General features: G+C 31.1%; 96 protein-coding genes, 4 tRNA genes, 1 other RNA gene and 1 riboswitch (1 of these 102 running past the window's edge). Of the genes, 49 read left to right on the forward strand and 52 right to left on the reverse strand.

From position 1 onward, the window contains the following. Positions 1-87: 87 nt before the first annotated feature. Positions 88-172, reverse strand: a tRNA-Ser gene (locus BUB70_RS12275). Between the two features lie 208 nt (positions 173-380). Here BUB70_RS12275 and aroC point away from each other — a divergent pair. Then, positions 381-1,442, forward strand: coding sequence for a chorismate synthase (gene aroC / locus BUB70_RS12280; protein ID WP_073122024.1), 1,062 nt, complete (start codon positions 381-383; stop codon positions 1,440-1,442). Between the two features lie 133 nt (positions 1,443-1,575). Here aroC and murA read toward each other — a convergent pair whose 3' ends face one another. The 5 genes from murA to BUB70_RS12305 all read right to left on the reverse strand — a co-directional run bounded on the left by murA (position 1,576) and on the right by BUB70_RS12305 (position 6,983). Further along, the gene (gene murA / locus BUB70_RS12285) at positions 1,576-2,883 is read right to left on the reverse strand and encodes a UDP-N-acetylglucosamine 1-carboxyvinyltransferase (RefSeq protein WP_073122026.1); all 1,308 of its coding nucleotides are present in this window, start codon (positions 2,881-2,883) and stop codon (positions 1,576-1,578) included. A 9-nt stretch (positions 2,884-2,892) separates the two neighbouring features. After that, entirely contained in the window at positions 2,893-3,564 is a 672-nt protein-coding gene (locus tag BUB70_RS12290; protein ID WP_073122028.1) for a DUF4290 domain-containing protein, read from the reverse strand. A 135-nt stretch (positions 3,565-3,699) separates the two neighbouring features. Continuing rightward, the gene (locus BUB70_RS12295) at positions 3,700-6,045 is read right to left on the reverse strand and encodes an ATP-dependent helicase (protein WP_073122030.1); all 2,346 of its coding nucleotides are present in this window, start codon (positions 6,043-6,045) and stop codon (positions 3,700-3,702) included. 117 nt (positions 6,046-6,162) lie between these two features. After that, positions 6,163-6,369 (reverse strand): helix-turn-helix domain-containing protein, encoded by a 207-nt coding sequence (locus BUB70_RS12300; RefSeq protein WP_073122032.1) that lies wholly within the window; start codon positions 6,367-6,369, stop codon positions 6,163-6,165. A gap of 2 nt (positions 6,370-6,371) precedes the next feature. Beyond that, positions 6,372-6,983 carry a DUF2975 domain-containing protein gene (locus BUB70_RS12305; protein ID WP_073122034.1) on the reverse strand — a complete coding sequence of 204 codons (612 nt, stop codon included), beginning with the start codon at positions 6,981-6,983 and terminating at the stop codon, positions 6,372-6,374. A gap of 228 nt (positions 6,984-7,211) precedes the next feature. On the opposite strand from BUB70_RS12305, the gene BUB70_RS12310 reads away from it, so the two are divergent. Both BUB70_RS12310 and BUB70_RS12315 read left to right on the forward strand, forming a co-directional pair. Next, positions 7,212-8,255 carry a WD40/YVTN/BNR-like repeat-containing protein gene (locus BUB70_RS12310; RefSeq protein WP_073122036.1) on the forward strand — a complete coding sequence of 348 codons (1,044 nt, stop codon included), beginning with the start codon at positions 7,212-7,214 and terminating at the stop codon, positions 8,253-8,255. A gap of 38 nt (positions 8,256-8,293) precedes the next feature. Beyond that, a complete protein-coding gene (locus BUB70_RS12315; RefSeq protein ID WP_073122038.1) occupies positions 8,294-10,348 on the forward strand; it encodes a M13 family metallopeptidase in 2,055 nt (684 codons plus the stop codon). A 100-nt stretch (positions 10,349-10,448) separates the two neighbouring features. On the opposite strand, the gene folP is transcribed toward BUB70_RS12315, so the two are convergent. Then, positions 10,449-11,222 (reverse strand): dihydropteroate synthase, encoded by a 774-nt coding sequence (folP, locus tag BUB70_RS12320; protein WP_073122040.1) that lies wholly within the window; start codon positions 11,220-11,222, stop codon positions 10,449-10,451. 154 nt (positions 11,223-11,376) lie between these two features. Here folP and BUB70_RS12325 point away from each other — a divergent pair, with 154 nt between their 5' ends. Both BUB70_RS12325 and BUB70_RS12330 read left to right on the forward strand, forming a co-directional pair. Beyond that, complete coding sequence (locus BUB70_RS12325; RefSeq protein WP_073122042.1) at positions 11,377-11,913, forward strand: DUF1599 domain-containing protein; 537 nt, start codon at positions 11,377-11,379, stop codon at positions 11,911-11,913. A 4-nt stretch (positions 11,914-11,917) separates the two neighbouring features. Further along, a complete protein-coding gene (locus tag BUB70_RS12330; protein WP_073122044.1) occupies positions 11,918-12,880 on the forward strand; it encodes a BT_3928 family protein in 963 nt (320 codons plus the stop codon). Positions 12,881-12,961: 81 nt separating this feature from the next. Here BUB70_RS12330 and BUB70_RS12335 read toward each other — a convergent pair whose 3' ends face one another. From BUB70_RS12335 to BUB70_RS12375, 9 genes are all read right to left on the reverse strand, one after another. Beyond that, positions 12,962-13,276, reverse strand: coding sequence for a hypothetical protein (locus BUB70_RS12335; RefSeq protein ID WP_073122047.1), 315 nt, complete (start codon positions 13,274-13,276; stop codon positions 12,962-12,964). 78 nt (positions 13,277-13,354) lie between these two features. After that, the gene (locus BUB70_RS12340; RefSeq protein ID WP_084730279.1) at positions 13,355-14,128 is read right to left on the reverse strand and encodes a rhamnogalacturonan acetylesterase; all 774 of its coding nucleotides are present in this window, start codon (positions 14,126-14,128) and stop codon (positions 13,355-13,357) included. Then, positions 14,115-14,972, reverse strand: a complete 858-nt coding sequence (locus tag BUB70_RS14275) for a pectinesterase family protein (protein WP_308691632.1) — start codon at positions 14,970-14,972, stop codon at positions 14,115-14,117. Before BUB70_RS14275 ends, BUB70_RS12340 begins: the two co-directional genes overlap by 14 nt. 59 nt (positions 14,973-15,031) lie before the next feature. After that, positions 15,032-16,135 carry a pectate lyase gene (pelA, locus tag BUB70_RS14280; protein WP_073122049.1) on the reverse strand — a complete coding sequence of 368 codons (1,104 nt, stop codon included), beginning with the start codon at positions 16,133-16,135 and terminating at the stop codon, positions 15,032-15,034. A 34-nt stretch (positions 16,136-16,169) separates the two neighbouring features. After that, positions 16,170-17,627, reverse strand: a complete 1,458-nt coding sequence (locus BUB70_RS12355; RefSeq protein WP_073122051.1) for a right-handed parallel beta-helix repeat-containing protein — start codon at positions 17,625-17,627, stop codon at positions 16,170-16,172. Positions 17,628-17,669: 42 nt separating this feature from the next. Beyond that, positions 17,670-18,902 carry a glycoside hydrolase family 88/105 protein gene (locus tag BUB70_RS12360; RefSeq protein WP_073122053.1) on the reverse strand — a complete coding sequence of 411 codons (1,233 nt, stop codon included), beginning with the start codon at positions 18,900-18,902 and terminating at the stop codon, positions 17,670-17,672. A gap of 20 nt (positions 18,903-18,922) precedes the next feature. Further along, a complete protein-coding gene (locus tag BUB70_RS12365) occupies positions 18,923-19,915 on the reverse strand; it encodes a DUF4861 family protein (protein ID WP_073122055.1) in 993 nt (330 codons plus the stop codon). A gap of 8 nt (positions 19,916-19,923) precedes the next feature. Then, entirely contained in the window at positions 19,924-20,808 is an 885-nt protein-coding gene (locus BUB70_RS12370) for an alpha/beta hydrolase (RefSeq protein WP_073122057.1), read from the reverse strand. A 161-nt stretch (positions 20,809-20,969) separates the two neighbouring features. Next, positions 20,970-22,415 carry a glycoside hydrolase family 28 protein gene (locus BUB70_RS12375; protein ID WP_073122059.1) on the reverse strand — a complete coding sequence of 482 codons (1,446 nt, stop codon included), beginning with the start codon at positions 22,413-22,415 and terminating at the stop codon, positions 20,970-20,972. Positions 22,416-22,704: 289 nt separating this feature from the next. Here BUB70_RS12375 and BUB70_RS12380 point away from each other — a divergent pair, with 289 nt between their 5' ends. The 3 genes from BUB70_RS12380 to BUB70_RS12390 all read left to right on the forward strand — a co-directional run bounded on the left by BUB70_RS12380 (position 22,705) and on the right by BUB70_RS12390 (position 30,149). Then, positions 22,705-23,724: a LacI family DNA-binding transcriptional regulator gene (locus BUB70_RS12380; protein WP_073122061.1), complete on the forward strand. Its 1,020-nt coding sequence runs from the start codon at positions 22,705-22,707 to the stop codon at positions 23,722-23,724. A gap of 531 nt (positions 23,725-24,255) precedes the next feature. Further along, a complete protein-coding gene (locus BUB70_RS12385) occupies positions 24,256-27,471 on the forward strand; it encodes a glycosyl hydrolase (protein ID WP_159431432.1) in 3,216 nt (1,071 codons plus the stop codon). A 119-nt stretch (positions 27,472-27,590) separates the two neighbouring features. Next, entirely contained in the window at positions 27,591-30,149 is a 2,559-nt protein-coding gene (locus BUB70_RS12390; protein WP_073122065.1) for a M1 family metallopeptidase, read from the forward strand. A 44-nt stretch (positions 30,150-30,193) separates the two neighbouring features. Here the strand turns inward: BUB70_RS12390 and BUB70_RS12395 are convergent. Then, a tRNA-Met gene (locus BUB70_RS12395) sits at positions 30,194-30,266 on the reverse strand. Between the two features lie 478 nt (positions 30,267-30,744). Between BUB70_RS12395 and BUB70_RS12400 the strand changes: the two genes are divergently transcribed. The 4 genes from BUB70_RS12400 (at position 30,745) to BUB70_RS12415 (ending at position 33,337) form a co-directional block, all read left to right on the forward strand. Next, positions 30,745-31,452 carry a LytR/AlgR family response regulator transcription factor gene (locus BUB70_RS12400; RefSeq protein ID WP_073122067.1) on the forward strand — a complete coding sequence of 236 codons (708 nt, stop codon included), beginning with the start codon at positions 30,745-30,747 and terminating at the stop codon, positions 31,450-31,452. An 86-nt stretch (positions 31,453-31,538) separates the two neighbouring features. Continuing rightward, positions 31,539-32,135 (forward strand): hypothetical protein, encoded by a 597-nt coding sequence (locus BUB70_RS12405; protein WP_073122068.1) that lies wholly within the window; start codon positions 31,539-31,541, stop codon positions 32,133-32,135. 4 nt (positions 32,136-32,139) lie between these two features. Further along, positions 32,140-32,640 carry a hypothetical protein gene (locus BUB70_RS12410; RefSeq protein ID WP_143155303.1) on the forward strand — a complete coding sequence of 167 codons (501 nt, stop codon included), beginning with the start codon at positions 32,140-32,142 and terminating at the stop codon, positions 32,638-32,640. Positions 32,641-32,647: 7 nt separating this feature from the next. Further along, positions 32,648-33,337, forward strand: coding sequence for a sensor histidine kinase (locus BUB70_RS12415; RefSeq protein WP_073122072.1), 690 nt, complete (start codon positions 32,648-32,650; stop codon positions 33,335-33,337). 358 nt (positions 33,338-33,695) lie between these two features. Here BUB70_RS12415 and BUB70_RS12420 read toward each other — a convergent pair. After that, positions 33,696-33,768: transfer RNA gene (locus BUB70_RS12420), tRNA-Met, on the reverse strand. A gap of 253 nt (positions 33,769-34,021) precedes the next feature. Here BUB70_RS12420 and BUB70_RS12425 point away from each other — a divergent pair. From BUB70_RS12425 to BUB70_RS12440, 4 genes are all read left to right on the forward strand, one after another. Beyond that, positions 34,022-35,389 (forward strand): DUF1800 domain-containing protein, encoded by a 1,368-nt coding sequence (locus tag BUB70_RS12425; RefSeq protein ID WP_073122075.1) that lies wholly within the window; start codon positions 34,022-34,024, stop codon positions 35,387-35,389. Between the two features lie 12 nt (positions 35,390-35,401). Beyond that, the gene (locus tag BUB70_RS12430) at positions 35,402-36,595 is read left to right on the forward strand and encodes a DUF1501 domain-containing protein (RefSeq protein WP_073122076.1); all 1,194 of its coding nucleotides are present in this window, start codon (positions 35,402-35,404) and stop codon (positions 36,593-36,595) included. Between the two features lie 161 nt (positions 36,596-36,756). After that, positions 36,757-37,197 carry a YHS domain-containing (seleno)protein gene (locus BUB70_RS12435; RefSeq protein ID WP_073122078.1) on the forward strand — a complete coding sequence of 147 codons (441 nt, stop codon included), beginning with the start codon at positions 36,757-36,759 and terminating at the stop codon, positions 37,195-37,197. A gap of 90 nt (positions 37,198-37,287) precedes the next feature. After that, positions 37,288-38,292, forward strand: coding sequence for an LLM class flavin-dependent oxidoreductase (locus BUB70_RS12440; protein ID WP_073122080.1), 1,005 nt, complete (start codon positions 37,288-37,290; stop codon positions 38,290-38,292). Between the two features lie 95 nt (positions 38,293-38,387). On the opposite strand, the gene BUB70_RS12445 is transcribed toward BUB70_RS12440, so the two are convergent. Further along, the gene (locus BUB70_RS12445; protein WP_073122082.1) at positions 38,388-40,961 is read right to left on the reverse strand and encodes a carboxylesterase family protein; all 2,574 of its coding nucleotides are present in this window, start codon (positions 40,959-40,961) and stop codon (positions 38,388-38,390) included. Positions 40,962-41,198: 237 nt separating this feature from the next. Here BUB70_RS12445 and BUB70_RS12450 point away from each other — a divergent pair, with 237 nt between their 5' ends. Continuing rightward, entirely contained in the window at positions 41,199-44,303 is a 3,105-nt protein-coding gene (locus BUB70_RS12450; protein ID WP_073122084.1) for a beta-galactosidase, LacZ type, read from the forward strand. Between the two features lie 11 nt (positions 44,304-44,314). Further along, positions 44,315-46,735, forward strand: coding sequence for a glycoside hydrolase family 95 protein (locus BUB70_RS12455; RefSeq protein ID WP_084730280.1), 2,421 nt, complete (start codon positions 44,315-44,317; stop codon positions 46,733-46,735). 43 nt (positions 46,736-46,778) lie between these two features. Here BUB70_RS12455 and BUB70_RS12460 read toward each other — a convergent pair whose 3' ends face one another. Next, positions 46,779-47,126, reverse strand: a complete 348-nt coding sequence (locus tag BUB70_RS12460; RefSeq protein WP_073122086.1) for a winged helix-turn-helix transcriptional regulator — start codon at positions 47,124-47,126, stop codon at positions 46,779-46,781. A gap of 148 nt (positions 47,127-47,274) precedes the next feature. Here BUB70_RS12460 and BUB70_RS12465 point away from each other — a divergent pair, with 148 nt between their 5' ends. Together BUB70_RS12465 and era are read left to right on the forward strand one after the other, a co-directional pair. After that, positions 47,275-48,162 (forward strand): SDR family oxidoreductase, encoded by an 888-nt coding sequence (locus tag BUB70_RS12465; protein ID WP_073122088.1) that lies wholly within the window; start codon positions 47,275-47,277, stop codon positions 48,160-48,162. Positions 48,163-48,298: 136 nt separating this feature from the next. Continuing rightward, positions 48,299-49,180 (forward strand): GTPase Era, encoded by an 882-nt coding sequence (gene era / locus BUB70_RS12470; RefSeq protein ID WP_073122089.1) that lies wholly within the window; start codon positions 48,299-48,301, stop codon positions 49,178-49,180. Positions 49,181-49,209: 29 nt separating this feature from the next. On the opposite strand, the gene BUB70_RS12475 is transcribed toward era, so the two are convergent. From BUB70_RS12475 to BUB70_RS12525, 11 genes are all read right to left on the reverse strand, one after another. Next, complete coding sequence (locus BUB70_RS12475; protein WP_073122091.1) at positions 49,210-49,725, reverse strand: DinB family protein; 516 nt, start codon at positions 49,723-49,725, stop codon at positions 49,210-49,212. A 6-nt stretch (positions 49,726-49,731) separates the two neighbouring features. After that, positions 49,732-51,426 (reverse strand): hypothetical protein, encoded by a 1,695-nt coding sequence (locus BUB70_RS12480; protein ID WP_073122094.1) that lies wholly within the window; start codon positions 51,424-51,426, stop codon positions 49,732-49,734. Further along, positions 51,426-52,004, reverse strand: a complete 579-nt coding sequence (locus BUB70_RS12485) for an acyltransferase (protein ID WP_073122096.1) — start codon at positions 52,002-52,004, stop codon at positions 51,426-51,428. The genes BUB70_RS12480 and BUB70_RS12485 overlap by 1 nt, the downstream gene beginning before the upstream one ends. A 28-nt stretch (positions 52,005-52,032) precedes the next feature. Beyond that, positions 52,033-52,947, reverse strand: coding sequence for a CPBP family intramembrane glutamic endopeptidase (locus tag BUB70_RS12490; RefSeq protein WP_073122098.1), 915 nt, complete (start codon positions 52,945-52,947; stop codon positions 52,033-52,035). Continuing rightward, complete coding sequence (locus tag BUB70_RS12495; RefSeq protein WP_073122100.1) at positions 52,929-53,963, reverse strand: o-succinylbenzoate synthase; 1,035 nt, start codon at positions 53,961-53,963, stop codon at positions 52,929-52,931. The genes BUB70_RS12490 and BUB70_RS12495 overlap by 19 nt, the downstream gene beginning before the upstream one ends. A gap of 57 nt (positions 53,964-54,020) precedes the next feature. Next, positions 54,021-54,551 carry an SRPBCC family protein gene (locus BUB70_RS12500; protein ID WP_084730281.1) on the reverse strand — a complete coding sequence of 177 codons (531 nt, stop codon included), beginning with the start codon at positions 54,549-54,551 and terminating at the stop codon, positions 54,021-54,023. 31 nt (positions 54,552-54,582) lie between these two features. Next, positions 54,583-55,476 carry a 1,4-dihydroxy-2-naphthoate octaprenyltransferase gene (gene menA / locus BUB70_RS12505; RefSeq protein WP_073122105.1) on the reverse strand — a complete coding sequence of 298 codons (894 nt, stop codon included), beginning with the start codon at positions 55,474-55,476 and terminating at the stop codon, positions 54,583-54,585. A 79-nt stretch (positions 55,477-55,555) separates the two neighbouring features. Continuing rightward, positions 55,556-56,341 (reverse strand): (Fe-S)-binding protein, encoded by a 786-nt coding sequence (locus BUB70_RS12510; protein ID WP_229743000.1) that lies wholly within the window; start codon positions 56,339-56,341, stop codon positions 55,556-55,558. Between the two features lie 76 nt (positions 56,342-56,417). Next, on the reverse strand, positions 56,418-57,731 hold the full coding sequence (locus tag BUB70_RS12515; protein WP_073122108.1) for a 4Fe-4S dicluster domain-containing protein: 1,314 nt from the start codon (positions 57,729-57,731) through the stop codon (positions 56,418-56,420). A 5-nt stretch (positions 57,732-57,736) separates the two neighbouring features. Beyond that, the gene (locus tag BUB70_RS12520; protein ID WP_084730282.1) at positions 57,737-58,702 is read right to left on the reverse strand and encodes an MlaD family protein; all 966 of its coding nucleotides are present in this window, start codon (positions 58,700-58,702) and stop codon (positions 57,737-57,739) included. A gap of 20 nt (positions 58,703-58,722) precedes the next feature. Next, the gene (locus BUB70_RS12525) at positions 58,723-60,078 is read right to left on the reverse strand and encodes an N-acetylmuramoyl-L-alanine amidase family protein (RefSeq protein ID WP_073122110.1); all 1,356 of its coding nucleotides are present in this window, start codon (positions 60,076-60,078) and stop codon (positions 58,723-58,725) included. A 207-nt stretch (positions 60,079-60,285) separates the two neighbouring features. Here BUB70_RS12525 and BUB70_RS12530 point away from each other — a divergent pair, with 207 nt between their 5' ends. Then, the gene (locus tag BUB70_RS12530) at positions 60,286-62,970 is read left to right on the forward strand and encodes a putative LPS assembly protein LptD (protein ID WP_234950302.1); all 2,685 of its coding nucleotides are present in this window, start codon (positions 60,286-60,288) and stop codon (positions 62,968-62,970) included. Here the strand turns inward: BUB70_RS12530 and cdaA are convergent. Next, a complete protein-coding gene (cdaA, locus tag BUB70_RS12535) occupies positions 62,967-63,740 on the reverse strand; it encodes a diadenylate cyclase CdaA (protein ID WP_073122112.1) in 774 nt (257 codons plus the stop codon). The two genes, BUB70_RS12530 and cdaA, sit on opposite strands and share 4 nt — an antisense overlap. A 102-nt stretch (positions 63,741-63,842) precedes the next feature. Between cdaA and BUB70_RS12540 the strand changes: the two genes are divergently transcribed. Continuing rightward, positions 63,843-64,358, forward strand: coding sequence for a DUF7935 family protein (locus tag BUB70_RS12540; protein WP_073122114.1), 516 nt, complete (start codon positions 63,843-63,845; stop codon positions 64,356-64,358). Positions 64,359-64,427: 69 nt separating this feature from the next. Here BUB70_RS12540 and BUB70_RS12545 read toward each other — a convergent pair whose 3' ends face one another. From BUB70_RS12545 to BUB70_RS12555, 3 genes are all read right to left on the reverse strand, one after another. Beyond that, positions 64,428-65,489 carry a YncE family protein gene (locus tag BUB70_RS12545; protein WP_073122116.1) on the reverse strand — a complete coding sequence of 354 codons (1,062 nt, stop codon included), beginning with the start codon at positions 65,487-65,489 and terminating at the stop codon, positions 64,428-64,430. Positions 65,490-65,495: 6 nt separating this feature from the next. Continuing rightward, a complete protein-coding gene (locus BUB70_RS12550; protein WP_084730283.1) occupies positions 65,496-67,397 on the reverse strand; it encodes a TonB-dependent receptor plug domain-containing protein in 1,902 nt (633 codons plus the stop codon). Positions 67,398-67,421: 24 nt separating this feature from the next. After that, a riboswitch (cobalamin riboswitch) is annotated at positions 67,422-67,628 on the reverse strand. A 21-nt stretch (positions 67,629-67,649) separates the two neighbouring features. Then, entirely contained in the window at positions 67,650-68,576 is a 927-nt protein-coding gene (locus BUB70_RS12555) for an ABC transporter substrate-binding protein (protein ID WP_073122120.1), read from the reverse strand. A gap of 95 nt (positions 68,577-68,671) precedes the next feature. On the opposite strand from BUB70_RS12555, the gene BUB70_RS12560 reads away from it, so the two are divergent. Genes BUB70_RS12560 through BUB70_RS12580 form a run of 5 tightly spaced genes read left to right on the forward strand, consistent with a single transcriptional unit; the run spans position 68,672 to position 72,612 of the window. Beyond that, positions 68,672-69,175: a bifunctional adenosylcobinamide kinase/adenosylcobinamide-phosphate guanylyltransferase gene (locus BUB70_RS12560; RefSeq protein ID WP_073122123.1), complete on the forward strand. Its 504-nt coding sequence runs from the start codon at positions 68,672-68,674 to the stop codon at positions 69,173-69,175. A 6-nt stretch (positions 69,176-69,181) separates the two neighbouring features. Then, positions 69,182-70,195, forward strand: a complete 1,014-nt coding sequence (cobT, locus tag BUB70_RS12565) for a nicotinate-nucleotide--dimethylbenzimidazole phosphoribosyltransferase (RefSeq protein WP_073122125.1) — start codon at positions 69,182-69,184, stop codon at positions 70,193-70,195. 1 nt (position 70,196) lies between these two features. Further along, entirely contained in the window at positions 70,197-70,949 is a 753-nt protein-coding gene (locus tag BUB70_RS12570; protein ID WP_073122126.1) for an adenosylcobinamide-GDP ribazoletransferase, read from the forward strand. After that, positions 70,946-71,485: an alpha-ribazole phosphatase gene (gene cobC / locus BUB70_RS12575; protein ID WP_073122128.1), complete on the forward strand. Its 540-nt coding sequence runs from the start codon at positions 70,946-70,948 to the stop codon at positions 71,483-71,485. Before BUB70_RS12570 ends, cobC begins: the two co-directional genes overlap by 4 nt. A 2-nt stretch (positions 71,486-71,487) precedes the next feature. After that, positions 71,488-72,612: an ABC transporter substrate-binding protein gene (locus BUB70_RS12580; RefSeq protein ID WP_073122130.1), complete on the forward strand. Its 1,125-nt coding sequence runs from the start codon at positions 71,488-71,490 to the stop codon at positions 72,610-72,612. Between the two features lie 91 nt (positions 72,613-72,703). Here BUB70_RS12580 and BUB70_RS12585 read toward each other — a convergent pair whose 3' ends face one another. From BUB70_RS12585 to ychF, 5 genes are all read right to left on the reverse strand, one after another. Next, positions 72,704-73,201, reverse strand: a complete 498-nt coding sequence (locus BUB70_RS12585) for a hypothetical protein (protein ID WP_073122132.1) — start codon at positions 73,199-73,201, stop codon at positions 72,704-72,706. A 119-nt stretch (positions 73,202-73,320) separates the two neighbouring features. Further along, entirely contained in the window at positions 73,321-75,897 is a 2,577-nt protein-coding gene (locus BUB70_RS12590) for a DNA gyrase/topoisomerase IV subunit A (protein WP_073122134.1), read from the reverse strand. A 53-nt stretch (positions 75,898-75,950) separates the two neighbouring features. Next, positions 75,951-77,807 carry a DNA topoisomerase IV subunit B gene (locus BUB70_RS12595; RefSeq protein ID WP_073122136.1) on the reverse strand — a complete coding sequence of 619 codons (1,857 nt, stop codon included), beginning with the start codon at positions 77,805-77,807 and terminating at the stop codon, positions 75,951-75,953. Positions 77,808-77,904: 97 nt separating this feature from the next. Next, positions 77,905-78,801 (reverse strand): DMT family transporter, encoded by an 897-nt coding sequence (locus BUB70_RS12600; protein WP_073122138.1) that lies wholly within the window; start codon positions 78,799-78,801, stop codon positions 77,905-77,907. Between the two features lie 70 nt (positions 78,802-78,871). Continuing rightward, a complete protein-coding gene (gene ychF, locus BUB70_RS12605; RefSeq protein ID WP_073122140.1) occupies positions 78,872-79,963 on the reverse strand; it encodes a redox-regulated ATPase YchF in 1,092 nt (363 codons plus the stop codon). A gap of 155 nt (positions 79,964-80,118) precedes the next feature. Here ychF and BUB70_RS12610 point away from each other — a divergent pair, with 155 nt between their 5' ends. Further along, positions 80,119-80,517 carry a DUF2721 domain-containing protein gene (locus tag BUB70_RS12610; RefSeq protein ID WP_073122141.1) on the forward strand — a complete coding sequence of 133 codons (399 nt, stop codon included), beginning with the start codon at positions 80,119-80,121 and terminating at the stop codon, positions 80,515-80,517. A gap of 81 nt (positions 80,518-80,598) precedes the next feature. Here the strand turns inward: BUB70_RS12610 and uxuA are convergent, their stop codons facing one another. Beyond that, positions 80,599-81,762: a mannonate dehydratase gene (uxuA, locus tag BUB70_RS12615; protein ID WP_073122143.1), complete on the reverse strand. Its 1,164-nt coding sequence runs from the start codon at positions 81,760-81,762 to the stop codon at positions 80,599-80,601. A gap of 20 nt (positions 81,763-81,782) precedes the next feature. After that, positions 81,783-82,598 (reverse strand): SDR family oxidoreductase, encoded by an 816-nt coding sequence (locus BUB70_RS12620; RefSeq protein WP_073122145.1) that lies wholly within the window; start codon positions 82,596-82,598, stop codon positions 81,783-81,785. A gap of 126 nt (positions 82,599-82,724) precedes the next feature. Between BUB70_RS12620 and BUB70_RS12625 the strand changes: the two genes are divergently transcribed. The 7 genes from BUB70_RS12625 to BUB70_RS12655 all read left to right on the forward strand — a co-directional run bounded on the left by BUB70_RS12625 (position 82,725) and on the right by BUB70_RS12655 (position 89,685). Next, positions 82,725-83,765: a substrate-binding domain-containing protein gene (locus tag BUB70_RS12625; protein ID WP_073122147.1), complete on the forward strand. Its 1,041-nt coding sequence runs from the start codon at positions 82,725-82,727 to the stop codon at positions 83,763-83,765. 76 nt (positions 83,766-83,841) lie between these two features. Continuing rightward, positions 83,842-85,008 carry a tetrahydrodipicolinate N-succinyltransferase N-terminal domain-containing protein gene (locus tag BUB70_RS12630; RefSeq protein WP_084730284.1) on the forward strand — a complete coding sequence of 389 codons (1,167 nt, stop codon included), beginning with the start codon at positions 83,842-83,844 and terminating at the stop codon, positions 85,006-85,008. A 66-nt stretch (positions 85,009-85,074) separates the two neighbouring features. Beyond that, on the forward strand, positions 85,075-85,722 hold the full coding sequence (locus BUB70_RS12635; RefSeq protein WP_073122149.1) for a lipoprotein: 648 nt from the start codon (positions 85,075-85,077) through the stop codon (positions 85,720-85,722). Positions 85,723-85,791: 69 nt separating this feature from the next. Continuing rightward, positions 85,792-86,427, forward strand: coding sequence for a hypothetical protein (locus BUB70_RS12640; protein WP_073122151.1), 636 nt, complete (start codon positions 85,792-85,794; stop codon positions 86,425-86,427). Positions 86,428-86,497: 70 nt separating this feature from the next. Then, positions 86,498-87,445: a tRNA dihydrouridine synthase gene (locus BUB70_RS12645; protein WP_073122153.1), complete on the forward strand. Its 948-nt coding sequence runs from the start codon at positions 86,498-86,500 to the stop codon at positions 87,443-87,445. A 97-nt stretch (positions 87,446-87,542) separates the two neighbouring features. Beyond that, positions 87,543-87,989: a KTSC domain-containing protein gene (locus BUB70_RS12650; protein ID WP_073122156.1), complete on the forward strand. Its 447-nt coding sequence runs from the start codon at positions 87,543-87,545 to the stop codon at positions 87,987-87,989. Positions 87,990-88,122: 133 nt separating this feature from the next. Then, positions 88,123-89,685, forward strand: a complete 1,563-nt coding sequence (locus BUB70_RS12655) for an NAD(P)/FAD-dependent oxidoreductase (RefSeq protein WP_073122158.1) — start codon at positions 88,123-88,125, stop codon at positions 89,683-89,685. A gap of 192 nt (positions 89,686-89,877) precedes the next feature. On the opposite strand, the gene BUB70_RS12660 is transcribed toward BUB70_RS12655, so the two are convergent. Beyond that, positions 89,878-90,933, reverse strand: coding sequence for a hypothetical protein (locus BUB70_RS12660; RefSeq protein ID WP_229743001.1), 1,056 nt, complete (start codon positions 90,931-90,933; stop codon positions 89,878-89,880). Between the two features lie 247 nt (positions 90,934-91,180). On the opposite strand from BUB70_RS12660, the gene BUB70_RS12665 reads away from it, so the two are divergent. The 3 genes from BUB70_RS12665 to BUB70_RS12675 all read left to right on the forward strand — a co-directional run bounded on the left by BUB70_RS12665 (position 91,181) and on the right by BUB70_RS12675 (position 94,415). Next, positions 91,181-91,975, forward strand: a complete 795-nt coding sequence (locus tag BUB70_RS12665; RefSeq protein WP_143155304.1) for a hypothetical protein — start codon at positions 91,181-91,183, stop codon at positions 91,973-91,975. 143 nt (positions 91,976-92,118) lie between these two features. Further along, positions 92,119-93,429 (forward strand): DEAD/DEAH box helicase, encoded by a 1,311-nt coding sequence (locus BUB70_RS12670; protein ID WP_073122162.1) that lies wholly within the window; start codon positions 92,119-92,121, stop codon positions 93,427-93,429. 38 nt (positions 93,430-93,467) lie between these two features. Then, positions 93,468-94,415 carry a DMT family transporter gene (locus BUB70_RS12675; protein WP_084730285.1) on the forward strand — a complete coding sequence of 316 codons (948 nt, stop codon included), beginning with the start codon at positions 93,468-93,470 and terminating at the stop codon, positions 94,413-94,415. A 64-nt stretch (positions 94,416-94,479) separates the two neighbouring features. Here the strand turns inward: BUB70_RS12675 and BUB70_RS12680 are convergent, their stop codons facing one another. Beyond that, on the reverse strand, positions 94,480-95,790 hold the full coding sequence (locus BUB70_RS12680; RefSeq protein ID WP_073122164.1) for a DEAD/DEAH box helicase: 1,311 nt from the start codon (positions 95,788-95,790) through the stop codon (positions 94,480-94,482). Positions 95,791-95,974: 184 nt separating this feature from the next. On the opposite strand from BUB70_RS12680, the gene BUB70_RS12685 reads away from it, so the two are divergent. Next, on the forward strand, positions 95,975-96,829 hold the full coding sequence (locus BUB70_RS12685) for an RluA family pseudouridine synthase (protein ID WP_073122167.1): 855 nt from the start codon (positions 95,975-95,977) through the stop codon (positions 96,827-96,829). 95 nt (positions 96,830-96,924) lie between these two features. On the opposite strand, the gene ffs is transcribed toward BUB70_RS12685, so the two are convergent. Further along, positions 96,925-97,023, reverse strand: an RNA gene (gene ffs / locus BUB70_RS12690) — signal recognition particle sRNA small type. 143 nt (positions 97,024-97,166) lie between these two features. Between ffs and BUB70_RS12695 the strand changes: the two genes are divergently transcribed. The 4 genes from BUB70_RS12695 to BUB70_RS12710 are packed head-to-tail and all read left to right on the forward strand — an operon-like array spanning position 97,167 to position 102,254. Next, on the forward strand, positions 97,167-97,682 hold the full coding sequence (locus BUB70_RS12695; protein WP_073122169.1) for a DUF4199 domain-containing protein: 516 nt from the start codon (positions 97,167-97,169) through the stop codon (positions 97,680-97,682). A 7-nt stretch (positions 97,683-97,689) separates the two neighbouring features. After that, entirely contained in the window at positions 97,690-98,643 is a 954-nt protein-coding gene (locus BUB70_RS12700) for a glycosyltransferase family 2 protein (RefSeq protein WP_073122171.1), read from the forward strand. Between the two features lie 56 nt (positions 98,644-98,699). After that, complete coding sequence (locus BUB70_RS12705; RefSeq protein WP_073122173.1) at positions 98,700-100,418, forward strand: phospho-sugar mutase; 1,719 nt, start codon at positions 98,700-98,702, stop codon at positions 100,416-100,418. 3 nt (positions 100,419-100,421) lie between these two features. Then, a complete protein-coding gene (locus BUB70_RS12710; RefSeq protein WP_073122176.1) occupies positions 100,422-102,254 on the forward strand; it encodes an ABC transporter ATP-binding protein in 1,833 nt (610 codons plus the stop codon). A 59-nt stretch (positions 102,255-102,313) separates the two neighbouring features. Here BUB70_RS12710 and BUB70_RS12715 read toward each other — a convergent pair whose 3' ends face one another. Further along, positions 102,314-102,853 (reverse strand): Smr/MutS family protein, encoded by a 540-nt coding sequence (locus BUB70_RS12715; RefSeq protein WP_073122178.1) that lies wholly within the window; start codon positions 102,851-102,853, stop codon positions 102,314-102,316. Positions 102,854-102,930: 77 nt separating this feature from the next. Between BUB70_RS12715 and BUB70_RS12720 the strand changes: the two genes are divergently transcribed. Both BUB70_RS12720 and BUB70_RS12725 read left to right on the forward strand, forming a co-directional pair. Then, on the forward strand, positions 102,931-103,569 hold the full coding sequence (locus BUB70_RS12720; protein ID WP_073122180.1) for a low molecular weight phosphatase family protein: 639 nt from the start codon (positions 102,931-102,933) through the stop codon (positions 103,567-103,569). A gap of 115 nt (positions 103,570-103,684) precedes the next feature. Further along, positions 103,685-107,242: a TraB/GumN family protein gene (locus tag BUB70_RS12725; protein ID WP_073122183.1), complete on the forward strand. Its 3,558-nt coding sequence runs from the start codon at positions 103,685-103,687 to the stop codon at positions 107,240-107,242. A 156-nt stretch (positions 107,243-107,398) separates the two neighbouring features. On the opposite strand, the gene BUB70_RS12730 is transcribed toward BUB70_RS12725, so the two are convergent. After that, positions 107,399-107,480: transfer RNA gene (locus BUB70_RS12730), tRNA-Leu, on the reverse strand. A gap of 90 nt (positions 107,481-107,570) precedes the next feature. Between BUB70_RS12730 and BUB70_RS12735 the strand changes: the two genes are divergently transcribed. Together BUB70_RS12735 and BUB70_RS12740 are read left to right on the forward strand one after the other, a co-directional pair. Beyond that, the gene (locus BUB70_RS12735) at positions 107,571-108,968 is read left to right on the forward strand and encodes a dipeptidase (RefSeq protein ID WP_073122185.1); all 1,398 of its coding nucleotides are present in this window, start codon (positions 107,571-107,573) and stop codon (positions 108,966-108,968) included. Beyond that, positions 108,961-109,428 carry an OsmC family protein gene (locus tag BUB70_RS12740; protein ID WP_073122187.1) on the forward strand — a complete coding sequence of 156 codons (468 nt, stop codon included), beginning with the start codon at positions 108,961-108,963 and terminating at the stop codon, positions 109,426-109,428. The genes BUB70_RS12735 and BUB70_RS12740 overlap by 8 nt, the downstream gene beginning before the upstream one ends. Here BUB70_RS12740 and BUB70_RS12745 read toward each other — a convergent pair. From BUB70_RS12745 to BUB70_RS12755, 3 genes are all read right to left on the reverse strand, one after another. Continuing rightward, positions 109,425-110,153, reverse strand: a complete 729-nt coding sequence (locus BUB70_RS12745) for an esterase family protein (RefSeq protein WP_073122189.1) — start codon at positions 110,151-110,153, stop codon at positions 109,425-109,427. The genes BUB70_RS12740 and BUB70_RS12745 overlap by 4 nt on opposite strands. A gap of 15 nt (positions 110,154-110,168) precedes the next feature. Next, on the reverse strand, positions 110,169-110,777 hold the full coding sequence (locus BUB70_RS12750) for a GDSL-type esterase/lipase family protein (protein WP_073122191.1): 609 nt from the start codon (positions 110,775-110,777) through the stop codon (positions 110,169-110,171). A gap of 72 nt (positions 110,778-110,849) precedes the next feature. Further along, the gene (locus BUB70_RS12755; RefSeq protein WP_073122193.1) at positions 110,850-111,209 is read right to left on the reverse strand and encodes an MmcQ/YjbR family DNA-binding protein; all 360 of its coding nucleotides are present in this window, start codon (positions 111,207-111,209) and stop codon (positions 110,850-110,852) included. A gap of 85 nt (positions 111,210-111,294) precedes the next feature. Here BUB70_RS12755 and BUB70_RS12760 point away from each other — a divergent pair, with 85 nt between their 5' ends. Beyond that, positions 111,295-112,635 (forward strand): aldehyde dehydrogenase family protein, encoded by a 1,341-nt coding sequence (locus BUB70_RS12760; RefSeq protein WP_073122195.1) that lies wholly within the window; start codon positions 111,295-111,297, stop codon positions 112,633-112,635. On the opposite strand, the gene hemW is transcribed toward BUB70_RS12760, so the two are convergent. Both hemW and ruvC read right to left on the reverse strand, forming a co-directional pair. Continuing rightward, positions 112,632-113,756, reverse strand: coding sequence for a radical SAM family heme chaperone HemW (gene hemW / locus BUB70_RS12765; protein ID WP_073122197.1), 1,125 nt, complete (start codon positions 113,754-113,756; stop codon positions 112,632-112,634). The genes BUB70_RS12760 and hemW overlap by 4 nt on opposite strands. Before the next feature lie 141 nt (positions 113,757-113,897). After that, positions 113,898-114,452: a crossover junction endodeoxyribonuclease RuvC gene (gene ruvC, locus BUB70_RS12770; RefSeq protein WP_073122324.1), complete on the reverse strand. Its 555-nt coding sequence runs from the start codon at positions 114,450-114,452 to the stop codon at positions 113,898-113,900. A 56-nt stretch (positions 114,453-114,508) separates the two neighbouring features. Between ruvC and BUB70_RS12775 the strand changes: the two genes are divergently transcribed. After that, on the forward strand, positions 114,509-115,343 hold the 5' portion of the coding sequence (locus BUB70_RS12775) for a hypothetical protein (protein WP_143155305.1). It continues 62 nt past the right edge of the window; the window shows 835 of its 897 coding nt (coding positions 1-835); its start codon is at positions 114,509-114,511; its stop codon lies off the right edge, out of view.

Below are 115,343 nucleotides of genomic sequence, written 5' to 3' on the forward strand. Positions count from 1 at the left end.
TTTGGTTTTCATTCAAATCAACACAAATAAAAAAACCTTATAAACATAGCGTTTATAAGGTTTTGGGCACTTTTGTGATAAAAGTTGCGGAGAAAGAGGGATTCGAACCCCCGGACCTGTTACAGTCAACAGTTTTCAAGACTGCCGCATTCGACCACTCTGCCATTTCTCCTGAGCGTCTCACGATTTCTCGTTTGCGAGTGCAAATATAGGATTAATCTACATTATCACAAAAAAATAATAAAGTTTTTTTCATCAGCAAATCACTTCTTTTATTAAGATACTCATTTCCAGTAATTAATTTAATTAAATAACTTATTTCAATTTATTTAAAGAACAATCTTTCAAATTTCCGTAAATTCGCACAAACTTATTTTTGTATGGCAAATAAATTTGGAAAGCTATTTACCATCACCACTTTTGGTGAATCTCATGGACCTGCAATCGGAGGGGTTATTGACGGATGTCCTGCTGGGATTGAATTAGATCTTGAAGCAATTCAAAAAGAACTTGATCGAAGAAAACCTGGACAATCTAAAATTGTAACTCAACGTAAAGAACCAGATACTGTTGAATTTATGGCGGGGATTTTTGAAGGAAAAACCACAGGAGCTTCTATTGGCTTTAGAATTGTAAATACCAATCAAAAATCAAAAGATTATTCACATATTAAAGATCAATATCGTCCATCACACGCTGATTATACTTATAGTCAAAAATATGGACATAGAGATTATAAAGGTGGTGGAAGAACCTCTGCTAGAGAAACTGCCAATTGGGTAGTTGGTGGAGCAGTTGCCAAACAAGCTATCCCTGAAATTAAAATCAATGCTTTTACTTCTTCAGTAGGAAATATACATTTGGACACTCCTTACCAAGAGTTAGATTTTTCTTTAATAGAAAGTAACATCGCTCGTTGTCCAGATGCTAAAAAAGCAGAGGAAATGATTGATTATATAGGTGAAATTAAAAAACAAGGAGATACTGTTGGTGGTGTGGTTACTTGTGTCATTCAAAATGTACCAGTAGGATTAGGTGAACCTATTTTTGATAAATTACATGCACAATTAGGAAAAGCCATGTTATCAATCAATGCTGTAAAAGGTTTTGAGTTTGGTAGTGGTTTTGAAGGTGCAGCGATGACAGGTAGCCAACATAACGATATTTTTAATGCTGATGGTTCTACCAAAACAAACTACTCTGGAGGAATTCAAGGTGGAATTAGCAACGGAATGGACATTTACTTTAAAGTAGCTTTTAAACCAGTTGCCACTGTAATTCAAAAACAAGAAACTATTGATAAGGATGGGAATATTGTAAAAATGATGGGAAAAGGTCGTCATGATCCTTGTGTGGTTCCTAGAGCCATTCCTATTGTAGAAGCTTTAGCTGCCATGGTTATTGTTGATAATATCATGTTAGACAAAGCAAGAAGAATATAATTACTAGTTATTGGTTTTCAGGCAACATGCCATAATTCAATACTTCTCAATAAAAACAAAAAAATCGAAACATTTAAATGTTTCGATTTTTTTATTGGGTCAATACCAAAAACCATGAACAACGAACTAACAACTAATCAATTCTTTCAATTTTAGCTCCAACTGCTTGTAGTCTTTCAACAATATTTTGGTAACCTCTGTCTATTTGTTCTACATTATGGATGATACTTGTTCCTTTTGCAGATAATGCTGCAATCAATAAACTAATTCCCGCTCTAATATCAGGAGAAGTCATGGTAGTAGCTTTTAAACTATGCTTGTGATTCATTCCTACAACATTGGCTCTGTGTGGATCACAAAGAATTACCTTAGCTCCCATGTCAATCAATTTATCAACAAAGAACAAACGGCTTTCAAACATTTTTTGATGAATTAACACCGTTCCTTTTGCTTGTGTCGCAATGACCAATACAATACTCAGTAAATCTGGAGTGAATCCAGGCCAAGGAGCATCAGAAACGGTTAACATAGATCCGTCTATATAACTTTCTATTTCATAAGAATCTTGCTGAGGAATGTAGATATCATCTCCTTTTTGCTCTAATTTGATTCCTAACTTTCTAAAGACACGAGGAATTTGCCCTAAGTTTTCCCAAGAAACATTCTTAATGGTCAGTTCAGATTTGGTCATAGCTGCCATTCCAATCCAAGAACCAATCTCAATCATATCAGGTAATACTCTATGATCGGTTCCTCCTAATTTTTCAACTCCTTCAATAGTTAACAAGTTAGAACCAACTCCAGAAATTTTAGCTCCCATTCGGTTTAACATATTACACAACTGTTGCAAATAAGGCTCACAAGCAGCATTGTAAATAGTTGTAATTCCTTCGGCCAAAACAGCTGCCATTACAATGTTTGCTGTTCCAGTTACAGAAGCTTCATCTAACAACATATGAGCTCCTTGTAAACGAGAAGATTCTACTCCGTAAAAATGTTCTTCTTTATTATATCTAAACTTAGCTCCAAGGTTGATAAATCCTTCAAAGTGTGTATCTAATCTTCTACGTCCAATTTTGTCTCCTCCTGGTTTAGGAATGTATCCTTTTCCAAAACGAGCTAACATAGGTCCTACCAACATAATAGATCCACGAAGTTTTTTACCATCTTCTTTAAAAGCTGCAGAACTTAAATAATCAATATTTACCTCATCAGCTTGAAATTCATAAGTATGCTCATCTAATTGATTCACTTTTACTCCTAAATCTCTTAAAATATCAATTAGTTTATTAACATCAATAATATTGGGAATGTTCTCTATCTTAATTTTTTCTGGGGTAAGTAAAACAGCACACAAAATCTGTAATACTTCGTTTTTTGCACCTTGTGGGGTAATTTCACCTCTTAGCTGGTGCCCTCCTTCTACTTTAAATGTTGCCATGTAGTAAAATTATTTGCGGTTTTTATGATTGTTGTTATTGTGTTTTCTACCGTTATTTCGGTTATTATTCGATGTTTTTCCTTGCTGAATATTCATTCTCCCTGAATTACTCTTACGCAATAAAGTAGCGCTTTGAGCCAACTCCTCTTCAGAGCCTCTTAAATCTATTTTTCCTTTAGATAGTTCATTTAAATGGCTGTAGATTACAGCATCTTCAACTGTGTCTTTGTTCCAATTTAAATAACACTTTTTCATATGGTTGGCGATATTTAAAATTAGAGCTTCTCTTAATTCTCCTTCATCCCAACTTAAAGCCACATCAATCATAGTCTGAATATTGTTTCCATAAAAACGATACTTAGTTGCTGACTTAGGATAATTTAATCGTTCAGGCTTTGCATTAACCTCTTCAACAGTCAACTTTTCATATGGAGGATCTACCTCTAATTGAAATTGCGACATGATGAATAACTGATCCCATAATTTGTGCTTAAAATCTGGCACATCTCTTAAGTGGGGTTGTAAATTCCCCATGACATCTATAATGGCATAAGCCATTTTTTCTCTTTCTTCTTTATCTTCTAGTGCTACACAATGATCTACTAACTTTTGTACGTGTCTTCCATATTCTGGAATAATCAAAGTGCTTCTTTCAGAATTGTATTCTAAATCAAAACCCATAGTTTTATTTAAGTATTTACTTGTTGTTTTTTGTGAATTCAGATGAATAGACCATTACAACAATTGGTCTTACAATAAACAATTATTTCCTTTAAAAGGAAAATATATTCACAGTTAGTTTTATTTAATAAAGTTTTAAGAGTCTATAATGTTCAACTTGGCAAATTGAAGCAATATCTTTTTGGTTCCAACATTTTCAAACTTTACCTCAGCTTTAACATTTACGCCAGCACCTTCTACACTAATTACTTGTCCCACTCCGAATTTAGCATGACTTACTTTATTTCCTGCTGCTAACTTTTGAGCAGGTTTATTTGTGTTCATTTTTTGTGCCAATTGTGGTGTTACCTTTCTTAAATTTTGAGGTTGTTTAAACGGTGTTTTCTTTTCTGGTGTTTCTTTATTTCTAACCGAACGTGTTACTGGTTTTCTAAAACGAATTTTATCTCTAGGAATGTCATCATCATCAAACAAACCACTATCTACAAAACGATTGGCTACGACTTTATTGCGTTGCGGAGCCAAATGTTCTATATAACGTTCGTCTATTTCTTCTAAAAATCTACTTGGTTCACAATCTATTAATTTTCCCCATCGGTAACGCGTGTGGGCAAAACTTAAATAACATTGTGTTTCTGCTCTAGTTAAAGCCACATAAAACAAACGTCTTTCTTCTTCTAACTCACTACGAGTATTCACACTCATGGCCGATGGAAATAAAGTTTCTTCCATCCCCACAATATACACATAAGGAAATTCCAATCCTTTTGCCAAGTGAATGGTCATTAAAGAAACCATAGGTGTATCATCTTCATCTTTATTATCAAAAGTAGAAGCCAAAGCAACATCTTCTAAAAAGGCTGTTAAACTACTATCTAAATCTTGTTCTTTTCTTTCTTCAATAAAATCTTTCATTCCGTTCAGTAATTCCTGAACGTTTTCTACCCTACTTACTGCTTCTGGAGTTCCATCAACTTGTAAATCTTTAATTAAACCTACTCTTTTTACCACCTCATCAGCTACTTCAAAAGCATTATTTGCTTGGGCAGATATTTGTAAACTCTGAATTAAAGTTGAAAAATTATTCAACTTGGTTTTGGTAAGGCCTTGAATTTTAATATCGGTACTTTCTATGTCTGATATAATTTCAAATAACGATTTATTATAATGATTAGCCGCTACCGATAATTTATCCATAGTCGTTTCTCCAATTCCTCTTGCCGGATAATTGATGATTCTTTTTAACGCTTCCTCATCATTTGGATTGATTAACACACGCAAATAAGCCAGTAAATCTTTGATTTCTTTACGTTGATAAAAAGACAATCCTCCAAATATTTTATACTTGATTCCTTTTTTACGTAAGGCATCTTCCATAGCACGAGATTGTGCATTGGTTCTGTAAAGAATTGCAAAATCATCATAAGTTTTTTGAAGATTCATGGCATTTTCAAAAATAGAATTGGCCACCCAACGTCCTTCCTCACCATCAGAAAGGGTTCTCATTATTTTTATTTTACCACCTTCATCATTGGCTGTAAAAATAGTCTTATCTAAACGTGTTTTATTTTTCTCAATCAAACTATTGGCAGCTTCTACAATATTACTAGTAGAACGATAATTTTGCTCTAGCTTAAATGTTTTTACATCAGGATAATCTTTTTGAAAATTTAAAATATTATTGATATTGGCTCCACGGAAGGCGTAAATAGATTGCGAATCATCTCCTACCACACAAATATTCTGAAAACGATCGGCCAAAGCACGAACAATTAAATATTGTGAATGGTTGGTATCTTGGTACTCATCTACCATCACATATCTAAATCTATCTTGGTATTTTGATAAAACATCTGGAAAGCGAACCAACAACTCATTGGTACGCAACAATAAATCATCAAAATCCATGGCACCTGCCTTAAAACATCTATCTACATATTCTTTGTAAATAGCCCCCATTTGTGGTCTCATAGCCATGGTATCGGCTTCAATCAACTCGGGATTATTTCTATAGGCTTTTACGGTGATTAAATTATTTTTAAACTGAGAAATTCTACTTAAAATAGCTTTAGATTTATACTGATCTTTACTCAATCCCATTTCTTTAATAATGGAATTCATCAAACGAACGGTGTCCTGAGAATCGTAAATGGTAAAACTTGACGGGTACCCCAATTTATCTGCTTCAGAACGTAAAATTCTAGCAAATACGGAGTGAAAAGTTCCCATCCAAAGATTTTTAGCTTCGCTTTGACCAACCACAGCAGCAATACGCTCTTTCATTTCACGAGCAGCCTTATTGGTAAAGGTTAAAGATAGTATCTGAAAAGAATCTACTCCATTTTTTAACAAATGGGCAATTCTATAAGTTAATACTCTTGTTTTTCCAGATCCTGCACCGGCAATAATAATCATTGGCCCTTCCATTTGCTCAACGGCTGCACGCTGTGGAGGGTTTAATCCTTCTAAATAATCTGACACTTGGCTATTCTTTTTTAAGTAGGCTAAAAATAAGAATTATTTAGGGAATGATGAGTGCTATCTTTTTGTTTTCTAACGTTAAGATTAAACGATGTAGATAGACTGCATTAAAGAAAATCAATCTTTCCCATATTCCAAGATATCTGCGGGTTGGCAATCTAGAGCTTCACAAATAGCTTCCAAAGTAGAAAAACGAATGGCTTTGGCTTTGTTATTTTTTAAAATGGATAAGTTTGCCAAGGTAATTCCTACTTTTTCTGCAAGTTCAGACAAAGACATTTTCCTCTTTGCCATCATTACATCTAAGTTTACAATAATTGCCATCGTTATACAGTTAGTTTATTTTCTTCCTCTAAATTATTTCCTTCTTTAAAAATCTCAGCCATAATATATGCCAGTAAAGATAGAATTAAAAGATTTGGGGTAATGTTAATTCCATTAATTCCACCTCTTTGAAATACATGATAATAAAAGGATGTTAATACACAAATAATTAACAAATACTTACCTATTCTTCTAAATGACAATACATTATTTTCTTGAAATGTTTTTACTTCCTTAACAGATTCCATCACTTTTTGAAATTCACCGAAACATAAAAAACCAAGAAATAATACGACAGAGTATTTAATAAAACTAACATATAGAGAAGTTTTCTTTAACTGGTCTAATGTAAACACTTCAGAATCTTTTTGCTCACCTTCATATTTATAAGTTCTACGTGTATTTATATGTATCCCATTAGAAACCTTATATGAAGTTACAAAGGAATTATTCTTAAAATCCAACTTATTACTTAAATCTATTTTATTGTAATATGATGGGTTTATTTGCAAATGCACAAAGAAACCTGTAAAAATCAAAAAAGTCAAAACATATAACACACGAATAAATTTACAAATAACAATAGCAATACTAAGGAGGGTGTTCTTTTTCATAACAATTTATTTTTTTTATTAGTACAGCAAATATACTAACAAAAAACTATTAAACAACAAATATTTATTGTATTTCAATAAAAATAAAATCCTTATCAATAAATATAGAAAGATTCAGTTAACTATCACATAAAACATCAAAACAAACATATCGCAGCATAGCAACAAAGTTTTTACCCTATCTATAAAAAACACTATTAGTATATTTGGCCATAAATTAACCTTCCCATGAAACATGTTTTATTTGTAACCATTTCTGTTTTACTATTTTCCTGCAACCCTAAAAATCAAGAAAAAATTATAAATTTTAATAAAGTAGAAGTCGAAAACATTTTACAAGATTCTTTATTAAGCATTAGAGCTATTGAAATATTAAACAACAAAAATGTAGCTTTTGCTGCCAATAATAGTGCTTATGGATTTTACAACCCTAAAACAAAGATGTGGGATATAGCTATTCAAAAATACAATTCACTAAATCTACATTTTAGAGCCATCGCTCATACAAATAAAGATTTTTTTATGATTACCATTGAAAACCCTGCTTTGTTGTTTAAGTCTACAGACACCGAAAACATGGAATTAGTGTACAAAGAAGAAAGCAATGGTGTTTTTTATGATGCTATGACTTTTTGGAATGACAACGAAGGGATTGCGGTTGGAGATAGTATGAATGGGTGCTTATCTATTATTATTACTAGGGATGGTGGACAAACATGGAAAAAAATAGCTTGTGAAAATTTACCTAAATCAGAAACCAACGAAAATGCTTTTGCTGCCAGCAACACCAATATTAAAACCATCGGAAATAAAACATGGATTGCTACTTCAAGCGGTAATGTATATTATTCAAAGAACAAAGGGGTTTCTTGGCAAGTTGTAAAAACCCCCATCATTCAAAATAAAGAAACAGAAGGCATTTATAGCATTGATTTTTATGATGAAAATAACGGATTTGCTATTGGTGGAGATTACACTAAACCAAAAGAAAACAATTCTAACAAAATAAAAACAACAGATGGAGGAAAAACATGGAATTTAGTAGCTAAAAATGAAACTCCCAATTTTAGAAGTTGCGTACAATACATACCAAACAAAAAAGGAAAAGAATTGGTTGCTATTGGTTTTAACGGAATTGATTTTAGCAATAATGCTGGGGAATCTTGGAAACACATAAGTGATGAAAGTTTTTATACCATTCGTTTTTTAAATGATAGCACAGCCTATGCTTCAGGAGCAGGAAGAATTTCAAAACTTACTTTTAAAGAATAAAAAAACTATCAATATATTTATCATAAAACAACCTATCTATGAAATATAAAGTAAAACTACTAAGTCTTGTTACCGTTGCTCTAAGTATCTCCTGTAAACAAAAACAATCTTTAGAAAAACAATACGCTGATATTAATTTAATTTATGTTGATTCTACCATAAGTCCCAACCAAAATTTTTTCCGATTTGTAAATGGAAAATGGCTAGACAGTGTTACCATTCCCGATGATAAAACAGTTTGGGGAGGATTTAACGAATTAGGAGAACAGACTGACAAAAATGTACTATCAGTCATTAAAAAAGCTATTGATTTAGACACCTTAAATCCAACTTCTGATGAAGCAAAAGCCATTAATCTATATAAAACAATTATAGATATAGACGCTAGAAACAAGTTAGACATTAAACCTATTACAGATAACATTAAAAGAACTTATGACATTAAAGATTTAAAAAGTTTGCAAAACTATATTTCCGAATCACAAGTAAAAGGTTCTTCTAATTTTTTTTCTATTTATGTGGATGCTGATGCAAAAGACAGTAACAAAAACGTGCTATATGTTAGTCCTGGACAATTAGGATTGCCAGATAGAGACTATTATATTTCTGAAGAAAAAGATTCTAAATACAAAAAAGCTAAATACGAAACTCATATTGCTAAAATGCTTCAATTTTTAGATATTAAAGATCATGATGCCAAAATAATGGCTACAAATATCGTGGCATTAGAAACTGAAATGGCCGCTGCAAGATTAGACAAAGTAGCTCGCAGAGATCCTAAAAAGACTTATAATCCTATGAGTGTTGCCGATCTTCAAAAATTATCTCCATCAATTAATTGGAGTGAACATTTTAAAAAAGTTGGTATTCCAAAATTAGATTCAGTTGTTGTTTCAGACGTTCAGTACTTAAAAGATTTAACTACCATTTTAAATAAGAACCAAATTGATAGCTGGAAAGCTTATTCACAATGGCTTATCTTAAGAAATGCTGCCTCGAAATTGTCTGAAAAAATTGAGAAAGAAAACTGGAATTTTTATAGCAAAACACTTAACGGAGCTGTAAAACAAGAGCCTAAAGAAAAAACAGCTGTAAGAGTAATTAATAACGCTATAGGAGAAGCTCTAGGTAAACTTTATGTGAAAGAATATTTTCCGCCAGCAGCAAAAAAGATTACCGAAGAAATGATTCAAACATTAATTGAAGCATACAAGGTTAGAATTGATGCTTTAACTTGGATGGATGATACTACCAAAGAGAAAGCAAAAGAAAAGTTAGAAAAAGTAACAATTAAAGTAGGATATCCTAATAAATGGAAGGACTATGGCCAAGTGGAAGTTAAATCACCAGAACAAGAAGGAGATTTTTATACCAATATTCAAAATATTACAGAGTGGAATTTCAAAGAAGACTTATTAAAATTAAACAAGCCTGTTGATAAAAGTACCTGGTACATGGCTCCACAAGTAGTAAACGCTTATTATAACCCACCATATAACGAAATTGTGTTCCCAGCAGCAATTTTACAACCTCCTTTCTTTGATTTTAATGCAGATCCGGCTATTAATTATGGAGGAATTGGAGCTGTTATAGGCCATGAAATTTCTCACGGATTTGATGACAGCGGTGCTGATTTTGATGCCGATGGAAACTTGGTCAATTGGTGGACAGACAATGATTTAGAACAATTTAATGCTTTAGGTGATAAATTAGCGGAACAGTATAGTGCTATTGAAGTTTTACCTGGAACTTTTATCAACGGTAAATTTACTTTGGGAGAAAACATCGGTGACTTAGGCGGCATAAATGCAGCTTTTGATGCTCTGCAAATTCACTTACAAAAACACGGAGCACTAGGTAAAATTGATGGATACACTCAAAATCAGCGTTTTTTCATGAGTTGGTCAAATGTTTGGAGAACTAAAATGAGAGATGATGCTTTAAAAACGAGAGTAAAAACAGATCCACATTCACCTGGAATGTATAGAGCTACTCAACCTCTTTTAAATATTGATGCATTTTACACTGCTTTTAATATTACAGAAAAAGATAGTATGTATTTACCTATAGATAAGAGAGTAAAAATTTGGTAATAATTAATTATTTATTATAACAAAAAAGCGAGAATATCTATATAAACATCCTCGCTTTTTTTATAAATATTCTATAGTTTCCTATTTCTCTAATTCAAAACTAGTTATTCATCAACCCAAAAATCTTCACAGTTTCTACCGCTTCTTTTACATCGTGAACTCTTAAAATTTGTGTTCCTTTTTGCAAGGCAATAGTATTCACAATGGTCGTTGCATTCAAAGCTTCTTGTGGCGTAATATCCAAAGGTTTGTATAACATAGATTTTCTTGAAACTCCTGTTAACACAGGCAATTCCATTTGTTGAAAATAATCTAAGTTTTTTAGCAGTTCATAATTATGGACTACTGACTTTCCAAAGCCAAAACCTACATCTAAAATCACATCATGAACGTGTAAAGCATTTAATTTTTCTACTTTTTTAGACAATTCATAAAAAACTTCAGTTACAATATTATCATAAGCGGGAGCTTCTTGCATATTTTGAGGATTTCCTTGCATATGCATTACAATATAAGGCACTTGTAAACTAGCAACTACATCAAACATTTTATCATCTAAATCTCCTCCTGAAATATCATTAATCAATGCTGCTCCAGCTTCTATACATTTTTGGGCTACTTTACTACGAAATGTATCTATAGAAATTAAAATAGTTGGAAAATGGCTAACCAATAATTTTACCACAGGTACAATACGATTGATTTCTTCTTCTTCAGAAATATGTTTGGCTCCAGGTCTTGAAGAATAAGCACCCACATCAATAAAAGTAGCGCCATCTATCAACATTTTTTCTACTTGTAATAAGATGGCTTTTTCATCTTTATATTTCCCTCCATCAAAAAAAGAATCTGGGGTAATATTTAAAATCCCCATGACCTTAGGCGTAGATAAATCGATTAGATTTCCCTTACAATTGATGCTAGTTTTGATTTTCAAAATACTTTTATGTTTATATAATCGTTAAGATTCGTAATTGTTTATTAAATTCGTTTTCGATATCGAAAATACTGAAAAAAAAATACCCACAATGTCTAACACAGCCAAAGAATACGATAAAATAATAGTAACCTGCCAAAGTTTATTCACAAAAAAAATGAGTGATTACGGGAGTGCATGGCGAATTTTAAGATTACCGAGCTTAACAGATCAAATTTTTATCAAAGCGCAACGCATTAGACAACTACAAGAGAACGAAATCAGAAAGGTTGATGAAGGAGAAGTTTCTGAATTTATTGGAATTATTAACTACTGTGTAATGGCTTTAATTCAGATAGAAAAAGGCATTGCAGACCAACCAGATATTAACACCAAAGAAGCGGTTGAATTATACGAGAGACATATTAAAATCACCAAAGAATTAATGATGAATAAAAATCATGATTATGGGGAAGCATGGAGAGATATGCGTGTAAGTTCTTTAACTGATTTGATTTTACAAAAATTATTACGTGTTAAACAAATAGAAAACAACAAAGGAAAAACATTGGTTTCCGAAGGAATTGATGCCAATTACCAAGACATGATTAATTATGCTGTTTTTGCTTTAATTCACTTAACTTTATAATGCTATGAAATACATCACACACCTTTTTAGACTTTTTACAGGAGCCCTGTTTATTTTTTCAGGTTTTGTAAAATTGGTAGATCCTTTAGGTTCTGCTTATAAATTTGAAGAGTATTTTGGTGCAGATGTATTAAACTTAGAGTTTTTAATTCCCTTTGCCTTGCCTTTTGCCATTATACTTATTATTGTAGAATTGGTATTAGGAGTTGCCTTACTTATTGGTTACAAAACCAAAATAACACTATGGAGTTTGTTAGCAATTACCACTTTATTTTTATTCTTAACATGGTATTCCGCTTTTTATGATAAAGTTACCGATTGTGGTTGTTTTGGTGATGCTGTAAAACTAACTCCTTGGGAAACATTTTATAAAAATGTGGTGTTTATTGTTTTGATTCTTTGGATGTTATTTACTAAAAAACACATCAAACCTTTGTTTGGTAAGAACATCAATCAGTGGTTGGTTTTTCTATCTGTTTTTTCTTCTTTATATGTAGTTTATCACGTATTGACTTATTTACCGCTTATTGATTTTAGACCTTATGCGATTGGGAAAAACATCAAAGAAGGAATGCAATATAATAAAGACGGTGACATTCCTCCTGTACATGATTTTTATTTAGAATCGGATACTGAGGAGTTATCCGAAACCATTTTAAATGCTCCAAAAGCACTTTTAATAGTAACCAATAATTTAGAACAAACTGATAAAGAATCTTGGAAAAGCATTATTGAATTGGCTAATAAAGCCAAAGAAAAAGGATATTTGGTTTATGGAATTTCTAGTAGCAGTTCTGTTTTAATAAAAGAAACCGTTAACACCTACAAACTTCCTTTTGAAATTTTATTCTGTGATGGGACTACTTTAAAAACCATGGTAAGAGCTAATCCTGGAATTTTGGTTTTGAAAAACGCTACTGTTACCGCTAAGGAAAGCTGGAAAAATAGTGATAAAATAAAACTTTAAACATATTTTAAATTACATTCAATAAAAAAGCCTTTCATAATATACTCTGAAAGGCTTTTTTATTGAATGAATAGAATTCTATTATTGCACCACAACTTTTACAGCGGCTATATTTTTATCCTTAGATATTTTAACAATATAGATTCCAGCCTTTAAATCTCTGTTTTTTACATCTTGTCCTGTAAGATCATATACCGCTTCTAAATGTGCACCTTCAACCTTAATCACTCCATTCTCTACGGCTATTTTTACCCCTGGTATTTTATTTAGCAACTGATTTTCTATAGTGTTAACCTGTATTTCTTTTATATTATTCGGTTGTATGTAAGAAATTGATTTTGCATTTGCGAATGCTATTGAAAAAATAAAAGCAGCAATAAGTGTATTTTTTTTCATGTATCTAATTTTAAAAGTTATTACATTGTTAAAACTAATACAGTTTAGCTAGCAATTTCCCTACCATAAATTATATTTTTATTTTAAATAAGATATTAATGGATGATCTTTATACTTTAAATCTTCTATAAATAATTTAGAAACTTCTGTAGCACCTAATTTTGACAAATGTGTATCATCAGATTTCCCATTTGGATAATAATCTATCTCTCCTGGCTCAAAATGTAGGTGTAATTTTTCCGAACCTTCTACTCCGTAAGATTCTTCTAAAACCTCTGTTAAATACTGTAAATCTACCAAAGGAACATTGTACTCTTGAGCAACTAAACGCACTACTAAAGGATAATTTCCATGAGTATCAATCAACGTTCCATACTCATTAAAATTTCTTCTTACAATAGAAGTTAACAAAATAGGATTTGCTCCTTTTTTTCTAGTTTCTTCTACAAACTTAATCAAGTTGTGTCTATATCCTGTATAAGGATTTGTATAACGATCTGGAGATTTAAACTTTTGATCATTGTGCCCAAATTCAATCAATACATAATCTCCTTTCTTTAATTTTTCATAAACTTTACTCCACCTTTTTTCACCAATAAAACTACGTGAACTTCTTCCATTTACGGCATGGTTTTCAATCGTTACATTTTCATTAAAAAAATCGGGTAATACTTGCATCCAACCATGTTCGGGGTTGATTTCTGGGTTCTTTTTATCAGCCATAGTAGAGTCTCCAATTCCATAAATTGTAATATGTGAGGTTCCTTTACTTTCTAATTTATTTCCCTCTGATTCTTTACAAGATTGCAAAACAATAAAAAATACTATCAAACAAATTTTATAAACTTTCATACCATTTATGATTTATAGATTTTTTATGCTCTCCTAAAATATTTTCTCTGCTATATTTTTTAGCTGCTGATTTTTTTAATTGATGAGACCAGTTAACTCTTTTATCTGTATTAGACCCTTCTCCAAAATTTTTATATTCACCATAAAACGTAGTTTCTTCAGCCTCTTTTTTAGACCAATTATGCCACCCTTCAGGTAAAATATGCTTACCCAATTCACAATTGATAAAAATGGTTTTAGCATAAATTCTCCATGGTCTACCTAAATACATCTTTGTAACCTCTTTGGCTGCAGTTAATTTACAATTCTTAAACACAAAACCATAATTGGCATCTTGTGTAGTAGAAGCAGCTGTTATATAAGAATTTTTTTTGCTGTATATTTCACAATTTTCAAAAAGAGCAGTAGCTTCTCCAAAAATATAATCTGTAGTCCCCTCTATATAACAATCTTTATAATATTGTTTTCCTTCTCCAGAAGCATATAAAGTATCTTGATTCCCTAATAGTTTGCAATTAATAATAGCTACTCTATCAGACACCACAGACAACGCAATAGCTTGCCCTACATTTCCTGATGAATTTTCTACTGTAATATTTTTCATCACAAAATCATTGGCTTCAACCAACATTGTCCAAGTAAAAAAAGTGCTATTTCTACCTAGATCTATCTTTCCAAAAAAATCATTGTAAGTAATAATTGTTTTATCCTTACTCTCTCCTATTATAGTGATTTTTGTATTCCATTCATGGACTTTTATCTTTTCATGATACACTCCATTTTTAACAAAAATGTTTACTCTTTTATAAGGAAAAGATTTTGAATGATTAATGGCTTCTTGAATGCTTGTATAATTTCCGCTACCATTTTTAGCTACTACAACATTATACTCATCAGTTGGTTTTAGTCTTTTTTTTTTACGTTATACTTGGCACTCCATCTATCATACTTTTTTATCACCTCTTTTGGCTCATTTACATACCAAGCATATCCATTTCTACGCTCTTCTCCAATTTCTGAAATATCGTATTTTTTAATTCCATCTCTATCACAAAAGAAGGGTCTATTATTATCTAATTCCATGAAACGAGCCCAGATAGGCTTTGCATCAGGATCTTTTACCATTGTTTTTTTACTAACCTTACCTTTATCATTATACTCTCTATCTTCTCTTAATCCAGTAATCATCACTTTTTTAAACCAAGTATGAGCAGCATTTATCGCGCTTATAACTTCTTTTGATGGATTTTCTATAGACATTAACAACAATACAATTTTAGCAGATTCTGCTCCACTCAATGATGGTAATTCATAAGCTCTTGCTTTTGCTGGTTTAAAAGTATTTTCATCATGTTGTGCACACCATGCTGTTAATACTCCATTTTGCTTGTATTGAGTTTTTATAATACAATCCACTCCTTTATCAAACGCAACTTTAATTTTTTCTATAGTTTCTTGATCTGGTTTAATTGCATACACTCCAGAATTATCTCTAAGTTCTTTTAACAATTCCATAATATTAACCATTGAATTGTCATTATAAGTAATGTGCGTATAATATCCTTTTTTTACAGGATAAAACTGAGGCCACCCTCCATTATCATATTGTGCTTTTAACAAATAATCTACTCCTTTTAAAAAGGCTTTTTTATAAACTTCATTTTGAGTTTGACGATATATTTTAGACAAAAACACCATTTCTTGAATAGTAGCTCCATTGTCTGTTGTAGCTCCTTTACCAATATTTTTTAAAGATTGTAACTCTTGTTTTTTTTCTCTTGAAAGAGGCTTTTGCATCTGAATGTTTTTAGGCCATCCACCAACTTCTCTTTGATAAAGTAGTACATTTTCTGCAACCGCTATGGCTTCATCAGAACCAAACCACTCTCCATCCTCCATTCTTGTAATATTTTTCCAAGACTTTTTTAAAACTTGTGCAGAGGTTAACGTAGACACAAATAATGAAAGACAAAAAGTAATAATTGATAATTGTTTAAAATGTTTCATATTGTATGTTTTATTAAATAATAAACGTGGTATTCTACAACTCAAAAGCTCCTAAATCTGGTGCTGTTCCATTAAAAGGTAAACCTACATCAACTCCTGCATTTATTAAATCACTTCCAGTATTTAAATGAAAAAATGTAACATCGGGTAGGCTACCATCAGCCTTTCTTTCATTCAATAACTGACTATAGTCTATACTTACAAAATCATCTTGACTAGTTGTAATTCCATTCTGCCAACTGTTATTAGTTTCTTCAACACTGGTAGCTCTAATAGTTCCATAATCCCCTAAATAATTACAATTTTTAATGATTAATTTTTCTAGTGGATTGGTATTGCTAAACGAAAAATTTCTTCCATTATCATACGCCGAGCAGTTATATATTGTAACAATCCCTCTATTACTATTATGATCAAAACCATCGGCAGTATTTCCTACAGCAATACAATTTGTATATTTTGCATTATGTTTTAAGTCTTTACCATCACTTCCTCCAGTTTTAAAACCATTTCCATCACCTATACCTTTTTGTCCCAACTTATTGTAACCATTTTTTATAGCCCAACAATTTTCATAGGTTGTTAAAATATTATCCGAACCTCTTAAATAACCATCCCAACCATCATCTAAATTTTGCCAAGCTCTACAACCTATAAATTTATTCCCAGTTCCTGCTGTTAGTTTACAAGCAAAACCATCAGCATTTTCATTAGTAGAATCCGCATTATAATAAGAATCACAGTTTAAAATAGTATTATTTGCTGCTCCATTATCTATTTGTAAACCTGTATCAGAACACTCAGAAAAAGAACAAAACTCTATAAGATTATTATTTCCTCTTACCTGTAATCCATTATCACCTGCTTTAAAAACATCAATTCCTTTAAAATGCCAATAATCTGCATTTAATATAATTCCTTGATTTGATGAATTTTCTGACATCGAAGAAAAATCTAATTTTACTCTTCCTGTTCCTTCTTTTGCAATCAATTTTATCTTGTTATTCTCGGTTCCAGATACTGTTAATGTAATTCTAGAGTTCATTACATAAGTACCTCCTTTTACTAAAATTGTTTCTCCTGCTTTTACTGATGATAGTGCACTTTTTAATTGTGTAACATTTTCAATTAAATTTTCTTCTGGATTAAAACTAGATATTACAATCTCTTTGATTCCTTTTACAATTCCTTTATCTAAAGCGGTTGCTGTTACTGTAACGGTTCCATTTTTTTTTGCCGTGATTAAACCTTCTGAGGAAATATTAGCTATTGAAGCATCCGAGAGACTCCAAGAAATCGATTTATTTGTAGCATTTTCAGGAATTACAACTGCATTCATTTGACTAGTTGTACCTTCAGTAATATCAGCCCCTGTGATGTTAACAGTCGTTACAAATACCTCAACCTCTTTAGTATCCTCCCCAACACTATCTTTTGAACATGCAAATACAAAAAGAAGTAATAGTAAGTAATTTAATTTAATAATTTTCATGAGTATCTACCTATTTTTTAAAATTCTTCTAAGCTTATTTTTTTACTTGTTTAACTCTAAAGCAGCTAAAATAAAAGGACCTGTTGCTTTTGGATCATTGTCTTTTTTACGTTCGTTTACGTAATATTCAAAAGATCCATCTCTATAAGGATTTCCTCCTAAACCAGCCACCGCACAAGCTTGAGTAATTACCACTTCTCCTTCCTCGTTAACTTTTACCAAATCTCTTGTCATTCCGTCAAAAGCTTTTAACGCAACTTCTTTATATTTTTCTGGTAAATATCCTTTGTTCACTCCTTTTGCCAAAGAATATGCAAACATTGCAGTTCCAGAAGCTTCTAGATAATTTCCTTCTTTATCTCCCATATCAGTAACCTGATACCACAATCCAGACGTATCTTGTTGTTTTACCAACGCTTCTGCCAATTGATTTAAATATCCAACCAATTCTTTTTGCTTTGGATGATCTTTAGGGAAATAATCCAAAACATCTACCAAAGCCATTGCGTACCACCCTAAAGAACGAGACCAAAAATTAGGAGATGTTCCAGTTTTTTTATCTGCCCAATCCATTTTTTTACTAGCATCCCAACCATGATATAACAAACCTGTTTTTTTATCTCGAGCGTGTTGTTGAATTAATTCAAACTGCTTGGCTACATCATTTAATTTTTCTCCATTTTCAAATTTGGTAGTGTAATGCGCATAAAAAGGCTCTCCCATATATAAGCCATCTAACCACATTTGATTTGGATATATTTGTTTATGCCAAAATCCTCCCTGTGGGGTTCTTGGTTGTTCTGCCAGTTGTTTTCTAATTAATTGTAGTACTTTTAAATACTTTTCATCTTTAGTTCTGTCGTACAAATTAAACAGGATGTTTCCTGCCACAACCATGTCAATATTATACTTTTCAAATTTATATGTTGGCACTGTACCATCTTCTTCAATAGTAGCATCCGCATATCCTTTTATATAATTGTAATATTTTTCATCGTTGGTTTTTTCGTATAATTTTTCAATTGAAAAAAGTACCAATCCGTGAACATAATCCCATTTTGGTGTATCTCTATCATCTATTTGAAAAGATTCTGGATGACGCTTCATTAAAGTTAAAGCTAGTCTTTCTGACCATTTTAAACTAGCCGGAATAGCCATTTCTTTAACAACTTCTGTTTTTTCTTCTTTTTTCTTTTCTGATTTACAACTGCTAACTGTACCTAAAACGATTAATAATCCTGCAGATGCTTTTGCGATGGTTTTTAATTTATTCATGTTTGTCTATTGTTGTTATTTTAGTTTAATACGTTATTGGTATTTAAAAGTTCCAATTGATTGTCTAAATACTTTAAAAATTCTTCTTGAGTTTTAATTCCGTCTTTTTCTTGTTCCCAAGCTCCTAAAAAATAGAATGTAACGGGGTTTGTTGTTGGCTTAAATTTTAATAAATAATCAAATTCACCTTCTTTAACCTCTGCTGTAGCCTTTTCATAAAAAATAGCCATTCCTAAATTATCTGGCACTAAAGTTTGCACTCCATAAGTAGCAATATATCCCCATTTGTCGTTTTCACTATCTTTTTCAAAATAATTAACTCCATGATTGATAATTCCTGTACAAACTCCTTCTAAAGCTGTTGAAGTTTGAATGGTATGTTTGGTGTATCTTTTATCTGGATAAATTTCTAATTCAGATGTCAAATCTACTTTTTCACCGGCTGTTTTCCATCCGTAATAATTCACTAATACAGATGAACTTTTTTCAGTGTTTTTTACAGAAGCAAAAGTTGAATCTACTTCTCTAAAGTGAAACATTTTATGATCAACTTCTCTTCCTATAGATCCAATTCCTAACCCTTTTCCTACTTTTAAAATATCTGTTCCCCAAGATTGTTTTTCATGGTAAGAATCAAAACCATCTAATCCCACTTTTGACAATACCAAACTATCTGTTGTTTTCCCAAAAATATCAATGGCATTTCTCCAATCTAAATACAATCTATATCCAACTTTATTACTCTCCCAACCTGGACCTTCATATCTAATATACCATGAATGATCTGTATGTTCTTTTGGTACCTTTAACGAGGTTACATTTTTAAAATGCCCATCAATATATTCTTTATGTCCTCTTGGTCCATCTACCCATTCTCCTCCTTCTGCAATTGAAATTTCTGCATATGTTTTTATAGAAGTATCTTTTTTATCTTCTGTTGATTTTTTCTCTTTACAAGCAATAATTAACGTTGCTAAAAAAGCAAAACCAAGAGCTATTTTTATTCTTTTCATTTTTATTTTTATTTAAAAGTTCTATCTAAAAATTTAATAACATAGTCTATTGTTTTATCAAACCAAGGATGCAACAACCAAAATGGATGAGGAGAATTTGGAATATTTTTAACTTCACTATAAATTCTATGCTCGTCTAGTATTTTAATCATATCGTCTCTACCTGCATGAAATCTTGTGTACTGACTATTAATAAATAATATAGGTGGTGTGTTTTTATCTGTTTGATATAAAGCTGAAGCTTCATTCCATATTTTAGGTATTTCTTCATAAGTTCCTCCTAACCACCAGATAGCCATATCACCTTCCTTTGATTCTGGATGTTTAAAAGCCAAAATACCATCAATATCAATAATAGCTTGCACTGATGCTGAAGGCATTCCTTTTTTTATTGTTTCTAATTTCTGATGCCCATTTGTTGTTCCAACCAGTGCTGCCATTTGTCCCCCTGAAGAACATCCTAAAACCGCTACTTTAGTAGTATCTATATGGTATTTTTTTGCATTTGATTTTAGAAATTGAATGGCATTTTTAACATCAATAATTCCTGATGGATAAGTAGCTTCATCAGACAAGCGATATTCAACCGTAAAACAAGTATATCCTTTTGAGGCTATTTTAGCTGCCATAGGCTGCATATGCTCTTTACTTCCAGACTTCCATCCTCCTCCGTGCAGTAATATTACCGCTGGATTTAATTTTGACATATTATAAAAAGCATCTAAATGTAAATTTCTATTTTCTAAACCTTTATAAACAATGTTTTTTTTTACCAGCACATTCTTGTATTCCTTAAGCTTTACTAGAGTTATTTTAGGATATTTTTTTTTCTCTTTTATAAAAGTACTGTAGACTGTATAAGCAGTATCTTTTTTTATTTCTTGACCCAGCATAGATTCCGTAAAAAATATGTTTAGAAGACAAAAGAAAAAAAGAAAAGATTTTAAAAAAAACATCATCAATTATTGAGTTTATTTAAAAAGTAGGCCTGTAAATAACCAGACCTACTTTTATTACTAACTTGAACTATAGAAACTAGAAACAATTTTTAATATTATTCAAGGTTCTTCATTAAAGAACCATTTATGTACGTATTTATATATTTTAAATTTGCTACATTCTCTAAAGAACTTATTTTATCTACCTTTTTAATATTTACATTTTTAAGCGTAATATTTTTAACTGGAGATTGCTCATATCCTTTTGCTAAAACCCCATACTTCCCTCCGTCTTCTACTTCTATATCTTCTAACAAAACATTCCTAATAACTGGCATAAAATCACCTTTTTGATCACCATAAATAGCATAATGCATATTTAATTTTAACACTGCTTCTCTTACCTGACCTACTTGAATTTTTCTTACATAGACTCCATCTACAACACCACCTCTTCTTGTATTTGTTTTAATTCTAATGGCTCTATCTAAATTAGGACTGTTCATTTCACAGTTCTCCACATAAACATTGCGAACTCCTGCAGACATCTCACTACCAATTACAACTCCTCCATGTCCATCTATCATTTTACAATTTTGAACAACAATGTTTTCACTTTTAATTCCTACTCTTCGTCCATCAGCATCTCTACCTGCTTTTATAGCAATACAATCATCTCCTGTATTAAAAACACAATTTTTAATGATTACATTCTTAGAGTACTCAGGATCACAACCATCGTTGTTAGGACCATGGCTGTTTACTGTAACTCCATCAACAATAACATTTGTACATCTAGTTGGATGTATTACCCAAAAAGGTGCATTTATTATTTTTACTCCTTGAATCATAACTGTTTCACAATTAAAAGGCTCAAAAAAAGTTGGTCTTAAATAATGTCCATCTCCAAAAATTCTTTCCGTTACTGGAACTCCTCTATCAGACAAATCCATTAACATAGGAATTCCTAAACTATCTTTTTGTCTCGGTTTTCCTTCTTCCCATCCATACTTTTTACTACCACACCAAGACCACCAATATTCATTACTTCCTTGTCCGTTTAAAACACCTTTACCTGTAACAGCAATATTCTTCTTATCCTTTGCATAAATCAAAGGAGAGTAATTCATAATTTCAACTCCCTCGTAAGAAGTCATCACTATTGGATAATCTTTTACATCTGTACTAAAAAGAATTTCCGTTCCTTCTTCTAAATGTAAATTCACATTATTTTCTAAATGAATAGGCCCTGTTAAATATTTTCCTTTAGGAACTAAAACAACCCCTCCTCCGTTGTCTGAACAAGTATTAATTGCTTTTTTAAAAGCCTCAGTGTTTTTAGTAGTTCCATCAGGAACCGCTCCAAACTCAACAACATTATATGTTTTATCTAAAAAAACAGGCTCTTTAACATTTTTAATAACTTCTGCCATTTTATCCCAAGGAGTATGTCCTTTTTCTTTCTTCTTTGAAACATTTACACAAGACAACGCAGAAAGCAATAATACGACCAACAACAATCCTTTTTTTCTAAAAAAACCCAAAATTAGTACTCTTTTCATATCGATAGATAAAACATAATTATAATTAGATCACTACAACACTTTGTGCAATCGATTACAATAATATGAAATATAGTTAAGAAGAACAAGTACATCAATAATAATATTTAGCTTTCTGTTATTATCCCTCAATAAAACAATCTATATTTTATTAAAAACACATTACAACAAAAAAATATTCTATATTTTTAGCAACAAGCATTCCTTTATTGACAAACAATAATTTTTGTTTATTTCTTTAAGCAACAAGCGTATATTTGCAATAACTTAAAAAAATTAAACCTCTAGAATGACAAAAAAAACAACAATATATGATATTGCTAAAAAACTCAATATCACAGCTGCTACAGTCTCTAGAGCTTTGAATAACAATCCTAAAATAAGCAAATCTACCAAAGAAATTGTTTTAAGAACCGCTGCTGAAATGAATTATGAGCAAAACAAACTTGCTCAAGCTTTAAAAAATGGAAAAAGTTTTAATGTTGGTGTTATTATTTCTCGTATTGACTCTAACTTTTTTGCCTCTATTATCAGAGGGATAGAAGAAGAACTATTCAATCATGGATATCATGTTATTATTTGTCAAACGAATAATAATGAAAACATGGAAGCAGAAAATATTAACACTTTATTAAACGCTCAAGTAGATGGAATTTTGATGTCTATTTCTAATATTGATATTGATAAAAATGATGCCTTTAAAAGAATCCTAAATAAAAAAATCCCTCTTTTATTTTTTGATAGAAAAAAATCTATTCCAGGAATTAGCTCAATTACTATAGATGATTTTTCTGCTGGATATAAAGCCACACAACATTTAATTGATGAAGGTTGTAAAAGAATATCTCATTTAACTGTTGATAGAAATTTTGAAATTTTTAGGGATCGTTTTTTAGGTTATCAAAAAGCATTAAGCGATAACAACATCTTGTTTGATGAAAGCCTAGTTATTGAAACTAAAAGTAATATTGAAGCAGGTAAAGATGCTGCTAAAAAATTATTAAAATTAAAAAATCCGCCAGATGCTATTTTTTCTTCAAGTGATTTTAGTGCCTTAGGAGCCATACAGGAAATAAAAGCTCAAGGAATTAGAATTCCACAAGACATCTGTGTTGTTGGATTTAGTAATGAACCTTTTACAAAGTTTATGGAGCTTTCTATTAGTTCTATAGATCAATCTCCTATTGAAATGGGTAAAACAACAGCACGTGTATTTATTGAACAAGTAAAAAACAAGGAAAAATATATTGAACAAAAGGTGGTTCTAGATCCTACGCTTATTGTTAGAAAATCTTCCTCAAGAAAATAAGATATACCCTATTTTGGATATAGTATAAAGTAAATTATCTTCTTTTATCAACCCATAACTAATACATCTTATTTATTACAAAAATTAATAAGAAAAACTCATTTACTAAAACGTATGTTCTTAAATCAGCTATTATAAAACATTCACATAGACCTACTTTTAAACTTTAATTGCTCAATTACTCTTTGTAATATTTTTATACATCAAAAACGGTATACTTATTTATAAAAATCTTAAAAAAGCATCTTTGTCAATTCAACAATAATTTTAACAATATGATGATAGTTTTCATCATAAATCACGACAATATCAATAAATAACACACAATATTTAATAATTAATTGATTTAACCCTCATTGTTAACAGATTTACCCCCTATGTGATAAAAATATCATACATATATTTGAAATATATTTTTTAACTGATTACTATCTAAGATTTATGATTTACAAACTACTTAAAAAACAACTCATTTGTGGAACTTTTTTCACAAAAAATAAAATAAACTCAGGCTTGAAAAGCCTAAAAATCATGCTGTTTTTTATAGCATTTTACACAAATACTCATGCACAAGATATAGACGTAACTCAAACTTATTTAAATAATGCAGGCTTTGATATTAATTGCAACTATTTAACAGGTGGAAATGAAACTATTTCAATTTCAACACCACCTAATACTAATGTGGTTGACGGATGGTCATTAGCTGATGTTGAAGTTAAAGGTTGGGGAGCAGCATCAACTTTTGAGTTTGGTTGGAACGGAAGTTTTAATGGAGCTTCTCTGCCAGCTACTGACTCTAAAGGGCTGACTGGATCAGGTCAAGGAGCTCTTGGAATTAGTATTGGATTGAGTGGAGACCTTATATACAAACAAGAAACTACTTTGCCTGCTGGATTATATTCTATAGAGGTTAGTAGTGCTTTTGAAGGAAATAATACTATTGAAGCTAATTTAACAGGTTGGGTTGGAAACAATGGAAAATCAGTTTTTTCTGATTACACAAATAGCTCAACATTAGGAACCTGGCACACAACTACTATTCCTTTAAGACTTACCTCTGAAACTACTGGAAACATTCAGGTAGGTTCAAGAGCATCAAATTTAAACACCCGTCTTAATGCAAAAATTTTTACTGATTATGTTAAAATTATTAGTCACCCTGTAACAAAGGCTAATCTTCAAAAATTAGTAGACTCAACTCAAGTAATGATTGCAGATCCTAAGCCAGTACGTGAAGGATCAACAGTCTATGCTGATTTACAAGTAGCCATGACAAACGGACAAACTGTTATTGATAACGAAACAGCTACTGTAGAAGCTATTTTAACCAATGAAGATAATTTAAAAATGGCTATTGACGCAGTAAACACTGCTATTTACAAAGCTAATTTTACTCTATACAACAATCACGTAGCGACTTATTCATCACTAGACAACCTGAGTTTAGAATTAACTGGTAAAGGTCAAGTAACCCTTACCTCACCAACGAGTCCTATAATTAATGGTGCAATTGACCTAGCCTCTCCAGACATCTGGATTTATTTTCAAAATGTATTACCTTCTGAGGTAGCAAATAAGTATTTATCAAATATTACTGTTAATACTCAAGAAGCAATAATAGGTTCTAATATTAGAATAACCAATTATTTAAAAGGAGCTATGGTTATGGCACATTCAAACGACTACAAAGCTCTAACTGCATACGGTCAAAAAAATCAGAATGGAACATCCATGGATTTTACTATTAATAAGCATTATAAAAGTAGTGAGCTTAGTGATATGGAAGATAACATTGAGTCTTTTATATTAAAAAAAGGATACATGGCTACATTTGCTGTAAATCAAGATGGAACAGGAGGTAGTAGAGTTTACATTGCAGATGATACTGACGTTGTTATAGATGAAATGCCAGAAGGATTATCAAACAGTATCTCTATGGTAGTAGTAAGACAATGGAGATGGACAACAAAAAAAGGGTGGAGAGGTAGTCCATCTGGTGCCACTAGATTTAATGCTAGTTCTAGTTATGATTACAACAATGCAGATTACGGTACGCTTGATGTAGAATATGTACCAATGAGACACAATCCAAGATGGAATAGCTATGGGAATTTTATGGATAAATTCAGTAGTACACATGCTTTAGGTTACAATGAACCTGATAACTCAGTTGATGATGGTTTTAGTACCGTAGCAGATGCCTTAAGAGAATGGCCAAAAATGATGGAGTCTGGACTAAGATTGGGTGCTCCTGGAACTACTGATGGTGGACTGAATTGGACATACGATTTTATAGATAAATGTGATGCTTTAGGATACAGGGTTGACTTTGTGCCTTGGCATTTTTACAGAGCTAACAATACAGCCCAACAATTATATAATCAATTACTAGCAATACACAACAGAACTGGTCGTCCTATATGGATTACTGAGTTTAATAATGGTTGTAATTGGACATATAATGGAAATGAACCGACAACGCAAAGAAACGGAGAAGTTATTAAAGAATTTATAGCCATGCTAGAAGATGCTCCTTTTGTAGAAAGATACTATGTATGGGATGGTTGTAATGAAACCTTGAGAATGACAAACTCTGGTAATGGTGCTTTATATCCAGCAGGTATTGCTTATCGTGATCAAGAATCTACAATGGCTTACACAGAAGACTTCTATAATTCTGTAGCAACAAAAACAATTCAAGAAAACGAATCTGGTTTTTGTGGATTAGACGGTAGTATCGATACCAACTACCCTCATACAGGGACAGGGGTTTCAAATACTACAGACGAAATAGGAAGTGGTATCGACTATAAGCTTAACTTTATGTTTGACGGTACAGAAACTTTAACAATAAGATATGCCTCACCTGTTGATTGTACTGCTAATATTTTAATAAATGGCTCTATAGTGGCAGAGGCTCCTCTTCTTACTACAGGTGGGTTTGAAACTTACTCAGAAGTATCTATAAATATTCCTGTGACTAGTGGAATATCAGATCTTAGAATAGAAGCCAATACCAATGCTGGTATAGGAAATATAGATTACATAACTATAACTGATGGTTATCCTGCAAGCTGTGAGCCTAACCCATCCTATCCGCTTGTCTTATCTGCTTCAGATGAGGAAGCTGGGAATACAGCAACAAAAATGTTTGATGACAGCACTGCTGATAACTCAAGATGGTCTGCTTATGGTTTTCCACAAACAGCAGTAATTGATTATGGTGAAAATAAATCCATTATTGGAACTAGACTTTCAACCTTTCAAAATAGAGCCTATAAATACACTATTGAATTATCAGACAATTTATATTTTACCAATTCATATGTTGTAGATCGTAGTACAAACACAAGTACCTCACAACCAATCTCTGATGACTTTGATAAAGTAACAGCAAGATATGCTAGGATTACGATAACTGGTGCCTCAGGATATATAGGTGAATGGTCTAGTATTACTGAGTTTAAAATAGTTGAAGAGGGTGGATTATCAAGTAAAAAAATTACAGATGAAATTAGAATACATCCAAATCCTGTTAGTGATTACTTAAATATTGATTTTGAAAATGATCATATTGGTTACATCGTTAATATTTTTAATCTAACGGGAAAGTTAATAATGGAAACTAGCATACAAAACCAAAACAATAGATTAAATTTAAGTAATTTAAACTCTGGCGTATACTTGCTAAAAATTACAGACAAAAATCAATCAACAAAAGTTGTAAAAATTATAAAATTATAATTTTACCTATTTCTAATAATAACACTATAAAAGCCCTTAATATTTCACTTTAAGGGCTTTTTTTATTTTTAACATAACATCAATAAAAAAACTATCTTGTGTTTGACATAATATTCAAGATGAAAAAAATATATTCTATTTTAATTTTAACCGTTCTCTTTTCTTGTAATCTAAAACCTAAAGAAGATGTATTGTTAAAAAATGGTATTTCTATAGACCTAGCCTCTTATAGAAAAAAACAAATTTCAAATATTATTTATCACTTAAAGTTTAATATTCCTTTAAAAAGGGAAGAACCTATTGTGTCTGAACTAAAAATTAATTTAGAGATAAACGATTTTGAACATCCTTTATATTTGGATTTTAATGAAGATAAATCTCTTCTAAAAAAAGTTTTGGTAAATGGTAATAGTGTTTTAATCAACCATCAGAAAGAGCACTTAATTATAGATAAAGACTGCCTAAAAAAAGGAGTAAATTTTATCACAATTAAATTTAATGCTGGAGAATTATCTCTGAATAGAAGTGATGATTATTTATATACTTTATTGGTTCCTGATAGAGCAAGCACATTATTCCCTTGTTTTGATCAACCAAATCTTAAGGCCAAATACACATTAGACATTACAACTCCCAAAGACTGGAAAGTCTTATGTGGATCCCCATTACAATTAAAAGAAAATCAGGGCGATTACACCAGACACTTGTATAATAAAACATCTGACAAAATGAGTACCTATTTGTTCTCTTTTGTTACAGGTATATTTAACGAAAGTATTGATGAACTGGGAGCCATGAAAATGAAATTATTATACAGAGAAAATAATAAAAGTAAAATCAATGCAAGTTTGAATGAGATTTTTAAATTACATCAACAGTCTATTGATTTCTTAGAAGATTATACCCAGCAGAAATTTCCTTTTCAAAAAATAGATTTTGTTAGTATTCCGGGGTTTCAATATGGAGGTATGGAACATGTAGGGGCTATTCAATATAGAGAAGCCTCTCTTTTTTTAGATTCAACCGCTACACAAAGTCAAAAGTTAAACAGAGCAAAATTAATTGCTCATGAAACTTCACATATGTGGTTTGGTAACTTAGTTACGATGGAATGGTTTAATGACGTTTGGTTAAAAGAAGTATTTGCCAACTTTATGGCTGATAAAATTGCATCCCCATATTTCCCTAATATCAATCATGACTTACAGTTTATGGTTACCCATTACCCTAGTGCCTATAGTGAAGATCGAACAAAAGGAACGAATTCAATTCGTCAGAAATTAGACAATTTAAAAAACGCAGGCTCATTATATGGAGCAATTATTTATAACAAAGCCCCTATTATGATGCGTCAACTAGAAGCTATTATAGGAAAAGATAAATTTAAAAAGGGAATTAGAAATTACATAAAAACTTATGCTAACGATAATGCCAACTGGAATGATTTAGTAGCATTGTTAGATAAAGAAACTAATATTAATTTAAAACAATGGAGTTCTGTATGGGTTAATGAACCTAGCCGACCTATAATAACCGATGATATTGAATATTTTGATGATAAAATTACCTCTTTTCAAATTAGTCAGAAAGCTGAAAATGGTAGTAACAATATCTGGCCTCAATCTTTTGATATTGGCTTGGTTTATAAAGATTCTGTACACATTACTAACGTTCAATTAAAAGATCAAAATACAAATCTAAATACTCTTATTGGTCTCCCTAAACCAGAGTCAATTATTTATAATTATAATGGTATTGGCTACGGTATTTTCCCCTTAGAAAATTCAAAATTAAAGATCTCTCACATTAATAATGATATTGCTAGAGGATACTCATACATTAATCTATATGAGAACATGTTAAATAACAGCATTTCTCCACAAAAAGCATATAACGAACTTTTAAATGGACTTGAAAGTGAAAAAAATGAACTTATTATTAGATTGATCACAAATGAAATATCTAGCGTATTTTGGAAATATTTTACTAATGAACAACGAAAAAATATTTTGCCTTTTTTTGAAAAATCACTAAGAAATTTATTGCACAAAGATTTAGCCCCTGGAATAAAAAAAACAATATTTAATCTATATAAAAATGTAGCATATTCAGAAAAAGGGAAAAATTACTTATATGATATATGGAACAAATCTGAAACTTTGATCAATTTAAATTTAAACGAAGTTGATTATACAAGTATTGCTAGCAAACTAGCCATTTATAAACATGAAAAAATTGATGAAATTTTAGAAAAAACAAAATCTAACATTACAAATATAGATAGACAAAAAGAGTTTGATTTTATATTACCATCACTATCTAATGATGAATCTGTTAGAGATGCTTTTATGAATTCCTTAACCAATCCGGTAAATAGAGAAAAAGAATATTGGACACTAGTGGCCTTAGACAATATACATCACCCACTACGACAAAAAACAGCAATAAAACATTTACCCTTATGTTTAAATTTGTTAGAAGAAATATTTTTAACCGGTGATATATTTTTTCCTAAAAGCTGGCTAAACAGTTCTATAGCTAATTATTCATCGGAAGAAGCATTGCAAATTGTTGAAATATTTTTAAAGGAAAATCCTAATTTAAATCCTGTATTAAAAAACAAACTACTACAAGCTACGGATGGATTGTATAGATTTCAAAAAATAAATAATAATTAAAAAGAAAACACCAAAAATAAATATATTATTTTTGGTGTTTTTAGTAGCGGGAACTGGACTCGAACCAGTGACCTTCGGGTTATGAGCCCGACGAGCTACCTACTGCTCTATCCCGCGATTTGGATTGCAAAGATAAGGGATATTAATGATTCTCACAACTGAAAAACAAAAAAATATTTTGCCTAAAAAAAGTTACCATAGTTAAAATATTATTGCCAAACTCTCAACAAAGTAAAAAACGCTAATTTTTAGTTAAAATGGAACGCTACACATTTAAGTATTCATTAATCATCGTTACAAAGAAACCATTCAACTTCAAATAAAGTCAATTTACCGAACAATAGAACTTAACATATCATCTAAGCATAAATTTGCACTAGTACAAAAAAAACATCAACACTGTTTACAAACACCAAAATTTTTCCTTATACAACTATCAGCTGTAAGACAATAAATTATCTCTTTTTTTAATAAAGTAATCTACGAAATATGTCACTTCATCGATATTAAAATTCTGACAACACAAAAACCATATACATTTGTTAATAGTTACAAAAAAATTGATTACCTAAATGTATTTTGCAAAAATAAAAAAATGAAAATTCATAATACAATAATCATAGACGACGATAAATCTACCATTGAAATAATGAATAAACTCTGTTCCAAACATTATTTTTTAAAAATAGAGAAATCCTTTACCGAATCTGTAGAAGCATTTGAATATGTAAATAAAAACGATGTTGATTTAATTTTTTTAGACATTGAGATGCCGAGTTTAAATGGTCTTGATTTTATAAAAAATGTAAATAAAAACATTAACTACATAATTATTTCATCAAAAAAAGATTATGCTTTTAATCTTATAGGAAATCAAAATATAGTAGGCTATATACACAAACCTATAAATGAAGATTCATTTAACAAAAAGGTAGATAGTTATATAAATAGTTACAGAAACAAAAACACTGTTTTAATACCGCACCAAGACTCGGACTTTATATTTGTTAACTACAATAGAAAAATTGTAAAAATAAATGTTGATGGTATTCTTTTATTAGAATCTAGGGGAGATTATGTTATCATAAAAACAACGTGTAAAAAAAATTATTTGACAAAAAATACTTTAAAAAATTTCATCGTAAAACTCCCTGGTTGCTTTATTAGAGTTCATAAATCATACATAATTAACATCAGTAAAATAGATGAAATTGAAAACAATATTATAGTAATGGGCAAAGAACATATTCCAATAAGCAAAACATATAATAAAATACTTAAACAAAATATAAATACAATTTAAAAGTCTAACCTTTGAGAGTTGTAGAGTTGTTATAGGTTCTCTATCATATTTCATATTAGTGTTAGGCTTTTATTTTTTAAAAAAACATGAATAAAACAATTATTATTTTACCTCTTGATATTAATACAAATAAAAGAGAACTAAAAACTCTAAAACAAATTCTAATTAGCAGCACCGGTGAACTAGTTTTCTCAATTCCGGCACATATTAACCATCCTTTATATAATGATATACAAAAATTACAAATTAAATATATTGGTAGAATAATAATTCTTCCTCTTTATAAGGAGATCAATACTATTCAAATGAGTATTCATGCACACAAAAGTCTTTTAAAAGAAACAGATGTACATTATTTTGCTAATTATACTTTTAAAGATTTAAAAAACATTAACATCATGTACAATAACATAGACACAATAAACAACAACCCTCAACTAAAGGTTGTTTTTTGTGAAAAAGAAACTACAAGAAAAAAATCAAGCTATAAAAAAGTAATACATAAAATATTAAATATTAACATATTTGACTTTAATATATGTAAAAGAGTAATTTCAAAAGATATTGCAGAATACATATATGAAGACTGTAATTTAAAAAACAAGTATTACTTTAAAATCTATTTTATTAAAAAGCTATATATCTTATTAGGTAAAGAAAATTTACCTCTATCAATATATTAAAATAATGAAGCTGTTTGTATTTGTTCTTTTTTTTATGATGACGATAAATAACTATTCACAAAAAAAAACAAACTTATCTATTTATATAGATCCTAAAATGTTGATTTATGGCCCTTACATGAATGATAAAAAAGGTGCCCTTGATATACTATCTAGATTTTATATTTCAAAAAACAAAAATGAATATGGACTTGAACTAGAATATTTTAATCGTATTCATTATTTAGCATCAGGACTGTTTTACAGTCGACAAATTTTAAAAATTAAAAAAACATATATCTACACAGGTGGTAATATTGGATTCATTTTTAGAACATCAAAATACAACACAAAGACTCCTTCTTTTTCTATTAATTGTAGAATTAAATACAAATTAACCAACAAACTTAGTATTTCTTTATTAGCAAATTATAAACACCGAAGTGATTTAGTAAAATTATACAACAATAAAAAAATACTATATTTTAATGGTTATATAGGTCTAAACTACTTAATACATTCCTAGATAAATTATGATATATAATACTGAAAATATTAATAAAGATAATAATTATTTAAATTTAGATTCACAAGATTATAACTATATCTTTTCTCATATATTACGTACACCTTTATATAATTTACATGCTCTAATTAATTGGTTTGAAAAAGACAACGAAGACCTACTAGATAATGTTAATCGACATAAATTAAAACTTATTAATGCCTCAATCGAAAGATTAAATTTTATAGTGACAGACATTACAAACTTTTTAAACATTGAGCAAAATATTGAAAAAAACTACCCTATAAGTTTAGATTACATATTTCAAAAAATTCAAACTAAACTAGAAAAACCATTACGAATTGAAATAAAAATATTGCAAAAACTCCCTGTTATATATAGCAACAGTCCAGCAATGGAAATCTTGTTTAATCATTTACTCATTAATTCTTTTCAAAATATTAAGAACAACTCTGGAAGTATTACAATTGATTATGAAGAAGATGAGAATAATTACAAATTCATATATACGGAAAACTGGAATACTCTTGACAATACATTTCATGACATTTTAGCTTTTAAATCATATTACGTCCCCTCTAATAATTATCATTTATCAATAATTAAAAAAATTATAGAAAGTCTACACGGAGATATAAAATTTTACAAAATATTAAACAAGGGAATTAAAATAGATTTTACAATTCCAAGATACTAATTAACGGTACAAATCTTTAGTATCATTTTAGGTAAATCAAATTCGAAAATCTATTTTCCTTTAATAAACGATTAGAAAAAGCCATTCATCTTCTAAAAAAAACCTTTTACCGAAAAAAAAAAAATGTCATGTATGCTTAACTATATATTTGATGATATAATCGTTAAAAATCTAAAAACATGTCTTGGTTAAAAACAATCACCTGGATATCAATCACTTTAACAACAGTGTTGATTTGGTATAGTATTATTCTTTATTATTAAGATCGTTCATTATAATTTTTAAAAACTAAAACATTTTAATAATATTTTTTCAAATAAAAAAGGCTTCACATTTCTGTGAAGCCTTTTTTATTTAGTAGCGGGAACTGGACTCGAACCAGTGACCTTCGGGTTATGAGCCCGACGAGCTACCTACTGCTCTATCCCGCGATTTGGATTGCAAATATACGAGATATCAACAATTCCCAAAATAATTTCACATAAAATATTCATAAAAAAGTTAACTTACTATTGAACAATATTTTAAGATAACAACTCATGTTAATTCTAATAAATACACAAAAAAACATAAATCATCAACTTTTGTACATTTTTAAACAACAAACACTACAATCAATTAAACTTAATTTAAAAATTAAAGTCATATCATAAATAAAAACTAAAACTAACAAAAGATTACCCCATGAAAAACAAACACATTATACACTTATATAACAGGGTGGGTTTTGGAATTCTTCCTCAAAACTTAGACAAATTAAGTCGTTTTTCTATGAAAGAAAACGTTAATTATCTTTTTAAAAAATCTAAAACCATTACTCCTATTATTGTTGATACTTCTAAATTGGAAAACATCAAGTCTCTTGATAAAAATGACGAAAAAAAACGTATGCTCCAAAAAGAAAACAGACGTTTGTTGGCTAATTTAAATTCTGAATGGTATTATCAACTAAATCATTCAACCGAATTACTAAGAGATAAAATGACTTTATTTTGGGCAAATCATTTTGTTTGTGCTGAAAATGATGTTTTACAAACCCAGCAATATCTTTTGGTTTTAAAGAAAAACGCTTTGGGAAACTTTAGAGATTTTGTACTAGAAATCTCCAAAACCCCTATGATGATTAAATATCTTAACAATCAGCAAAACCGAAAAGAAAACCCTAACGAGAACTATGCCCGAGAATTAATGGAGCTATTTACTTTAGGAAATGGACATTATACAGAAACAGACATTAAGGAATCTGCAAGGGCTTTTACTGGTTGGTCATCAAATAAAACTACATTTATTTTTAGAGCAAAACATCATGATTTTGGTAGCAAAACATTCTTAGGTAAAACGGGTACGTTTAATGGTACAGATATCATTGATATCATTTTAGAACAGCCGCAATGTGCTTTGTTTATCTCAAAAAAAATATACAAAGAGTTTGTTAACCCTACACCAAATCAGGAACATATTACACAAATGGCTAACGTGTTTAGAAAAAATTATGATATTTCTGATTTGATGGAATTTGTGCTTACTTCTGATTGGTTTTATGAAGATAAAAACATAGGTGTTAAAATAAAATCTCCGGTAGAACTATTGGTCGGAATTCAAAAAGTAATTCCTTATACTTTTAATAAAACCAAATATTTTCAATACCTACAATTTAATTTAGGTCAAAAATTATTATATCCACCAAACGTTGCAGGTTGGCCTGGAAACAAGCAATGGATTGATGCCAACACCATTATGTTAAGATTAAAACTAACCTCTACCATTGCCCAGCAAAAAGAAATAGAACTAGAACCCGAAGTAGCTTTTGAAGATGATTTTGAAACCTTTAACAAACGTAAAAACAATAAGAATAAATTATTATTTACAACAGTTGATTGGCAAGAATTTAACCAACAAATAAAAAACACAAACGCTACAGATTGGCAAGAAGTACTTATTGGTTCTAGCTTAAATCAAAACACCGTAGATTTTATTAAAAAAATAAACACTAACAACATCAAAGAATTCTGTATTGCCCTTATGTCTTTACCAGAATACCAAATGTGCTAAACTCCACCTATTATGAAAAGAAGAGATTTTTTAATTAACAGTTCTTTGGCTAGCGGAATGTTTTTTGTTCCAAGTTTTGTTTCCGCTTTCGAAAAAATTCCGACAAATCTTATTGGTCATAAAAAATTAGTAGTCATTCAACTTTCTGGAGGAAATGATGGTTTAAACACTGTAGTGCCTTACAGAAATGATTTGTATTATAAAAACAGACCTAATATTTCTATTCCAAAATCAGAGATTTTAAATTTGAATGGGGAACTTGGTTTACCTCCCTCTATGTCATCTCTCAAAAATTTATATGATCAAGGATATGTAAGCATTATTAACAATGTTGGATATCCCAACCCCGTAAGATCACATTTTAGATCGGCAGACATTTGGCAAACAGCCAGTGACGCTAATGAATATAAATCTTCAGGATGGTTAGGGAATTACTTAGATATTTACAATCAAGAATCTCACATGGCAATTGATGTAGACAACAAACTTTCTTTGGCTTTAAAAGGAAATGACAAGAGTGGAATTGCCGCTTTTGATCCTAAATTATTATACAAAAATGCTAGTGATCCTTTTTTTAATAAAGTGATTAACAAACATCATATGGATGAACATTTGAGTGAAGAAAACTTAGGCTATTTATACAAACAAATGATTCAAGCAGAATCATCCGCTTCCTATATTTTTAACAAATCAAAGACGTATGAATCTAAAGCTAATTATCCTAAAAATGCTTTTGGTAAACAATTAAATACAACTGCTAGTTTTATTAACTCTCATTTAGAAACCAAAGTTTATTATGTTTCTATGGGTGGTTTTGACACACATTATGCCGAAACCAACAGACATAAAAGGTTGATGAATATTTTATCTGAAGGCTTAGAAGTTTTTGTGAATGATTTAAAACAAAATAACACTTTTAAAGATACTTTAATTATGGTTTTTTCTGAGTTTGGAAGACGTGTAGAAGAAAATGGAAGTAAAGGAACAGATCATGGAGCTGCTAACAATTTATTTTTAATTACAGAAAATCTAAAAAAACCTGGAATTTATAACAACCATCCAAACTTAGCAGATTTAGATGATAATGGAGATATTAAATATGAAATAGATTTTAGACAAGTATATGCTACAGTTTTAGAAAAATGGTTAAAGGCAGACCCTAAAAAAGTATTAGGAAAACCTTTTAATCATTTAAATTTTATATAGACAGAACTGTACAAAAAACTTAAAACTGCATTATGAATTATTTTATAATGCAGTTTTTTTATCCCCCTGAATGAATACCCTTTTATATGATAATTTTTGTATCATATCTGTAATTATTAAAGCATCATTTCGACAATAGTGATGAAATTAAAATAAAATTCATGAAACTTTTAGTTAAACTTTTACTTACCATTATTTTATCTACTAGCGCATTTGCACAAGACAAAACCAAAGCGGTATTCACAACCGAAAAGGGAGCTATTAACGGATTTGATCCAGTAGCTTATTTTACAGAATCTAAACCCGTAATAGGGAAAAAAGACATCACCTACAAATGGAACAATGCTACATGGCATTTTAGCTCAAAAGAAAACATGACCCTTTTTAAAGCAAAACCTAATAAATATGCTCCTCAATATGGAGGATGGTGTGCCTTTGGTTGGTCAAGAGGATACCCAGCAAAAATAGAGGCTGATGCATGGAGCATTGTAAATGGTAAACTTTATTTAAACTACAATAAAGAAGTCCAAGAAACTTGGTCTGAAAAGAAAGAAGAGTTTATTATAAAAGCCGATAAAAATTATAAAGAAAAAGGATTTTAACTCTCCAAATCTTTATCATTTTCACATATATTTTAACCATCAACGTAATTAAAATTTGATTACCGTTAATTACATTTTATAAAATTCAACATGACAAATAACAAACCTACCCACTATTCTATTTTAGATTTGGCCGTTGTAGCCAATGGAACCAGTATCCAGCAAACTTATAAAAACACGCTTCGCCTAGCCCAAAAAGCAGAATCTTACGGGTACAAACGTTTTTGGTTAGCAGAACATCATAACATGGCAACCATTGCCAGCAGCGCTCCTAGTATTTTAATAGGATATGTTGCTCAGGGAACCACAAGTATTAGAGTTGGTTCTGGTGGAATTATGCTCCCAAACCATGCTCCTTTAATTGTGGCTGAACAATTTGGAACTTTGGGATCCTTATACCCTAACAGAATTGATTTAGGTTTGGGAAGAGCCCCAGGAACCGATCAAGAAACTGCACATGCCATTCGTTCTGATTTTATGGATGCGGCCCATTCTTTTCCTAAAGAAATTGATAAAATTCAAACTTTTTTTTCTGAAGAAAATGCCAGTTCTAAAGTAAGAGCTACGGTTGCTGAAGGTGTTGATGTCCCTTTGTACATTTTAGGTTCTAGTACAGACAGTGCTCACTTGGCTGCTAAAAAAGGATTGCCTTATGCTTTTGCTAGTCATTTTGCCACAGCAATGCTTTTAGATGCCTTAGACATTTATAGAAACGAATTTAAAGCTTCAAAAGCGTTAAACACTCCTTATACAATTGCAGGTGTTAACGTAATTATTGCAGATACTGATGAAGAAGCTGAAAACATTTCTACTTCCTTCTTTAAATTGATTGTTGGAATTTTAACTGGAAAAAGACAACCTTTATCTGAACCTACAGAAATGACAAATGACTTAAAAGAAATTTTACAACATCCTTCTGTACAACAAATGATTAAATATTCTTTTATAGGAAGTAAAGAAACTGTGAAAAAACAAATTCAGGCTTTTTTAGAAAAAACAAAGGTTGACGAAATTATTGTCACAACCAATATTTATAGTATTGAAGACAAAATACACTCCTACAAACTGCTTTCTGAAATTATGAAAGAAATATAAGTATCAAAAAAAAGTGCCTTACATTTTATGTTAAGGCACTTTTTAAACAAACTATAATTAAACTACTAAAACTTTCTTTTTCTACTTGATTGGATTTATTTCCATTCAAAATCTCCCTTCTCTACAGACCAATCATTTCCAAAAAAACCTGAAGCTTTTACAGCAGACATTCCATTTTCTAAAACATCATCATCAAACAATAAAACATCTGGAAAAGTGGTTCCATTTACCAAATAATGATTCATATATGCTGCTTTCATTCCTTTGCTTCCTGTTGCAGTTACTACTCCAACACAAGCTATATCACTATCTGTTCTTGGTACAATAAAATACATTCCCCATTGGTTTCCTGTAATTGATTTTCCATCAAAATCAATCTTATTATTTTCTACCTGAATAGGTGATTTCTTCAACAACGTTTTCCATGCAGCGTTATTACTTTTATTTCCATAAATCACCACATTTCTATCTGCATATTTCTTAGGCGAAAAATCTACATCTTTCACCAATTCAATTTTTCCATTGGCACGGTACCAAAACGTTTCTGCATCAAACCTAGCTCGGTTTAAATACCATTCATTTTCTTCATCAGTTCCTTTGGTTGCATATACAAAAACTACATGGTGTCTAAAAGCATCTTTAAACCCTCCATTTCTATGAGGTCCTTTTTGCGCTAAACTAGGAACTGATGTATTTTTCCATACTCCATCAACTTTTTGAAAGTACATTTTAGCTCCTTTATTAATTGTGATGATACGCTCATCTATTTTAATTTCATTTTTATCAGTAACTAATTTTGAAAAATCAACCAATAACAAAGCCGCATTATTTGTTTTGATAGACAAATCTCCCTCTTCTTTAGAAAAGTTGAATGAACTGGTTTTAAAAGGAATTTCTTGCTGGTATATGGTAACAAAATGTGAACTTGCTGATACTCCTGGTGAACCTGTATAGAATTCTAAGTTTTTAATTTCATCATCTTTTTTAATAGTATGTCTTTTAAAGAAATTAAAAAGAGGTTCCCAGTCTATACTATGATCTCCATACCAATGCGTTCCATCAGGATATTCATAATACACAAAATCATTATGAAAAGTTCCCAATCGTTGTCTCATTCCTCTAGCGATAGAAGTTGGCACTACATTGTCTTTTTCTCCATGTAGCAAATACACACCAACATGTAAATAATTACGAATCAACTCCAACGTTCTACTAGGGGTTCCTGCTCTTTCAATCATTTTTTCGACAGGAGTCAATTCTTGAGACTGATTAAATTTTAAACGACTCACTATTTCTGGTGTCATTCCTAATTTTGTTAATTCTGTTTGCGGTAATTCTAAAGTACTTTTTAAAAATCCATCTCTGTATAACAACAAATCTGGGTAACCAGCACAAGGAGCAATGGCTGCAAATTTATCTGGATAAGTAGCTCCTAAATACCAAGTTCCATGTCCTCCCATGGAATGACCTGTTAAATATATTTTTTGAGGATCTGGTTGATAAATGTTTTTAGCATCTGCCATTACTTCTAAAGCATCTAATCTTCCCCAGTCTTCCCAAGCAAATCCAAAAGGACGTCTATTGGTTGGTGCCACCAAATCACCCCAATCTTTTTGTTTATAGGCATTGGCTTGATTTACGGCTTCTACCGAAGCTCCGTGAACAGATAAAAAGAAAGCTCCGTTTTTTAAATCTTTGTTGCTTGATGGAGCAACACTATAATATTGTACACTTCCATCAATATCACTAATAAAAGTACGTTTGATTTTTTGGTGTTTAGACTTTACTTGAATTTCAACTTCTTTGGTGTCTAAAACACTGTTCTTATTTTTTAAAATAATATTTAACTTTTCTGCTCCAACTTTGCTATTATTAGATACTGCAGCAATAGAAAAAGGCATTTTTAACACACTCATAGGAGCTATATCAGGAACGATAGTTTCTAGTTTCTTACCTTTTAATTCTGATTCTAAACTATATCCTTTTATCCAAGTATTGGTGCTATTCACCACTCTAATTCCACCAGTATAGTTTTTAGATTCATCAAACAAAACATCAGGAACCAAAACATCTCTTGTGGTTAATTGTACCTCCATTTTGGGCTCTATTAACCTTGCTCTAATTCTAGGAAAACGTCCTACTTTTAGTACAAAAACATTCATTCCTTTTTTTAACTCTAGAGGAATTAAATTCCATCCAAAATCGTAATGATCTCCTTCGTGTGGCAATCCATTAATCAAAACAAGTGAATGCCCCGATGCTTCAAACAAAACCGTTTTTACTTTGTTAGATTTGTATTTTAACAATACATAACTTGATGATAGATTTTCATCATTAAAACTATTGGTTTCATCTACTTTTATGGTTTTCCAAACCATTGGATTTCCAACAAAATCAATATCAAAAGTTTCTTTGTTATTAGGCAAGTAATTTTCCTCTTCTAAAAACCTAGCATAAACAGGATCTTTAGGAAAAGAAGAGGAATTAAAATGATGGGTAGGTACTTTTAATGTTAAAGCTTTTTTAAAAACATGAATTAATTTTCCTTCTTGAATCGTTTCTATTTTTTCTTTTCCAAAATACTCAACAATATTTCCTGTTTTTTGTTGTGCAAAAAGACAACTTTGTATAAAAACTAACAGTAAAATAAGAGGTTTTATTTTTCTCATGATGATGATTTCTTTACTTAAATATGATGGTTGAAAATAAAACTACATCAAAACTAGCCTGCTAAAAACATATTTCGACAAATAACAAATTACACAAGCTAAATAACTTATGTAATGAATACTTTATTACAATGATTCCTCACTAAAAATGAATGTCACCTTGATTTTGTACGATAATAACACCTCTTATTTTTTTAATAATCTGTATTTTCATCATCTCATTTAAACCCTTAAAAAATGACCAAAATTAAACTGCTATTTTTAGTATTTATTTTTTCTCAAAACATCTTTAGTCAAAATGATTGGGAAAACCCGGAACTATTTCAAATCAACAGAGAAAAAGCTCATGCAACTTTTTATTCTTATTCAACTTTAGAAAAAGCACAAAAAAACAATCCACAACAAGAAGACAACATTCAGTTCTTAAATGGAAAGTGGAAGTTTCAATATGCAAAAACAATCTCTGAAAGAAATTTAGACTTTTTCAAGTCTGGTTATGATGACAGTAATTGGGATGAAATAACGGTTCCTGGTAACTGGGAAATGTATGGTTATGGATACCCTAACTACACCAATGCAGATTATCCTTTTACTCCAAATCCCCCATTTATTAGTGAGTCTCCAGTAGGGTCTTATATCACTTATTTTAACCTTCCAAAAAACTGGAAAAATAAAGAAGTTTATCTTCAATTTGGATCCGTAAAATCAGGATATTATTTATGGGTAAATGGTAAAAAAGTAGGATATAGCCAAGATTCTAAATTACCTTCAGAATTTAATATTACCTCTTATTTAACATCTGGAAAAAATAAAATAGCTGTTCAGGTATTTCAATTTACCGATGGTAGTTACTTAGAAGATCAAGATTTTTGGAGATTATCTGGAATTCAAAGAGATGTTATTTTACAAGCCAAACCTAAAACACACATTAATGATTTTTATGCAGATGCCTCTTTAGACAACAACTATGAACATGGTGTTTTAAATTTAAATATTGATGTTAAAAACATCAAAAACAAGAACAAAAAATTTAGCATCAAATATCAATTAGTAGATGCTAATGGACAAGAAATTAGTAATAAAAAATCTAATTTCAAATCAACTAAAAATGAACAAACTATTTCTTTTGTTGATGAAATTCCTAACGTAAATAAATGGTCTGCAGAAAATCCATATCTGTATAAATTAATCATTAGTCTTTATGACCATAAAAATCAATTGATAGAAGCAACTTCTATTAAAACAGGATTTAGAACTTCTGAAATAAAAGATGGACAACTTTTAGTCAATGGTAAACCTATCCTTTTAAAAGGTGTAAATAGACACGAACACAATCCTTATTTTGGGCATGTGGTGAACAAAGAAGACATGATTGCTGATATAAAAACAATGAAGCAATTTAACATTAATGCCGTAAGAACTTCTCACTATCCTAACGATCCAATGTGGTACCAATTATGTGATGAATATGGTTTATATGTTTATGATGAAGCTAACATAGAGTCTCACGGAATAGGATATGATATTGACAAAACTTTAGGAAACAAGCCTATTTGGAAAGCTGCTCATGTAGAAAGGATTACCAACATGATTAAAAGAGATAAAAACCATCCTTCTATTATTGTTTGGAGTATGGGGAACGAAGCTGGAACTGGAGTTAACTTTCTGGCAGGTTACAAAGCTGCACATGCTTTAAACACAAAACGCCCAGTGCACTATGAACGTGCCGAAAGAATGACTGACCTTAAAGAAAGACATACCGACATTGCAGGACACATGTACGCTTCTATCGGATTTGTTAAAGATAGATGGTTAGGTTCTGACAAAGATCGTCCTTTTATTTGGTGTGAATATTCTCATGCTATGGGAAATAGCAATGGAAACTTCCAAGAATATTGGGATTTAGTAAAATCTCACCGTCAATTACAAGGTGGATTTATCTGGGATTGGATGGATCAAGGACTAGCCAAATTAGATGAAAATGGAAAACAATTTTGGGCTTATGGTGGTCATTTTGAACCAGAAGGTATTTACCATGACAATAACTTTTGTATGAATGGAATTGTAGATCCTGACTTAAAACCTCATCCTGCATTGTTTGAAATTAAAAAGGTATATCAAAATATTATCTTTAAAAAATTAGATATCAAAACAGGAAAAGTTCTTATTGAAAACGAAAATTTTTTTACCAACATAGATAACTACTCTATTGTTTGGGAATTTTTAGAAAATGGAAAAGTTACCAAATCTGGAAAATTTATTCCATTAGGAGTAGCTCCTCAAACCCATAAAGAATTCAAAATTGAACTTCCTGAAATTGATAAAAACTCAGATTCTTTTTTAAATATTTATGCAATTCAAAATACTGAAAACACTTTTATTCCTTATGGGCACAAAATAGCTTCTGAACAATTTGAATTGAATACTGTTATTGCTTCTAAAAACAATAACATCACCACTAAACCTATTGAAAAATCAGAGACTGACAATGAAATCATGATAACTGGATTAAATTTCATTACTCAGTTTTCTAAAAAAACAGGATTATTAAACACTTATATTTTAAATGAATATCCATTAATTAAAGCTCCATTAAAAATTGATTTTTGGAGAGCTCCAACAGATAACGATTTTGGAAATCAATTACAAAAAAGAGCTTTGGTTTGGAAAGAAGCTGGTGATAAATTTATATTACAAAGCATTAGTTCTAAAAAAGTATCTAAGTCTGAAATAATGATCTATACATCTTTTAAAAATGAAGAAATTGAAGGAGCTATTGATATTAATTATTTAATTAACGGAGAGGGAGAAATAACAGTAGATTATAGTTTTGAAGCCAAAAAAGAAAATTTACCTGAAATTCCAAGAATTGGACTAAAACTTGAAATGCCTAAAGAGTTTGATAACCTTAAATACTATGGTCGTGGTCCTTGGGAAAATTATGTAGACAGAAATACTGCTGCTTTTGTTGGTGTTTATGATTCTAAAGTTTCAGACCAATATTTTGCTTATAACAGACCACAAGAAAACGGACATAAAACAGATGTTCGCTGGTTAAGTTTAAAAAATCAAATTGGAATGGGATTTGCAGTAAAAGCTTTAGAGCATCCTATTGAGTTTAACGCTTTACACAACAACACTTCTGATTTTGATCCTGGAACAGAAAAGAAATTAAGAACTACTTTAGATATTGTTGAAAAAGATTTTGTTGAATTACACATCGATCACAAAATGATGGGTGTTGGTGGAGACAATAGCTGGGGTGCTAAACCACATGATAGTTATATGTATTTTGCCAATAAAAAATATGAATTTAGTTTTATCTTAGCTCCTGAAAAATAAAAACAGAAATAATGAATTTATTACAACCCCAAAAAACCATCATAAGAATCTGTGCTATTCTTATGATGGTTAATCCCTTAGCACTTTTAGCCCAATCTACAAATACCTTATGGTTTGACGAACCCGCCAACTATTTTGAAGAAACACTAGTTTTAGGAAATGGTAAAATGGGAGCTTCCGTTTTCGGTGGTGTAAGTACAGATCAAATATATTTGAACGATGCTACTTTATGGTCTGGAGAACCTGTAAACCCATACAACAATCCAGATGCACATCAATATGTTACTCCTGTTAGAGAGGCTTTACAAAACGAAAATTATAAAGCTGCAGATTCTATAAATCGTTTTTTACAAGGACCATATTCTCAATCATATGCTCCATTAGGAACTATGATGGTTCACTACAAAAATCAAAGTGACTTTAAAAACTATCATCGTGAACTAGATATTAGTAAAGCGATTTCAACAGTTACTTACCAAAGTAATGGAATCAATTTTAAAAGAGAATATTTTGTTTCTCATCCAGACAAAATTATGGTTATTCGCTTAACAAGCGATCAAAAAAACAGCATTAACTGTAGCATTGATTTTAATAGTCTTTTAAGATATAAAATCACCAATACTAAAGATGTCTTAAATATTAGCGGTTATGCTCCTTATCATGCAGAACCTAGCTATAGAGACAACATAGAAAACCCTATTCTTTTTGATGAAAATAGAGGAACAAGATTCTCAACACTATTCAAAGTAAAAAACACTGATGGAGAGATTATAGCAACAGATAAAACTTTAGAAATAAAAAACTGTAGTCAAGCTACCATTTACGTTTCTATAGCAACTAGTTTTAATGGTTTTGATAAAAATCCAGCTACAGATGGACTTAACCATCAAAAAATAGCTTTTAAAAATTTAAATAAAGCTTATAAAAAATCTTTTGAAGAGCTAAAAAACAATCACTTAAAAGATTATCAAAGCCTATACAATAGAGTAACATTAGACCTAGGACCAACTAAGGCGACTAAATTATCTACGGACAAGAGATTATTACGTTATAGTGACGAAGGAATTGAAGATAAAAACCTAGAGATTTTATACTTTAACTATGGTAGATACTTATTTATCTCGTCATCAAGAACCAAAGGAGTTCCAGCCAATTTACAAGGTATTTGGAATCCTTACATGAGACCACCTTGGAGTAGTAACTACACCTTAAATATAAATGTTGAAGAAAATTATTGGTTAGCAGAAACTGCCAATCTTTCTGAACTTCACACTCCACTTTTAGAGTTCATCAACAATATTTCTAAAACAGGAGCTATTACCGCTAAAACTTACTATGGAGTAAACGGTTGGGCTGCTTGTCAAAATTCAGATATTTGGGCACTTAGTAACCCTGTTGGTGATTATGGTGAAGGAGATCCTAATTGGGCTAACTGGAACATGGGAGGTACATGGTTAGCTACTCACTTATGGGAACATTACATTTATACACAAGACAAAAAATATCTAAAAAAAGATGCATATCCTGTGATGAAGGGAGCTGTAGAATTCTGTTTAGATTGGATGATAAAAGACAAAAACGGAAAATGGATTACTTCTCCTAGTACATCACCAGAGAACAAATATATTACTGCTGATGGATATCACGGTGCTACATTATACGGAGCTACTTCTGACTTAGCTATGATTAGAGAATTATTTAATGATTTCATAAATGCTTCAGCAGAGTTAAATATAGATAATGACTTCTTAGCTCGTGTAAAAGATGTAAAAGATAATTTATATCCTTATCAAATAGGTAAAAAAGGAAACTTACAAGAATGGTATTATGATTGGGAAGATGAAGAACCTAAACACAGACATCAATCTCACCTTTTTGGTCTATACCCAGGTCATCATATTAACGTGAATGATACACCAGATTTAGCCAATGCAGCTCGTAAAACTTTAGAAATAAAAGGAGATGAAACCACTGGTTGGTCTAAAGGATGGAGAATTAATCTTTGGGCTAGGTTGCAAGATGGAAATCATGCATACAAAATGTATAGAGAGTTATTAAAATATGTTGATCCTGATAAATCTGATGGAACTCATAAAGGACATGGAGGAACATATCCTAATCTTTTTGATGCCCACCCTCCTTTTCAAATTGATGGTAATTTTGGAGGAGCTGCTGCAGTTATTGAAATGTTAATGCAATCTTACGAGGGTAATATATATTTACTACCTGCACTACCAGATGTTTGGGACCAAGGAAGCATTAAAGGTATTAAAGCTAAAGGTGGTTTTGAACTTGAAATGGAATGGAAAAACAATACATTAATCAAAACCAAAATTAAAGCTACAAATACAGGAAAAACCACTTTGATTTATGGAAAAATTAAAAAAGAGGTTTCATTAAGGAAAGGTGAAACAAAAGAGATTTTGTGGTAACAACAAAATATATTTATAGCGCTAAAGCATTCATGTTTTAGCGCTATTTTTTCATCTCCATCATATGGTCATTTGCCCAAGAAACTAAGTTCTTTAAATTTGGCAATAAACTTTGTCCTCTTTCTGTTAAATTATATTCTACTTTAGGTGGAATTTGAGGATATACCTCTCTGTGAATTAAATCATCTGCCTCTAACTTTTTTAGAGTAACAGTAAGCATTTTTTGAGAAATGGTTCCAATGTACTTATGAATTTCATTAAAGCGTAAAGTATCTGCATCTCCTAATAATAAAATTACCAAAACAGACCATTTATCTCCAATTCTATCTAACACATTTCTAACCGGACAATTATCGGCATCCAAATATATTTCTAAATTATTTTTGTTCATAACCCACTCATTTCCAATATTAATTACCTTAAGGTAAGTGTCTTACTTTCTTTTCAGTTCTTGTATAAACAACAAATCCCTTTTATCTTTGACTTACCAAAAGTAAGTAAAAAACTTTTATTACCATATAATATAAAATATATTCAAAATGAAAAAAACATTGATTACAGGAGCTACAGGTGGTTTAGGAAGTACCGTTGTAGACTTTTTAAAAGCAAAAAATAAAATTGAAAACTTAGTTGTATTGGTTAGAAATACAGAAAGTGATTTAGCCAAACAATATAAAAAAGAAGGTATTGAATTTAGAATTGCAGATTATGACAATGTAGATGCTTTAGAAAATGCTTTTAAGAACATTGAAGTATTATACTTTGTTTCTGGAAGTGATATTAACAATCGTTTACCACAACATAAAAATGTAGTGGCAACAGCTAAAAAAATGGGAGTTAAGCATATTTTATACACCAGTACTGTTAGAAAAGATGAAAGCGCTTCGGCACCATTATTTCCTGTAGTAGATTCTCACAAACAAACAGAAGAACTCATCATTGCTTCAGGAATTAATTACACCATATCAAGACATAGTTTGTATGCAGAAGTAATTCCAATGTTCATAGGAGACAAAACTCAACTATTACAAACAAAATCTATTTATTTACCAACAGCCAATGGAGCAACAGCTTTTGTTCCTAGAAAAGATTTTGCCGAAGCAGAAGCAAATATTCTGAGTAATCCTGAAACCTATGAAAATAAAATTTTAGAGTTTAACGGAAGTGAAACCATTACATTCTCTAAAATTTCTGATTTATTATCTAAAATATTAAATGAACCAATCACATATATTTCACCTGAAGAAGCTGAGTTTAAAACTAAAATGACAGAAGTTGGTTTACCCGATTTTATTATTGATATGTTAATCATGTTTAGTTTAGGAATTGCCAACAATGAGTTTGATCAACAAACAAATGATTTAGAAACTGTTTTAGGAAGAAAAACTCAATCATTAGAAGAATTCTTATCCGAAGTTTATCAATAAATTTTACCCCAAAAAACAATCTATAAAAGGCTTACATATTTTGTAAGCCTTTTATTTTACTACCTTTATAATTCTTCCTCTCCACATTATCATTCTTAATGTTGGTTTGTGTAACTTTGCAGTTCAATTAATACCCATGACACACAAAGCAGGTTTTGTAAATATTATCGGAAATCCCAATGTTGGGAAATCTACTTTAATGAATGCCTTTGTTGGTGAAAAGTTATCTATCATCACCTCTAAAGCGCAAACAACCAGACATCGTATATTAGGAATTGTAAACGGAGATGATTATCAAATCATGTTTTCTGATACTCCAGGGATTATTAAACCGGCTTATGAAATGCAAACTTCTATGATGGATTTTGTGAAGTCTGCTTTTGAAGATGCTGATATATTGATTTATATGGTGGAGATTGGAGAGAAAGAATTAAAAGACGAAGCTTTTTTTAATAAAATTCAAAACTCTAAGGTTCCTGTGATGTTGTTAATCAACAAAATAGACACATCTAACCAAGAAGAAATTGAAGAAAAATTGGCTTATTGGGAAGCAAAAGTACCTAAGGCAAATGTGTATTTAATTTCTGCTTTGGAAAACTTTAACATTGAACCTGTTTTCGATAAAATTAAAGAACTACTTCCTGAATCTCCAGCTTTTTATCCTAAAGATCAATTAACAGATAAGCCAGAACGTTTCTTTGTAAACGAAGCCATTCGCGAAAAAATATTATTAAACTACAAAAAGGAAATTCCTTATGCAGTAGAAATTGAAACAGAGGAGTTTTTTGAGGATGATACAATCATTCGTATTCGTTCTATTATTATGGTAGAGCGTGAAACACAAAAAGGAATTATTATTGGTCACAAAGGAGCTGCTCTAAAAAAAGTAGGAATGGAAGCCAGAAAGGATTTAGAAATATTTTTTGATAAAAAAGTATTCCTAGAACTTTATGTAAAAGTGAATAAAAATTGGCGTTCTAACGATAGACAGTTAAAACGTTTTGGATATAAAGACTAACAAAAAAGCCACTCAATGAGTGGCTTTTTTTATTTATTAAAATATCTTTCATGCAATACATTTACATGATGTTGAACATGCCCCACACATATAAATCCAAAAATTAAAGGACTTACATGTATTCCAGAACATTCTCCTTCTCTTAAAAGCATTTCATCACTAAAGCTTTTAAACAATGCTATTGTAGAAGTTCTTACCAAAGAAAATTCTTGTAATAAATCTTTTACAGATCTATTACTCGCGTCGGTGTGTTTGGCATATTTTTGCTCTTCAAAACCAATCAGCTCTTGTTGTTCTCCTCTAGCAATTGCCAAAGCTCTGTAAGACATAATTCTTTCGGTATCTATTAAATGCTGTAAAATATCTTTGGGAGTCCATTTTCCTTGTTGATACTGATAATCCTGTTGTTTAACTAATAATTCTTTTAAATTTTCTAAAATGTTTTGTGAACTAGTTAAAGCTTCTAAAACTGTTTCTTTTTCTGATACTAAATCTATATACCTATCATAAAAGAAAGGCATCTCTTTTATATTAGTTTTTTTCATTTGGTATTAATAATCTCTATAGTTGTTAAATAAATCGGCTTTTACCCCTACCACAAACCACTGGGTATTTTCCACATTAAAAGTATAACCAGTAGATTCTGGTACAATTCCTATTCTGGTAATAGGACTGTCTGATTTAAAATTACGAATTAAAGCTCCAGCAAACAATTTAAAATTATTAGATGGGTTGATTAAATAACTTACTTCCATATCTACATTTAAAGTAGTGGCTACATTTCCCTGTAAAAACTTCTGATTGTAATCTCCATTTCTTTCTGTTGCCAACACAAATATATTTCCTCCATATGAGATGGAATCTCCATCTATATCAAACCCTTTTTTACCATATACTACTTTTGCATGTGCTCCCCAACGGTTTTTATGATACCTAGCAATAAACACTGTTTCCCAAAAGTTAGCTCCCCATAAATGAGCCAATGGCTGTCCAAAATGAGCGTAATTATGTTGCTGCTCGTGCGAATAAGTAAATCTTGTTACTTTGTTATATTCAGCTTGTAATTGTAAGCCTTTCACTTTAAAAGCATCAAAAAATTTAGCTCCAATTTGAATGGCATTTTTATTTGCCCAATATCGATTTTGAGGTTTAAAAAATTCAGCTGCTTTAAAATCATCTAATAAAAATTGTCCGTAAAAAATATTATTTTCTCCTAATCTATATTTCATATCCATTCCTACAATTCCGTTCCCAGAATCTTCACCATTGGCAAATTCTAAATTTTTATAAAAAATAATAGGATTTAAATATTCTGCAGGATAAGCTCCAGAACCTCCTGCATTGTCGGTAATAATTCCTTCAAAAATACCCAAATTAAATTTAGGAGTTACATTCCAACTTAAGTGATGTAATGTTCCATATTTTCTTTTATGACCATAATTCATTCCCGCCGAAGCATCATCAATAGAATAATTAAAATCTTTTAGCCACATATACATATTTGTGTATTGCACCTTTCCTACAGTGGTGGTAATTCTTGCATAGGTGCTTGGAGCAGAAACATCAGACAAAAACAAAGAACGATATCCATCTCCTATAAAATTTTGTCCATGACCAAATTGCACATTAAAAAATTTACTGGGCGTATAAGAAACATATCCTGTGGAAATTCCGTAATCCATTCCATAAGCTCCAAAACCTTTGGCTTTCCCTCTTCCAGGTACCAACCCACTTGCATCTTCTGGTTGATTGATTTTTATATAATCGTAAATAAATTGTGTGTATTCAGTTTGACTTTCAAAAGCCGAGGCACTATAAGAAAACTTACTTCCCAATTGTCCTTCAATTTTTAAAATTCTTGTGTTATTAATTGTGGTTCCAACATCTGTATTATCTACTCCTGCATCTACATCTAAAAGTATATCCAGATTAAACCAATAGTCGTTTCCTCTAACAGCTACCAAATGTTCATTCCATAACTTTCTTCCTCCCCAAGATTTTTTATCTCTAAGTAAATTAGTCTTATACTTATCTAAATCTGCAACCTTGCTCACTGCATGATAAACATATGGTTTTATAGCTGTATGACTATTTTCAGCCTGATAAATTCCTTGCTCAAAAACACTATAACTAGCATGATTAAATGGAATTCTTAACTGACTTTCATGTTCTGGAAAGAATGTTTCTTTTTCTTGAGCATTTAAAATATTTGCTCCTAATAATAATCCCCAAATAATTTTTTTCATCATGATATTCTAGTCACTGTATCGTTAGTCAACTTATATTCTTGCAAACTTTCTTTACAAACAGCCATGCCGTCTGCATCAAATTTTAACCTATGTCCGTATTCACTTACCCATCCTATTTGCTTTGATGGATTTCCAACCACTAAAGCATAAGATTTCACCTCTTTTGTTACTACAGCACCTGCTCCAATCATGGCAAACTCTCCAATGGTATTTCCACATAAAATTGTAGCATTAGCTCCAATACTAGCTCCTTTTTTTACCGAAGTAACTTTGTATTCATCTTTTCTAATAATAGCACTGCGGGGATTGATAACATTGGTAAATACCATAGAAGGCCCTAAAAAAACATCGTCTTCACATTCCACACCGGTATAAATAGAAACATTATTTTGCACTTTTACGTTTCTACCTAATTTTACAAAAGGTGACACCACTACATTCTGACCAATGTTACAAACCTCTCCTATTTCTGAATGAGGCATAATATGACTAAAATGCCATATTTTGGTTCCTTTTCCAATCTTAGCTCCCTCATCTATAACTGCTGTTTCGTGGACAAAAAATTCTTGAGACATATTATCTAATATTTTTATTTATCAACTTTTATATTAATTTTTCTTTCCAAGATTTCCATTTGTATTTTTTAGAAAACACAAACAATAAAACAGGATATAAAATTGCTATGGCAACTAATTCCATTATTAAACTTGGTGAAGATGTATCTTTGAAAATAGCGGCTGTTTGAAAAGCTGTCCAATCTGTAGTGACCAACAAAGCTGATATTAAATTGTTTGCTGCATGAAAACCTAAAGACAATTCCATTCCTTCATCCATTAAAGTCATGACTCCTAATAAAAATCCAGTTCCTATATAAAAAACCATGATTCCGTAACCCAATTCCTTTACTTCAGGATTTGCATAATGTAACAGTCCAAAAATGACTGATGTAACTACCAAAGGCATCCACTTGGTTCTAGTGCTTACTCCTAAAGCTTGCATTAAATAACCCCTAAACACATACTCTTCAAAACTTGTTTGAATAGGAATTAGTATGATAGATAATAGAAGTAATACTGCAAATTTCTTTGCATCAAAATTCCAAACAATACTTTCTGGACTCAGAAAATAACTGATTCCATTCAACAAAACAATCATACTTCCCCAGAAGAAAAAAGAAAAAAACACACGTTTAAAATCTATTTTAGTTCTACTAGTAGTTAAATTTATCCAACTTTGTTTGTGTATTTTTTTTATAACCAAATACAATGTAATCATCCCTCCAACAAAAGGTAACATCATATAAAACATAGACAGATTACTGTCCATTAAAGTATATAAGTAATTTAAATCTTCAACTCTTGAAGCATCGGCTGTTCCTTCAGCAATTTTATTAGCAACTACTATATTATAAGGTAAAGAAAATACTAAAGCACCAATCACCACTAAAATGATTCCCAACACGTAATTCCAAATACTGTGATTTGCTTTATATGCTTGTGCTAAAAATCTATTTTCCATGCTTTGTCTTTGTTGTATTTAATATTTCCATTTACAACTTCTAAAGGACTTTCAATATTATTGGTAAACAAACTACCTGTTCCCAAACCTTGAGGCATTGTTACCCCCAAAGTATAGGTATATTGACTAATGGCGTTTAACCCAATATTACTTTCCAAAGCAGAGGTAATCCAATAGGGAATATTTAAAGAATTGGCAATTTCAATCCACTCATTACAACCTCTAAAACCACCTACCAAACTAGGTTTTAAAATAATATATTGTGGATGAATATTTTTTAACAGGGCTACTTTCTCTTCATATTTAAAAACACCGATCAATTCTTCATCTAAAGCAACTGGTACTGGAGATTTAGAACACAAATCTCTCATTGCATTTAGTTCTCCTTGTTTAATAGGCTGTTCAATAGAATGAATTCCTAACATGGCTAAACGCTCTAATTTACGTAAGGCATTTTGTGGATCAAAGGCCCCATTAGCATCTACTCTTAATGTGATTTCTTTAGGGGTAAATCTTTCTCTAATACTACTTAGTAATTTAATTTCTGTATCAAAATCTATCGCTCCAATTTTCATTTTGATGGTAGAAAACCCAGCTTTAATTTTATCAGCAACTTGCTCTTTCATAAAAGCTTCACTCCCCATCCAAATCAATCCATTGATAGGGATAACATCTTCTCCATTTGTAAATTCTGAAGGAAACAAATCAAATCCATTAGAACTTTCTAAGGACAAAAAAGCTTGTTCTAATCCAAATTGAATAGATGGAAACTCAATTAACTCCTTCCATAAAACATCTATTCCTAAATGAATATTTTGACAAGCCCATTTTAAATTGGCCTCATAATCTGGTCTATCATCTGCACTTAAACCTCTAAACACACCTGTTTCTCCGTATCCTATTTTTCCATCCTTTTCTAAAATAATAAAATAGGTTTCTTTGGTTTTTAAAATCCCTCTTGAAGTCCCCGAAGCTTGCTTAAAATCAAGGATGTATTTTTTATAATTTGCTTTCATACACTAAAAAACCTTTTGGATTTAACCAAAAGGCTTTGATTTTATTAAACATGATAATTATTCTTCTAATATTGATTTGGCGTTTTGCAAACCTTTTTCTAAATCAGAGCCTTTTAACTTATTTACATCAACGAGCATCATAAAAACACTTTGTAAGGCTCCATAGTATAAATCTTGTCCCCATATAACTTTGGTATCAGTTCCATTGTCATCAAACTTAAAAAATGTGGTTGAGTTGAATTCAACAGGTTTTTCAATTCTTAACTCAGAAATAATTTCTTTATTAGGGATCATTTCTATAATTTCCTGTTCTCCAACTCCAACTCGCTTATGTTCTGATTTCCATGCGCGAACAGAACCTACAGTGTTCCCAACTCCTCTATATTCATGTACTGTATTTGGATCTAAAGTTTGTAAAACATCATATTCCTCTATATTTTGTAAAGAGGCAAAATAAGGGTAAACTACATCTATTGGTTTCTCTATAATAATTGATCTCTGAATCGTTTCAGATTTAGGAGCAATCATTATCAAAATTAAAAGTATTGCAATAATGACTACAGATCCATATAGGAAAAATTTTTTCATTTTTATTAGTTTTACAAGTTCCTTAAAAGTATTAAATAATTAATCCTAAACCAAAAAGGAGCGAAAACAAAAAAGTACTTAAAGCCACTTTTTTTAATTCAGGATCTAATAATACTGCTTCTTTATTGGTATAAACTGTTTTGATGTGTTTTAGTAAAGGAACAAAAGCTATTAAAAATAAATATGCTTTAAAAGAATACCCCATAGCAACTACATAATAAATAGTCGATAACATTCCAACAATCAATAATATATAATGATAAATCTTTGCTTTATTAGCCCCTAGTTTTACTGCCATTGTGTTTTTGTTGGATTGGATGTCAGATAATCTATCTCTCATATTATTCAAGTTTAATACTCCAACACTAAACAGTCCAATCGTAATAGCGGGTAAAAACGATAAAGTAGAAACTTCTTGAGTATATAAAAATTCACACCCAACTACTCCTAGCAATCCAAAAAACAAAAAGACAAAAAGATCTCCAAAACCTGAATATCCATACGCTCCTTTTCCCATGGTATATTTCATAGCTGCTCCAATAGAAGCCAAGCCAAGTAAAAAGAAAACAATAGATAACATAAAGTTTTCACTACCAAAAGAAACATAAATTAACAACAAAGCTATTATTAGAGTAATTGCAATGGTTACATAAATACCTTTTAACATTTGCTTTGGAGAAATAGCTCCACTTTGTAAGGCTCGTTGTGGGCCTACTCTATTTTCGTTGTCTGTTCCCTTTACTCCATCTCCGTAATCATTAGCAAAGTTAGACAGCACCTGAAATCCAACAGTTGTTAACAAAGCCAACACACAAATATCCCAACGAAAAACTCCTTTTGAAACTGCTAAAAAACTTCCGGTAATTACTCCTGACAACGACAATGGCAAAGTTCTAAGTCTTGCCGCTTGAATCCAATGTTTCATATTTTATTCATAAAAAAAATGACTATAAAACACTTATAAAGTGTGACATAGTCACTTTTAAAATTTTTGTTTTTTAATATTATAACCCCAAAGATTCTGCTAATAACTCAGCAATGTCTTTTACTTCCACTTGATTTTCTTTTTTATGGTGTTTTACTCCATCTGTCATCATGGTATTACAAAAAGGACATCCTGTAGCAATTACATCTGGCTTGGTTTGTAATGCATCTTCGGTTCGTAAATCATTAATATCTCTATCACCTTTTTCTGGCTCTTTAAACATCTGTGCTCCTCCCGCACCACAACATAAAGAATTATTTCTTGATCGTTTCATTTCAACCAAGCTAGTTCCTTTGATAGATTTTAATAAAGTTCTTGGTGCCTCATATTCATCATTCGCTCTTCCTAAATAACATGGATCGTGATAAGTGATGGTATTGATATCTAGTTTGGCATCAGAAAGATCTAATTTTCCTTCCTTTACCAATTGCTCTATAAATTGGGTATGATGAAAAACCTCATATTTTCCTCCTAACTCAGGATATTCATTTTTAAGGGTATTAAAAGAATGTGGACAGGCTGTTACAATTTTTTTAACATTGTATGCATTCATCACCTCAATATTAGTCATGGCTTGCATTTGAAACAAAAATTCGTTTCCAGCTCTTTTAGCAGCATCACCACTAGAGCTTTCTTCCGTTCCTAACACCGCAAAATTCACCTCAGCTTTGTTTAATATTTTAACAAAAGCTCTGGTTATTTTTTTAGCTCTATCATCAAAACTTCCTGCAGAACCTACCCAAAACAAAATATCTGGTTCTTTTCCTTCGGCAAACAAGTCTGCCATTACTGGTACTGTTATCATATCTAATTACGAATTTTGAAATTACGAATTACGAGTTTGGTGAATTTGTAATTCCTAATTGATAATTGTTAATTGACTATTCCTCGTTTACCCAATTCAACCTATCCATTTGACTATATTGCCATGGTGCACCATTGTTTTCTACATTGGTCATCATTGCATTTAATTCTTGAGGAGCTGCAGATTGTTCCATCACTAAATATTGTCTCATATCCATAATAATAGATAATGGATCAATATTTACAGGACATTCCTCTACACAAGCATTACAACTTGTACAAGCCCAAATTTCTTCTTGAGTAATATAATCATCTCCCAACAATTGCTTTCCATCATCTTGAAAAGTCCCTTTATTAGCATCTATATTTCTACCAACTTCTTCTAACCTATTACGAGTTTTCATCATAATAGCTCTAGGCGATAATTCTTTACCCGTTAAATTTGCTGGACAAACCGAAGTACAACGTCCACACTCTGTACAAGTGTAGGCATTCATTAACTGTACCCAATTTAAATCTGTAACATCACTCGCTCCAAATTTTTCTGGTTCTCCTTCATCTTCAGCAGGAGCAGCATATGGATCTGCATTAGGATCCATCATTAATTGTACCTCTTTTGTTACATTTTTATTATTTGGAAATTGACCTTTTGGTTTTAAATTGGCATAAAACGTATTTGGGAATGCTAATAAAATGTGTAAATGTTTTGAGTAATATAAGTAGTTTAAGAACACTAAAATTCCACAAATATGTAACCACCAAGCAGTACGCTCAATAAGATGTAAACCTTCAAAAGAAATATTTTGGAACAATGGTACAAAAAACTGACTAATGACATTTCCGGTTCCAGATTGTTGTAAGTGTACATCAGTCGTATTCATAATTAAGAATAAGGTCATCAATACCATTTCAAAATACAGGATGTAATTCCCATCATTTTTAGGCCAATCAGTCATTTCTTTGTTCCAAAAACGTTTAATTTTAAGCACGTTTCTTCTTAACCAAAAAATAGTTACCGACACAAATACTAATAAAGCTAAAACTTCAAAAGTTCCGATTAAAAATCCGTAAAAAGCTTTACCTAAAATGGGTAAGAACAAACGATGTGTTCCTAACAATCCATCTAAAACAATTTCTAAAACTTCAATGTTTATAATGATAAATCCTATATATACAATTACGTGTAAAAATCCTGAAACAGGTCTTCTTACCATTTTAGATTGCCCCAAAGCAATACGAATCATATTTGACCAACGTTGAGATTTTTGATCTGACCTATCTAAATCTTTCCCTAGTTTAATATTACGAATCAACTTTTTTACATTGCTAGCAAAAAAATAAACTCCTACACCTAATAGTATTGCAAAAATGATATTTGGGATCAACTGCATAATTTTTAGTTTTCTTTAGTTTCTTCTGCCTCTTCGTATTTTCTTTCTTTTTTTCCAAAGATTGAAAAGTGAACAAATCTTTTTGGATGTTCTTTTACATCTCTTAACAATTCTTCTAACTCCTTACTAGCAGCCTCTAAATTATTGTATAAGTCTTCGTCTTTAGCCAACAATCCAATAGTTCCTTGCCCTGCTTGTATTCCTGCTGTAATACTATCTAAGTGAGAAGCAGTTCTATTAATTTTAGCTGAAATTTCTGTTAGCTTTATTTGCGCTAAGGAATCAGAAAAAGTTTTTAAGTTTTTGGTTGTACTCTTAATATTGCTAAAAGTAGCATCTAAGTTTTTTTGATTGCTTTGCACCAACACTTCTACAGATGTCGAAGTATTTTTTAAACTTGCCAAAATTAAATTTAAGTTTTCAAAACTCTCATTTAAATTATCTAAAGTTTGTTTGTTTAATAGCGTGTTTAAGTTGTGGGTAACAGAGTCTATATTTACAATTACATTTTCTACTTTAGATTGTAAAGGGTTTAATTTATCGGTAATTGATGAAAAAATATCAGATTCTATTTCTCCTTTTAAATAATCTCCTGGTTCTGCTGTCTCTCCATCATAAGACGGAATAATGGCTAACGATTTTCCTCCCATCAATCCTCCGCTGTAAATTTTTGCTATGGATTTTTTAGAAAAAGTCACATCTTCTTCAAGAGTAAACTCTACAACTAGCTGACCTTTTTTCTCAGGATCATCACTAAAACGAATGTCTATAATTTTACCTACCGTAAAACCGTTCATTGTAACGGCACTAGATTTTTTTAGTCCGTTAATATTCTTGTATGTTGTGTAATAACTATTTAAGCCTCCGTTAAATAGATTTCTGCCTTTTAGGAAACTAAACCCCCAATAAAACAATGCTAATATTACCAACGCAGCAATACCTGCTTTTAATTCTCTAGAAATTTTTATCATAGAACGAAAATACGAAATATTTAATTTGTTTGCCTTTTCAAAGCTTCTTTTAGCGTGATTCTTTCATCATTTAAAAAAGCCACCACAAAAGCGGAACTATATTTTTTAGATTTTGCAGCCGCCAAATACCTTTTTGCTTGGTCATAACTACTTGTTTTTCCTAAATAATATTTATAATATTTTCCAACTTTCACAGCTTCAACCTCATTTAAACCTTTAAAGTTAGAAGGTTTTGTATTGATTTTATTAGTTGAAGAAGCTATTTGAACTTTATAATAAACATTTGAAACCGATTGACGAACTGGTTTAGAAACAGAAATTGGTTTTACTACTGCCGCAGTTGGAACGTTTACCTCCTCATTAAAACCTACAATAAAAGCAGTTTTATATCCTTTTGATTTTGCCAATTCTAAGCCTGAATTAGCAGCGTTCTTGGAATTATATTTTCCTAAATAATATTTATAAAAACCATCTACAGCAACTCTTTCTACATCTTTTAATCCTTTAAAATTATAAGAGGAAGGACTGATTCTATTTTTACTAGAAGCCAACTGAACTTTGTAATAAGTTCCAATTTTTTCTGTATCAAGAGCAACATTACTTGTACTTGGATTATTAATAACATCTCCATCATAAAAATCGTTTGCAGCCACATTTAACTGTTGATGGTTGTAATATTTCTCTACAGACTTAGCAATGGCATTTGCCATTTGTTGTTGCCCAGCTGCTGAATATAAATATTGACCTTCTATTCTGTTTGTTAAAAATCCCGTTTCTATCAACACACTTGGCATATATGTTTGATACAATACCACAAAACCTGCTTGTTTTACTCCTCTGTTAACTCTATTCAAAGATTTTTCAAACTCTGTCTGAATTAAACTAGCTAATAATAAACTTTGATCTAAATTTTCTTCTTGTTCTAAAGAAAGACCAATAACTGATGTTGGATTACTCGGATCAAACCCTTGATAACGCTCTTGATGATTCTCCTCTTGTAAAATCACCTCATTCTCCGCTTTGGCTACTCTAAAATTTCTGTCATTTCCTTTTAAAGATAGTACCCATGTTTCAGCTCCTATTGCCTGACTCGTGTGGGCATTACAATGTACTGACACAAATAAATCAGCATCGGCATCATTTGCAATATCACCTCTTCTCCATAAATCTACAAAAACGTCTGTTTTTCGGGTATACATCACTTTCACACCAGGAATGGCAGATAATATTTTACCTGTTTTTAAGACTATATTTAGTGCAACATCTTTTTCCTTTGCTCCTTTATACCCTACTTTACCTGGATCTTTACCTCCATGACCAGCATCTAACACTACAATAAAACCTTCGTGTTTTTGTGAATAAAGGTCTGTATTCATTGAGCCAAAGAGCACAATAAACACAATACATATGCGTATTATATAAAAGTTCTGATATTTAAATATGGGAATCAATTTCATCAATAAAATTTAATTATTTTTGGACTTTTAAATTGGCATCCATATTGTTGTCAATTGGACTAGACAAAAATAGAACTTAAAGCATTGCAAACAAATAGACTTTACATTCTTTTATTAGTTTTATTCATGTGTTTAAGTGGTTTATCTACTAAAGCTCAAGATAAAACTACAGATACCGATATTATAACGCAAGCTAAAGATTCTATTGTACAAAATGATAACATAGCTGCTATTAAAAATGATAGTATTACTATTATCCAAAACGACAGTATTCCCAATATTGCAAATGATAGCATTGCTCTTCCTAAGAAAAAAGAAGCTATAGAATATATTATAGAACACTCATCTCAATCTACCGAAGGCTATATTTTAGAAGATGTCCCTAATAAAAAAGTTGAAATATACAATGAAGCTCATGTGGTATATGGAGATAATGATATTACCGCTGGACTAATTTTAATTGACTACAATACAAACATTGTACAAGCAAAAGGTATTCCTGATGAAAAAGGAAAATATTCTCAATTACCTGTTTTTAAAACTACTGGAAACGAAACCACACAGGACTCTCTAATTTTTAATTATAAAACCAAAAAAGCCATTATTTATGGTTTAGAAACGGAACAGAACGGAATTAACACCTTAGGTCAGAAAACAAAAAGAGTAAATGATTCTACCATTTTTGTTCGCAATATTATTTTTACAACCTCTGATCCAAGACATCCAGATTATTATTTAAAAACTACAAAAGCAAAAGTAGTTCCAGGTAAAAAAATTATTACTGGCCCAACTAATTTGGTTATTGCAGATGTACCCACTCCAGCCATTTTTCCGTTTGCCTATTTTCCTTTAACCAAAAATAGAACTTCAGGTATTATTTTCCCTACCTATGGTGAATCTTTTAATCAAGGATTTTTCTTGCAAAATGGAGGTTATTATTTAGCATTGAATGATTATTTTGATTTAAAACTTACTGCCGATATATACTCAAACAGTAGCTGGGGTTTTAATGCTTCTTCTAGTTATCGAGTGAAATATAAATTTAGCGGAAATTTTAGTTTTAACTACGACAACCTTATCAGTGGAATTGAAGGTTTTTCTAGCTATAGTGTTGCCAAAAACTTTAACCTAAGATGGTCTCACAGTCAAGATAGTAAAGCTTCTCCAAACAGTAGATTTTCTGCTTCGGTAAACTTAGGTAGTAGTCAATATTTTAGACAATCTGTAAATGAAACAAATAACGGTTTAGGATTAACAAACACCTTAAGTTCTTCTGTTTCTTATTATCAAGATTTTGTAGGAACTCCTTTTAACATGAGTATTTCTGCAAACCATAGGCAAAACACAAATACAAAAGATGTCTATTTAACATTACCTTCTTTACAGTTAAACATGGATAGACAATATCCGTTTGCACCTAAAAACGGAGCAAAGAAAAATGCTTTTCAAAAAATTGGTCTTACTTATTCTTTAAAAGCAGACAACCAAGTAACCACCACTGAAGATGAGTTTTTTAGTAGTAAAATGTTTGACAAAGCAAAAAACGGAGCTCAACATAATGTTAGTCTGAGTACCAACATGAAATTGCTTAAGTATTTTTCTTTATCGCCTAGTATGAGTTATAGAGAAGTTTGGTATTTAGACAAAATTCATAAAGAATATGATCCTGTAGCAAATAAAGTTGTAACAGATACCATTTCTGGTTTTAATGCCTTTAGAGATTATAGTGCTTCTACTTCTATTAGTACTACTATTTATGGAATGTTTAAATTTAAAAACAGTAATTTAAAAGCCATTAGACATACTATGAGACCTTCGGTTTCTTATAGTTACAGACCTGATTTTGGCTTTTATTATGAAGAAGTACAAGAAAATGCAGATGCTACAAGCTTTCAAACTTATTCTAGATTTGAGAACGGTATTTATGGAGGTCCCTCTAGGGGTGTCTCAAACTCATTAGGATTTAGTTTGGCCAATACCTTAGAAGGAAAAGTAGCCAATAAAGATGATTTAGAAGGAGAAGATAAAAAAATCACCATTTTAAACTCTTTAAACCTAAGTACCAGTTATAATTTCACCGCTGACAGTTTTAAACTTTCTCCTTTAAATGTAACAGCAGGAACCACTATCCTAAAGAAAATGAACCTAAACTTTGGTACTTCATTGGATCCTTATGCTTTAAAACAAAATTCAACTACAGGTAAGTTACAAAGAGTAGATGCTTTGAGTTATTTAAATGGAGGACCATTACTTAGAATGACAAGAGCCAACTTTACCACAGGTTATTCATTTTCTAACAAAGATTTTGAAAAGAAAAAAGAAGGAGTTAACACAGAAGAAGAGGAAGAGCCAACAGCTTATGATCAGGATTTATTTGGTGCAGATCAACAAAATACTAATGATTTTTCTGTAACCCCAGAAGATGAGGAAAATACTCAAAAGCAAAAAGAAGAAACTACAGATTTGCCACAATATATTTCTAGCATGCCTTGGAACATACGTTTCTCATTTTCTACAAATTACACCAACAGTTTGGGTGAAAAGAAAATATCATCTGCTTCTTTGATGTTTTCAGGAGATGTAGAATTAAGTCCAGGATGGAAAGTTGGAGCGTCTTCTGGTTATGATTTCATCAATGGAGGTATTACTTATACTAATCTAAGATTTACGAGAGATTTAAGAAGCTGGAGTATGAACTTTAACTGGGTTCCTATTGGAAATTATAGTTCTTATTATTTCTTTATCGGAGTTAAATCATCTGTATTGAGTGATTTAAAATGGGACAAACGTAACGTTAACAGAGATTTTTAACTTAAATACATTCTAATTTTTTCTTGTAACTCATTGGTTGTGCTATACAATTCAAAAGCACCATCAATAATAAAAGATATTTCTCCTGTTTCTTCAGAAACCACCAAACACATAGCATCTGTTTTCTCAGTAACTCCAATAGCGGCTCTGTGTCTTAATCCAAACCTACTTGGCAATTTTTTCTCTGACAAAGGCAGCACAACTCTTGTGGCTACCACATAGTTTTCTTTTACAATAATAGCACCATCGTGTAGTGGACTATTTTTATAAAAAATACTTTCTAGAATAGGAATATTGATTTCAATATTCATGCTATCTCCTTTTTCACTTAAAAAATCAAGACTATTATTTCTTTCAATTACAATTAAAGCTCCTGTTCTAGAAACACCAAATTTTTCGCAAGCCATTACCAAAGCTTCCACATCTACATCAATAGATATTTCTGCTTTTAAAAACTTTAATTGGTTGATAAAATTTCTTTTGCTTTTAAAATTGGTTGACCCTAACATCAGCAAAAATTTACGCATTTCGGGATGAAAAATAATAATCAACGCAATAGCCCCACCACTTATTAAAGTTCCTAATAAAGAACTAAACATCTCCATATGTAAAGCCTCTGTAACTTTATATATTAAAAAAACAATAGCTATACCAATAAAAATATTAATGGCCACTGTACCTTTTAACAACTTATATACGTTAAATAACAAAAAGGCTACTAAAAGAATATCTAGCAGATCAATAAAAGTAAATTCCAAAAAACTGAACACAGGCTTGTTTTTATATTGCTTGCCTAAAAGTAATCATTTTTAAAGAAACTCATATTTTGACACCTAAAAACTAACATTTATATTCGCTTAAAATATTTTATGATGGATGAAATTCTAGAAATCCTTAAATACACGCTTCCATCAGTAATTACTGGTGGTGTAGCTGCTTACTTTTTAAAACAATTTGTTTTTATGGAAAGTAACAAACGAAAGTTTGAAATGCTAAATGATAAAAAGAAACAAAGTTTACCCATAAGGCTTCAAGCTTATGAAAGAATGACCTTATTTTTAGAACGTATAAATATCACTAATCTTGCTTACAGAGTTGAGCCAGAAACATTCAATAAAATTGAATATGCCAAATTATTAATAAGTCAAATAAACGCTGAATATGAACACAATTTGGTTCAACAGATTTATATAAGTCCTGATTGTTGGACATTAATTACTAACACAAAAACCACTATTTTAAATAACATTACCGCTTGTAGCATGCACGATAATTTAACGAGTGGAAAAGATTTACAGCAGGAGTTAATTAAAATTGGAAAAGAAGGACCATCCCCCACACAAATTGCCCAACAATATATTCAAAAAGAAGTACAAACTATTTTATAAACAAAAAGCCCATGCAAATTTGCATGGGCTTTTCTCTTCTTCGCAACAACTTTATTAAAACTAACTAAACTATTCTGTAAAATATATTTTTGAGGCACCAAGAGCTACTTTTGTTGTAAACACTTTTTCTTTAGTACTTAAATCAAATACATAAAGATCACTTTGAGCAGTAAAGCTTGGTTCTACACCGTATAGGTTTCCGTTTTTAACTGCCATTCCATATAAACTTTGAGATATTAATGCTGTAGTTGGTAAAGTCTCTTCTCCTGAATTCACTTTATAAACCCCTCCTGATAGATAATAATATATTTGTCCGTTGTCATAAGTCATTAAACTAGGATGTTCCCCTTCTTTAAACTCTATCGTTTTTGTTATTGTATTAGTAGTAGTATTTATAATATGTATAGCTGCTTTTGTTTCACTTTTTATAGTTGGCCATGGATCATAAACAATACTACCTTCCGATAGAACTAACAAATCTCCATTATTATTAAACAACAACTCATCTGGATTCTCTTTCACTGTAATTTCAACAACATCATCAGTAGCTGTATCAATTACAGAAACAACATTATTTGTTCCATATGCTCCTTTGTGAGATACATATAACTTATTTCCTTTGACAACAATTTGTTCAGGACCATTTGATACAGAAATTATTTTTTCAACAGCATTGGTATTTAAATCTGCAACAGCAATAAAATCATCTTCTGTGTTATATGGATCTCCCCAATTGGTAATATATCCTTTATCTCCTACAACGGTCATAAAGCGAGGAGTGTTTAAGTCAGTTTTAATTTCTCCTGTTTTAATAAAAGTTTTTTTATCAACCACCGTAACCGTATTGGCATTATCTACAATAATAAAAGCACTATTTTCATTAAAAGCCATAGATTGTAAATAAGTCCCCAATTGAGTTCCGTTAGCACTTAAATAAATAAATTGATATTTTAATGTTTGGTCTGATGACAGATAAGTAACTGAACCTGTCCCTGCTCCCGATCCTTCTCCGCTGATTAAAATTCCATTAGAATAATCTCTATTTATTAACTCTATAGAATCATCATTATTACATGATACGATAATAAGAGCAATAACTAAAAGCTTTAATATTTGTTTGGTAATTTTCATTTAATTTTAAAATTTATAATTGATATTTAGGTTATAATTTCTTCCGGGCATAGGTCTTGAAATACTGTATAAATACAGCTGGTTAAAAATATTTTTAACCGCTAGTATCACATGTAAAGATTTGGTTCCTTTTTTTAACAACGAGACTCCTGTTCCTGCATTAAAAACAGTAAATCCATTTAATACTGCCCCGGGAGTGTTAATATTATCTTCTGTAGTATATACTTTACTCTGACTTAAATTCTGTACATAAGCTGTAAAAATATTATTTTGATAATTTACAGTGGCATTAAATAAATGTCTAGGCACAAAAATGAGTTCTTTATTTGTCTCTGTATCTTTTGCCACAGTATAGATGTAATTTGTAGCAACATCAACAGAATGGTATTTTGAAAAAGGATAACAAAAACTAGCATAAAATTCGGCTCCTTTATGGATAGATTCGTTTAAATTAATAGGAGTCCAAACATCAGGTCTGTTGATATCTCCAATAGGAGTCCAAATAATTTTATCAAGAACATGCATATAAAACAAGGTGCTTTTAAAAGTAAACCAATCATTTTTATATTGATATCCTGCATCTATTTGTTTTGAGTTTTCTGGAATTAAATCTTCATTACCTTGCCCTGGCCAATGCAAATCATTTAAGGTAGGCACTCTGTAATTGGTGGAAATATTTAAAAGGATTTCATTATTATCATTCAAAGCATAATTACTTCCTAAAGAAAAAACAGTAGGTACTTTAAAAGCAGAATTAAATTCTTTTTTACTCTCAATATTATATTTCCATTGTTTGTTTATTATTGAATTAAACCCAAATGCAAAAGCATATTGTTCTCTGTATTTTTTATTTGGAACTCCACTTACATCCCCTTCTATATTTTGAATATCCACATAGGTATTGATAGTCGTTTTTTTATTAAAATGATATTTAAAATCATAATTAAACAACCATCTTTTAGATTTTCCAAAATCAAAACTATTGCTGTTTTTATTTTTAAAATACCTGTACTCTTGTGTTAAATAAGCTGTTTTAACAACATGAGAAAACTGATTTTTCTGCACCTCCCAAACCAATAAATTACGCTGATTGATATCCTTATATTTTTCATTCGCAGCACTTGGATTTTGCAATTCTCCCGAAAATAATCTATCTCCTTTAAAACCGGTGGTATAAAAACTTAACGTATTTCCTTCTGTAAATTGATACCCTACACTTAAATTTAATCCGTAATTTTCGTAATCACCATTACTATTCTTTAAATAATTTCCATTCGCATCTTTATACCTCTCATCAATTAAATCATAATCATTATCGGATTTATTAAAATTTGCTCCTAACTTAAGTGCCCACTTTTCAGTTCCTAAATTGGTTTTTAAAAAATTAGAAGTCGTATTAAAACTCCCATAAGAACTAAACAATTGAAAATTTTGATGTTTGTGAAAGTACAGATTATCATTTGCATGGATAGAACCTCCAATAGCTCCAGAACCATATTTTACAGAACCTCCTCCGCTTTTTATTACAATTTCATCTGCTGTATTTAAAGACAAACTATTTAACCCTGTTTGTCCATTTCCAATAGCATTGACGTTAATTCCATTCCACATAACTGCGGTGTTGGCTGCTGATGTTCCTCTAAAACGAGCAGAGCTTGTCCCTCCATTTCCATAATCTCTAATGGCAACTACAGAATTAAATCTTAAAGTTTCTGTAAGGTTTGTTGGGTTTTTTACAATATTATCCCCTGTTATAAGGGTAACTTTTTGACCAACTACATTATTTCTTACATAAGAATCGGCCACAATGGTAACTTTACCCAAACGATTAATTGAATCATTTTGAGCTACGGTAACAGCACAACAAAGCATGCTTAATAAAAAAAACGCATTACATAGTTTCATCATAAATTTCCTTTGCTCCCGAAAGAATTTATATTGATGATTGTGGCAGGTCTCCTGACTTGCGTCTTGTTACTACCTTCCCATTTATAAAAACAGTGGTATAAGTTTGTAACAAGCACCCTATTGGGCTAAGCTTACAGTTGCGGGGACAGTTCTTGATTTTAACAAGATTCCCTTTTAATTTTAGCTCTCAATTTCTTGAATAGCATAAAAACCAAAATCGTGGCAAAAGTACGGTGTTTTTTTAGTTCTCAATTATTTTTTATCAAAATAATTACAATACTTATGTTCTAAGCCTGTAGCTTCAGTAAAAACTGTAGGGTGAAATATTTTAGACAACACTATAATTCCATCTACCAATGTACTTGCCGATGATTGGGTAAACAAATCAAAATCTGCCAAGTAAACTTGTTTATTTTGTACCGCTCTTAAAGTTTTCCATTCTGGTTGTGCTTCTAAAAACTTCATGTCTTCTAAAGTTCTTTCTTGGGTATAACCACAAGGAGCAATCACTAAAACTTCTGGGTTGTATTTTACTATTTTTTGCCAATCGATGACAATACTATCACCTGAGGGATGAGATAACAAATCTATTCCACCTGCATACCCTATTTGATGAGGAATCCAATGTCCGCAATTAAAAAGGGGATCTATCCATTCTAACAACATCACACTTTTAGGCATCACTCTAGCCTCACGTTGCTTATCAACTATATCTGCAATTTTATTTTTAAGAAAAGTAACATGGTCTTTTCCTAAAACTTCTTGATCTAAAGCTTTTGCTATGGTGATGACATTATCAAACACATCTTCTAAAGATTGTGGAGTGATAGAAATCAGTTCTGGAATTTTTGCTAATTTATTTACTGCTAAAGAGGCACATTCAGTATCTATCTGACAAACATCACATACATCTTGGGTAAACACAACATCTGGAGCAATTTTAGCCAAGGCAACTTCATCAACAAAGTATAAACTTTCTCCCGATGCTTTGCTTTTAGAAAACAAGGTATTGATTTCATCACTAGTATAGCTCTTTCCTTCTAAAACACATCTTACCACGGGTGTTTTTTCTTTTAAAGCAACTTGCGGACATTCAAACGTAATTCCATCTAACAAATCTTGCAGACCTAAATCGTAAATCATTTGTGTTACAGCTGGCATAAAAGAAGACACTTTCATAGAAAATAAATTTAAGACTGCTAATGTAAATTCTTTTTACAGATATTTTTTTTTAATCTTAAAAAACTTAGCAATCTTTGCTCAAAAATTTTGATATGATACATTACATCACCGGAGGAGAACGCTCTGGTAAAAGTAGCTATGCTCAAAAAATGGCAGAAGAATTAAGTCCAAATCCTTATTACTTAGCCACTTCTAGAATTTGGGATGATGATTTTAAAAAACGCGTAGATAGACATATTTCTGATAGAGATGAACGATGGACAACCCTAGAGGAAGAAAAACATTTAAGTACTATTATTCCAGAAAACTCTGTAGTTGTGATTGATTGTGTTACCTTATGGCTCACCAATTTTTACACAGATACAAAATATGATGTAGCAAAAAGTTTGTCTTTAGTTAAAGATGAACTAAACAAATTAAAAAAAGTAAATGCAACCATTATTATTATATCTAATGAAATAGGAATGGGCGTACATGCAAATACTGAAATATCAAGAAAATTCACCGAACTACAAGGTTGGGTAAATCAAGAAATTGCTAAATTAAGTAACAAAGCAACCTTTATGGTTTCTGGACTTCCAATGACTTTAAAATAAATTATCATGAACTTTCAAGAAACTTTACAACATAAAATAGACACCAAAACCAAACCTTTAGGATCTTTAGGGATCTTAGAAAAAATAGCTTTTAAAGTAGGAAATATTCAACAAACTACTTCTCCAATTTTATCAAAACCTGCTATTTTAATTTTTGCTGGAGATCACGGTATTGTGAATTCAGAACCTGTGAGTCCTTTTTCACAAGAAGTAACCACACAAATGGTTTTTAACTTTTTAAATGGTGGAGCAGCCATCAATGTATTTTGCCAACAGCACAACATCTCTTTAAAAATTATTGATGCAGGTGTAAACTATGATTTTGGGAAAATACCTTATTTAATTGATGCTAAAATAAACAAAGGAACTGCAGATTTTTGCATACAACCAGCCATGAATCTTGAAGATTGTAAAAAAGCAATCAATAAAGGAAAAGAAATAGTTACCAAACAATTTACGGAAGGAACCAATATTATTGGTTTTGGAGAAATGGGGATTGGAAACACCTCTTCTGCTTCTTTACTAATGAGTGCATATACCAAAACAGATATTAGTAAATGCGTGGGTAAAGGAACAGGACTTAATAATGATGCTACTAGGGTAAAAGCTGCTGTTTTAAGAAAATCTCAAGAAACACACTCCAACATTACAAATCCACTGGAAATTTTAGCTACATTTGGAGGTTACGAAATTGCTATGATTACAGGAGCTATCCTCCAAGCAAAAGCATTAAATATGACGATTTTAATAGATGGTTTTATCGTAACATCCGCATTATTGGCAGCCCATGCTATAGAACCAAATGTTATAGATAATTGTATTTTTTCTCATTGCTCAGATGAACAAGGACATACCAAAATGTTACAATTTTTAAAAGCAGATGTCATTTTAAATATTGGACTGCGATTAGGTGAAGGAACAGGGGCTGCTTTGGCTTATCCTTTGGTACAATCTGCTGTAAAATTTTTAAACGAAATGGCTAGTTTTGAAAGCGCCAATGTGACCAATAAATTAAGTTAATATGAAAAAAGAAATTGCTGTTTTTTTAACGGCTATTATGTTTTTCACAAGAATTCCTTGTCCTAAAAACATAGATCACTCCCCTGAAATACTAGCCAAAAGCAGTCGTTACTTTTCTTTGGTAGGAATTATTGTTGGAGCTTTTGGAGCCTTGGTATTTTATGTGGCTGAGTTTCTTTTTAATGATGCTATTTCCATACTCCTAAGTATGGCAGGAACTATTTGGATTACAGGTGCTTTTCACGAAGATGGTTTTGCCGATGTTTGCGATGGTTTTGGTGGCGGTTGGACCAAAGAAAAAATATTAACCATTATGAAAGATTCTAGAGTAGGAACTTATGGAATTGTAGGTTTAGGGTTGTTATTAGCTATTAAATATCAAGCCCTTTCAGAATTTGATATTTACAATTGTATTGTTGCCATCATTGCTGGTCATGCTATTAGCAGATTTGCTGCCACTACTCTAATTTATACAGAACCTTATGTACAAGATATCAATAAAAGTAAAGTGAAACCATCGGCAATTGGGATTCAATTAAAAGATGTCATCATTAGTGGAATCTTTGCCATTATTCCGTTGATTTTCTTTTTTAACATCTATGTATTTCTTGCTTTTATTCCAGTAATGATATCAAAATACATGTTGGCAAAATATTTTCACAAATGGATTGGTGGGCACACAGGTGATTGTGCAGGTGCTACACAACAAGTTTCGGAAGTCGTCTTTTATTTAAGCTTATTAATTATTCTATGATTCTTTATTTAATAAGACATACCACACCAGACATAGACAAAGGAATTTGTTACGGGCAAGCAAACCTTCCACTTTCTGAGGATTTTGAAGAAGAGGCTAATTTTTTATTATCAAAACTAAAAAACCACGAAATTCAACAAGTCATTAGTAGTCCTTTACAAAGATGTACTAAATTGGCTAACAAAATAAAAGCTGATTTCACCACAGATGATAACTTAAAAGAATTAGATTTTGGAGATTGGGAATTGATGGATTGGAATAAAATTCCGCAAGAAGAAATTGATCCTTGGATGCAAGATTTTGTTCATGTTCCCGTTCCTAACGGAGAAAGTTATATGGATTTATATTTAAGAGTTTTGTCTGTGTATCAGAACATAAAAAAAGACAAAACCGCTTTGGTTACTCATGCTGGAGTCATCAGAAGTATTTTAGCACATATCACCCAAACAGACTTAACAAATTCTTTTGATTTTAAAATTCCTTACGGAACCATTGTACAAATAGATACTGAAACCAACCAATATCAAATTCTTTAAATATGAAGTTTTTTACTCATCTTTTTATTATATGCACTCTTATTGCTTGTCAACCTAAAGCAAATAAAAAAACAGAAAACAAGGCTGTTATCAAGCCAGAGTTTGCCAAAGGATTTACATATGAAAAATATGCTAAGTATATAAAAGTGATTGTAAAAACTCCCTATAAAGGAGCCACAACTCCATATGAATATATTATTGTTAAAGGAGATACAGTTATCAAACCGAGTAATGAAAATCAAATCATAATCAACACTCCTTTAAAAAAAATCATCGCTACTTCTACCACACAAATTCCTGTTTTAGAAGCTTTAAAAAGTGAAACTTTATTAAAAGGATATCCCAACACCAAGTTCATCTCTTCTAAAAAAACCAGAACTTTAATAGACAACGGTAGCATTGTAGATATTGGTCATGAAGAGCATATGAATACAGAAATGGTTTTGGATATTCAGCCTGATATCTTGTTTGCTTTTGCGGTAAACAACATCAACAAAAACTTTACCACCTTAAAAAAAGCAGGAATCCCCATTGTGATTGATGCTAGTTGGCTTGAAGAAACTCCTTTGGGTAGAGCAGAATGGATTAAGTTTTTTGCCTTGTTTTTAAACAAAGAAAAAGAAGCAAATTTAGTTTTTGATGAAATCGTGAAGAACTATCACACAGCGTTAAAAACTATTCCTGACAACATTCATAAACCCAATGTTTTATACGGAGGAATTTACAATGATATTTGGTACACTCCTGCTGGAGATAGTTATGTAGCACAAATTATGAAAGATGCAGGCACCAACTATTATTGGCAAAATACAGAAAGCACAGGAAGTTTGGCTTTACAATTTGAAGAAGTATTTGTAGAAGCTAAAAATGCAGATTTTTGGTTTGCTCCTGGTTATGCTCTTGATAAAAAAGCATTGGCTAATAACAACAAACACTATTCAAGTTTTAAACCTTTTAGCACCAATAATATTTATACGTACACAAATACTGTTGGAGAAACTGGTGGATTAGTATTTTTTGAATTGGGTGCTTTAAGACCTGATTTAATTTTAAAAGATTTTATTAAAATATGTCATCCAGAGTTATTACCAGATTATGAAACTACTTTTTTTAAGAGGTTGGAGTAAATTTTATATTAAATATAAAATTTCGTTGGCTGTTTTGTCTGGTGCTTGAATCCTTTCGAGTACCAGAGGGGGCATGCAAAATTTTATAGGTTTATAGATGTTTTGAGTCTATAGACTCACAGAGATTTCGTATAATTTTTAAAAAGTTCATAAACTCAGAACTGTAAATTATTTTATGAGTATCGCTTCCAAGTATGACAACTTCTTTTTGGACAATACAACCATTTACAAAAAATAATATCTTTAATTCTGAGTAAGTTCCTATGTCTAAAAAACCTTTGTTTTTTATCCTATCTAATTCAATTTGCTTGTTTTTTGATTCAAAAAACATGTTAATATATTTCTTAATTTTTTCAACCTTTATTTTATTAATCAAAGTAGATTTTTCTTTAAGACTATGATTATATATAGAATCATTTACAATACTAAATTTATATTCAAACACTTTATTAGCGTCCCAATACTTTATTTGTATACTGTCCGATTTAATCTCTCCTTTGTTAGGTGGCAGTTCTTGAATTTTACTTTCGCAAAATTCAATATTAAATTGATATAAAAAGGTAAAAAATATTATTAATAAGCCTCTCATTATTATTATTTCATGCGTTTATTACGTTGATTTTTTGAATTATGGAGTATTTTCTATCTTCATTCTGTTGCTCGAATCCTTTCGAGTACCTATTAAGTATTAAACTATTTTTTTAAAAGTTAAAATAACGTTGGCTGATCTCCATTAATCTCCTCTTCATCTTCTACTTCAATGTCATTTTCAGCAGGACTATATGGTAATGGTTCTAGCCTATTAACTAGTTTAATTTTATCATCCGTTAATTGATTTCCTAAAGCTTTAATTCCTTTAACAGCTATAAAATCTTCTAAATCTATTACCAAATTATCTAGGTTACGCTTGCTAAATACCACCTCAACATTAGGTCTATAATCGGTAACTACAATTTGTAATTGTGTTTTAGGATGTTCACTAATAAAGAATTCTTCCTTGTCAGGAGAATCTATCACAAAGCGTTTTACGTAATATTTTTCTTTTTCTCCTTCGTAATAAATAGCAGAAATAGGCTTGTTTGGTTCCCACTTTTCTAACACTACCATGTCATCTTCAAAATGCGTAGTTAAAGCTGGTGTAATGGTTTTTATTTTTCCAGATTGTGTGGCTACCAACAATTTATCTTTAGCCGTAAATTCCCCTAATAATTCTCCTCTACCATCAACATTTAAACGCTGTACAGTATCATCAAACCATATTTTACGAGGCTTTAAAGTAGAAGTCCCTGCTGATTTAAATTCAATCTTCTTAACTGGATATTTGGTAATTAAATTCCCTTTTGAAGAACGTCCTTTAATCATCAAATCAGAAAAATCTATATCCCACTTTAATTTCTTTAAGCCAGCCAATGGTTTTAATTCAATAGAAACCGTTTCTGCTTCTCCATTAGGATTGGCAGTAAAATACCAAACTACAGAACCTTTATTTCCAGCAGTTAAATCGTATTCTTTATCTCTAGTAACTCCAGTAACATTAAAACGTTTCATATAACTTGGACCAGAACGACCATCACGATACATCATATTGTAAATGGTACGTTTGTCACTTTTCTTAAAGATGGCCACATGAATAATGTCTTTACCAACAAATGTTTTTTGAGCCACTTTGCTCACAATCATCGTTCCGTCTTTTCTAAAAACTATCACATCATCAATATCGGCACAATCTGCAACAAATTCATCTCTTTTTAAAGAAGTCCCCACAAAACCTTCGGCTCTGTTTACGTATAATTTTTCATTACGCATTACCACTTTGGTAGCTTCAATATCATCAAAAGTTCTAATTTCTGTCATACGAGGTTTTTCTTTCCCGTATTTTTCTTTCAAACTCTTAAAGTAATCAATAGCAAACTCTATTAAATTGTCTAAATGATGTTTAACTGTTGCTATTTCATCTTCTAAACTTTCAATAATTTGCTTGGCTTTATCTATATCGAACTTAGAAATTCGCTTGATTCTAATTTCTGTTAAACGAACAATATCTTCTTCTGTAATGGCTCTTTTTAAATGCGATATATGTGGTTTTAATCCTTTATCAATAGCAGAAATTACTCCTTCCCAAGTACTTTCCTCTTCAATGTCACGATAAATTCTATTCTCTATAAAAATACGCTCTAGAGAGGCAAAATGCCATTTTTCTTGCAACTCTCCTAACTGAATTTCTAACTCTCTTTTTAATAAATGCAGGGTGTTATTGGTTGATATTTTTAAAATATCAGACACTCCAACAAACACGGGTTTATGATCTTGAATGACACAACACAATGGAGAAATAGAAACCTCACAATTGGTAAAAGCGAACAAAGCATCAATAGTTTTATCAGGTGAAACGCCTGGAGGTAAATGAATTAAAATCTCAACATTTCTAGCAGTGTTATCCTCTATTTGTTTGATTTTAATTTTCCCCTTGTCATTTGCTTTTAAAATAGATTCTATTAACGTTGATGTAGTAGTTCCAAAAGGAATTTCGTTTACCACCAAAGTCTTTTTATCTAACTGAGATATTTTGGCACGAACTCTTACTTTTCCTCCTCTGGCACCATCATTATAATTGGTGACATCCACTACTCCCCCTGTTAAAAAATCTGGAAACAAAGTAAAACTTCTCCCTCTTAATATTTTAATAGAAGCATCTATCAACTCATTAAAGTTGTGTGGTAAAATTTTGGTTGATAATCCTACAGCAATTCCCTCACCTCCTTGTGCCAAAAGCATTGGAAACTTTACTGGTAAATTGATAGGCTCTTTTCTACGTCCATCATACGAAGCTTGCCAATCTGTTGTTTTTGGATTGAACACTACTTCTAAAGCAAACTTAGACAAACGAGCTTCTATATAACGAGCTGCTGCTGCTCGGTCTCCTGTAAGAATATTCCCCCAGTTTCCTTGCATATCTATCAACAATTCTTTCTGCCCAATTTGTACCATGGCATCAGAAATAGAAGCATCTCCGTGTGGATGATACTGCATACAGTGCCCTACCAAATTAGCAACCTTGTTGTAACGTCCATCATCTAAATCTTTCATAGACTGCATAATACGTCTTTGCACAGGTTTAAAACCGTCTGCAATGGCTGGTACTGCACGTTCTAAGATTACGTAAGAAGCATAGTCTAAAAACCACTCTTTGTACATTCCTGTAACTTTGGTAATGGTCTCTTGACTTTCTACCGGTTTATGATTTTCAAATTCGTTTTCTTCTTGATTGTTGATGTCGTCTTGCATAAAATAGCAACTAATTAAATATGTTTTACTTTTTATTCTTTTAAGTTAATGTCTTAATTTTCCTCAATAACATCCAACTCATATTTCAGATTGTCAATAATAAATTCTTGACGGTCTGGTGTGTTTTTACCCATATAGAATTCTAACATAGATTCAATAGATTGTTCTTTGTCTAACATCACAGGATCTAAACGAATGTTTTCTCCAATAAAATGTTGGAATTCATCTGGTGAAATTTCTCCCAATCCTTTAAATCGTGTAATCTCTGCTTTTCCTGTTAATTTTTCTATGGCATTTTGTTTTTCCTCTTCGGAATAACAATAAATGGTTTCTTTTTTATTTCTTACTCTAAACAAAGGCGTGTCTAAAATATACAAATGTCCTTCTTTAATCACTTCAGGAAAAAACTGTAAAAAGAAAGTAATCAATAACAAACGAATGTGCATACCATCCACATCGGCATCAGTAGCAATAATAACGTTGTTGTATCTTAAATTTTCTATTCCGTCTTCAATATTTAACGCGGCTTGTAATAAGTTAAACTCCTCATTTTCGTACACAATTTTTTTAGTTAACCCATAACAGTTTAAGGGTTTTCCTTTTAAACTAAATACGGCTTGAGTATTTACATTACGAGATTTGGTAATAGATCCACTTGCAGAATCTCCCTCTGTAATAAATAAAGAAGTTTCCAAATGTCCTTCTTTTTTAGAATCTTCTAAATGAATTCTACAATCACGTAATTTTTTATTGTGTACACTTGCTTTTTTAGCTCGTTCTCTAGCAATTTTTCTAATTCCAGACAATTCTTTACGTTCCTTTTCTGCCTGCATTACTTTACGCTGAATGGCTTCTGCAGTCGTAGGATTTTTATGTAAATAATTATCTAAATTGGTTTTAACAAAATCGTTGATATAAGTTCTTACCGTTGGCAAATCTCCTCCCATTTCAGTAGAACCCAACTTGGTTTTGGTCTGACTTTCAAAAACAGGTTCCATCACCTTAATGGCAATGGCACTTACAATAGATTTACGAACATCCGAAGCCTCGAAATTTTTACCAAAAAACTCTCTAATGGTTTTTACCACTGCTTCTCTAAACGCATTCTGATGCGTTCCTCCTTGCGTGGTATGTTGTCCGTTGACAAAAGAATGATACTCTTCGCTGTATTGCGTTTTACTATGAGTCATGGCAATTTCAATATCATCTCCTTTTAAATGGATAATAGGATAAGCCAAGGTATCTTCGTGAATATTTTCTTCTAATAAATCCTTTAATCCATTTTCAGATACAAACTTTTCACCATTAAAAACTATTGTTAACCCTGGATTTAGGTATACATAGTTTTTAATCATTTTAATGACATATTCACTACGGAATTTGTAATTCACAAAAATGGAAGCATCTGGATGAAAAATGACCCTAGTACCTCTACGAATAGTTGTTGCTTCTAAAGGAGTTTGATTGACCAACTCTCCTTTTTCAAATTCGGCCGTGGTGGTTTGTCCGTCACGAATAGACTGAATAGAAAAACTACTAGACAAAGCATTCACCGCTTTGGTACCTACTCCGTTTAATCCAACAGATTTTTTAAACGCACGAGAATCATACTTTCCTCCTGTGTTCATTTTAGAAACCACATCTACTACTTTCCCTAAAGGAACTCCACGTCCGTAATCTCTTACTTTAACCACCTCATCTTTTACAGAAATTTCAATGGTTTTCCCAACGCCCATCACAAATTCATCAATGGAGTTGTCTATGACTTCTTTAATTAAAATATAAATTCCATCATCTTGCGATGATCCGTCCCCTAATTTACCAATATACATCCCTGGTCGCATACGAATATGCTCTTTCCAGTCTAACGATCGTATATTATCTTCGGTATATTTTGTTTCTTCACTCATAAACAAAGCTCTGATTTAGGTTCTTGTTAAATTTAAGGTTTTATTCGTCTTTACCGACAGTCTGTAAAATTGAATTATCAACAGGTTTTTAACGCAATCATCGTTCTTTTTTTGATACAATTCTAACACCTAGAATTACAATCACAACTCCAATTGCTTGTATAAAAGTAATACTTTCTCCCAAAACAATAGTTGCTAATACAATAGTAAATACAGGACCAATACTTCCGATGATCGCAAACTTAGAAGCCCCTAGTTTCTGAATGGCATAAGACACTAAATAAGAAGGCAGTACCGTACAAAAAACAGCCATCAGTATCTCGTATTGATATACCTCCGCTGGATAATTTAAAACAGACTGTCTATCTGAAATTAAATAATGAATAATTACAGAACTACATGCCACAACCATAGCCATTGAGGTAAAACGAATGGTTCCGAATTTTGGAATTAACCAACCACTCCCCACCAAATACGATGCATATGTTAACGCACTCATAAAAATAAGTCCAGCTCCTAAAAACAAATGATCATCATGATTGATTTGCAACTCCGAAGCAAAAGTTAAAAAGACACCAAAATAAGTGATTACAATGGCCCAAATTTGTTGTTTGGTAATTTTGGTTTTTAAAAACAAAGCACCTATCAATACCACCAATGTTGGATACACAAACAAAATGATTCGCTCTAAACTTGCGGATAAAAATTTTAATCCGTAAAAATCAAAAAAGCTAGCTACGTAATAACCTATTACCCCAAAAAGAACTAACCACAAATAATGCTTTTTTTCTAGACCTGTTTTTACCTCATTCCTTTTAACTGCTAAAATCACCAAATAAAAAGGCAATGCAAACAACATTCTTAACAAAAGAATGTGAACAGTTGGAACTTGAAAGTCATAAATTAATTTTACAATAATCGCTTTTGATGAAAATAGAAATACTGCCAACAAAGCAATCAATACACCAACAGTATTTTCTGATATTTTTTTCATGATTTTATCATATTAAAAAAGCCAATTCATAAATGATGAATTGGCTTTTATTTTTTATTGATGGAGAAAATTAGACATTAAATCTAAAATTCATCATATCTCCATCTTGTACTATGTATTCTTTTCCTTCTACAGATAATTTTCCTGCTTCTTTTACTTTGGCTTCACTTCCTAAAGTAACATAGTCGTTATATTTAATGACTTCTGCACGGATAAATCCTTTTTCAAAATCTGTGTGAATTACTCCAGCCGCTTGTGGTGCAGTATCTCCAATATTAATGGTCCAAGCTCTTACTTCTTTTACTCCTGCAGTAAAGTAGGTTTGTAAGTTTAATAACTTATAAGCAGCACGGATTAATTTTGCAGCACCTGGCTCCTCTAAACCAATATCAGATAAAAACTCTTTACGCTCTTCAAAACTTTCTAATTCATTGATATCTGCTTCTGTTCCAACAGCTAAAAATAATACTTCAGCATTTTCATCTTTTACAGCTTCTTTTACCAACTCAACATATTCGTTTCCATCTACTGCTGATTCTTCATCAACATTACAAACGTACATTACAGGTTTGATGGTAATGAATTGTAATGGTTTTACAAACTCTAATTCTTTTTCTGTAAAAGACAATGCACGAACCGAAACTGCTGCTTCTAAAGAAGTTTTAATCCTGTCTAAAACATCAAATTCAGCTTGTGCTTCTTTATTTCCTGTTTTAGCTAATTTTTTAACTCTTTCTAAACGCTTTTCAACCGTTTCTAAATCTTTTAATTGTAACTCAATATCAATCGTTTCTTTATCTCTAATAGGATCAATAGAACCATCAACATGAATAATATTATCATCATTAAAACAACGTAACACATGTAAAATAGCATCTGTTTCACGAATGTTTGCTAAAAATTGGTTTCCTAAACCTTCTCCTTTACTTGCTCCTTTTACCAATCCAGCAATATCAACAATTTCTACAGTTGCAGGTACTACTCTTTCTGGATTTACCAAAGACTCTAATTTCTCTAATCTTGGATCTGGTACATTTACCACACCAATATTAGGTTCAATTGTACAGAATGGAAAGTTTGCACTTTGCGCTTTTGCATTAGACAAACAATTGAATAGCGTTGATTTTCCAACGTTTGGTAATCCTACAATACCTGCTTTCATGAGTTTTTATTTTTAGAAGTGGCAAAGATATTAAAAGCTAATTATTAATGATGAATTGTAAATGATTAATTATGATAGAATCTACTATTTCATAAAAACATAAACCTAAGGTTTAATATTCTTTGTATTTTAGTAATGAATTTAAATCCCCGAACATGAATTTATCAATGAGTATTCCCGCTTTGTTGTTTCCTGCCATCTCTTTATCAATGTTGGCCTATAACGCACGTTATTTAGCCATTGCTTCTTTAATTAGGCAATTACACAAAGAATATCAAGATTCTCACGAAAAAAATATTGGAGATCAAATTAAAATATTGAGTAAAAGATTAACCTTAATTAGAGCTACTCAAGGTTTTGCTATTTTAAGTTTTATGGGAGCTGTATTAACCATGTTACTCCTTTTTTTAATGATGCCTTTAACCGCTGATGCTGTTTTTATTATTAGCCTTTGCTGTATGATGGTTTCTTTGATTTTATTGTTTATTGAAATTCAAGTATCTACCAAAGCTTTACAAATACAATTGAAAGATATTAAAGGAAAGTATATTTAAAGTTTTAATATTAAATTTTAAACAAAAAAGAGATGCTATTTTTTCAATAACATCTCTTTTTTTATATAAAAATTCAGCTATTTAAGCTTCACTTCTTTTTATTCCTAGCTCTAATCCTCTAAGTTCAGCCAAACCTTTTAATCTACCAATAGCTGTGTATCCACAATATGCTTTGTCATTGGTTAAATCATCAATCATTTGGTGACCGTGATCTGGTCTCATTGGAATTTCAATTCCTCTTTGCTTTTCAATTTTAGCAACTGCTTTTACTACTTCATACATATCGCTAGAACCTCCTAAGTGATTGTCTTCAAAAAAGCTTCCATCAGCTTCTCTTCTTACATTTCTTAAATGTAAAAAGTGAATTCTATCCGCAAACTTTTCTATCATTTTAGGTAAATCATTATCCGGATTTGCCCCTAAAGATCCTGTACAAAAAGTAATTCCGTTACTAGGGCTATCAATAAACCCAACTAAATCTTCTAAATCTTTTTCTGATTTAATAATTCTTGGCAATCCTAAAATATCCATTGGTGGATCATCTGGATGAATAGCCATTACAATTCCATTTTCTTCAGCAATAGGAACTACTTGATTTAAAAAGAATGATAAATTTGATTTTAAATCTGCATGACTTAAACCATCATACTGCGCAATCATTGCTTTAAATTCGTCCATAGACAAATCGTCTACCGTTCCTGGCAATCCTTTTAAAATACAATCAGACAAACGTGTTTTTTCTTCTGATGACATATTCTCAAAAGATTCTTTTGCTTTGGCTTGAACCTCTGGAGTATAATCTTTTTCTGCCCCTTCTCTTTCCATCAAATAAATTTCAAAAACAGCCATTTCAACTTTATCAAAACGCAAAGCCGTAGCTCCGTTTTTTAAAGGCCAAAAAAGTTGAGTTCTTGTCCAATCTAGCACAGGCATAAAATTGTAACACACATTTTTAATTCCACATGCCGCTACATTTTTTAAACTTTGCTTGTAATTTTCTATACGGTGTAAATAATCTCCCTTTTGTAATTTGATGTTTTCATGAATAGGAATACTTTCTATAAAAGACCATTCTAAACCAGCCTCTTCAATCATGTTTTTTACTTTCATGATTTCTTCTACTTCCCAAATATCACCATTTTTCACATGATGTAAAGCCGTTACCACTCCTGTTGCACCAGCCTGTGCTATGTGAGATAATTGAACAGAATCATTTACCCCAAACCATCTAAATGTTTGTATCATTTTTCTAACTTATATCTTTATTAAACACCACTAAAGGCACTAAATCCACCGTCAATTGGCACTACGATTCCTGTTACAAATTTTGAAGCATCACTTAACAACCACTGTACTGTTCCGTTTAATTCTTCCGATTCTCCAAAACGTTTCATAGGTGTATTTTTAATAATGGTATTTCCTCTTTCTGTATAAGAACCATCTTCATTAGTTAACAAACGTAAATTTTGTTTTCCAATAAAAAAACCTGGAGCAATGGCATTTACTCTTATTTGATCTCCAAATTTTAATGCAAAATCAGAAGCCAACCACTTGGTAAAATTGTCAATCGCTGCTTTAGATGCAGAATAACCTACAACTCTTGTAATCGCTTGTGCTGCCGCCATTGAAGAAACATTAATAATACTTCCTTTTCCATTCGCCACAATCTCTTTACCAAAAATTAAACATGGTAACACTGTTCCATCTAAGTTTAACTCAGATACTTTTCTAAAATCTGCCATTTGTAAATCAAAGAAAGTTTTATCTGGTGAAATGGTTGCTCCTGGCATATTTCCTCCAGCAGCATTTACCAAAGCATCAATTTTTCCCCACTTGGCAATAATTTTATCTTTTACTTCTGTTAAAGAAGCTTCGCTTAACACATCACATGCGTATCCAACAACATCTTTTCCTATTTTTTCTAACTCTGCTAATTTTGCAGCAACCGTATCTTCGCTTCTACTAATAATTACCACTTTAGCTCCTTCGCTTAACAAATGCTCTGCAATGCTACCTCCTAACACTCCTGCCCCACCTGTAACGACAATCACTTGATCTTTGATATTGAATAATTGTGCCATTCTAACTTTAATTTTATATTTTCGTGTACGCACACGAAATTAATAAAAAATAATGAACCAAACAGCATCCATCACTATTTTAACATAATTTTGCACTGGTTTTTACGGAATTAACAAAATAAGGCATTGAAAAGCATCAAAGACATCGCATTAAAGGCAAACGTTTCTATTGGAACTGTAGACAGAGTTTTACACAATAGACCGGGCGTTTCTGAAAAAACCAAAAAAAAAGTTCTTAAAATTATTGAGGACTATAATTATACGGTAAATCCTGTTGCTAGTATTTTGGCATCTAAAAAAACGTATACCATAGCGACTCTTTTACCAGAAAACATAAATTCTGATGAATTTTGGGAATCTCCTAAACAAGGAATTGCTAATGCCATGGAAGAAATTAAAAATCTTGGATTTTTAATCAACAACTTTCATTTTAATCAATTTTCATCAAAAACCTATATTGATGCTTTTCATAAAATGGTAAACAGCAAACCTAGTGCGGTATTAATTGCTCCTATTTTTAACAAAGAAACCAAAGAGTTGATTGGTTTGTTAGAAAATGAAAACATCCCTTATGTATTTATCAATACCGAAACAGAAGGACTTAACAATCTATCTTTTATTGGGCAAGATTCTTTTAAAAGTGGATTGCTAGCAGGAAAATTAATGAATTGGGTATTACCTAAAAAAGCTGAAATTTTAATTATTGAAATCAGAAAAGACATTTCTAACTATACTTCTATTAACAAAAGAATTAATGGATTTAAAGATTTTTTTAAAACCTCTAAAAAATCGATTACTATTCACAACTTACATTTTGAACATATTGAAAATAGTGAAACATTAAAAAATCAACTTAGCAATTATCTTTCTGAACATACTCATATTAAAGGAATATTTGTTCCTTCAAGTAAAGTTAGTGCTGTAGCTAAAATAGTTGAAAGCTTAGACAGAAAAGATATTGAAATTGGTGGTTTTGATACAACAAACAAAAACATTAAATATTTAAAAAATGGAACTGTTGATTTTTTAATCAGCCAAAAACCTATTCAACAAGGGTACGATGGAATTAAGTTGCTCTTTAATTATTTAACCCATCAAATAAAACCCGAGAAATACTATTTTTCTCCAATTGAAATAGTTTTAAAAGAAAACGTAGATTTTTTATAGCAACTAAATCACATCCGTTTTTATAGCTAATTTCAATGCCTTATATTTGCCCCATCATTTTTTGAAAACAAATAACATGAATACAATAGAAGATTTTAAAGCATACGTAGCAGATGTTGAAGCTACAGAAGGATACACAAAACCATTAGCATTTGGATTAGGAATTCGCCGCTCTAAAGGAGACAAAGTTTTGGACGTAAACTTTCCAGGAATTAACTGGGATACTGCTTTTGGAACTGCTGCATTATTACAAGATGTAACAGGTTTTAAAGGAAGTGAAAATGGATTTGTAACTGTTTCTAAAGCTCAATTACAAAATGCTTTTGACAACTTTGCTGCTTTTCATGGAGAAATAGAAAAACACCCAAACATTATTCTTATTCAACAATTGTTAGAGAACATTGCATCTCCTAGCAATACATATCAAGAAATTGATGTAGTTGCTTATTTCTTATTTGATAAAGATCAACCTGTTAATGATGCTGTAGAAGGATACTTTAAACTCCAATGTTTATCGCAATTACACGTATTGCCACACGGATTGTCTTTAGAAGGTGTTTTTGGAAAATTAAACAACATTGCTTGGACCAACCAAGGACCGATTTTACCAGAAGATTTATCTGCAGAAAGAATTAAAGCTACTTTTAAAGGAGAAAACATTGTGGTAACACATGTAGACAAATTCCCTTATATGGTAAACTACCACGTACCAAACGGAGTAAGAATTGCTAGTGGATCTCAAGTTCGTTTAGGAGCACATTGTGCTGTAGGAACAACAGTAATGCCTGCTGGTTATATTAACTTTAATGCAGGTACTAAAGGAAATGCTATGATTGAAGGTAGAGTTTCTGCTGGAGTTGTAGTAGGTCACGATTCTGATTTAGGTGGTGGAGTTTCTATTATGGGAACTTTATCTGGTGGTAACAAAAACGTAATTTCTATTGGAGATAAATGTTTATTAGGAGCTAACTCTGGAACAGGAATTTCTTTAGGATTTGGATGTACTATTGCTGCTGGAGTTTATGTAACTGCTGCTGCTAAAGTTTGGTTATATGATGCCAACAAACAACCTGTAGACATCAACGGAAACAAAGTTGAAGAAAGACAAAACATTGTAAAAGGTGCTGAGTTAAACGGAAAAGACAAATTGTTATTCTTATTAGATTCTACTAACGGACACTTAACTTGTCGTCCTAACCCAAAAACGATTGAATTAAACGAAGCTTTACACGTAAAGAACTAAAATTTGTTTAACTATAATTTCAAACCACCTTTTCTTTTTTTTGGATTAGGTGGTTAAAAAAATACTATGAAAAAAATATTTGTACTAATTTCTCTTGTTATTACTTTAACAGGATGCAGTTCAACACTCTTATCTGTAAAAGACAATAACATCACCCCACACCAATACAAAAAGCCCTTATTTATTACAACTGGTTACTATAGTACTAAATCTGGATTTGCTCAATTTTTCAGTTCTAAAGCTACAGAACTTAATAAAGTTTCTGATATCAACAAAAGCCTTTTAAATAATCTTTTAAAAAGGTTTAGCTCTAATGGTATAAAATTTTCAGCTCATATTGTTAATATAAATATAGAAGAAGAGAAAAAACCCAAACTAAATGATAATGAAAATGCTGATGATATATCTAAAAAAGCTGAAATATTAAGTATTATTAATAGTAAAAATATTGACATATTAATTAAAATTATTCCAACTAACATTAGCACTGCGCATTACACTTCTCCTTCAACAGGGCTAAATGGAGAATTTTCTATGAACAGTTCAAGTAATTTATCATTTAAATACACAATTACCGCAATAGACACAAAATCTAATAAAGAAGTTTGGAAAGGCACCTATGAAGTAGATAATGCCAATTCCTTTTTAGATAATACACCTAGTGTACTTGCTAAAAAAGTTCATTTGAAATTAATGGAAGATCAACTTTTTTAAAAAAGTATTCATTTCTTAAAATTAGACATAAGGAATAATTATTGTAGCTTCATTATAAAATTAATTTCCATGAAGAAAATCATCTATTTTCTATTTGCCCTTATCATTATCAGCTGCAATAGCCCTAAAACAACTATTAGTCAAAAAAAAGATGATATCCCTCCAACTTATAAACGAGTTTTATTTGTTACTGATAGTTATTATACCAATCAGAATATCATTAAGAAAATTTTTGACACAGAACTTAAAAATAAATTAACCATTTCTAAAATCAACACAAAAATTGTTGAATTTGCTAAAGAACAATTAGGAGAACAAAATAAATATGCTGATTTTTATTTGATTAAAAACAACTTGGACAAAACACTTGTTTTAAGTCAGGAAGAAATTCAGCAAAACATAGATGAAGAAGTCTTAGATAAAAACATTGATTTGGTAATTACTATTTTTCAAAAAGACATCCAAAGACTTTACAATAAAATAAATAGCAAAGAAAAAGTTTTTGAAAAAGACACCTATAATGCTACTACAAATTCTAGCAATTTAATGTATACTTATGTTTTTACAGGAATAGATATTAGCAAAGACACTGTGGTTTGGAACAGTGAATATGGTGTACAAAATGCAGATGATATATTTAACAACATCCCAAAACAAGTGGCACAAAGTTTAGTAAATCAACTCAACGAAAATCACTTGTATTAAACAATTCACAAACCACTCTTTTTTTGATTGAGTGGTTTTGTTTTTCACTACTTTTGCCAAAATTTTTTGGATGTCAATTACACTTTTATCATCTCCTTTACAAGGATTTACAGATTTTCGTTTTCGTAACGCATTCCATCATTATTTTGGAGGAATAAATACATTTTACGCTCCTTATATTAAGATGAATGGTAAAATGGTGATTAAAAACAATTACCAAAGAGATTTAAATCCTGAAAACAATCAAGTTTCTGAATTAATTCCTCAGGTAATGACCAACAATCCCGATGAATTTTTATTTGTTATTAAATACATTCAATCTTTAGGCTACAAAGAATTAAACTGGAATTTAGGTTGTCCTTATCCAATGGTCACCAAACAAGGAATGGGATCTGGAATGATTTGCCAACCTCAAAAGATTGATGAAGTTTTACACAAAGCACATAACGAAAGTGATGTAACCATTTCTATGAAAATGAGAATGGGTTATGAAGAACCAACCGAAATTTTAGAGGTATTCCCTATTCTAGAAAAATATCCATTAAAAAATATTGCCATTCACGCTCGTATTGGTAAGCAACTCTACAAAGGAGGGACTGATTTAGACTCTTTCCAAAAATGTATAGAAAACAGTCCTCATAAATTATATTATAACGGAGATATTACCAGTGTACAAGCTTTTAGAGAATTACAAGAACGTTTTCCTAGCATCGATCATTTTATGATTGGTCGTGGTTTAATTGCAGATCCTTTTTTACCTAGCATGATTCAGAACAACACCACTGAATATCCTGAAAACAGATGGCAGATTTTCAAAGAATTCCACGACACCATTTATCAACAATATGATGAAGCTTTGTCTGGTCCTACTCCTATTAAAATGAAAATGTTAGGGTTTTGGGAATACTTTTCTCAATCTTTTGACAATCCTCAAAAAACATATAAAGCTATTAAAAAGGCTGGAAATCAAGTAAAATACAAAGCTGCTGTGGCAGAAATTTTTGCCAAGCAACAATAAATTAATTGGTTAAAATAAGCTTTACAAATACAATTTAAAATACTGTATTCCATTTTATTATGAATAGCTTTGCAGCCGCAACCTGAAAAAACAAAACATGAAGCGTATTAACGAATATAAAAAGCTTTTTAAAGTAGAAGGAGCTATCTCTCTTAAAGAGTTAAAGACTACTTACAGAGGATTGGTAAAACAATGGCATCCTGATAAATTTCAGGACGAAGAAAAGAAATTAGAAGCCGAAGAAGTAAGCACTAGAATTATTGACGGTTATCATTTCTTGGTAAGTATTGCTCCAGAAACCAAAGAAGCAAACCTAGAAGAATACAAAAAAACCATTACCGAATCTCAAGTAGCAGATTATCATCACAAAAGTATGTTGTTAGAAGTAACTTTTACCGATGGAAATACTTATGAATATTTTGGAGTGAACCATAAATTATTCCTAAAGTTTGTAAACAGTAAATCTATCAACAACTTTGGAAGACGTAATATTTTTAATTCTTTTACGTACAGAAAATCTAAAAAAGGAACTGTAGAAGCATAAACAAAAACTGTTATCTTTAATAAATCACAAAATAAGATGATGATGAGTAGCTCGCTATTTTTCATCATCTTTTTTTATATCGATTACCTATCAACCTATTAAATACTAGCAATAAATAAACTATTTTTGCATCATGGTAAAAGAGATTCAACTTCGTATAAAACTGCAAGAGGAGACCAAGGCAAACATTCTAGAAATGAAAGCTGCGGAATGGTTAAGTATTTCTAGAAAAGACATTACAACCGTAAAAGTCTTACGTAAATCTATCGATTCTCGTAAACCTCAAATTTACTTTAATTACAAAGTAGCAGTTTACGTTAAAGAAGCGGCTCCAGAACAATCTGAATATCAATTTAATTACCAAGACGTTAGCAACAAACCAGAAATTCATATTGTAGGATTTGGTCCTGCAGGAATGTATGCAGCTTTGCGTTGTATTGAATTAGGATACAAACCTGTGGTTTTAGAACGTGGTAAAAATGTACAAGACAGACGTAGAGATTTACGTCAAATCAACCAATTCCACAACGTGAATGAAGATTCTAATTACTGCTTTGGTGAAGGTGGTGCAGGAACTTATTCTGACGGAAAACTATACACACGAAGTTTAAAACGTGGTGATGTTCGTAGAATTTTTGAAAACTTGGTATATCACGGGGCTACAGAACAAATTTTAATTGATGCACATCCGCATATTGGAACTAATAAATTACCAAAAATTATTGCCAAGATTCGTGAAAATATTATCCATTATGGTGGAGAAGTTCATTTTGAATCTAGAGTCGTTGACATCATTACCAAAAACAACAAATTACAAGCCATTCAATTACAAGATGGAAGAGAACTAAGCGCTAAAGCTTTGATTTTAGCTACAGGTCATTCCGCTCGTGATATTTATGAATTGTTAGATAAAAAACAAATTGCTTTACAAGCAAAATCTTTTGCTATGGGGGTTCGTGTAGAACATCCTCAACAAATTATTGATGGAATTCAATATCATTGTGAAGGAAGCAGACATGAATTATTACCTGCTGCTGCCTACGGTTGGGTAGAACAAGTCCGTGAACGTGGAGTATACTCTTTTTGTATGTGCCCAGGTGGATTTATTGTTCCTGCTGCCACAGCCAATGGAGAAGTGGTGGTGAACGGAATGTCTCCCTCTAAACGAAACAATATTTTTGCCAATTCTGGGATTGTGGTAGAAATCAACGCACAAAAAGATTTACAAAAATACGAGCAATACGGAGCGTTAAAAGGATTACAATATCAAAAAGATTTAGAACGATTGGCTTTCACTGCTGGCGGAAGAACACAAACAGCCCCCGCACAAAGATTAACCGATTTTATTGATGGAAAATTATCACCTGAATTAAATCCAACCTCTTACCAACCCGGATTAAATTCTGCTCCTTTACATTCTTTATTACCTAAAGCCATTGGGGGTAGATTGCGTAAAGGCTTTGCACAAATTGGAGCCAAAATGCACGGATACAATACCAATGAAGCAAATATTGTTGGAGTAGAATCTAGAACCTCATCTCCTGTAAACATTCCTAGAAAAGAAAACTTAGAACACCCAGAAATTCAGGGATTATACCCTTGTGGTGAAGGAGGTGGTTATGCAGGTGGAATTATTTCTGCCGCTATGGATGGTGAACGTTGTGCTGAGGCAGCCATTCAGAACTTAAAAGCATGATAAAATAAAAAAGCTGTACGCCACCCTAAATTCGTTTCAGAGTCGCACCAAAAACTTTACAAAACCATCAACGTATAAGATGCTGAAACAAGTTCAGCATGACGGAAAGAAAAAAAACGTCATCCCGAAATAAATTCAGAATGACGTTTATTTAAACAATCTCTTTTTATTGATGTTCTATAAAACTAGAAACTATTCTTTAGCTAAATACACAGAAGAAGCAGCCATTAAATCACTATTAAACATAGGACTAATGTTTCCTCCTGAACCAATATTATTAAAAGCTAAAATTCTTCCTCCTCCATTACCAGCTTCGGCAATGTATACAATTTCCGAATCAGCATCATAAGCAACATCTACAGGATTTCCCATCATCGTATTAGAACCTGCAACTCTTGTTTGATTCGCTAATGAAATCATTCCTCCATTTTCAGTAGCATTTAATTTATTAGAAAAATCTTTAATAATATGGAACCCTCCATCATCTTGTCCGTTTGATGCCATTGCAATATCTGTCATCACCAATACATCAGAACCAACATCATAAGTAATTCCGTGCGTTCTTACAATTCCCTCTATAGCAATACGTTTGCTTGCACTTATAGAAGTATTAGTTGTGTTACTTAAAAAATTAGAAAAAACAGCCAATTCATTTGTAGCATCTACAACAGCATATAAATCATTTCCGTTAAAAGTAATTCCCCAAAGTTTAAAATCAGTAACAACGGTATTTCTAAGTGTAAAACTTCCGTTAGTCATTTCGTAAATGTATAAAGTACCATCAGGAGTGTTCATGTCTCCGTCTACATCAGCGTTATCAGCTACAACATATAAATTTCCGTTAACAGCAACTTCTCTTGGGCTCATCATATCGCTACTTCCTGTAACACCTACACTAATAGAAGTCCCTCCTAAAATACTATTAATATTTACAAATCCTTCTAAACTATTACCTGAACGAGATGCCTGAAATACTGATTCAGATTCAGAATCATAATAAACACCATCTGCTGCTGTTGAAGAAGTCACTAATGTTTTTGATGAAATATCTTGACTAGAAGTAACATCGTAAACAGTAATATCTCCGTTTGAATTGTTGGATGCAAAAAGACTTAGTTTAACATCTCCCATAATAAGGTTATTGTCATCTCCGTTATCATTACATGATACCGCTAAAGTAGAGGCAACCATAGCCATTGCAACTACAAGTTTTGAATTTGATTTTTTCATTACATTCTTAAATTTCATGATTTTTATTTTTATGATTACACCTTACTTACGCAAGAATAATGAGGATGGTTTTAAAAAATTGAAAAAAATTTAAGAGAATTTCTATTCTTGTTTTCTCTACAAACGCAAAACACAATAAACCAAAACATTACATAAAAAAAGAAAGCAACTACGTAGAATTTAAAAAGCTTAAGTACATTTAGCTTTTTTGGTTTATATTTAAATTTCAAAAAAAAATGGGAAGACTGTGTTATAAACAATAAAAATGACCAACGATTATTACTATTCTATCAATATTAGAAAGACAACACCTTTTTGTGCAGAAAATTATATTCTAAAAACTTCCGAAATCAAGTTGTTTCTTGAGCGAGAATTTGGAGACTCGATGAAAGAGTTTTCTTTATCTGAACAATCAGAGGTGTTAAATAAATTAAAGATTAAGTTTAAAGAAAGACTGACTTCCAATCAGTATACCAGTGATAAAATAATCAATGATCTTCTAACAAATTTAGAACGTTTTCTAAAAGATGCTGCACTTACATGCAGTTTATATATTAGTACAATAAATCAAATTGATGAAATGCCTATTCAGGATAGAATTCCGACCAAATTTATTGGAAAAATCCCCGTCAATGAATACACAATTGGAATTCCTCAAATTTTTGCTCATTCTTTTTTAGATGGAATGGTTAAAGTCTCAAATACCTTGAGAATCATGACAGAAGAAAGGAAAACACCATACATTGAGGCAGAGACAAGAGCAAAAATTAATAACATCTATTATGAATTTGATAATGCCTTCCCTAATATTTGGGACGTAAGAAATTCGTGGCAACATATTGAAGATCGCATGAGAGGTAAAGGGAAATTTGAAAAAGAACTTAACGCAAAAATGTTAGTACTGTCTACTTTAAATGGGCACAATCTAACATATACCATCTCCGATGGTCATATTCATTCGATAGAAATTTCCAAAAAAAGTCTTATCAAAGCTCAATATTTTGTTCAACAAACTTGGGATTGTTTTGAATGGATTAAAGGAAAAGAAATAATACAATGATGTTTATAACAAAACCTAAACTGCATTAAAACTCAGTTTAGCCAAAACACGTTCCACTCTCCCTTTCACATTTCTTGAACTCACTTCTTTTTTGTTCTTAGTTTACATTACCTTGCAGTAGCAAATCAATATCTATTTCTGCAATGTCTACAAACCACAAAAATCAATCAAGTATCCTTTCTAAACTAGGAATTACACAATTAAATCCTATGCAAGAAACTGCTCAAGAAGCCATTGCTACTAACAAAGATGTTGTTTTGTTATCGCCTACAGGAACGGGAAAAACCTTGGCTTTTTTATTGCCTATGCTAGAAAAGTTAAATTCAGATAGCAAAGAAGTACAGACATTGATTATTACTCCTTCTAGAGAATTAGCCATACAAATTGAGCAGGTTTTTAGAGAAATGGGAACGGGTTACAAAGCCAATTGTGTGTATGGGGGTAGACCGATGTCTAAAGATAAAATTGAGTTGGCACATACGCCAACCGTTTTGATTGGAACACCGGGTAGAATTGCAGATCATTTACGTAAAGGAAGTTTTGAAACATTTGATATTGCTACCTTAATTTTAGATGAGTTTGACAAATCTTTAGAAGTTGGTTTTGAAGCAGAGATGAGTGAAATTGTGGAATTACTTCCATCTATCAAACAAAAAATATTAACCTCAGCCACTCAAGAAATTGAGATTCCAACTTTTGTAGGCATTCAAAACCCTATAGAGATTAATTTTTTAGGTGAGAAAAAATCTCAATTAATCATCAAAAAAGTATTGTCTCCGGACAAAGACAAATTAAAAACTTTGGTAGATACACTTTGTCATATTGGAAATAAATCTGGAATCATCTTTTGTAATTATAAAGACAGTATTGCTAGGGTAAGTGATTATTTAAACGATTATGAAATTCCACACGGTTGCTTTTATGGAGGTTTGGAACAAAAAGACAGAGAACGTGCTTTGATAAAATTCCGTAATGGAACTTATCATATTTTAATAGCAACCGATTTAGCTGCTCGTGGTTTAGACATTCCAGAAATTGATTTTTTAATCCATTATCAATTGCCTTTAAAAGTAGAAGAATTCACCCATAGAAATGGTAGAACTGCTAGAATGAATAGTGAAGGAACAGCCTATGTAATTCAATGGAAAAAAGAAGACTTACCAGATTTTATTACTATTGATGATGTAGCACATTTGCAACAAAATACATTACCTGAACCATCTCCATGGAAAACCTTGTTTATTTCTGGAGGAAGGCAAGACAAAATATCAAAAGGAGATATTGTAGGTTTGTTAATAAAAAAAGGAAAGTTATCTGGAAATCAAGTGGGGGTGATAGAACTAAAACATGATTGTGCGTTTGTATCTGTAAAAATTAAAAACACCAAACCTTTGTTAGACATTATTAACAACGAAAGATTAAAGAAAAAGAAAGTTAGAATTACCGAAATTTGATTTCTTACTTTTATATCATCAACATGAAAAAGTAAACAATGCAAACCACATCAACCAAACCTCATACCAGAAACGAAAAAATTCTCTTAATAGCCATGATTCTTAGCATGTGTACCTGGGGGACTAGTTGGACTTGTGCTAAAGTTTTGGGGACTTATACAAGCGCTTTAAACCTAAGTATGATGCGTTTTATTTTAGTCCCTTTGACTTTAATTCCGCTAACTTATTTTGCTAAAATTAAAGTCAATGTAAATAAAAAAGGATGGTTTCATGTAGCAGGAGCATCTATCTTTATTTTATTGTACACCTTGTTCTTTTTTAGAGGAGTTCATGAAGGATTTCCTGGAGCTGGTGGCGTTTTAGTAACAACCATCAATCCTATATTTGCATACATTATTGGATTGGTCATCAGTAAAATACTACCGAGCAAACAAGAATACCTTGGATTGCTTTTTGGATTTTTAGCAGGAATGGTTTTGTTAAAAGTTTGGGACAATACAGCAGCCATTTTAGATGTAGGAAATATCTATTTTTTATTAGCTGCTTTTGTTTGGGCTGTGATGAGTAAAATTAGTTCTCACGCCAATAAATTTGGAAACGCTATTGGGTTTAGCTTATGGACTCATATTCTAGCAGCATTAATTATTGCTTGTTTTGTTGATTTTAAAGAACTTAAACAATTATTAATCACAGCTGACACCAAATTCTGGTTAAATATTTTATATTTCGGTGTGGTAAATTCAGCCTTAGCCACTACCTGCTTCTTATATGTAACGGCTAGAATTGGGGCTGAAAAAGCCAGTACTTATATTTTTATTGTTCCTAGCACCGCTGTATTAACCTCTTTTATATTTATAGGAGAACAAATTTTATGGAATACAGTTGTTGGAGGTGTTTTAGGAATTTTAGCCGTATTTATCATCAACGGAAAGTTTAATCGTAAAAAGAAGAAAAAAGTAAATGTGATGAGAAACATTGCTCGATAAACATAAAAAATCCCAAAATGAAATTTCATTTTGGGATTTTTTATGTTTTATAAATTGGAGTATTTTATCTTCTATTTCTACCTCTACCTAATTTAGAAGCTGCACTTTTTTTAGCTTGCACCCACTTTGGTGTTTCACCTGGTTTGGCTTTCTTTTTAGCCGTTTTAGGTTTTTGAGCAGCTTTTGGAGAACTGGTTCTAGAAGGCCCTTTTTTCATCGCTTTTAATTCTTCAGCTGTTGGTGCTTTAAAATCAAAACCTTCTAAAGATTGCATCGGTAATTTTAATCCTAGTAATTTTTCAATATCTAAGGCAAATTTTATTTCCTCACCACAAACCAAAGAAATAGCATGTCCACTTGCTCCTGCTCTACCTGTACGTCCAATTCTGTGAACGTAATCTTCTGGTACATTTGGCAATTCGTAATTAATTACGTGTGGTAACAACGGAATATCTAATCCACGAGCTGCAATGTCTGTAGCTACCAACACTCTCACTGAACTTTTCTTAAATCCCTCTAAAGCTTTGGTTCTTGCTGCCTGACTTTTATTTCCGTGAATAGCAGAAGCGGTAATCCCTGCTTTTGCCAATCTTTCTGCCAATTTATTAGCTCCGTGTTTGGTACGTGTAAAAATTAAAACCTGACTCCAGTTTCCTTTTTTTACCATGCCAATCACAGCTTCTGGTTTGTCTCCTTTATTTACATTGTAAAAAGTTTGTTTTACTTTTTCTGCAGTCGTGTTTTGTGGAGCAGACTCCACCGACACTGGACTATTCATAAAAGTATTGGCCAATGCTTTAATGTCTGGAGAAAAAGTAGCAGAAAACAATAAGTTCTGACGTTTTTGTGGAACCAACGCTAATATTTTTTTAATATCACGTAAAAATCCCATGTCCAACATTCTATCGGCCTCATCTAAAACCAATATCTCAATTTTAGACAAAGACAATGCATCTTGACTAATTAAATCTAATAATCTACCTGGTGTAGCAACCAATACATCTACTCCTCTTCTCAAAGTTGTAATTTGTGGTTTTGGTTTTACTCCTCCGAATATTACGGCTGATTTTATATCTAAAAACTCACTATATTCTCTTACGTTTTCATAAACCTGTGCTGCCAACTCTCTTGTTGGTGTTAATACCAAAGCACGTATAGGTCTTCTTTTCCACTTATTTTGAGTAGATAATGAATGTAATAATGGTAATGTAAATCCTGCTGTTTTTCCTGTTCCTGTTTGTGCAGATGCCAATACATCTTTACCTTGTAAAATATGTGGAATGGCTTTTTGCTGAATGGCTGAGGGCTCAGTATATCCCTTTTTGTTGATGGCTTTTAAAATAGCCTCTGATAATCCTAAAGATTCAAATGTCATAAATATATTTTAAGAATGGCTTCAAGCCGATTCTGTAGCGGCTGCAAAGGTACGACTTAATAAATGATATTGCGATTCTTTTTTATATTGTTTGATAATGAGATAGATAGACACATCTATCCTCATAAATTTAGAAGCCAAAAGCTACAAATATTTAAGAAGAATGCTTTAGCTTCGTATTACTATGAAAATCACAGAAACACACACTTCTCCTAACTTACCGTACGGCATTAGATTATCTGATTATGCTGTGGGAATTTTTGCTAGTATTCCAAGTAAAGCAGGAATTAAAAAAGCTATTAAAAAAGGATTGATTTTGGTGAACAATCAACGTGGAGTTTCAGGACAATTTATTGTTGGAGGAGAAAAAATTGAATTGTTAGAAGATGAAAACCTTATCAAAAAAAACATCGATTTAGCCTTAGAAGTCCTTTGGGAAGATGATTATTTAGCTGTGATTTATAAGCCTGCTGGTCTATTGGTTAGTGGTAACAAAGCCAAAACAGTCACCAACGCTTTGCCTTTTAACTTAAAACCTAGTACACAAGAAAACGCAGTAAAACCACAACCTGTACACCGATTAGATTTTGCAACAAGTGGATTGTTATTAATTGGAAAAACAGCTGATAGCATTAGAGAATTAGGAAAATTATTTGAAAACAAAACGATTCAAAAAACTTATGAGGCCGTAACTATTGGTAAAATGAAAAACCAAGGAACTATTAATTTCCCTATTGATGGAAAAGAAAGTTTGTCTAGTTATCTTCTTTTAAAAACAGTTAACTCAGAAAGATTCGAAAAACTAAACTTGGTACAATTAACCCCACATACAGGACGAAGACATCAATTAAGAATTCACTGTGCACATATTGGAAATCCTATTTTAGGAGATGTTGAACACGGTATTGAAGAAAAAATTTTAAAAGGAAAAGGATTGTTTTTACATGCCAAATCTTTGGAGTTTACACATCCTTACACTCAAGAAAAACTAGTAATTCAAAAAGAAACCCCTGCAAAATTCAACAGATTATTTATTTAAAAAATTGAATCTTAAACCTTTATTATTAGAAACACAAAATCCAGCCTTTAGAGCTGGATATCTATGTAAAATAAACTTACTAATTGTCATATAAAAAAGGGCAAGCTGCCTACATCACACCGCTACAACCAAGTACCCTTGCTGCGTTCCCGCCCTGGGGGATTCCGAGGGAGCTAGTTGTGTAGGACTTGCCCGGCGGCAAATTTACAACCTTATTACAATTCTCACAACATTTAGCACATCATTTTTTAACATTCAATTCATCTTATTCAAAGCGTACACTTTAGCCCAAGAAATACCTATATTTGCCATTAAATTTTAAATAGAAAACATTCAAATGAATTCATTTTTTAGCACAAAACCTGTTTTAAAATTCGGAATCCTTTCCGGACTTTTATTAGTTTTAAATGAAGTAATCATCAATACCGTAACACAAACCAATCCATATATTGGAGAAAGAGATTCAGTATTTTCTTTAATTGGTTTAATTATTCCTGTAATAGTAATTGTATTTGCTATTAACTTCTTAAAAAAGAACAGCAACATTGAAAGTTTTGGACAAATTGTTAAACCTGGTTTAATCATTGGGTTGATTACCGCTCTGGTTTATATTGCTTATACATTGTTATTTATTTATAGCATTGAACCTGATACTTTAAATCAGTTTGATGAAATCAATCGTCAGCGTTTAATTGCAAATGGTCAAGTTAAAAATAGTAAAGATATTGCCGATGCAGTACAACTATCAAGAAATGCTTTCTTACCAGGGACTATTTTGTTTAGTATTGCCGTTAATTTATTCATAGGTTTTATTACTGCGGTAGTAACTGCTATATTTGTACGTAATAAATAAAACAAGCATGCAAATATCTATTGTAATTCCATTGTTAAATGAGGCGGATTCTTTACAAGAATTACACCAATGGATTGTAACAGTAATGAATCAAAATAATTACAGTTACGAACTTATCTTTATTGATGATGGAAGTACAGATGGTTCTTGGGACATGATTAAGGCATTGCAAACTCAGAATCCAAATGTAAAGGGAATTAAATTCTTAAAAAACTTTGGAAAATCTCAAGGATTAAATGCTGGTTTTATTAAAGCCGAAGGTGATGTTATTATTACCATGGATGCTGATTTACAAGACAGTCCCGAAGAAATTCCGGAACTTTACAACATGGTTATTCAAGGAGGTTACGATATTGTAAGTGGATGGAAAAAGAAACGTTACGATTCTAAAATCAGAAAAAACATTCCTTCAAAATTATTCAATTGGGCTGCTAGAAAAACTTCTGGAATCCAATTAAATGACTTTAATTGTGGATTAAAAGCCTATCAAAAAAAGGTCATCAAAAGTATTGATGTTACCGGTGAAATGCACCGATACATTCCTATTTTGGCTAAAAATGTTGGTTTTAAAAATATTGCAGAGAAGCCTGTACAACATCAAGCAAGAAAATATGGGGAAACCAAGTTTGGAATTGATCGTTTTACCAACGGTTTTTTAGATTTAATCACTTTGTGGTTTTTATCAAAATTCGGAAAACGCCCTATGCATTTCTTTGGTTTGATGGGAACTTTTATGTTTTTATTTGGTTTTATATCAACCTCATATATTGGAATTCAAAAACTACTCATTGTTTTCTATTATCACGAAACAGCCAAATTAGTTACTAATAACCCCTTATTTTATATCGCCCTAACCACCATGATTTTAGGAACGCAATTGTTTATTGCTGGATTTATTGGTGAAATGATTTTAAAGAACAGAAAAACTAACAATTTGTACTACATTGAAAAAGAAATATAAATCAGATTCTATATCTTTATATTAATAAAAACACTAATCTAACTTAATAATAAAACATGGTAACTCCTGAAATTATTGAAGCTTCAAAGCAATGGCTAACTTCTACATTTGATGCCGAAACTCAAAAAGAAATTCAAGATTTAATAGATAATAATCCCGAAGAATTAACAGACAGATTCTACAAAAACATGGAATTTGGAACTGGTGGTATGCGTGGCGTTATGGGAGCAGGAACCAACAGAATTAATAAATATACTTTAGGTAAAGCTACTCAAGGTCTTTCTGATTTTTTAATTCAGAACAACCCAAATAAAGAATTAAGTACCGTAATTGCTTATGATTGTCGTCATAACAGTAAAGAATTTGCCAAAGTAGTAGCAGATGTTTTCACTGCCAACGGAATTAAAGTTTTTTTGTTTGATGACTTAAGAACTACTCCAGAATTATCTTTTGCGGTTAGATATTTAAAAGCAGATGCTGGAATTGTTTTAACAGCTTCTCACAACCCACCTGAATACAACGGATACAAAGTATATGGTGCAGATGGTTGTCAAATAACTCCTCCAAATGATGGGTTGATTATTAACGAAGTAAACAAAGTTTCTTTTGATAAAATTAATTTCAACGCAAACGAAGACTTATTAACTTATATTGGTGAAGAAGTAGACAATGCTTTTAACCAAGTATCTGTAGACAACGGAACTTTTGGAGATGTTGATAGAAGCGCGTTAAAAATTGTTTTTACCGCTTTACATGGAACTTCAATCAAATCAGTTCCTCAAGTTTTAGACAAAGCAGGATTTAGTGATGTACATATTGTAGAAGAACAAGCCACTCCAAATGGAGACTTCCCAACTGTAAAATCACCAAACCCTGAAGAGCCCGAAGCTTTAGAAATGGCTACATCATTAGCAAACAAAATTGGTGCTGATATTTTAATGGGATGTGATCCTGATAGTGACCGTTTAGGAATTGCTGTAAGAGATTTAGAAGGAAATATGAAGTTATTAAATGGTAACCAAACCATGATTTTAATGACTGATTTCTTAATCAACCAAAAGAAAAAAGCCGGAAAATTAAACGGAACTCAATTTACTGCAACTACTATTGTTTCTTCTGAAATGGTAAAAGTTTTAGCAGACCATTACGGAATTGACACCGTAATTACTTTAACCGGATTTAAATGGATTGGAAAAGCAATTGCAGATAATCCATCTAAAGATTTTGTAGGAGGTGGAGAAGAAAGTTTTGGTTACATGATTGGTGATTTTGTTCGTGATAAAGATGCCGTAACTTCTTGTTTGTTAGCTTGTGAAATGGCTGCCCATGCAAAAGCAAACGGAACTACTTTATACAAACAATTATTAGATATTTATATTCAACATGGATATTATAAAGAGAGTTTAATTTCTATTACTAAAAAAGGAATGGACGGTGCTACTCAAATTCAAGAAATGATTGCAGATTTCCGTGCCAACCCAATGAAAGAAATTTTAGGATCTCCTGTAAAATATGTTTGCGATTATGAATCGTCAATCAAAAAGAATTTAATCACTGGAGAAGAAACAACTATTGACATTCCAAAATCTAACGTATTAATTTACCATACGGAAGACGGAACCAAAGTTTGTGTAAGACCTAGTGGTACCGAACCAAAAATAAAATTCTACTTTGGTGCAAAAGGAACTTTAACAAGTCACGACCAAGCAGAAACAGTAGAAGCCCAATTAGATCAAAAAATTAAAGATGTAATTGTGGCCTTAAACCTAAATTAATGAATGAAAAATTTTAAAAGATTTTTATCCTATGCCTTGCCATACAAATGGCAAGGTTTTTTTGCCATATTATTTAACATACTATATGCCTTATTCACCGCTTTATCGTTTGTAACTTTAATGCCTGTATTAAGTGTTATTTTTGGTGAAACAGATCCTAATTTTACAAAACCTGATTTCCCTGGAATTACACATTTAAACAAAGAATACCTAGAAACTTTTTTAAATTATTTTGTAACTACAAACACCCAAAACAATGGTATTGAAAACACGTTAACTCTGATGGTTGCTGGAGTTGTTTTTGTCTTTTTGTTAAAAAATATTTTTGGTTACTTGGGTAATATTTATATGATGTTTTTAAAAAACGATGTTTTAAAAGACATCCGTAATGAAATGTTTGAGAAAATTATTTCTTTACCTGTTTCCTTCTATTCAGAAAAAAGAAAAGGAGATGTGATTTCTAGAGCAACCAACGATATTGGTATCGTAAATAATACTTATTTAGATTTGGTGATTACTTTTATTAGAGAGCCTTTAAATATTGTTTTCACGTTGATTATCATGTTTAATATGAGTTGGGAATTGTCTCTATTTATATTCACATTCATTCCTGTTTCTGGATTTGTAATTTCTATCATCACAAAAAAAATAAAACAACAATCTACCGCTATTTTTCAACAAGGAGGAAATATGTTAAGTAGTATTGAAGAAGCCATTACAGGACTAAGAATTATCAAAGCTTTTAATGCTGAAAAATTTATTATTAACAGATATAATGAATTAAGCGATAAAATTCTTAGGCTTAGTAATAAAATGGGGAAACGTGCCTCTGCTTCTAGTCCTACTAGTGAATTTTTAGGAATTGCAACCATTGCTTGTTTGCTTTGGTTTGGGGGAAGAATGGTATTGGTAGGAGAATCTATAGAACCTAGTCAGTTTATTGTTTTTATGGGATTGGCTTATAATATTTTAACCCCTGCAAAAGCTATTTCTAAAGCCAACAATAGTATTAGAACAGGAAATGCAGCAGCAGATAGAGTCATTGAAATTTTAGACAGCACCAATCCATTAGCAGATCAAAAAAATGCTGTGGAAATTACAGGATTCAATCATGAAATTGTTTTTGATAATATTTCTTTTAAATACCATCAAGAATATGTGTTAAAGAATTTTTCTTTAACCATTCCTAAAGGAAAAACAGTAGCGTTAGTTGGCCAATCTGGTAGTGGAAAATCTACTTTGGCTAATTTAATTACTCGTTTTTGGGATGTAAACGAAGGAAAAATCACCATTGATGGTATTGATATTAAAACCATCAACACAAAATCTTTAAGAGCCCAAATGGGAATTGTAGCTCAAGAAGCTTTGTTGTTTAATGATACTATTAAAAACAATATTGCCTTGGGTATTTCTGACGCTACTGATGAAGCAGTCATGCAAGCTGCAAAAATTGCAAATGCACACGAGTTTATCAAAGATATTCCTTTAGGATATAACAGTCCTGTTGGAGATAGTGGTGGATTGCTTTCTGGGGGACAAAAACAAAGAATTGCTATTGCTAGAGCTGTGTTTAAAAATCCGCCAATTATGATTTTAGATGAAGCCACATCAGCTTTAGATACAGAATCTGAACACTTGGTACAACAAGCTTTAGAAAACATGATGGAAAACAGAACTTCTATTGTGATTGCTCACCGATTATCAACCATTCAGAATGCGGATTTAATTGTAGTGATGAAAAAAGGGGAAATTGTAGAACAAGGAAAACATGAGGAGTTAATTAATTTAAAAGGAACTTATTACAATTTGGTGAATATGCAATCTTTAGAATCATAAACATAAAATAAGAACGTATAAAAACAGCGTATTGATGGTTTCAATACGCTGTTTTTATTTTAAAAAGTAACTTCAGTAGCTCCCAAACCATATCGCTGATAAGAAGCTTCTTCATATTTTAAAGAGTATCGATTAAAAATACTATACAATCCATCCTTTAAAACTCCTTCTCCTACTCCATGAATAAATACAATTTTTGGTATTCTATTTTTAATAGCAAAATCAACCTTATGCTGAGCCGTATCTAATTGTTTGTTTAAAATATCTCCATTAGACATTCCTGATTTAGATTTCACCAACTTTTCAATATGCAAATCAACCTCCATGACCACACCATACTTTTCTTGTTTGGATTTTTTAGAACTTCTTTTATTTTGCTCTACAAGTGAAGCTTTTTGACGTAACATTTTGTTGTTGATATCTGAGAATTTTGACATTTCAGACTGTTCTACCTTTACTAAAATCAACTGATTTATTTGATATTCTAACTCAAATCCATCTTCATCCAAAACAAGCACACTGTTTTTCAATACTTTAGAGACAACTCCTTTTATAATAGAGTCTTTCACCAGTACTTTATCACCTGATTTAAGTTTCATTGTTCCTTAATTATATATTAACATGTGTTTATACCTTAGCTCCTATATTTGTTTTTTAAAATATAAAAACACCCTAAATGAACATCCTACATAAAACAAATGTTAAGGATTTTTTTGAAAGAGCTATTAGAAATACAAAGTTAGATATTCAAAGAGAAACTTTACTAGAAAATATTGCGAATAAAATTGCAAAAACAATTCTTAAAAAAGGAGAAGTAAATATTAACTTTATCTGTACACATAACTCTAGAAGAAGTCAGTTTGCACAAATTTGGGCGTATTTTGCTATGGAATATTATGGAATTAATAACGGATTTAGTTTCTCTAGCGGAACCAGTGCCACAACATTTTACACAAGTACTTTAAAAGCTTTAGAAGAATCTGGTTTTAAATTTAGTTTAGAAGAGTTTAGTCATAAAAACCCAAAATATATTATTAATTACAATGGAGCTAAAAAAGAAATCTTAGGTTATTCTAAAGTAGTAGAAGACCCAATTAATAAAACTCCTTTTATTGCCATTACTACTTGTGGAAATGCTGATGAAAATTGTCCTGTTATTTTAGAGGTATCAGCTCGTTTTCATTTACCATACAAAGATCCTAAATGGAGTGATGATGAAGATAATGAAAAAGAAATATACTTAAATACTTCAAAAATCATTGCAGGAGAAATGGGAATCTTATTCAAGAAAGTTAAGGAACAATTGTTATCCTGAGACAAAACATTTAATATATAGTATTAAAAAGAGGAAATAATTCAATATTCCCCTTATATAAAACAAGTTGTTTTTATATTTTTAGCTTTCTTATCAATTGTTATGCTAAAAATATATGTCATTAAAAAAAACACTTCTATTATTTACATGTCTTCATGTATTAATTTCTCAAGCTCAAGAAAAAAATAGTTTACTCTGGAAAATTTCTGGAAATAATCTAAAAAAAGACTCCTATTTATATGGAACCATGCATGTTAGTGAAAAAATTGCATTTCATTTAGACGATGTTTTTTTTGAATCTTTATTAAAAGCTGATTTTGTTGCTCTAGAAACAGACCCAACTTATTGGTTAGATAATATTTATAAAGACAACGAATTAAATAATCAACTAAACCAATCTTTAAGCTCTTTCAATTTAGATTTTTACAACACTCCTTTTAAGTTGGAACAATACAAACAAGAAGAACTCATGTTTTTCTTATCGAGAGAAAGTATGTTATTAAATAGAGTTCTATACAGAACTAATCCAATGACTCAAAACTTTCAAGAAGATACATTCTTAGATATGTTCATTTATCAATCAGGTAAAAGATTTGGAAAACCAATTTATAGTTTAGAAGATTACGATCGTTCTTCTTATTTGGTTAAAAAAGCAACTGCAGCAGCACCCAAAGAAAAAGCTGATATTTGGTTGCAAAAATTATTAAAAAAACAGAATTATTACGATTTAATGAATAATGCTTACAGAGATAGAAACATCTATTTTTTAGACTCATTAAACAAAGGATCTAATACGGAATTCTTCATGAAAAACATGCTTTACAAGCGTAATGAGGAGATGGCTAATAATATTGAAAAAATTGCTACGAATGGAAGTTTATTCTCTGCTATTGGTGCTGCACATTTGGCTGGAGAAAAAGGAGTTATTCAACTTTTAAGAAACAAAGGGTATAAAGTAACGCCCTTACTATCAAAAGAAAGTAGTAAAGGAAAAGGACTAAAACAGAAAATTGAAAACACCATTGTTGAAACAAAATTTACCGAACAAACTAGTTTAGACGGTTTTTTTAGTGCAAAACTTCCTAACAAATTATACGAATTAAATATTGTAAATAATACGGTTTATTTATGTCCTGATTTGGTTAATGGATCTTATGTAATTGTTACTAGAATTTCTACTTTCTCTAAATTATATAATGATAATATTGATAAAGAAAATATTGATCGGTTGTTAACAGAAACCATCCCTGGTAAAATTATATCTAAAACACCTATAGAGAAACAAGGTATAAAAGGATTGGACATTGTGAACAAAACAAAATCTGGAGATTTTCAACAATATCAAATATTCTTTACTCCTTTGGAAATTTTAATTTTTAAAATGGCAGGAAAAAAGGATTACGTAAAAAACTATGGATCTCAATTCTTTAACTCTTTAAAGTTTAACCAGACTTCTTCCTCTTTTACCAAAGTACATCCTATATATGGAGGTTTTCATGTAGAAGTTCCTAATTATCATTCTTTTACCAATATCTCTAACACAGGGCATAGACTACTTCAAGCTATTGATGATAACCAAAATTATTATTTTGTAAAAGAAGTTACCCTTAATGATATTGATTATATTGAAGAAGATGAATTTGAACTTAAAAGAATTCAAGAACGTTTTTATATAAATAATGAATTTGAGTTCTCTCCAAAAGATTTTATCTTTTCTAAAAAAGAAAAAAGTTATCAAAGTAGTTCTAAATTAAAAGCATCAATCGGTAAATATTTACATTTAAAAACCTATACAAATGGAGCTCATTATTATTTACTAGGCTATTTATCTGAAAAAAATGAACCAAACGAACGTTTTTTTAAATCATTTAAAATAACTGATTTTACCTATTCTAAAGAAAATTTTGAAATAAAAAAAGACACCTCATTGTTTTTTAATGTAAACACTACAACAAAACCTTTATTCAAAAATTATCAGAACCAATATGGTAACGAAAAAAAGAAAGATTATGAACCTTTTGAAAGAACAGCAGTATATAATAGTAGAGCTAATGAAACCGTTTTTGTAACATTACAAAAAGACCACGATTTATCATCATACAAAAACATAGATTCTTTGTGGAATGACATTAGTTACAAACCTAACTTTTCATTTGAATCTATAACCAACAACTTTAGATCTTTTAAAGTATATAAGAAAGAAAAAGGGAAAAATAACAAGGGATATTATTACAACTATTTGCTAAAAGATTCTTTAAGTAGTAAAGCCATAAAAGTAAACCATCTTGTGACAAACAATGTTTTGTATAAATTAGAAACTTTAACAGATACACTACATAATGAAAGTGAATTTATAAAACAATTTTATAGTTCATTTACACCAAAAGACACAGTTATTGGAAAGCCATTATTTAAAGACAAAGTAGACATTTTTATTACCGCACTAAAAAATAAAGATAGTATTGTTTTAAATGCATCTGACTATATAAAGTTTGACAAGAGTAACATACATAAACTGGTTAACCTTTTAAAGAAATATGACTTTGCAGACAATCAATTAAAAATTAAAAAAGACTTAATTAAACAATTGGCAAAGTTTAAGGACAAAAAAGTTCAAAGTTTTTTAGAGAAAACTTATGAAAACTCTTTTGATAATCCAAACAATCAATTTGCAATTGTATCCTCTATTACCAATGAAAAAAACGAAGAGAGCTACAAAAAATTACTGAGTTTATTTAAGACAGACATTCCATTAACATCCTCTAAATATAAGATTACCAACTTATTTTCTAAACTAAGTGATTCTCTAGAACTGGCTAAAAATCTATATCCAGATATATTAAGCTTTAGCACAATTTCCGAATACAAAGATCCTATATATAATTTATTAGCAAAACTGGTAGAAAAAGAAACTATTGATCCTTTGTTCTATGAAGATTTTAAAAATCAAATTTTAACAGATGCTAAAATAGAATTGAAGAGACAAATAAATAAAAAAATTGAAAACGCCTCTTCAAACTACAATTATAACAACAATTCTAATTACTATTCAGAAGATGATCCATTAAATAATTTTGTGAAAATTCTTTTTCCTTTTAGAAAAGAGAAAAACATCAAAAACTTTTTTAACAGACTTAATTATACAGAAAATTATTATGTAAAAAGCACATATGTTACACTCAAACTAAAAGAAGATAATAAATTGGAGAAGAAGTTTTTTAATAATTTATTAGCAAAATTAAACAGTAGAGGTGTATTATATAAAAAGCTAGAAAACATTAAACGAACTGATATATTTCCAAAAAAATATAAAACCAAAGAAGAAATCTACAAATCTTACCTATTTAAAAATAATCAGAAAGAAAACTTACAAGACACCATTGTATTTATAGATAAAAAAGAATTTATAAAATCAAAAATACCTTATGAGGTTTATTTTTACAAATCTAAACCACATATAAATTCAAACTCCTATGACAAAAACTGGAAACTGAGCTATATAAGCTTTAAAAAGAAAGAAGAAATTGGTATAAAACATTATTATAAAATGGAAAACAAAGCTATAGATGAAACCAAACCTATCGAAAAAACTATAGAAATAGCAACTGAAAAAATTAAGCTAAAAGATAGAAAAAGGGTGAATTTAGAGGAGACAAATTATTATGGATACTAAATAATAGTTGATTTCATAACTCTAGAAAAAGTCATAGCTATGCATTTAATATAAAAGCCTTCACAAAATGTGAAGGCTTTTATATTTTTGAGTAAATTCCAATTTATCTAACTTCTGTATAAACAAAAAAACTTCTGTTTTCACAGAAGCTTTTTGTACGGGCGGAGAGACTCGAACTCTCACACCTCGCGGCACTAGATCCTAAGTCTAGCGTGTCTACCAATTCCACCACGCCCGCTGTTAAAATCTTTAACGACTGCAAATATAAACAATAGTTACAATTTGCAAAGAGAAATATTATATTTTAGTAATACTTTAATATTTCATCATGAAAAACATCAATCAATACATTTCTAAACACAAAGAACGCTTTTTAAATGAACTTATTGAGCTCTTAAAAATCCCTTCTATTAGTGCCGATTCAAATTACAGGCCGCAAGTTTTACAAACTGCCAACCACGTTTCCAATGCTTTAGCAGAAGCTGGTTGTGAAAACATACAAATTTTACAAACCAAAGGAAATCCTGTAGTGTATGCAGATAAAGTGATAGATCCTAATTTACCTACCGTTTTGGTTTACGGTCATTATGATGTGCAACCTGCCGATCCTATAGAACTTTGGGACACTCCTGCCTTTGAACCGACCATAAAAAAAACAAAAATTCACCCAGAAGGAGCTATTTTTGCCAGAGGCGCTTGCGATGACAAAGGCCAAATGTTTATGCACATTAAAGCCATTGAGTTTTTAATTGCTACAAATCAACTGCCATGTAACGTAAAATTTATGATTGAGGGAGAAGAAGAAATTGGATCTCCAAGTCTTGCTCCGTTTATTAAAGAGCATGCTGAATTGTTTAAAAATGATGTAATCTTAATTTCTGACACTGGAATGATTTCTAACGATCAACCTTCTATTACTACAGGTTTGCGTGGATTGAGTTATGTAGAAATTGAAGTTACAGGTCCAAACAGAGATTTACATTCTGGATTTTATGGAGGTGCTGTGGCAAATCCTATCAATATTTTAAGTCAGATGATTGCCAAACTTCATGATGAAAACAACCATATTACCATTCCTGGTTTTTATGATGATGTATATGAATTGTCTGAAGAAGAAAGAGCAGAAATGGCCAAAGCTCCATTTGAACAAAAAGATTATAACAAAGCATTAAATATTGAAGAAGAATGGGGTGAAAAATCTTATTCTACTATTGAAAGAAGTACTGTAAGACCTACTTTAGATGTAAATGGTATTTGGGGTGGTTATATTGGCGAAGGGGCTAAAACCGTGTTGCCATCAAAAGCTTTCGCTAAAATTTCTATGCGATTGGTACCCGGCCAAGATCCCGATAAAATCACTCAATTATTCACAGACTACTTTATGAGCTTGGCTCCAAAATCTGTAAAAGTAGTGGTAAAACCTCATCATGGAGGAAAAGCTTATAGAACGCCATTGGAGTCAACAGGATATCAAGCAGCCTATAAAGCATATGCAGAAACTTTTACCAACGCACCTATTCCACAACCTTCAGGAGGTAGCATTCCAATTGTTTCCTTATTTAGTGATGTTTTTAATAGTCATACTATTTTAATGGGATTTGGATTAAACAGTGATGCCATTCATTCTCCAAACGAACATTATGGATTGTTTAACTTTTACAAAGGGATAGAAACCATTCCTTATTTTTATCAATACTTTACCCAAATACATCAACAAAATGCGTAATGAACATACTTATAAAATTGGCTTAGAGTGGAAAGGGAAACTTACCACTGATAAAAGAAACAGGTTACGCTATGAGCGTATTTATGAACTAAATTTTGATAACAAACCTAGTTTAATGGGTTCTGCTGATGCTACTTTTCATGGTGATGATAGTTTATACAATCCTGAAGAAATGCTCCTCTGTGCTTTGTCATCATGCTATATGATGTCTTTCTTTTATTTATGTAGTTTAAAAAATATTGAAATTGTTGGTTACAGTGACGAACCTATTGGAATGATAAAAGTAAATCCTAACGGAAGTGGACAATTTGAAGAGGTTACCTTACAACCTTCTATTTGTATTAAACATAAAGATGCTAAAGAAATTGAAGTGATTTTTAACGAAGCTCATGATTATTGTTTTATAGCCAGATCTTGTAATTTTAACATCAACCATGCTCCTAAAATAGATTATTATTAAATGTAAATAGTAACCATTTTTCTCCAATACTTGGCCCTATGTGCTTCACCATCCCATTCATTAAATTGATAAGAAATTCCTTTTTCATCAAGAATGGTTTTTAATTTATAGTTGCTTTCTAAAAACAAATCATCTTTACCAATCACTAAGACGATATCTAAATTTTTAATATCAGCTATTAAAGCTTCATCGTGCAAATTTTTTAAATATTGATTTGGCATATGATAATACACAAAATCATTGTGGTACCCTCCTAACAAATCATCAAAATAACCTTTACAAACAGTTAAATCATAACGCCCGCTCATTCCCACAACTTTGCAAAATAAATTAGGATGTCTCATGGCAATATTTACAGCATGATAAGCTCCTAAACTACAACCCGCAGAAATCACATTTGGATTGTTATTTACTTGATGCATTAAAGGAAAAACCTCGTTTAACAAATAATTTTCGTACTGGCAATGTCTGTAAATTCTATGGCCAGGATGATCATGTGCATTATAAAAAGTTTCTGTATCAACACTATCAATACAAAAAATCTGCAAATGTCCTTCATTAATTTTTTCTTCTAAAGCTTTAATAACTCCCCAATCTTCATAATCAAAAAAACGTCCCATTCTTGGCGGAAAAAACAAAACTTTTGCTCCAGAATGACCAAAAATCAACAATTCCATTTCTTTTTCTAAATTGGGACTGTGCCATTTATGGTATTCTCTTTTCATAGCTTTTCTTTATAATTAAGACATTTCTAAAACCGGAAATGATTCTTTATGAGTTTTAATAATATCAAACCAAATCTTATATCCTTTTTTATTTAAATGCAAACCATCCTCTATAAAATAGTCTTTATTTGGTTTTCCAGAAGCATCTAACATGGCTTCATAAATATCAATAAAATAAAAGTTTTTATCTTCTTTAGATATTTCCTTAATGTTACTATTTGTATAACGAATACTACCTTCTAAATACCATCGGCTAGGGCTAGGTTTTATAGAAACAAAAGTTACGGGAATATTTCCATAATCTTTTCTAATTTGATCTAATAAAGTTCTAAAAAACAGTACTATTTCCTCTGGATGTCTCCCATCTCCTAAATCATTATCTCCTGCATAAATCATGACTGCTCTAGGATTTAATCCTTTGAAATTTTTTTTATAAAACCAAGAACAGGCTGCTAGTGTAGAACCTCCAAATGCTAAATTAATTGGGGCATATTCTTTAAAAAGAATTGGAAGTTCATTCCATAAATTAAAAGAAGAACTCCCATAAAAAACCATATCAGGCTTGTATTTTATTTTATTTTTTTCTCGTTCTAATCTTTCTAACTCTTCATGATACCAAAACATCTTCCTCTTTTTTAAATCGAGGGCTAAAGTTAATCAAAATTTATGCTTCAGGCATAACATCCTGAAATTTAACTATTTTATAAAGCCTAATTCTTTTTGTTTCTTTTTTGTTAAGCTTTTCACTACCAAATCATAAGAATGATCTATCCATTTTTTTATGTCATCTGTAGACATATCAGAAGCTAATAAAATAGTGTTCCAATGTTTTTTATTCATGTGAAAAGCTGACGTTACTGACGAATATTTTTCTCTTAATTCAATAGCCATTTCTGGATCACATTTTACATTTACTGCGTGTGGTATCCTTTCCAAACCTGTTAAAGCAAACATTTTATCAGACACTTTAAACACCAAAGTAGATTCGTCAAAAGGGAAACTCTCACTTACATGAGCTTTGGAAATACAATACGTTCTTAAATCTTCTATATTCATTTTTATCAATTTTTCTTAGGACAGAACAGGATGCCCACTAAGATACATTTTGTAAGTTTGTAAATCAAACATTGTATATTTTCTAATGATTATTACCACCAATCCATATACTCAAAAAAAAATTCAACAATATTCTTTTTTAAAAGATGAGGAGTTAAATTTAAAACTAAATACAGCTCAAAAAAGTTATAAAAATTGGAAAAATACTTCTTTTAAAGAAAGAGAACAATTGGGTATAAAACTAAAAGAATTGATGCTGAGTCGTAAAGAATCATTGGCAAATCTTATTAGTACAGAAATGGGAAAACCCATTACTCAGTGCTTAGCAGAAGTAGTCAAAACAAGTACATTGGTTGATTATTTTACAAGTAATACAGCCAATTTTCTTAAAAATATAGACTTAGATGAAAACACTTATGTGAGTTATCACCCTACAGGAGCTGTTTTTGGTATTATGCCATGGAATTTTCCACTTTGGCAAGTATTCCGTTATGCGTTTCCAAACATTATAGCTGGAAATGTTTGTTTGTTAAAACATGCTCCAAATGTTACGGGTTGTGCCATAGCCATTCAGCAATTATTTGAAGATGCAGGTTACCCAAAACATGTTTTCACCAATTTAATTATTGATATTCCACAAGTAGAACAAGTAATTGCTCATAATGTGGTGCAAGGAGTTTGCCTAACAGGAAGTACAAAAGCAGGAAGTTCTGTAGCTGCTTTGGCAGGGAAATATTTAAAAAAATCGGTATTAGAATTAGGAGGTACAGACGCTTCTATTATTATGGAAGATGCTGATTTTGATACTGCTTTAACTTCTGCTTTTGATTCTAGAACCGCCAATTCTGGTCAAGTATGTATTGCTGCCAAAAGAATTTTTGTACCTAAAAACAAATTGGAATATGCTATTGCCTTTTTTAAACAGAAAATAGCGGATTTAAAACAAGGAAATCCTTTAGAGGAAAGCACTCAAATAGGTCCTATTTCTAAAGCTGAGTTTTTACCTATTTTGCAAAATCAAGTGGAAAAAACCATTAAAAACGGAGCTGAATTAATAGTAGGTGGAAAAATTAAAGAACCTTTTTACGAAACCACTTTGTTAGTTGTAAACAAAGAAAACTCTATGTTAAAAGAAGAAATTTTTGGTCCCGTTATTTGTGTTATTCCTTATGAAAATACTGATACTTTAATTGAAGAAGTTAACAATTCTGAATATGGATTAGGTACTGCTATTTGGACAAAAAATATTGGAAAAGCCAAATCACTCGCAGAAAAAATAGAAGCAGGTTATGTATCCATCAATTTTAAAGTAACCAGCGATCCTAAATTTCCTTTTGGAGGAATTAAAAAATCTGGTTACGGAAAAGAATTAGGAGAACATGGTTTAAAAACTTTTTTAAATGCCAAAACCAACACCATTGCTTAAACCCAAAATAATTCACTAGCAATTCCATCAGCTAAAAACTTTCCTTTTTGTGTAGTTTTTAGCTGATTTTGTTTTAACATTAAAGTACCGTTTTCTAAAAAAGGTTGAATCTGTTTTTCCAAAAAGATACTGGTTTTTATTCCAAAATCTTGAGATACTTTTTCTAAAGACACCCCCCAAATAGTTCTTAACCCAGTCATAATATATTCATTATACTGATCTTTAACTGTTAATATTTCTTGACCAGATGGCAAACTATTTTCTAATAAAGACTTAATATATTTAGCATTGTTTGCTACGTTCCAACTTCTAATATTCCCATTAAAAGAATGTGCCGAGGGTCCAAAACCTAAATACCATTTTCCTAACCAATAAGACGTGTTGTGTTTTGAATAAAAGTTAGGTTTTCCAAAGTTTGATATTTCATAATGATCAAATCCTGCTTGGGTTAAGGTGTTAACTAAAATATCAAAATGTTGAGCCGCCAAACTTTCATTAATAACAGGATATGTTCCTTTTTTGATAAAATCTGCCAAAGCAGTTCCCTCCTCCACCGTTAAAGCATAAGAGGAAATATGTGAAATTCCAAATTTTAAAGCTTGTTGAATATTTTGTTTCCACTCCTCATTAGATAATCCCGGAATTCCATACATCAAATCAATAGTAATATTGTTAAAATATTGAGTAGCCGTATGTAAACATTGTTTTACTTCTTCTGATGAATGTGCCCTATTCATCATCTGCAACTCTTTATCACCAAAAGATTGCACCCCTATACTTAACCTATTAATTTCTGTTTGTGCTAATTCTTTTATTTTATCATCTGTTAAATCATCAGGATTGGCTTCTAAAGTAATTTCAGGAATCTCAATTACTTTATAGTATTGCCTGATCGTTTTAATAATGTTTTTAATTTCATCAACATCCAAAATACTTGGTGTTCCTCCTCCAAAATAAATAGTCTTTACCGTTTTATTTTTAAATTCATCAGCCCTTAAAATAATTTCTTGTACCAATGCTTTTAACAAAGGCTCTTTATTTTTTAAAGAAGTAGAAAAATGAAAATCGCAATAATGACATGCTTTTTTACAAAACGGGATGTGTAAATAAATACCTGACATTTTTATTGATTATTTGTTGATTTGTTTAACTGCTTAGTTGCTATTGACAATAATTAGTAATTAACCCCTGAGTACTTTATTTTTATTCTATTGATATTAATCCCTTAAACAATTTCACAAATAAACGATTAAGCAACTCAACTATTTTACTATTTTACTCTCATTCTGACTTACAAAACTTGCCCAACCACTGTAATTTTTTCCTCCAACTTTTACACCGCTGTTAAAAAAGTGACAAACAGCTGCAGCCAAACCGTCGGTAGCATCTAAATTTTTGGGTAAGGTTTTTAAATCTAACAAACTCTTAAGCATCATTGCTACTTGTTCTTTACTGGCATTTCCATTTCCGGTAATGGCCATTTTAATTTTTTTTGGTAAATATTCCGTTACTGGAATATCTCTAGACAAACCGGCAGCCATCGCTACTCCTTGTGCCCTACCCAACTTTAACATTGATTGTACATTTTTTCCAAAAAAAGGAGCTTCAATAGCCAATTCATCAGGATGATAAGTATCTATTAACTCTATGGTTCGTTCAAAAATCAAGCGTAGTTTTACATAAGGATCGCTGTATTTACTTAACAACAATTCGTTCATTTGAACAAATTCCATTTTTTTTCCTACAACCTTAATTACTCCAAATCCCATAATGGTGGTTCCGGGGTCTATACCTAATATAATTTTTTCTACAGCCAATAAAGTGGATTTAACTATTTTAGCAAAGATAGCTAAATTGAATGCTACCATGGTGCATGCTTAAATCAATTCGTAAACATTTTACTTTGCTCAACAACATATTAAAGTATATGGTGAGTTGTATTGCCTTGTTTTATATTGCATATAGAATTTACACCACTACTTTTAGTGTTTCAGATCTTTATCATTTTTTAAATCCTGTAATGCTTATTTTTATTATTCTTCTGTCTTTTGGGAATTGGACTTTTGAAATTTTAAAATGGAAAATTGTGATTCAGACTTTTGAAAAAATTTCTTTTAAAAAAGCAGCTTATGAAACTTTGGTGGCTTACACCTATGGATTGATTACCCCTTTTAACTCAGGAAATTATTTCAAAAAAATTCTTTTCTATTCCAAAAAGCACAGTAAAAAAATCGTGTTTTTAAATTTGTCCAAAGGGATTTATCAAATGATGACCACTATTATTTTTGGAAGTTGGGGAGTTTATTATTTGATGGATAATATTGATGCTAGAGCTTTTAATCAACAAACATTTTTAATTATTACTAGTTTTATAGGATTGATAGTTTTTGTTGTTTTCAGAAAAAAAATCATCCCATATATTAAAAATATTCCTGTAAAAGTTCACATTCAATTATTTCTGTTTTCGGTAATCAAATTTCTTTTCTTTTCGTTCTTGTTGATGATCTTATTACATCAATCCAACATAAATTCACTAACATTATATGCAGGTATTTGTGCCATTTATTTATTAAGTTCTTTACTACCCATTTTAAATATTTTAGATTTTGCCATTAAAGGAAGTATGGCTCTCTTTATATTGGTTCCTTTAGGATATTCCGAAGCAAATATTTTAATTGCTTATTTTATTTTATGGATTTGCAACCATG

Source organism: Wenyingzhuangia marina, from assembly GCF_900130035.1.
Lineage (GTDB): Bacteria > Bacteroidota > Bacteroidia > Flavobacteriales > Flavobacteriaceae > Wenyingzhuangia > Wenyingzhuangia marina.

Excerpts from the sequence above, each read along its gene's own strand:
- menA (WP_073122105.1), bottom strand. The coding sequence starts at position 55,476 with ATGAAACATTGGATTCAAGCGGCAAGACTTAGAACTTTGCCATTGTCG.
- BUB70_RS12520 (WP_084730282.1), bottom strand. The coding sequence starts at position 58,702 with ATGATAAAAATTTCTAGAGAATTAAAAGCAGGTATTGCTGCGTTGGTA.
- cobT (WP_073122125.1), top strand. The coding sequence starts at position 69,182 with ATGAACTTTCAAGAAACTTTACAACATAAAATAGACACCAAAACCAAA.
- cobC (WP_073122128.1), top strand. The coding sequence starts at position 70,946 with ATGATTCTTTATTTAATAAGACATACCACACCAGACATAGACAAAGGA.
- BUB70_RS12415 (WP_073122072.1), top strand. The coding sequence starts at position 32,648 with ATGATATATAATACTGAAAATATTAATAAAGATAATAATTATTTAAAT.
- ychF (WP_073122140.1), bottom strand. The coding sequence starts at position 79,963 with ATGAAAGCAGGTATTGTAGGATTACCAAACGTTGGAAAATCAACGCTA.
- BUB70_RS12450 (WP_073122084.1), top strand. The coding sequence starts at position 41,199 with ATGACCAAAATTAAACTGCTATTTTTAGTATTTATTTTTTCTCAAAAC.
- BUB70_RS12670 (WP_073122162.1), top strand. The coding sequence starts at position 92,119 with ATGTCTACAAACCACAAAAATCAATCAAGTATCCTTTCTAAACTAGGA.
- BUB70_RS12525 (WP_073122110.1), bottom strand. The coding sequence starts at position 60,078 with ATGAATACAGACCTTTATTCACAAAAACACGAAGGTTTTATTGTAGTG.
- BUB70_RS12390 (WP_073122065.1), top strand. The coding sequence starts at position 27,591 with ATGAAAAAAATATATTCTATTTTAATTTTAACCGTTCTCTTTTCTTGT.
- BUB70_RS12635 (WP_073122149.1), top strand. The coding sequence starts at position 85,075 with ATGAAAAAAATATTTGTACTAATTTCTCTTGTTATTACTTTAACAGGA.
- folP (WP_073122040.1), bottom strand. The coding sequence starts at position 11,222 with ATGGGGATTTTAAATATTACCCCAGATTCTTTTTTTGATGGAGGGAAA.
- BUB70_RS12305 (WP_073122034.1), bottom strand. The coding sequence starts at position 6,983 with ATGAAAAAGAACACCCTCCTTAGTATTGCTATTGTTATTTGTAAATTT.
- BUB70_RS12695 (WP_073122169.1), top strand. The coding sequence starts at position 97,167 with ATGAATTCATTTTTTAGCACAAAACCTGTTTTAAAATTCGGAATCCTT.
- BUB70_RS12715 (WP_073122178.1), bottom strand. The coding sequence starts at position 102,853 with ATGAAACTTAAATCAGGTGATAAAGTACTGGTGAAAGACTCTATTATA.
- BUB70_RS12610 (WP_073122141.1), top strand. The coding sequence starts at position 80,119 with ATGAATTTATCAATGAGTATTCCCGCTTTGTTGTTTCCTGCCATCTCT.
- BUB70_RS12710 (WP_073122176.1), top strand. The coding sequence starts at position 100,422 with ATGAAAAATTTTAAAAGATTTTTATCCTATGCCTTGCCATACAAATGG.
- BUB70_RS12640 (WP_073122151.1), top strand. The coding sequence starts at position 85,792 with ATGAAGAAAATCATCTATTTTCTATTTGCCCTTATCATTATCAGCTGC.
- BUB70_RS12495 (WP_073122100.1), bottom strand. The coding sequence starts at position 53,963 with ATGAAAGCAAATTATAAAAAATACATCCTTGATTTTAAGCAAGCTTCG.
- BUB70_RS12725 (WP_073122183.1), top strand. The coding sequence starts at position 103,685 with ATGTCATTAAAAAAAACACTTCTATTATTTACATGTCTTCATGTATTA.
- BUB70_RS12300 (WP_073122032.1), bottom strand. The coding sequence starts at position 6,369 with ATGGCAATTATTGTAAACTTAGATGTAATGATGGCAAAGAGGAAAATG.
- BUB70_RS12440 (WP_073122080.1), top strand. The coding sequence starts at position 37,288 with ATGACAAATAACAAACCTACCCACTATTCTATTTTAGATTTGGCCGTT.
- BUB70_RS12630 (WP_084730284.1), top strand. The coding sequence starts at position 83,842 with ATGAATACAATAGAAGATTTTAAAGCATACGTAGCAGATGTTGAAGCT.
- BUB70_RS12530 (WP_234950302.1), top strand. The coding sequence starts at position 60,286 with ATGTGTTTAAGTGGTTTATCTACTAAAGCTCAAGATAAAACTACAGAT.
- BUB70_RS12480 (WP_073122094.1), bottom strand. The coding sequence starts at position 51,426 with ATGAAAAAAATTATTTGGGGATTATTATTAGGAGCAAATATTTTAAAT.
- BUB70_RS12400 (WP_073122067.1), top strand. The coding sequence starts at position 30,745 with ATGAAAATTCATAATACAATAATCATAGACGACGATAAATCTACCATT.
- BUB70_RS12595 (WP_073122136.1), bottom strand. The coding sequence starts at position 77,807 with ATGAGTGAAGAAACAAAATATACCGAAGATAATATACGATCGTTAGAC.
- uxuA (WP_073122143.1), bottom strand. The coding sequence starts at position 81,762 with ATGATACAAACATTTAGATGGTTTGGGGTAAATGATTCTGTTCAATTA.
- BUB70_RS12445 (WP_073122082.1), bottom strand. The coding sequence starts at position 40,961 with ATGAGAAAAATAAAACCTCTTATTTTACTGTTAGTTTTTATACAAAGT.
- pelA (WP_073122049.1), bottom strand. The coding sequence starts at position 16,135 with ATGAAACATTTTAAACAATTATCAATTATTACTTTTTGTCTTTCATTA.
- BUB70_RS12380 (WP_073122061.1), top strand. The coding sequence starts at position 22,705 with ATGACAAAAAAAACAACAATATATGATATTGCTAAAAAACTCAATATC.
- BUB70_RS12645 (WP_073122153.1), top strand. The coding sequence starts at position 86,498 with ATGTCAATTACACTTTTATCATCTCCTTTACAAGGATTTACAGATTTT.
- BUB70_RS12740 (WP_073122187.1), top strand. The coding sequence starts at position 108,961 with ATGCGTAATGAACATACTTATAAAATTGGCTTAGAGTGGAAAGGGAAA.
- BUB70_RS12425 (WP_073122075.1), top strand. The coding sequence starts at position 34,022 with ATGAAAAACAAACACATTATACACTTATATAACAGGGTGGGTTTTGGA.
- BUB70_RS12735 (WP_073122185.1), top strand. The coding sequence starts at position 107,571 with ATGAAAAACATCAATCAATACATTTCTAAACACAAAGAACGCTTTTTA.
- BUB70_RS12385 (WP_159431432.1), top strand. The coding sequence starts at position 24,256 with ATGCTGTTTTTTATAGCATTTTACACAAATACTCATGCACAAGATATA.
- BUB70_RS12375 (WP_073122059.1), bottom strand. The coding sequence starts at position 22,415 with ATGAAAAGAGTACTAATTTTGGGTTTTTTTAGAAAAAAAGGATTGTTG.
- BUB70_RS12370 (WP_073122057.1), bottom strand. The coding sequence starts at position 20,808 with ATGCTGGGTCAAGAAATAAAAAAAGATACTGCTTATACAGTCTACAGT.
- BUB70_RS12675 (WP_084730285.1), top strand. The coding sequence starts at position 93,468 with ATGCAAACCACATCAACCAAACCTCATACCAGAAACGAAAAAATTCTC.
- BUB70_RS12475 (WP_073122091.1), bottom strand. The coding sequence starts at position 49,725 with ATGAAAAAAACTAATATAAAAGAGATGCCTTTCTTTTATGATAGGTAT.
- BUB70_RS12655 (WP_073122158.1), top strand. The coding sequence starts at position 88,123 with ATGGTAAAAGAGATTCAACTTCGTATAAAACTGCAAGAGGAGACCAAG.
- BUB70_RS12580 (WP_073122130.1), top strand. The coding sequence starts at position 71,488 with ATGAAGTTTTTTACTCATCTTTTTATTATATGCACTCTTATTGCTTGT.
- hemW (WP_073122197.1), bottom strand. The coding sequence starts at position 113,756 with ATGTCAGGTATTTATTTACACATCCCGTTTTGTAAAAAAGCATGTCAT.
- BUB70_RS12720 (WP_073122180.1), top strand. The coding sequence starts at position 102,931 with ATGAACATCCTACATAAAACAAATGTTAAGGATTTTTTTGAAAGAGCT.
- BUB70_RS12665 (WP_143155304.1), top strand. The coding sequence starts at position 91,181 with ATGACCAACGATTATTACTATTCTATCAATATTAGAAAGACAACACCT.
- BUB70_RS12545 (WP_073122116.1), bottom strand. The coding sequence starts at position 65,489 with ATGAAAATTACCAAACAAATATTAAAGCTTTTAGTTATTGCTCTTATT.
- BUB70_RS12755 (WP_073122193.1), bottom strand. The coding sequence starts at position 111,209 with ATGAATATAGAAGATTTAAGAACGTATTGTATTTCCAAAGCTCATGTA.
- BUB70_RS12590 (WP_073122134.1), bottom strand. The coding sequence starts at position 75,897 with ATGCAAGACGACATCAACAATCAAGAAGAAAACGAATTTGAAAATCAT.
- BUB70_RS12490 (WP_073122098.1), bottom strand. The coding sequence starts at position 52,947 with ATGGAAAATAGATTTTTAGCACAAGCATATAAAGCAAATCACAGTATT.
- BUB70_RS12750 (WP_073122191.1), bottom strand. The coding sequence starts at position 110,777 with ATGTTTTGGTATCATGAAGAGTTAGAAAGATTAGAACGAGAAAAAAAT.
- BUB70_RS12550 (WP_084730283.1), bottom strand. The coding sequence starts at position 67,397 with ATGATGAAACTATGTAATGCGTTTTTTTTATTAAGCATGCTTTGTTGT.
- BUB70_RS12455 (WP_084730280.1), top strand. The coding sequence starts at position 44,315 with ATGAATTTATTACAACCCCAAAAAACCATCATAAGAATCTGTGCTATT.
- BUB70_RS12355 (WP_073122051.1), bottom strand. The coding sequence starts at position 17,627 with ATGAAAATTATTAAATTAAATTACTTACTATTACTTCTTTTTGTATTT.
- BUB70_RS12705 (WP_073122173.1), top strand. The coding sequence starts at position 98,700 with ATGGTAACTCCTGAAATTATTGAAGCTTCAAAGCAATGGCTAACTTCT.
- BUB70_RS12660 (WP_229743001.1), bottom strand. The coding sequence starts at position 90,933 with ATGAAATTTAAGAATGTAATGAAAAAATCAAATTCAAAACTTGTAGTT.
- BUB70_RS12365 (WP_073122055.1), bottom strand. The coding sequence starts at position 19,915 with ATGAAAAGAATAAAAATAGCTCTTGGTTTTGCTTTTTTAGCAACGTTA.
- BUB70_RS12555 (WP_073122120.1), bottom strand. The coding sequence starts at position 68,576 with ATGAAAGTGTCTTCTTTTATGCCAGCTGTAACACAAATGATTTACGAT.
- BUB70_RS12430 (WP_073122076.1), top strand. The coding sequence starts at position 35,402 with ATGAAAAGAAGAGATTTTTTAATTAACAGTTCTTTGGCTAGCGGAATG.
- BUB70_RS12405 (WP_073122068.1), top strand. The coding sequence starts at position 31,539 with ATGAATAAAACAATTATTATTTTACCTCTTGATATTAATACAAATAAA.
- BUB70_RS12570 (WP_073122126.1), top strand. The coding sequence starts at position 70,197 with ATGAAAAAAGAAATTGCTGTTTTTTTAACGGCTATTATGTTTTTCACA.
- BUB70_RS12685 (WP_073122167.1), top strand. The coding sequence starts at position 95,975 with ATGAAAATCACAGAAACACACACTTCTCCTAACTTACCGTACGGCATT.
- BUB70_RS12465 (WP_073122088.1), top strand. The coding sequence starts at position 47,275 with ATGAAAAAAACATTGATTACAGGAGCTACAGGTGGTTTAGGAAGTACC.
- BUB70_RS12560 (WP_073122123.1), top strand. The coding sequence starts at position 68,672 with ATGATACATTACATCACCGGAGGAGAACGCTCTGGTAAAAGTAGCTAT.
- BUB70_RS12340 (WP_084730279.1), bottom strand. The coding sequence starts at position 14,128 with ATGAAAGTTTATAAAATTTGTTTGATAGTATTTTTTATTGTTTTGCAA.
- BUB70_RS12540 (WP_073122114.1), top strand. The coding sequence starts at position 63,843 with ATGGATGAAATTCTAGAAATCCTTAAATACACGCTTCCATCAGTAATT.
- BUB70_RS12325 (WP_073122042.1), top strand. The coding sequence starts at position 11,377 with ATGTCTAACACAGCCAAAGAATACGATAAAATAATAGTAACCTGCCAA.
- BUB70_RS12680 (WP_073122164.1), bottom strand. The coding sequence starts at position 95,790 with ATGACATTTGAATCTTTAGGATTATCAGAGGCTATTTTAAAAGCCATC.
- BUB70_RS12310 (WP_073122036.1), top strand. The coding sequence starts at position 7,212 with ATGAAACATGTTTTATTTGTAACCATTTCTGTTTTACTATTTTCCTGC.
- BUB70_RS12745 (WP_073122189.1), bottom strand. The coding sequence starts at position 110,153 with ATGAAAAGAGAATACCATAAATGGCACAGTCCCAATTTAGAAAAAGAA.
- BUB70_RS12330 (WP_073122044.1), top strand. The coding sequence starts at position 11,918 with ATGAAATACATCACACACCTTTTTAGACTTTTTACAGGAGCCCTGTTT.
- BUB70_RS12335 (WP_073122047.1), bottom strand. The coding sequence starts at position 13,276 with ATGAAAAAAAATACACTTATTGCTGCTTTTATTTTTTCAATAGCATTC.
- BUB70_RS12620 (WP_073122145.1), bottom strand. The coding sequence starts at position 82,598 with ATGGCACAATTATTCAATATCAAAGATCAAGTGATTGTCGTTACAGGT.
- BUB70_RS12485 (WP_073122096.1), bottom strand. The coding sequence starts at position 52,004 with ATGTCTCAAGAATTTTTTGTCCACGAAACAGCAGTTATAGATGAGGGA.
- BUB70_RS12510 (WP_229743000.1), bottom strand. The coding sequence starts at position 56,341 with ATGATAACAGTACCAGTAATGGCAGACTTGTTTGCCGAAGGAAAAGAA.
- BUB70_RS12360 (WP_073122053.1), bottom strand. The coding sequence starts at position 18,902 with ATGAATAAATTAAAAACCATCGCAAAAGCATCTGCAGGATTATTAATC.
- murA (WP_073122026.1), bottom strand. The coding sequence starts at position 2,883 with ATGGCAACATTTAAAGTAGAAGGAGGGCACCAGCTAAGAGGTGAAATT.
- BUB70_RS12435 (WP_073122078.1), top strand. The coding sequence starts at position 36,757 with ATGAAACTTTTAGTTAAACTTTTACTTACCATTATTTTATCTACTAGC.
- BUB70_RS12600 (WP_073122138.1), bottom strand. The coding sequence starts at position 78,801 with ATGAAAAAAATATCAGAAAATACTGTTGGTGTATTGATTGCTTTGTTG.
- era (WP_073122089.1), top strand. The coding sequence starts at position 48,299 with ATGACACACAAAGCAGGTTTTGTAAATATTATCGGAAATCCCAATGTT.
- BUB70_RS12700 (WP_073122171.1), top strand. The coding sequence starts at position 97,690 with ATGCAAATATCTATTGTAATTCCATTGTTAAATGAGGCGGATTCTTTA.
- BUB70_RS12290 (WP_073122028.1), bottom strand. The coding sequence starts at position 3,564 with ATGGGTTTTGATTTAGAATACAATTCTGAAAGAAGCACTTTGATTATT.
- BUB70_RS12460 (WP_073122086.1), bottom strand. The coding sequence starts at position 47,126 with ATGAACAAAAATAATTTAGAAATATATTTGGATGCCGATAATTGTCCG.
- BUB70_RS12500 (WP_084730281.1), bottom strand. The coding sequence starts at position 54,551 with ATGAAAAAATTTTTCCTATATGGATCTGTAGTCATTATTGCAATACTT.
- BUB70_RS12650 (WP_073122156.1), top strand. The coding sequence starts at position 87,543 with ATGAAGCGTATTAACGAATATAAAAAGCTTTTTAAAGTAGAAGGAGCT.
- BUB70_RS12585 (WP_073122132.1), bottom strand. The coding sequence starts at position 73,201 with ATGAGAGGCTTATTAATAATATTTTTTACCTTTTTATATCAATTTAAT.
- BUB70_RS12315 (WP_073122038.1), top strand. The coding sequence starts at position 8,294 with ATGAAATATAAAGTAAAACTACTAAGTCTTGTTACCGTTGCTCTAAGT.
- BUB70_RS12410 (WP_143155303.1), top strand. The coding sequence starts at position 32,140 with ATGAAGCTGTTTGTATTTGTTCTTTTTTTTATGATGACGATAAATAAC.
- BUB70_RS12515 (WP_073122108.1), bottom strand. The coding sequence starts at position 57,731 with ATGCAGTTGATCCCAAATATCATTTTTGCAATACTATTAGGTGTAGGA.
- BUB70_RS12760 (WP_073122195.1), top strand. The coding sequence starts at position 111,295 with ATGATTATTACCACCAATCCATATACTCAAAAAAAAATTCAACAATAT.
- aroC (WP_073122024.1), top strand. The coding sequence starts at position 381 with ATGGCAAATAAATTTGGAAAGCTATTTACCATCACCACTTTTGGTGAA.